This window comes from Corynebacterium sp. KPL2861 (assembly GCF_040225475.1).
GTDB lineage: Bacteria > Actinomycetota > Actinomycetes > Mycobacteriales > Mycobacteriaceae > Corynebacterium.
On sequence record NZ_JBEHFW010000010.1, the window covers coordinates 1 to 112,920 of the forward strand.

The following is a 112,920-nucleotide window of genomic DNA, read 5'->3' on the forward strand; positions in this document are numbered from 1 at the left end:
ACAAGCGCCCTGACACAAACCGGTAGTATCACACCAAAGTAACCATCATTGTTGCAACGACCCCTAGAATCCAAGCTCCCCGTCAAAACAGGAACAGCCCCGCCTCCTGGCATGTTCTCAATGCTATTGGAGGCGGGGCTGGAGGTGCTTTAAGAGCGAATACTAGTTAACTCGGCCGGTTTCCTTGCGGTACTGGCGGTAGTAGCGGCGTCCATAGTGAATGGTGCCGGCGGCGGCGATGGCCACCACAACCAGGGAAATGACGCCGATGGCGATGGTCAGGCCGTAGTTGCCTTCACCTGCGGTGCCCAGCGGGGTGTCCCACACGCCGAGGCCCCAGATGAGGATGCCGGCTGCCGGCAGGCAAGACAGGATCAAGCCCATGCCGACCCACGTGGAGGTGCGGAGAAGGGAAGAGTGAGGAGCTGCGAAGGATACTGGGTCGTAGCCTTCGATGTAGTTGTCCTGAATCTTGCCGGAGAACTCCGGATACGTTTCGCTCTGGTAGTCAGCAACTACGTGGGTGTTATCGCTCATGGCGGAGTCTTTCTGTCTTTCTCTCGTTCCTAGTATTCCTACGGAATAACTCTAGCTTAGTCGTCCTTGCCACGGAAAGCAGCACGTGCACGTTCGCGGGTAACGGCAGACACTGCGGTCAGTGGGACGCCAGCCGGGCAGACATCGGCGCACTCACCGTAGAGGGAGCAGTGGCCGAAGTTGGATTCCAAATCAGCAACCATGTTGCGGGCACGGCTGCCGCGCTCTTCCTTACCCAGCGGCATCATGGACAGGTGAACCAGCTTGGCACCGGTGAACAGGTGTGCCGCACCATTCGGGCAAGCAGCAACGCAGGCACCGCAACCAATGCAGGCTGCGTGGTCCAGCGAGTACTCGGCGGTCTCGTGGTTGATGTGCATGGTATCGGCATCCGGCGCGGTGCCAGCATCCATGGATACGTAACCACCCTGCTCCATCACGTGGTCCAATGCGGAGCGGTCAACCACCATGTCCTTGATGACGGGGTAAGCAGCGGAGCGGAATGGCTCCAGCTGGATGGTGTCGCCATCGTTGAAGTTGAACAGACGCTGCTGGCAGGCAGGGGTTTTTTGCCCTGGGCCGTGTGGGCGACCGTTGACGGTCAAACCACAGGTACCGCAGATGCCCTCGCGGCAGTCTGAGGCGAAGGCGAAGGGCTCTTCGCCGCGCTCAACATAGCCTTCGTTGACGTGGTCCAATAGCTCCAGAATGGACATCTGCTCGGAGGCATCATCCACCTGGACGGTTTCGAATTTACCTTCCTGGGTGGGTCCGGCTTGACGCCAGATCTCAAGTGTCAATTTCATTACTTGTAGTTCCTTGTCATCAGCGGGATCGAGTCAAAGTACAGGGGTTCTGCGTGGCGGATGAACTCGTTCTTGTTCTCGCCCGGCTCCCAGGCGGAAACGAAGCACCAGTTCTTATCGTCACGCTCGGCTTCGCCTTCTTCAGAAAGGTGATCTTCGCGGAAGTGAGCGCCACAGGACTCATCACGGTCGAGGGCATCGATGCACATGAGCTCGCCCAGGTCCAGGTAATCGGCAACGCGCAGGCCGTATTCCAGGACTTGGTTCATGTCATTCGCCTCACCAGGGATGCGAACGTTCTTCCAGAAGTCATCGCGCACCGCGCGGATCTTCTCGATGGTGTCCTTCAGGTCCTCGACGTTACGGGACACACCGCAGCCGAAGTACAGCAGGTCACCCAGCTGGCGGTGGTAGTGGGACGGACCGTGCGGGTCGTCGCCTTGGACCTGCATCAGCTTGTCGATACGCTCCTGGGACTTCTGCACGGCTTCCTGTGCCTCAGCGGAATCCTCGGCCAGCTTGTCCTCGTTGAGGTGGTCAGCCAAGTAGTTCGGGATGGTAAACGGCAGGGTGAACCAGCCATCAACAGAGGCCGAAAGCAGCGAGTTAGCGCCCAGGCGGTTAGCGCCGTGGTAGGTCCAAGAGCACTCACCGGCGGCAAACAGGCCGTCAATAGAGGTCATCTCGTTGAAGTCGGTCCACAGGCCACCCATGGTGAAGTGGCAGGTAGGAGCGATGCGCATGGGGGTCTCGTAGGCGGACTCACCAATGGCCTCTTCATACATCTGAATGAGGTTGGAGTAACGCTCGCGGATCTTGTCCTTGCCCAGACGCTCGATGGCATCGCGGAAGTCAAGGTAGACCGAGTTCTTCAGAGGTCCAACACCCAGGCCCTTGTTGATCTGCTGGGAAATTGCACGGGAGGCAACGTCGCGGGGAACCAGGTTACCGAAGGCCGGGTAGCGGCGCTCCAAGAAGTAGTCGCGCTCTTCCTCCGGAATGCTGTTCGGGTCGCGGTCATCGCCCTCTTTCTTGGGGGACCAGATGCGGCCATCGTTACGCAGGGACTCCGACATCAAAATGGTCTTGGACTGCCAGTCGGAGTTGACCGGCAGGCCCGTTGGGTGGAACTGCACGAACGCCGGGGAAGCCAGGTAAGCGCCCTTGTCATAAGCGCGCATCATGGCGCTGGCGTTGGAGTTCTTTGCCAGGGTGGACATGTGGTAAACGTTGCCGTAACCACCGGTACCCAGGATGACGGTGTGGCCGGTGAAGGCCTTGAGCTCACCGGTAATCAGGTTGCGGGTAACAATGCCGCCCGCGCGCTTCTTGCCGTTGTCATCGTAGGTGATGATGTCCTGCATATCGTTGTGGGCAAAAAGCTCCACATTGCCCAGGCCGATCTGACGGTACAGTGCCGAGGTCGTGGACAGCTGCAGCTGCTGACCTGTTTGGCCACGGGTGTAGTAGGTACGGGAGACCTGCACACCACCGAAGGAACGGGTGGCCAGGGTGCCGCCGTACTCACGGGCAAACGGGGCGCCGATGGCGTTCATGTGGTCGATAACGCGAACGGACTCGTTGGCCAGACGCCAGCAGTCGGACTCGCGGCAGCGGTAGTCGCCGCCCTTCACGGTGTCCTTGGTGTGGCGGTACGCGGAGTCGTTATCTACCTTCTTGGCGCGGGATGCGTTGACACCACCCTGCGCGGCAATGGAGTGCGCGCGGCGCGGGGAGTCGTGGTAGGTAAAGACCTTGACGCCGTAGCCTAATTCACCGAGAGCTGCCGCAGCAGCACCCGCGGACAAGCCGGTACCTACGACGAGGACCTCGAACTTGCGGCGGTTCAGTGGGGAGACCAGGTTCATGTGGTCAACGTGGTGAGACCACATATCCTTCATCGGCACGCCGTGCGGTTCCTGGGATTCCAGGATATTACCAGCGGAGACGCCCTCAACGATGGACTTTGGGTGCGAGAAGTTGGGGTGCTCACGCTTGAGTTCAGTAGTAGTCATGGGTTCCTATCTCCTTTAGCTGACCAAGCCCAGGGCAACGGACAAAGGCATAACGATGTTGCCGATGCATACAACGGCCGGGATGATGTACGCCAAGACCAAGAAGGTCTGACGCCATTTTGCACCGGTGATACCCAGGTCAGATGCGGCAAGGCGGATGCCGTGGGTTAGGTGCAGGAAGAGGCAGCACATTGCCAGCACGTAGAAGATGGTGACCGGCCAACGGCTAAAGGTTTCGATCATATTGGCCTTGACAGAACCTTCAACGAAGGCCTCTGGAGCCACTGGCTGTACGCCCAAGGTGAGGTCCAGCAGGTGGAAGATGATGAAGAGCAGCAGCACTACACCGGTAACCAGCATGGACTTGGTGGCGAAGGAATCCAGGCCACCCATCAGGTTGGTGCGCTTGAACTTGCCGCGGGATGCCTTGGAGCGGGAAGCCAAGGTAAACGCACCGTAGATGTGGGCAAGGATTGCCACGATCAGCACGATGCGGATGACCCACAGGGCAGAGCCGTGCGGCAGCAGCGGTTCACCCATAGAGCGCAGGAACTCGCCGTACTCATCCAGGGCGGGCTCACCGTTGTGTGCCGGCATGTACAGCTTCAGGTTGCCGGCCATGTGACCGACCACAAAAAGCGCAAAGAGCAAGCCGGTGACGGCCATGATGAGCTTCAGTACCCACGATGGCGTTCCAGGATTCTGACGAATTGGTTCATTAGTGATGTGGCCGTGAGCGATTGCCTCACGGTCCGGATTTCTTAAAGTCATGACACCTCCATAGTCATACTCACCTTAACCGGGCTTAACCGCTGGTTACTAGTTATTTTCGAGCGGTTATTTACTCCCGGTTCGCAAGCATGACTAGGCAGTGAGATCTTTTAGGTAAGGGTATCCTGATAAGAAGAATATGAAAACGCTGTCACCTTGGATGCCTTCATTTCCGCAATACAGATGTTTCGTATTTATGATCCAAACTGTGAGCTTCGCCACTCCGTGTTACGCGAGTGATTACCCCACCCCTTTATGTGTCAAACTTTCGCATGAAACCCCACAAACCCGGTGTCCAGGTAGCGAAGAGTCTTCACAAAATTTTCGCCATAAAGATGCACAGCCGCGCTCGCTACTAGTAACCTTTGGCGCATGAGTAAGACGTATGTGGGCTCTCGCCTTCGCCAGCTTCGCCGTGAACGCGATCTCAGCCAAGCCTCCCTAGCTGGCACCCTCGGCCTTTCCGCCAGTTACGTCAACCAGATTGAGCACGATGTCCGCCCGCTGACCGTGCCGGTGCTGCTGCGCATTACCGAGGTCTTTGGCGTCGACGCCACGTTTTTCTCCCGCGATGATGACTCCCGTCTCCTCGCGGAGATCCAGGACGTCATCCAAGACAAGGAGCTCTGCCCTTCCCCGGTGGAGCTTCAGGAGCTATCGGAGCTGGTATATAACCACCCCACCGTCGCCCGCACGCTCGTAGATGTACACCGCCGGTACCGCAATGTGCGCGATAAGCTGTCGCTGGCTACGGATACGAGGCGGACATCGGAAAGCGCCGCCGCCCTGTCCATGCCGCACGATGAGGTGCGCGACTTCTTTTATGCCCGGCAAAATTACCTGGACGGGTTGGACCATCACGCCGAGGATCTTGCAGGTGACCTCGGAGTCACACAGTTCGGCATTCGCGATACCGAGCAGGCGTTGGCGAACCGCCTGCGCGAGGAACACGGCGTAGAAATTCAGCTGACGGCGCAGATGGATGGCACATTGCACCGCTTTGATCGCGAGAGCGGGCAGTTCACGCTTGCCTCGCGCCTAAGTGAGGGCCAACGCGCCTTCCGCATGGCCGCCGAGCTCGGCCTCCTCGAGGCCCAAGAGCAAATCTCCGCGCTCGTGGCCGATGAGCCCTTTACCTCTGATTCCTCCCGCAGCCTGGCACAACGCGGGTTGGCCAGCTACTTCGCAGCCGCCACTCTCATGCCCTATGCCATGATGCACAGCGAGGCCGAGCGCGCCGGCTACGACGTGGAATACCTGTGCCAAGTCTTTGGCGTGGGATACGAGACGGTCGCCTCCCGGCTTTCCACCCTGCAGCGCGATAACCTCCGCGGCATTCCGTTTACCTTCGTGCGCGTGGATCGCGCAGGCAATATGTCCAAACGGCAATCCGCCACCGGCGTGCACTTTTCCAATAACGGCGGCACCTGCCCGCTGTGGAATGTCTACGAGACCTTCACCCGTCCAGGTGTCATCTCGCGCCAGCTCGCGCAGATGCCCGATGGCCGCAACTACCTGTGGATTTCCCGCGCCGTGCAGCACCATCAAGGCCGCTACGGCGATACCAATAAGCTCTTCGCCATTGGGCTGGGCTGCGAGGCCCGACACGCCGATCGCACGGTCTATGCGGAGGGCCTCGACCTCACCAATCTCCACGCCGCTACCCCCATCGGACCAGGGTGTCGCACCTGCGCCCGCGAAAACTGCTCGCAGCGTGCCTTCCCGCCCATCAACGAGGCGATCAATATCGATGTCCACCGCTCGGCGGTCGCGCCTTACTAGCTGGTCTTTTTAGCCGCGTATAGAGAAACGGCACCGCGGTCCTCCTTCTTGGAGAACGCTGCGGTGCCCTTATGCGGTGTAGGGACGCTTGTTTAGAGGTTGATCATGTGGCCGCTGATACCCTCGGCGGCTTCCTTCATGGCCTCAGACAAGGTCGGGTGGGTGTGCACGTTACGACCGATTTCTTCAGTGGTCAGGTCGAAACGCTGCGCCAAGGTCAGCTCTGGCAAGAGCTCCGACACGTTGGAGCCCACCATGTGCCCGCCGATGAGCTCGCCGAACTCGCCGTCAGCAATAAGCTTGACAAAGCCGGCGGTCTCATTCAGGCCGGCGGCCTTACCGTTTGCAGAGAACGGGAAGGTAGCAACCTTGATGTCCTTATCCGGGAACTTCTCCTTGGCTGCCTCTTCGGTGTAACCGAAGGATGCAACCTGCGGGTTGCAGAAGGTAGCGCGCGGCATGTTGTTGTAGTCACCCAAGAGTTGGGTTTCTGCATCAGCAATGGTTTCTGCCGCTACAACGCCCTGCGCCTCTGCCACGTGGGCCAGCTGCAGCTTCGCGGTGACGTCACCGATGGCGTAAATGTGGTCAACGTTGGTGCGCATCCGGTCATCGATGTCGATGGCACCGCGCTCAGTCAGCTCAACGCCGGTGTTCTCAAGGCCAAAGCCCTCAACGCGCGGGGCGAAGCCGATGGAGATCATGGCGCGGTCCACGGTCAAGGTGTCCTGCTTGGAGCCATCCTTGGATTCCACCTCAACGGTGACATCGTCGCCGTTGTCCTTCACAGAGGTGGTCTTGTAACCGGTCAGGAGCTTAACGCCAAGCTTCTTGTACTGCTTGGCAATCTCCTTGGATACGTCCTTGTCCTCGTTTGGCAGGACGCGGTCCATAAACTCCACGATGGTGACGTCCACACCGTAGTTGGCCAGCACGTAAGCAAACTCCATGCCGATGGCGCCGGCGCCCACGATGACCATGGACTTCGGTGCTTCCTCGTTCAGGATCTGCTCTTCATAGGAAACGATATTGCCGCCCAGCTCAACGCCAGGCAGGGACTTGACCACGGAACCGGTGGCGATGATGCAGTCATCGAAGGTAACGGTCTTACCTTCGTCATCGCCCTCAGTAATCTCAATGGTCTTATCGTCCTTGAAGGAACCCAGACCGTTGATCTCGGTGATCTTGTTCTTCTTCATCAAGTAGTGAACGCCCTTGACGATGCCCGAAGAAACCTTGCGGGAACGCTTGTGGGCTACACCGAAATCAAAGGAAACATCGCCGGAGATGCCAAAAGCCTTCGCCTCGTGGTTGAAGGTGTGGGCAACCTCTGCATTCTTCAGCAGCGACTTGGAGGGAATACAGCCTACGTTGAGGCAGACTCCGCCCCAGTACTGCTTTTCAATAACAGCGACTTTCTTTCCAAGCTGAGCTGCGCGGATGGCGGCAACATAGCCGCCAGGGCCCGCACCGAGTACTACTACGTCATAATGTTCGTTAGTCACGCCCTACAGGATACGTAACTTTGTCCTCAATGTCGCGTAATTGGTCACACTTGGGGGCACCTCACCCCAAGCCGCGGTGAGGATAGGGAAAGGGCCCTGCAAGGGGGGGGCATCGGCAAGCAGCAGATGCACCCCGCAGGGCCCTTAAGCAACCGTGGACTTAAATCACGCCCAAGGATGCTAGCAGCTTGGAATATGCATCCATTGCAGAGTGGATGAATGGCCCAATGAATTCATTGAAGGACACGAGGGCGGAATCAAAAAGGTTCATTGAAGTTCTTTCTCTTGATGGGGCGCGAGTACACAAACTCGCTGCTTAGCTTTTCACACTAAAAGCACTAACGCAGCCGTTACTGATGTTATTACAGGTGTGTTATTACAGGTACCAACCGCGTCACGCCGTGCTTCACTGGGAAATTATGACATAGAAACCTCAGTTGTCCCAGCGTTACTTATCATTGATAGCAGAAAAGGCAATGAAGGTATGCCTACCCCCGCTACTCCCCCACATCAGTGAAAGTCTTTACCGGCAGGCGTTTATTGGGCACTATTAATGGTTAGGTCTACATGTAGGAATACTAAATATACTTCCCTCAACATGCCGATTTTTCGCGGCCGAAGTATAGTTATCGAGTCCACTCCCCACTGGAAAGAAGCACCATGAAGCGTCTTAATTCTATCCTCGCGGCAGCTGCGGTTTGCACGGGCTTAGCTTATGCTCCCGTGGCGGGCGCAGCCGAGCTCACCCCGCAGCAGGTAGCGGGCGATGCCGCACAGTCCACGATTTCCCCGCTGGAACCTACCCCGGAGATCGAGGGTAAGTCCTGGTACAAGAAGTACAAAGACGATAAGCGCGTTGAAAAGCTCGAGGCAACCTCGCCGGCAATGAATGACCGGAAGATTCCACTAGCCGTCATCCGCGCCAAGAGCGAAAACCGCCCAACCATTTACCTGCTCAATGGCGCAGGCGGGGCAGAACAAGACATGGATTGGCTGAAGCTATCTGATGCCGTTGACTTCTACCACGAAAAGGACATCAACGTCGTCGTCCCACAGGCCGGTGCGTTCTCCTACTACACCGACTGGATCTCTGAGCCGAATTCAGAATTCCTGCAGGGACCGCAAAAATGGGAAACCTTCCTTACCAAGGAGCTGCCGGGCGCCATTGAAAAGCACATCAACGCGGATAATCACCGCGCCATCGCCGGCATGTCCATGTCCGCCACCTCTTCCTTGCTGCTAGCTCAGCACAACCAGGGCTTCTACGATGCAGTGGGCTCATACGCCGGTTGTGCCGCTACCGCTTACCCGCTGGAGCGCCAGGCCGTAGAGCTGACCGTCAACCGCGGCGGCGGCAGCGTGGACCAGATGTGGGGTCCGTACGGCTCTGAGACCAACCGTTACAACGACGCCATGATGAACGCCGATAAGCTGCACGGTACCGAGCTATACATTTCTTCCGGTTCTGGCCTAGCAAGCGAAGAGGACACTTATAGCTACCTGCGCTCTATGGGTCTGAACCAAGAGGAAGCAGTACGCGGATCCTCCACCCTGCAGGTTGAGGGCGGCGGCATCGAAGCTGGAGTGAACTACTGCACCCACAACTTTAAGGCCAAGCTTGACCAGGCCGGAGTGCCAGCTACCTACAACTTCCGCAATACCGGAACCCACTCGTGGCCGCATTGGAAAGAGGATCTGAAGGATTCTTGGCCAGTATTCGAGCGGGCATTCAATAGCTAAATTTCGGCTGCGCGTGACGGGCGGTAGGATCGCAATATTATGACATTGCTTCCTACCGCCTTTTCGCGTGCGCATACTGATCCCTATACCGGCGTGGACTTCAACCTTGGTTTTGAAGTCACTCACTACACGCTGGACTTAAACTACCGTGTGGAGCCTAACCTGCTGCAGGGTGAGGCCATTTTAAGCGTGCGCGCGGTGGAAGAGCTGACCTCCTTAACTTTGGACCTCGGCGGGGCGATGGTGGCCCGGCGCGTGACCGCCAAGCATGCCCCGCGGGTGGCTAAGTTCCGCCAATCTTCTGGGAAGCTGCGTCTGCGTTTTGCAGCCGAGATCCCTGCCGGGACTGAGTTTGAGCTGCACATTCGCTACGGCGGCAGCCCGCGCCCCATCCGTACCACATGGGGCGAAATTGGCTGGGAGGAAACCGAATCCGGCTCGTTGGTGGCCAGCCAGCCTAATGGCGCACCCAGCTGGTTCCCGTGCGATGACACGCCTTCAGAAAAGGCACCGTATGACATCATCATCACCGCCGATAGCCCCTTTACCGTCATTTCCAATGGCGAGTTGGTCTCCCGCAAGGCCGGCGGTTCCACCACCCGGTGGCACTACCGCACTCGCCACCCCATGGCCACATACCTGGCAACGGTACAGGTAGGCGAGTTCTCTTCTTATTCGCTGGGGGCTGATACCCAGGCGTGGGCGCCGGCGTTCTTGCGCGAGCGCGTACGCGAAGAGTTTTCCCGGCAGCAGGAGATGGTGGATTTCTTCTCCTCTATCTACGGGCCTTATCCCTTCCCCACCTATCAGGTCGTCATTACCGAGGATGAGCTGGAGATTCCCCTCGAGGCCCAAGGCCTGTCCATTTTTGGTTCCAACCACGTGAAGGGCGATCACGCCTTCGAGCGGCTCATCGCACACGAGCTTTCCCACCAATGGTTTGGCAATTCCGTCGGTCTTTCTGAATGGAAAGATATCTGGCTCAATGAGGGTTTTGCCTGCTACAGCGAGTGGTTGTGGGGTGAGCACAAGGGTGGCGCGTCCGCGCGCGAGGCGGCGCGCTCGCATTACCAGGTCCTGACGCGCAAGCGCCAAGACATCAAGGTTTCTGATCCAGGCGCGCGCGATATGTTCGATGACCGCGTGTATAAGCGCGGCGCCCTCGCGGTGCACGCCATTCACCGGCTGCTTGCCGATGCCTTCTTCCCCACCCTTTCCTCCTATCTCACCCAACATCAGCACTCCGTGGTCGAGCCCTCCGATCTCCTCTCCGCCTTCCGGGAGGCTGCGCCGGACGCCGCTCTTTTCGATGCCACCATTGCCGCATGGCTCGATGAAACCGCGTTGCCCAAGTTTCCGGACTAGTGGGTTTGGGCGCTGATTGCCGTGGTTTTGTTTGTGGGCGGGTCCGTTCGATTGGGGAATGTATAGTCTATTGACCAATTCTTTTCTTGCGGTTGCGCTGGTGTTTTATTGGATTACAATAGAAAATGAAAGCGAAACAGGAAGGAGGGAACCATGGAAACTGTCAAGCATGCGGAAATCAATACAGCCATTTCAGATGTGGCTGCGGGGCTTACGCGTCTTCGCAACCTTATGCAGAATCCGGACGATCTCTCCTTCGAATTACTCCACCCCAACTTCGAGCATTTAGAACGGGCGCTGGGCAATAAATCCACCATCGATGCTGCCTTTGCCTTTATTGCAGAGCGCGATGATGCCGGCAGGCGGGTCGGCTCCTCTAAGGCTAAAGACTACTTAGTCGCCCGTCTTGGCCTCACGGAGTCCGAGGCCGTCGCACGCCTGCGCAATGGCAAGAACCTCTTTGCGCCCATCGAGGATCCGGAACCTACTCCCCCGCCAACAGACGACGAGCCGGATGCAGCCGCGCAAAAGAAAGCCGAAGAGGAGGCGCGCCGCCGTGCCGAACGTGAGCGCCGCGCGGAAGAAGAGCGCCGCAAGAAGCTCTTCGAGGAAGACCCCATCCCAGAGCGCGTCCTCAACCTCATTGAACGGGAGCTGCGCAACCTCAATAAGTTCGCGGTTCCTGGGCCACGGGAGCTACGCAATAAGGCCTTAGAAGAGGCTAAACGCCGCTCCTATGAGTCCCTGCGCGATTGGCTACGGCAGGCTATCCGCAAGGCAAATAAGCATGCCGTCGATCCCTCTGGGAAGCGCGACCCACACGCGGCCACCCGCAAGCGCCGCTTCAGCATTTCTAACCAAGATGCAGACGGTGGCGTGCACATCTCCGGTTACCTCGATGCCTCCGCCGCCGCTGTCTTGGCCAGCGCTTTCGCCCCTGCCAAGAATAAGGGCAGCGAAAGCCTGAGCCCCGAAGACGATACGCGCACCTATGCCCAGCGCATGGCAGATCAGTTGACAGCGGCGCTGGGGAGCTACTTGTCCGCAGGCCAAAAGAAATCGGACGGTCTCGGTTCCTTCTTCGTCGCCACCACTCTTGAAGAGCTACAAGCGATGAGCAGCGATACTCGCTTCACCACGAGCGTGGGAATCGACCTATCCCCGCTCGATCTTCTCCGCCTAGGCGCTGCGCAGCACGACTTTTTCTGCGCCGTTGATGACAAAGGCTTCCCGCTCGAGCTCGGGCGCACCAAGCGCACCGCGTCGCTGTGGCAAAAGCTGGCGCTTGCCGCCAGTGAAATCGTGTGCACCCACCCGGACTGCAACCGGCCGTGGCAAGACTGCGATGTCCACCACCTGCAGGCATGGTCCCACGGGGGAGCTACAGACCTCCGGAACCTCACCCTGCTCTGCCGTCGGCACCACGTGGACAATAACGATAACCGCGATGGCCACAATGGCATGGGGCATGCGGAAAGAGACCCGGAAACGGGACGCGTGGGCTACCGCTCAGCGCATACCGGCGGGCTTTCGCCCTCGGTGGAGCTCAATAACTCCCCCGCTGCAGAGCAAGCCCCGGCGCGCAAGCTCGCCGACCCACCTGCTCAGCCTCATGAACCGGTGGATTCACCACCCGGTTCCCCGGCCGAATCGCCACAAGCTTCAGGGACGGACTCACCATCTTCTCCGCCGCCTCCCGGTGCAGCGTGAGCTGCCCTACTATCCACCCGCGACCGTGCCTTCAGGCCGTACGATCATGCCGTACGGCCTAGAAGTGCGTGTACAAGCGTTTTGGGGCTGTCCACGCGCAGCGCTTATGCGGACTGCCCTACACTGGAGACTCATGCACACCATGCTCGTTACTGGCGGCGCCGGCTTCATCGGCGCCAATTTCGTGCGCCTCATGGCCAAGGTGCGCCCAGATACCCGCATCACAGTCTTGGATAAGCTGACCTACGCCGGCAACCGGGATAACCTTGCGGGGCTCGATGTGGAATTAGTGGAGGGCGATATCGCGGACGCTACGGTGGTGAATCCGCTCGTCGCCAAGGCGGATATCGTCGTGCACTTCGCCGCCGAATCCCATAATGATAATTCCCTGCGGGATCCGTCCCCGTTTATCCACACCAATGTGGTGGGCACCTATACCCTTCTAGAGGCGTGCCGGACAAACGATGTCCGCTTTCACCACGTTTCTACCGATGAGGTATTCGGGGACTTAGAAGTTGCGGCGGATACCAAGTTCACGGAGGATACCGCATACGCGCCCTCCAGCCCTTATTCGGCTACCAAGGCGAGCTCCGATCACCTCGTGCGGGCATGGGTCCGATCCTTTGGCCTGCGCGCCACCATTTCCAATTGCTCAAATAATTACGGGCCATACCAACACATCGAAAAGTTCATCCCGCGCCAAATCACCAATATCCTCTCCGGGCATACCCCCAAGCTCTACGGCACGGGCGAGCAGGTTCGAGACTGGATCCACGTCGACGATCACAACGCGGCGGTGCTAAAAATCATCGAGGAAGGGCGGATAGGCGAAACGTATAATATCGGCGCTGACCAGCCGGACATCGATAATAAGCGCATCATCGAGATAATCTGCGAACTCATGGGCCACACCCAGGAAGGTCGAGCCCTGTACGAGCACGTGGCGGACCGGCCCGGCCATGACCAACGCTATGCCATGGATGCCTCCAAGCTGCGCCGCGAATTGGATTGGCATCCCCGCTATACCGATATCCGGGCGGGACTGGAAGATGCCATCGCCTGGTATCGCGATAACGAAACGTGGTGGCGCTCCCAAAAGGAATCTGTAGAAGCCCGCTATAAAGAGCAAGGACAGTAATTATGCAGGTACACAACACCGCCATTAAAGGCCTACTCATCATTGAGCTAGACGTGCACGGGGATAACCGCGGCTGGTTCAAGGAAAACTGGCAGCGCGAAAAACTTAGCGAGGCCGCGCCAGATCTGGCTTCGTTCCAGCCGGTGCAAAATAATATTTCTTATAACCGCACTGGTGCCACGCGAGGGCTACACGCCGAGCCCTGGGACAAGCTCGTCTCCGTCGCGCACGGCAAGATCTTTGGCGCGTGGTGCGATCTGCGGGAAGGATCCGAAACTTTCGGGGAAATCGTCACCCATGAAGTGGGGCCGGAGACCGCCGTATTTGTACCGCGCGGGGTTGCCAATGGCTTTCAAGCGCTCGAGGAAACTTCCTACTCCTACCTGGTTAACGAGCACTGGTCCCCCGATGCTCGCTATACCGGAATCAACCTCGACGCCGTGGAGTGGCCCCTCGAACCACGCGAGGTATCAGAAAAGGATAAGCGCCTGCCGGCGCTTGCAGATGTAGAGCCCATGCCTCCCCGCACAATCCTCGTTACCGGTGCGAATGGTCAGCTCGGCAGGGCGCTGAAGCGGGTTCTCAAGAATGCCGAGTTCTGCACCCATACGGAGTTCGACATCACCAATCCCCCGCAGCGCCAGTGGAAGCAATACGAGGCCATCATCAACTGCGCCGCCTACAACGACGTCAATGGCGCCGAGGACGATCGCGCCGCCGCCTGGGCCGTCAACGCCGAAGCCCCGGCGAAGCTCGCCCGCATCGCTGCCGAAAACCAGCTGGCCTTCGTGCACGTATCCAGCGACTACATCTTCGATGGATCCAAGGAGCTGCACACCGAAGACGAGATCCCCTCGCCCCTTTCCGCCTACGGAGCGTCGAAGGCCGCTGGCGAAACCGCCGCGCAAACCGCACCGCAGCATTATGTTGTGCGCACCTCGTGGGTATTTGGCGATGGCCCGAACTTCATCGCCACCATGCGCCGCCTCGCCGAAGCGGATAAGGAGCCGAAGGTCATCCATGACCAGCGCGGGCGCCCCACCTTTGCCGAGGATTTGGCGAAGGGCATCGCGCATCTCTTGTGCACCCGCCCCGAGTACGGGATTTATAATATCTCCAACTCCGGCGATACCGTCGGGCGCGATGAAATGGCGATGTCCGTATTCATCGGCTTAGGCCACGACCCATCAGAGGTCACGCCGGTAAGCACCGAACAGTATCGGGAAATCGCCGGACCCGAGGCACCACGGCCCAAAGAATCGACGCTTGCCCTAGATAAAATCGAAGCCACGGGCTTTTCCCCGCAGAATTGGCGGGCCGCCCTCGCCTTGTACCTCGCGCTGTACCCTAGCGTACCTGGCGAGCCCAGCAAGGCCAGCGAGGAGTAGCGATGAAAGGCATAATCCTTGCCGGCGGATCCGGTACGCGGCTTTATCCCATCACTAAGGGCATCTCTAAGCAGCTCATGCCCATCTATGACAAACCGATGATCTACTACCCGTTGACCACGCTCATCCAAGCGGGCATTCGGGAGATCCTCATCATTACCACCCCAGAGGACGCTGGGGCGTTTCAACGGCTCTTCGGGGATGGTTCCCAACTCGGGTTGATGATCGATTACGCCATCCAGCCCCGCCCAGAAGGATTGGCGCAGGCCTTTTTGATTGGGGAGGATTTCATTGGTGATGATAGCGTTGCGCTGGTCCTCGGCGATAATATCTTCCACGGCTTTGGCGGGGAGCTAAGCCAGTGCCGCAATCCAGAAGGCGGCATCATCTTTGCCTATGAGGTATCGGATCCACAGCGCTACGGAGTCGTGGAATTCGACCAGGCCGGTCAAGCACTGAGCATCGAAGAAAAGCCGGAGGAACCGCGGTCTAATCACGCCGTCGTCGGGCTGTATTTCTACGATAATTCTGTCATCGATATCGCTAAGTCCATTACGCCTAGCGATCGCGGGGAGCTCGAGATTACCTCCATTAACGAGGCCTACCTGCGCCGCGGCGCGCTGAGCGTGCAGCGCCTCCACCGCGGTAGTGTTTGGCTGGATACCGGCACCGTCGATTCCATGAGCGAGGCCGCCGCCTATGTAGAGGTGATGCAAAAAAGGACGGGCATCGTCATCGGTTCCCCCGAAGTGGCAGCCTATGAAGCCGGATTCATCTCCCAGGCGGAGCTGGAAGCGCTAGCCCAGCCCCTCCTCAAATCCGGCTACGGGGAGTACTTGCGCGATTATTAGTAGCCGCGCTCGATGTACTCGTCGATGCGCGCCGCTTCCGCACCCACCGTCGTGGCATCGCCGTGGCCCGGCAAGACCTTCGTGTCATCCGGCAGGTTGAAGACGACGTTGCGCAGGGATTCGATGATGACATCGAAGTCCGAGTACTTGCGCCCCGTCGCGCCAGGGCCGCCGTTGAACAGGGTATCGCCAGACAGCAGCGTGCCATCGACGTAGAGGACGACGCAGCCCGGCGAGTGGCCCGGGGTGTGGTAGACGGTGATCTTCTCGCCGTTGATGTCGAACTGACCGTTATCGGCTAGGTCGATGTAGTGGGCATCGCCATTCGCCTCTCGCCAGAGCATGTCATCGTCCGGGTGCATGTAGACATCCGTGTCGAAGCGCTTCGCCGCCTCCGGCGCGAGTTCGCAGTGATCGTTGTGGCCATGGGTCAAGATGATGCCCTCGACCTTGCGATCGCCCACCAGCTCTGCCACGGCATCGAGATCGTGGGAGGGGTCGACGATGTAGACGCTGGAGGCATCGCCAAGTACGTAGACGTTATTGTCCACGTCCCATTCGCCGCCATCCAGGCGGAACTTGCCAGAAGTTACCGTGCTGTCAATCTGCATTAAAATTCCACCACCGAACGCAGTACCTTGCCGTCCTTCATAGTTTGGAAGGCAGACTCGACATCGTCAAGCGCGATGCGCTCAGAAACGAACTTATCCAGCGGGAAGTTGCCGGCCTTGTGCAGGGCAACGTATGCGGGGAAATCGCGCTCCGGCAAGCAATCGCCGTACCAAGCCGGCTTGATGGAACCGCCGCGGCCGTAAAGATCGATGGCCGGGATGTCCACATGATCGGTCAGGTTAGGCACGCCCACCATCACCATGCGGCCGGCGTGATCGCGGGAGTAGAAGGCCTGGCGCCACGTCGGCTGGATGCCCACCGCGTCAATGGAAACGTCCGTGCCGAAGCCGCCGGTGAGATCGCGCACCGCATCGATGACCTCCTGCTCCGACATGCCCTTCGAGCAAATGGTGTCGGTGGCGCCGAACTCGCGCGCGGTCTCCAGCTTGGACTCGTCAATGTCTACGGCGATGATCTTCGCCGCGCCCGCCAGCTTCGCACCGGCAATCGCCGCCACGCCGACGCCGCCGCAGCCGAAGATGGCTACGGACTCGCCCAGCTGGATATCGCCGGTATTAACGGATGCGCCGAGGCCGGCCATGATGCCGCAGCCCAGTAGGCCGGCAGCTGCGGGGTCCATGTCATCGACCTTAGTGCACTGGCCCTCGTGGACCAGGGTTTTCTCTGCGAAGGAACCGATGCCCAGCGCAGGGGTGAGCTTGGTTCCGTCCTCCAAGGTCATGGCCTTCGAAGCGTTGTGGGTATTAAAGCAGTACTTGGGCTCGCCCTTCTTGCAAGCGCGGCACTCGCCGCACACTGCGCGCCAGTTCAGGACGACGAAATCGCCCTCCTCCACGTGGGTGACCGCAGAACCTACGGTCTCCACCACGCCTGCCGCCTCGTGGCCCAGCAGGAAGGGGAAGGCATCCTCGATGTCACCATCGCGGTAGGCCAAGTCGGTGTGGCATACACCGCAGGCCTGTACCCGCACGATGACGTCATTGGGGCCGGGATCGGGAACAACGATATTTACGGTCTCAACTTCCGCGCCCTTAGAGCGGGCAATAACAGCTTTTACAGTCATGTCCACAACCATACCTACATTTTCAATATAGCCGCGGTAATGAAAATGGTTGCTAGGAAGCGGCAATGACGTTGGCCGCGTGCTCGTGGCCGCGCTGGTTCATGTGAATAGGCAGGTTGCCGGGACCCGCCGTAAAGTCCACGAGACCTGCCCACATACGGTCATTCGCATTAGCGCACATGCCGTTATTGCGGGTCGAGGGCTTCATATCCAAGAATTGCACGCCGGTGCGCGCCGCCAAATCAACCTGCATCCACTGCGCCTTATTCTCGTAGTCCTGGGCCATGGGCAGGAAGGTCGAATCCAGCGGCGTCGGACCAACGTGAATGAGGCAATAGTGCGACCCCGAACCGATGGTGGGGTAGCCCACGATCTGGATGCGGGCATTCGGCGCGGCGCGCTTAATCCGCTCAACCTGCGGGGCGGTGCGATCCGTAAATTCCTGACGGATCTGCGTCATGTTCAAATCAGGGTGGTTATAGGTGTCATTAAAACCGGTGGTAATCAGCACGCGCGCCGTATCCGGGGTCAGCGCGCCAGATCCGATGGCGGCATCCACCTGCTGCCAGATCTGCGGGCCGTTGGACATCGACACCGCACCAGCGCAGGAGAAATCGCGCACCGGCAGGCCAATCTTGGCACCGGTGCGCTTCGCATAGTTGAAGGAAGTGGGGCAGTTCTCCCCGATCACCCGGGAGGGATTGAAGCGGTCCGCCAAGTATTCCCCGCCATTCGGATCCGCCATGACCGAGTCACCGAAGGAGACGAGATTGCGTTCTGCCGCGCTAGCCTGCGGCGCGGCCACCGCACCTACCACCGCGATCGCGGAAGCTACGACCGAAAATGCTTTGAGTTTTATGGATTTCATCGAGAGACCTTTTCTTCACACGTCGTCACTTAAGTGTATATTAGTCACTCTAGTAACATTTTTCGAGTTAAAAGCAACACGATCTTTTCTTCTGACGATATCGTTTGTAGTTATATTTTCGTTATCTTCTCTTTTCGGAGCTTTCTCTTCCATGAAATTGACTGATGTTCCCTTCCACGCCTCCGCGCTCAGCCAGTTCTTCCCTGCCCTCTTCAAGTCGGGGCTTATCACCCGGCAAGGCGGGCTTGGCGGGCAGCTCAAGCTCCTGCCCAACCTCGCGCGTTACCGCTTCACCACGGCGCGCGAAATTGAGCAGGCCTATTTAACCTGCCCAGATCGCCTCGCGCTTATCGATGACGACGGCACCCTCACCTACCGCCAGCTGCGATCCCACGCGCAGAATTTCGCCCGCTACCTGCAGTCCTTGCAGCTGCCGGAAATCCGGCTGGGCGTCATGGCCCGCAACGGCCGCGGCATCATCATTCCCTTGGGCGCCAAGGGTTACGCCGGTGCCGGAATCTACCTGCTCAATGTCGGTTCTTCCCCAGAGCAGCTGGCCGGCTGCATCGAAGAAAATGGCATCAACGTCCTCGTCATCGATGATGAATTCATCGACCGCGTCGATCCCAACCTCGATATTCCGGTCATCATCGCCCACGATACGGGAGCAAGCGATCTACCCACGCTCGAAAAGATCGTGAAGAATCCCCTGGATATCGAGCTGCCCACCTTTCCCAAGCACGGCTCCATCGTGCTGATGTCCTCCGGCACCACCGGCATTCCCAAGGGCATCGTCCGCCCTGAGCCGACGTTGCCTGTCGTGCTCGCCTCCATCGTGGGCAATATCCCGTGGCGCGCCGATCAGCGCGTGCAGATGACGGCATCTATCTTCCACACTTGGGGCTGGGCCTGCATCAATATCGCCTTGGGGCTGCGCAATACCATCGTCACCCGCCGCGTTTTTGAACCGGAGCAGGTGCTTGATGATGTCCAACGCTACCGCCTCGACGGCATGCTCTCCTCCCCCATCTTTTTCAAGCGCTTGGTGGATCACGATCCCGAGGGTTCCTTCGATACCTCCAGCCTGAACTTCATCGCCTCTGCCGGCAATGCGCTTACCCCGCAGGTGGTCAAGGACACCAATGCGCGCTTCGGCCCCATCCTGTGCAACGTTTATGGTTCCACGGAGCTTGCCCTAGCCTCAACGGCCACGATGGACCAGGTCGCAGAAAACCCCGATGCGGTGGGCAAGGTGGCCAATGGCACCAAGCTACGCATCCTCGATGAGGAGGGCTACCCCGTTCCCCGCGGCGAGGTGGGCGAAATCTACCTCACCAATTCCACCGCCATGACCGGCTATACCAACCCTAAGCTCAAGCTCAATCGGATCGATGGGCTGTTGTCGATCGGCGATCTGGGGTACATCGACAAGCAGGGCTTCCTCCACGTCGTGGGCCGGGCCGATGACATGATCATCGTGGGCGGCGAGAATGTCCACCCCCAGTCCGTGACCGAGGTGCTCGAGGCCATGCCCGGCATCGATGAGGTGCACGCGGGTGGCGTGGAGGATAGCGAGACCTTCAGCCGCATCGCCGTATGGGCGGTGCCTACTGCCGATGCCGCTGGCCGCGATCTGACTGCCGATGCCATCCGTGCCTGGGTGCACGAAAAGCTCGCCGAGCACTCCGTGCCCCGCGATGTGCATTTCCTATCCAAGCTGCCGCGCAATGCCACCGGCAAGGTGGTTCCGCGCCTGCTTAAGCACGGCGACTAAATTTTTCAATGCCCCACCACATCGGTGGGGTAAAGAGCACGGCAATAAGCCAATAAATCAACCAGAAGCTGCCGTCTAGCCCTACCACCGCGATGCTAACTATAAGGATCGCAGCCGTCACCGCACTGGCATATACGGATTTTCTTACATTATTATCGGACTGATTCCCAGACTCGGTTTTCGACTTCCCGCTGAGTTTCCGATCCACCGCGCGGATAATATCGCCGCCAAAGACCAGCGAAAATGCGATATAAAAAGCTGCGAAACCGTGCATGAATCCCGCTTCGCCGTCAGTATGCAGAGTGAAAAATGAGAAGATTAACAAGACTATGTCAATAATTGGCGTAGCGATAAAGAATGCCAGTCCAATTCTTGGGGCCTTAACGATGTATCGGAGAACACCGCCCAGAATAAGGCACGCCCAAAAGAGGATTTCTGCTGCGACGGTAGCAATAAGCAGTGTATCGTTCCTTCTCTCACCGAGGCCATATGGCCTGCTTCTATTGAAGAAGAGTTTATATTAAGGAAGAAACCCGCACATATAAAAATGGAGCCGCCTGCGAGAATCGAACTCGCGACCTTTTCATTACGAGTGAAATGCTCTACCGACTGAGCTAAGGCGGCGCGCTGCTTAAGCAGCACTGGCGATTCTATCGCAGGGGTGGCGCGGAAAAGAAATCGGAGCTCAGGGCCGGTTTTTGGCGGGCCGGCGCTAAAGACCGGCCTTAGAGGCAGGTCCGCCGCAACCTGCCCACCAAGCCGTCGAAGGCAATCTGCGTGCCCACGTTCTGGGTCAGCTGCTCGCGGCAATAAGAAATGGCGGACTGGCATTCCAAGAGGCCTTCCTCGCTCACCCGCTGCGCCAGCTCGCCGGATAGCCCCGCGAAATCCGGGTGGGTCATCTCCACCTGCGCGCCCACCTTTGTCATCAGCGCGTCGCGGTAGATTCCGGAGAGATCGACGAGCACCAAATCGAGGTTATCGATGACCCGTCTCTTCGCCCGCTTCTTGTGCTGTTCCTGCAAGTCTTTGATGGCGGAGCGGGCATCGCGCTGCGCCTTCGCCGCGCCCTTGCCCTTCGCGCCCACGCCAAAGGTATTTTCCAGCTTGGCCAGCTCCGCTTCTTCTTCCTCCTTGTGCGATTCCTTCGCCTCCGCATCCACCAGCTTGAGAAGCGAGGTCACCGCCTGAAAGCCCTGGGACTCGTGGAAGATGTCCTCGGCCAGGTTGATGGCCACCGCGCGGCGCTTTTGCACCGTCGGATCCGCCACTAAGTGGCGCGCCCTGCCCACGTGGCGCAGGGAGGTGACGGCGGCGAGGCGGGCATCGTGATCCGAGGCGCCTTCGCTCACCAACTGCGCGACGATATTGTCCACCGACGGCGAGGGGATGTACAGGTGCCGGCAGCGCGAGCGCAGGGTCTGGGAGAAGTCCTCGGGGGCATCGGAAGGCGCGCACATGATGATCACGGTGCGCTCCGGCGGCTCCTCCACCGTTTTAAGCAGCGCATTGGCGCCGTTATTGTTGAGGCGATCCGCGTTATTGAAGATCACGACGCGCCACGGGGCGACCGTGGGCAGGCTCGCGGCGCGCCCAATGACCTCGCGCACCGTATCCACCGGGATGATGACCTCCTGCGGGTCCACCAAGACCAAATCCGTGTGCTGCTTAGTCTCCAGCACGGCGCGGCAGGCCTCGCATTTTCCGCAGCCCGGCTCCTCCGGATCCGTGCACATGAGCGTGGCCGCGAAATCGATTGCGGCCACGGAACGCCCGGAACCGGGCGGACCGGTAAAGAGCCAGGAATGGCTCATCGCCCGCGGATCTGCCCCCGGCATCCCCCGCGCCGCCCGCGCGGCACCCAAGATAGTGCGGGCCACACCTGGGGTATCTGCCAATCGTTGCGCAACGCTTCCCGTATTCACTCGCTCTAGCCTACTGGTCTTACTACAGTAAGTAGTTATGAACAGACTATTGCGTGGCGCTCGTTGGCTTATGGGAACCCAATGGCCGGTATACGCTGCCTTGGTCTTGGGCGCCAATATCATCGGCGCCATCGCGATCATGACCTTTATCCTCTATTTCCTGCCCATGCCGGAAATCGAGGACTTTGCTGCCGAGCTGCCCAACCTAAAGGGCGTGGCGGCGGTCTATCTCGTCTTTGCGGTCATCATCGGCATCGCCGCTACTCTGCTGCTCTTCCGCCCCGTGCTGGACTGGCAGCGCAATCCCGATGCACACGATCCGAATATGGTGCGCACCCTCGTACTGCGCATCCCCGTGTACCAATCCCTGGTCGCGGCCGCAGTCTGGCTCATCGGCATCATCTTGACCGTGGCTATCTCCAGCGGGCAATCCGGGCGCCTCGGGCTCGTCGTGGGTGTCTCCACCACCCTGGCGGGCCTGGTGGTCATTATCTTGACCTACCTACAGGCCGAGCGCCTCGTGCGGCCCGTCGCAGCCCAGGCCGTCGCCCGCCGCTTCGAAGATTCCACCGTCGAACCGCCCATCAAATACCGCCTGTTTTCCACCTGGCTGATGACCTCCGGCGTACCGCTGCTCGGCATCGTGCTGGTGCTGTTGGGGCAGCACACCGGGCTTTTCTCTGGCGATGCCAGCGAGATCATCCCGGCTATCGTGGCGCTGGCGCTCACCGCGCTGGCCACCGGGTTTATCGGCACCAGCTTTGCCATCATGAGCGTGGTCGATCCCATCGTGGAGCTGCAGGATGCGATTAACCGCGTGCGCCGAGGCGAGGCCGATGCCGAGGTCGATATTTACGATGGATCCGAGCTCGGCGTCCTGCAGGCCGGTTTCAATGAGATGATGCGCGGGCTGCGCGAGCGCCAGCGCGTCCGCGATATCTTCGGCCGCTACGTAGGCACCGAGGTGGCCCAGCGCGCCCTTGATGAGCGCCCAGAATTGGGCGGCGAGGACCGCAAGGTCGCGGTGCTGTTTATCGATGTCATCGGTTCCACCACCTTCGCTGTCAACCACTCCCCCGAGGAAGTGGTCACGGAGCTCAATAAATTCTTCGAGCACGTCGTAACGGTGGTGCACCGCAATAAGGGCATCATTAATAAGTTTCAGGGCGATGCCGCCCTCGCCGTTTTTGGCGCACCGCTCAATGTGTACGACTCGACCTCGATGGCCCTGCAGGCCGCCCGCGAGCTGCGCGGGGAATTGCGCGGGCTCGAGCTGCAGGCCGGTATCGGTGTCGCCTCCGGCCACGTGGTGGCAGGCCACATCGGCGGCGCGGATCGCTTCGAGTACACCGTCATTGGCGATGCCGTCAACGAGGCCGCCCGCCTGACCGAAATGGCTAAGGACACCCCCGGCCAGGTCCTGACCAACGCCGCCACCCTAAAGACGGCCAACGAGGCCGAGCAGGCCCGCTGGACCGTCATGAAATCCATTGAGCTACGCGGGCGCCGCCGCATGACGCAGTTGGCCCGCCCCATCCGCGCCAGCCTGGCGGAAAGGTGCGAAATCTAGTGGCCAGCACCCGCCTCATCGTGCCCGACGCGGCGCGCGGAATGGCGCTTTTAGGCATCGCGATAGCGAATATGACCACCGCGTGGATCATCACTGAGAACCGGCCGGGCGCGTATTTCGGCGGCATCCTCGATGACAGCGTGCTCGATAAAATCGCCGTCGTCTTCGGCGCTTTCTTCGTGCACAATCGCGGCCTGCCCATGTTTTCTACCCTGCTGGGCTTCGGCGTGGGGCTTATTGCGATGAGCCTGTGGCGGCGGGGATTTCCGCTGGGGGAGGCAAGGAGGGTCATCGCCAAGCGCTATGGCTTCCTCGCGCTGCTAGGCGCGGTGCACATGGTGCTGCTGTTTTGGGGCGATATCATGTTTGTCTATGGCATAGCGGGCATAGTCATTGCGCTGCTGCTCACGCTGCATAATTCTACGCTGCGCAAGATTTCTCATATCGCGCTCGGGGTGCTGACGGTGCTCGGCATCGCCGCGTTTATTTTCTCCGCGGTTGACGGCGGGCTCGATATCCCCGTCGATGCCATTGGCACGGTAAATTCCTACGGTGACCTGCTGCTGAGCCAGCTTCTCACCCTAGGCGCGCAGATAATCTCCGCCCCGCTCATCGTGCTGATGTATCTGCCGGTCATGCTGGTGGGCTTTGTGTGGGCGCGCGAGGGCGTGCTTGCCGATGTCCCCTCTCACCGCCCCCAACTCCTGCGCTGGGTGGCCATCGCCGCCGCCGTAACGCTGGTCATTGGCACGCTGTGGTCCTTGGGTACCCTCGGGGTTATCGATCAGCGCTGGGCAAGCGCGGCCAGTAGCGCCAATTCCTTCCTCGGCGTGCTGACCGGGCCGGGAATCCTCGCCGGGCTCGCCCTTATCTTGCAACCCGTGCAAGAGCGCCTAGCCGCCGGCGCTTCCGTGCCTGCGCTCTTGTGGCCCTTCGTCGCGCTGGGTAAGCGATCCATGAGCGGTTACGTGGGCCAGTCGATACTATTTTTCCTGCTCGTGCACCCCTTCACGCTGGACTTCGGCCACGAGCTTGGTGCCTTTGGACAAGCCGGGCTCGCCTGCGGCGTGTGGCTGGTGACCGTAATCGGCGCCTGCGTGCTCGAAGCGCTGGGCCTGCGCGGGCCCTTCGAAGTGGTGCACCGCCGGCTATCTTATGGCCCGAGCATGCAGCCGGAGCGGAGCGTACCCAGTCAGGACCTTACCTAGTCAGGGCATCGACTAGCAGGAAGTGCCCCAAGGCAAAAGCGCCGGCCTCCGCCGCGCCCACCGCCCGGGCCGCCTTCGTGGGCTTGGCTTGTTTCTTGTTCTTCTGGGACCCGGCTGCTGCTATTCGCGCCCGCAGCGCCGTCAGGCCTTCTGCCGCAACCAAGAGGTTCGCGCCGTGGCTCAATCCCTTCGTCGCATCGGTGCGCAGGCGCGGATCGCCCGCCAGCGCCGAGGTGGTCAGCACCGCCGCGCCGCCCACCGCTACCGCGGTCCGGGTGGGCTGTTTGCGCGTGGCAAAGAGCGCCGCCGCCCAAGCGATGGCGCGCAGGCCCCAACCGCGGGCATCGTTGCGCGCGCCGCGCCGGTAGAGCACCCACGAATACGCCGCGTGGCTAGCGGTTACGCCGGCCACACCAAGGAGGGAGGGGCGGTGCAAGCGGCGCGTCTTTTCCACCTGGCCCACCGCGCCGGCCAACAAGGCGGGGCTCAGGGTGGGGTCCTGCGCCTCCGCTGCCAATAGCGGCAAAAGCGGCGTGCTCGTTACGGCGTGTGCCTTCTTCCAGCCAAAGAGACGGGACCATACCGTAGACTCGCCTAGCGCTAGGTACGCGAAGCGCCGCCAGCCCCGCGGCGTGCGCCGGGCTGGGTCGGTGACATCAGCAAAAGTTTCAGACACCGCGCGGGTCAAGGCCGCGGTGCCTTCCTCGGTGCGGGCAAGAAAATCATTCATGCCCGCCACCTTACTTATTTCTGCGCTTATTTCTTCCGCGAGCCGGCCTTAACCACGTTCTTCGTGCCGGGCGAAGGCTTCGAGCTAGATTTCTTAGCCGCCTTCTTCGTGCCCTTCTTAGTGGCCTTCTTGCTGGACTTCTTGGTTGCCTTCTTCGTCGATTTCTTGGTCGACTTCTTTGTGCTCTTCTTAGAAGACTTCTTCGTGGACTTCTTCTTCGTCTCCCCAGAGGCCTCTTTGGCGCGGCGCTCGGAGAGGAGCTCGTTGGCGCGGGCATCGGTAAGCTGCTCCGGATCGTCGCCGCGGCGCAGGGACGCATTGGTGGTGCCGTCCGTGACGTACGGGCCGAAGCGGCCATCCTTAACGGTCATAGGCTTGCCCGAAACGTCATTATCGCCGAGCTGCTTCAGCGGCGGCTGTGCGGCTGCGCGGCCTCGACGCTTCGGCTCTGCATAGATGCGGCGCGCCTCATCCAGGGTGATGCTAAAGATCTGCTCTTCCTTAGCCAGCGAGCGCGAATCCGTGCCCTTCTTCAGGTATGGGCCGTAACGGCCGTTTTGGGCGGTGATCATCTCCCCGTCGTCCACGCCCACCTCGCGCGGCAGGGATAGCAGCTCAAGGGCCTGTTCCAGCGTGACGGTCAGCGGCTCCATCGAGCTAAAGAGCGAGGCTGTGCCAGGCTTCAGCTTCTCATCAATGTAGTCATTGATGCGCTTTTCCTTCTGCTTCGCGGCCGTCTTAGTCTCCCAATTCTTGGCGCGCTTGCCTTCCTCGGCGCGCTGCTTATCCTCTTCTGCGCGCTCTTGGGCGACGATCTCCAAGGCCTCCGCCTCAGCCTTCTCCCGCTCATCATCGCGCACGACCTCGGTGACATAGGGACCAAAGCGGCCTTCCTTAGCCACCACCATGCGGCCGTTTTCGGGATTCTCGCCCAACTGACGCCCGCCCTGCGAGGTAGCAAAAAGCTTTTCCGCCAGCTGTTCATTCAGCCCATCTGGGGTCACGGTTTCTGAGAGGTTGGCGCGCTGGTATTCCACGCTACCGTCCTCATTAGTGCCGATCGCGCGCTCGATATAGGGCCCGTAGCGGCCGACGCGCACGAAGACCTCGCGGCCCTCAGAATCGGTATAGAGCTTGAGCGAGTTGACCTTGCGGGCATCGATGGCCTCGAGGTTGACATCGATAAGCGATTTCAGCCCACCATGCCGCGCGATGGAGGCCGCCTTGTGCTCGTTGGCCTCAGCATTGCCAAAGTAAAAGCCGTTGAGCCAGTCCGTGCCATCCTCCGTGCCGGTGGCAATCGAGTCCAGCTCATCTTCCATGGACGAGGTGAAGTCATAATCCACCAGCTCGGTGAAGTTTTCCTCCAAGAGGCCCACCACGGCGAAGGCCACCCACGAAGGAACCAGGGCGTTGCCGCGCGAGACGACGTAGCCGCGGTCCTGGATAGTCTTGATGATGGAGGCATACGTCGAGGGGCGCCCGATGCCCAAATCTTCCATCTTTTTCACCAGGCTGGCCTCTGTATAGCGCGCCGGCGGGTTGGTGGAGTGACCTTCTGCCGAAACCTCTTCGGCCTGAAGATCGCGGCCCTCCTCCAGGTGTGGCAGGCGGTTGTCGCTCTTCTTGCTCGTATCCTCGTCGGCGCCGTAAGCCTTCAAGAAACCCGGGAAGGTAATGGTGCGGCCGGTTGCAGAGAACTCGACGTCGTAGGTGCCGTTATCCGTGTTCGCGGTGCCAGCGACCGCCACCTTCATGGAAGTGCCCTTGGCATCGGCCATCTGCGAGGCCACGGTGCGCTTCCAAATTAGGTCATAGAGCTTAAATTCCTCCGCATCCAGCTGGCTAGAAAGCTGGCCCGGGGTGGCAAAGGACTCACCGGCGGGGCGGATAGCCTCGTGCGCCTCCTGCGAGTTCTTCACGCGGCGGTCATAGACGCGCGGGGAATCCGAGACGTATTCTTCGCCATAAATGCTGGTCGCGGAGCTGCGCGCGGCGTTCAAGCCCTGCTGGGACAGCGAAGAGGAGTCCGTACGCATATACGTAATGTGGCCGTTTTCATAGAGGCGCTGCGCAATACGCATCGTGCGCTCCGAGGTAAAGTGCAGGCGCCGGCCCGCCTCCTGCTGCAGCGTCGAGGTCATAAACGGCGCATAAGGCTTGCGGGTATAGGGCTTGTGCTCCACCCCGGCTACTGTCATGCCCGCGCCCTGCAGGGACTTTTCCAAGGCCTCCGCCTGCGGCTGGGTAATGACGATGACGTCCTTGGTTTTCACATTTCCGCTATCATCGAAATCGCGGCCCAAAGCCACGCGCTTGCCATTAACCGCGGTCAGGCGCGCGTCAAAGGCCGACGGGCCCTCGCCACTGCCAGCTCCCGCGTCCAAGGTGGCGAGCAAATCCCAGTAATCGGCGGAGATAAACGCCATGCGCTCGCGCTCGCGCTCGACGATGACCCGCGTGGCCACCGACTGCACGCGCCCGGCCGAAAGCCGCGGCATAACCTTCTTCCACAACACCGGGGAGACTTCGTAGCCGTAGAGGCGGTCGAGGATGCGACGGGTTTCTTGGGCATCGATAAGGTCATAGTCCAAGTCGCGGGTGTTTTCCGCCGCCTCCAGGATGGCGGACTTGGTGATCTCATTAAAGACCATGCGGCGCACCGGCACCTTGGGCTTTAAAACCTCCAATAGGTGCCAAGCAATGGCCTCGCCCTCGCGGTCCGGGTCTGTTGCCAGCAAGAGGTTATCGCACTGCTTCAGCTTGGATTTGAGGTCAGCGACCTTTTTCTTTTTATCCGGGCTGACGACGTAAAGCGGGGCGAAGTCATCTTCCGGGTTAACACCCAAGCGGGCCCAAGATTCTTTCTTGAACTTCGCCGGCACGTCGGCAGCGCCCCGCGGGAGATCGCGGATATGCCCCACGGAGGCCTCCACGATGTAGTTATCTCCCAGGTACGGCTGGATCTTCTTCGCCTTAGTCGCCGACTCCACAATCACTAAAGTTTTGCCCGGCTCGGCCGCTTCTGCCACTTCGACTTCATCCCTTTCGATGATGCGAACATTAAAATTTGTGCGCTTTCAGCAATCGCCCCTAGCGTACACAGGTGGTTTATACCGTTCTTCGCACCATATACTTGGTACTACCAAAAGGCTTTGTAGGGGGCGCTTCGCACCCCCACCGAACCGGTCTATACTGACCTTTTTAGAAAGTCCAGCAGCTGTGAAAGCATTGTTGGGGACGATAGCACACCCACAACACACCCCGTGGAGGATTAGATGGTTGACACAGTAACGATGTGGATTGAAGCCATCATGGGCACGGAGTGGGTGTATCCAATCGTGGGCCTGCTCATTTTCGGGGACTGTTTCTTTCCAGTGCTCCCTTCCGAAATCCCGCTGAATATGGCCGGCGCCTGGGCCGGCTCGCAGGGATTTCCGCACCTGCCCACCATGTTCTTTGCGGCGCTCGTAGCCGCCATGTTGGGCGATAACCTGTGCTTTTTGCTGGGCACGCGGTTTATGCCACTGCTTAACCGCATTCAGAAAGGAACGAAGGCCTACGAGGCCCTCACCTGGGTAAAACGCAATATGCGCCGCGGCGGTGGCGCGGCCATTATCATTGCGCGCTTTATCCCCTCAGCAAGGCTCTTTATGACCATTTTACTGGGGTCAATGCGCTTTCCCTGGCCGGTCTTCCTTTTCTTCGACACCATTGGCGTGATGCTCTGGGCATTCCAAGCCTTGGCCATTGGTTATGTGGGCGGCTTGGCGTTCTCCGATACCCCACTGTTTGCGATGGTTATCAGCATTATCGCCGCCGTATTCATCGGCTTGGGACTGCAAAAGGCCCAAAACAGCATCATGGAGTGGTGGGATACCCGCCGCGGCTACGCCGAAACGCCCTAGGGCGCTTAAAACCCTAAAAGGCTTTAGAGGATGGAAACGGCCTGCGCCTGGTCGCCCTTCGGGCCGGATCCAACCTCGAAGCTGACCTTCTGGTTTTCTTCCAAGGTGCGGAAGCCGCTGCCCTGAATTTCGGAGTAGTGCACGAAGATGTCTCCGCCGCCGTCCTCGCGCTCGATGAAGCCGTATCCCTTTTCGGAGTTAAACCACTTAACGGTTCCTTGTGTCATGGTGAACTGAGTTCCTTTTCTTAAAGAGGTAGCGCGGAAAACCGCGCCGGTAGTTATTCGGTAAATGGGTCCTCGAGCAGTACCGTGAAGTATAAAACCGCACCAAGACAACATTGGCCTGTCAACAGTGTGACACGTTCCATGCCAAAGCGATAGATTTAACTCACAAGGGGGTAAAAAATTGTCTCACCCGGCTGGCGATAACCCCATTGGTGAAGAGCTCCTAGAACTCATCCAGCGGCGCCTTTCTGAGTCCACCCTGACGTTTCACACCACGCTCCCGGCGCAACGGGCCCGCTACGCCGATTGGCCGGAGTGGGTGCTGCCGGGGTTGAAGGAGAAGGTGGTAGATGGGGGCATCGGCAAGCTCTATGCGCACCAGGCCGAGCTCGCCGAATGCGCGTGGCAGGGCCGCGACGCGGTAATTTCCACCGGCACCTCGTCCGGAAAATCCCTGGGCTACCAGCTGCCCATCCTCACCCGGTTGGCAGAGGATCAGACCGCGTGCGCGCTCTACCTCACCCCCACCAAGGCCCTGGGATCGGACCAGCTGCAGTCCGCGCTCGAGCTGTGCCGCGGGATTCCGGAGCTCAAGAACGTGGTGCCCGCGCCCTATGACGGCGATACGCCCCAGGAGTCGCGGGCGGGCGTGCGCGAGCATTCGCGCTTGGTGTTTTCCAATCCCGATATGGTGCACATGTCCATGCTGGCCGCGCACGCGCGGTGGGCGCGGGTGCTGCGCCACCTGGAGTTCATTGTCATCGATGAATGCCATTCCTACCGGGGCGTATTCGGTGCCAATGTGGCCCTGGTGGTGCGCCGCCTGCTCCGTCTGTGCCGGCATTATGGATCGCAGCCCACCATCATTTATGCCTCCGCAACCATGAATGATCCGGCGCGGCATGCCGAGCGCCTCACCGGCCGCCCGGCGCATGCGATTACTGAGGATTCCGCCCCCACCGGCGCGCGCACGGTCGCGCTCTGGGAGCCTGGATTCCTGGAGGGCGCGGAGGGCGAGCACGGCGCCCCCGTCCGGCGCGCGGCCACCACCGAGGCAGCCGAGATGATGGCGACCTTCATCGCGGAAGGCGCCCGGACCATGACCTTTGTGCGCTCCCGCCGCTCCGCCGAGGTCGTGGCGATGGTAGCCGCCGAGACCCTCTCCGGTAGCTTGGGCCGGCCGGATTTCGCGCAGCGCATCGCCGCCTACCGCGCAGGTTACTTAGCCGAGGACCGCCGCCGGTTGGAGCAGGCGCTTGACGATGCCTCTCTCTTAGGCGTCGCCACCACCTCCGCCCTCGAGCTGGGCATCGACGTCGGCGGGCTCGATGCCGTGGTCACCGCTGGTTTTCCGGGCACGGTGGCCAGTTTTTGGCAGCAGGCCGGGCGCGCGGGCCGCCGCGGGCAAGGTTCGCTCGTGGTGCTCGTCGCCCGCGATGAACCCATGGATACCTACCTGGTGCACCACCCCGATGCGCTATTGGGCAAGCCGGTGGAAGCGAGCGTCTTTAACCCCACGAACCCCTACATCCTCTTTGGTCATCTCTACTGCGCGGCGGTGGAGAAACCGCTGGATGATGCCACCATTGCTGAGTGGGGTGCCAGCGAGGTCATCCACCAGCTTGCGGAGCAAGGCCTCGTGCGCCGCCGCGAGCGCGGATGGTTTGCCGTGCCCATTCCCGCTTCCAGCGCGGAGGAGCTCTCTCCGGAAACCGCCCACTCAGCGGTATCGCTGCGCGGCGGATCAGGCGAGGAGGTCATGATCGTGGATGCCTCCGATGGGCGTCTTTTGGGCACCATCGATGCAGCCCGCGCGACCAGCCAGGTCCACCCCGGCGCGGTCTACCTGCACCAGGGCGAAAGCTTTGTCATCGAGGAACTCCTCCTGGCCGATTATGTGGCGCTTGCCCGCCCGGAAACCCCCGAGTATTCGACCACCCCGCGCTCCACGACAGATATTCGCATCGTGCGCGAGGCCGATAACCTGGTCAATTACTCCCCAGGCCTGTGGGTGGCGGACGTGGAGGTCGAGGTCACCGACCGCGTCACCGGCTATCAGGTGCGGCTTGCCGATGGCACCATCGGCGACGATATCCCCCTCGATCTCCCCGAACAGCGGCTGACCACCCGCGCCGTGGCCTATACCATCGACCCGCTGGCGCTTTCTGCGATGGGCATTACCGCCGCCGATATCCCCGGCACCCTGCATGCGGCCGAACATGCCGCCATTGGCCTGCTGCCGCTTATCGCCACCTGCGACCGCTGGGATATCGGCGGCGTATCCACCGCCCTGCACGCGGATACACAGCTTCCCACCATCTTTGTTTACGACGGCCACCCCGGTGGCGCCGGGTTTGCCGAAGAGGGATTCCGCCGCTTCCCCGAGTGGATCGCGGCCACCTTTGAGGCGGTGCGCTCCTGCCCGTGCGAGGCCGGGTGCCCATCGTGCGTGCAATCGCCCAAGTGCGGCAACGGCAATAATCCTCTGAGCAAGGACGGCGCCATCAAGCTGCTCGGCGCGCTCGTCACCATGACGCAGGATGCCGCGGTTTAGACTGGGCCCGCCTTGGCCTTGGCGCTCTGGCCGCGCACCGCGGCAACGGCGATGATATCGGGTACATTTTCTGTGCATTCCTCGAGGCTCGCGCCGTTATCCCGCGCGGTGCTTTCTGCGGCCGCACATGCATCCTTGCCGGTGGCTAAGGCCCACGCGCCGGCTACAGCGGCAAGGTCCGCGGCCACCTGCGCTTCATGGCGCGCGGTCACACGAGATCCCACCGCCGCGATGACCAGCAATAAGCTGACAATGGCGACGATGATTCCGGTGGCTGCGATGGTGGCGTATCCATCCTCGCCGCGGAGCCTGCTAGTCATTGCCGGCCACCTCCACGGGAAAGACCGCCTCCGCGCTCATGGTGCCGATGGGAGCATCGACGCTTACCGATGCCCTGATAAGGCCCGCGCTTTCCTGCACGCTTACCCGGGCATCCTCGCGGGCCGGTTGGTACTCGACGCCGATGGCGTGCGACCTAGCCGCCGCGCCCGCCATATCCACCGCCGCGATATAGGACGCCATCGTCGCGATCGCACCGATGATGCCCGCCGCCACGAGGACGAGGGAGCTTAATGCCAGGGCGGCTTCGATGGTCACCGAACCATCGTCATCGACTACCGTGCGCATGATTCCTCCTTTCTTGTGTTCTAGTGCGCCCGGTTAGCTCGGGGTATTCGATAGCGCATCGGTGATAATTCCCTCGATGGCATCGACCACGCCGCCGCCGTTGATAACCATGTACAGCACGCCGGCAAGTGCCGCAGCCGCAAGCGATCCCATGGCGTATTCAATGGTGCTCATCCCCTCATCGTTGCGGACGAGGGCGCGGGTGAGCTGGGAGTACTTAATAAATAGTGCAGACATAATGGAGAGTCCTTTCTTAAAAGGTGTGGTGGTTGAGTAGAAGTGAAAAATGGTGCATCTAGAAAAGCTGCGCGCCCAAGCTAATCACTACGGGCGCGAGGCCTAGAACGATGAATGCTGGCAGGAAGCACACCGCCAGCGGGAGGGCAATAAATACTCCTGCGCGCTCTGCTTTAGCCGTAGCGTGAGCAGATGCTTCGGCGCGCAAAGAAGTACAGATTCGCGTGCATCCGGCGGCTATGGTGGCGCCGGACTGGCCCGATAAGATGACAAGCCCCGCCACGTCCTCCAATCCCGCATGGCCCTTCATGTGGTCCCATGCAGATTCCGTGGGCACGCCAACTCCTAGGAGCGCGGATACCGTCTCCCACAGGTGCTGGGTATCGGCCTCTGCCGTGCGCGCGACTGCCGTAGCAGCGGCGTGCACCGTCAGGCCCGCACTCAGGCAAGCTGCGAAAAGCTCGATATCCCCGGCCACGAGGAGTGGATCCACGGTGGTAGAAGGCTGGAGTTTGCTCATCAATCCCCCGCGCACTGTTGCGCCATTGAGCTTTCTTGGGCCGGCGCGCGGGGTCTTCGCCGTGTGCTGTGCTGAGTTCTGTGCGGTAGCCGGTCCCAGCCGCCCCTTGGTGGCCGGCAACCCAACCAGCACGGCCAGCGCTAAGCAGATAAAGGCCATCACGGTGCCGCCTTCCTGATGATGACGCGGGACCAGGCAAAGCCGCCGCAGGCAAGCCCCACCCCGATGACCAGCAGGATTCCGCCTAATCCCCCGCCGAGCAAGAAGCCCAGCGAATTGGCCCCCATCGCCCCGCCCATGGCGATGCCCGCAATGGGAAGGCAGGCCAAGACCGTCGCCGTAGCTTGGGGTCCCTGCAGCCCGGCCGCTGTGGATTGGTGGTGGCGACGCAGCGCATCCATTCGGCTTTGGGCCTGCTCAAAGAGGCTTGCTACCGCGATGCCGTGCTGTGTGGATAATTCGAGCAGGTGGCCCAGCCGGGTAAGTTCCGCATCCGCATGGGCGCCAGAGAGCGCCACGTGTGGGGCGCACCGCGCGCAGCGGCGGTAGCGGTGGATTCTAAGGCCGCGCTCATATCCCGCGGCGTCGTCGAGGGAAGGGACTCCGCCCCGCGCGATAGCGCGCTCGCCAGGGTCGCCCCGGCGCGCAGGTCAGCGGTGACGACCCCGAAGTATCCGGCTAGGGCTTCGCGGCCGCGCCGGCGCGTGCGGGTGGCCATGATGTCCTTGATATACCACGACACGCACCATGCGATTATCGCCGCCGCGACCGCAATGCTCATCCGCCCGACCGAGAAGAAGACCAAGCTGCCGCAGAATACGGCACCCAAAATGAGCAAAGAGCTGGCCTTTATCCGGCTACCCTTGCCAGCAATGCGGGATGCGCTCGAGGGCGCAGACAGCAAGAGGGCTGCGGCGAGCAATAAGAAGCTAAGCATCCGCCTGACCCCCTGTTTCTTCAAACGGTTCCTCCAGCAGCGAGGCCGAGAATTCCGCAAATCCAGGCGCGGGACCCTCGGTTGCGTTCCAGACAATGCGCGGGGTGACCGGATTGCCCTCTAAGACGCCGATATGGGCCAGGCGCCGGCCGTGTGGCGTGCGCTCCATCGTGAGCACCACGTTGACGGCGGCCGCCAATTGCGAGTGCAGGGCGCTGCGGTCCAGGCCGCCGAGCGCGCCGAGAGCCTCCATGCGGGCGGGCACTTCAAAGAGGGAATTGGCGTGCAAGGTGCCCGCGCCACCATCGTGTCCCGTATTCAGCGCGGCGAGAAGATCGACTACCTCTGGGCCGCGAATCTCGCCGACGACGATGCGGTCTGGGCGCATGCGCAGCGCTTGCCGCAGCAATTGCGCCATGGTGATTTCCCCGCTGCCTTCGGCGTTTGCCCGGCGCGAGACGATGCTCACGCAATGCGGGTGATGAGGTGAAAGCTCCGCCGTATCTTCGATGACCACGATGCGCTCGCGCTCGGATACGGTCCCCAATAGCGCCGAAAGCAGCGTCGTCTTGCCGGAACCGGTGCCGCCAATGACGAGGAAGGACACTCGCTTTTTCACCATCGCAGCAAGCAGCTGGCCGATGTCCTCCGACACGGTGCCATTGGCCACCAACTGCGGCAGGGTGGTCTGCGCCTGCCGCAATACGCGCAGGCTAATGCACGTCCCGCCCACTGCGGGTGGGCTTAAAAGGGCATGCACGCGGAGCACGACGCCATCGGGGCGCGTGACGCGGCCATCGGCAAAAGGCTGGGCATCATCAAGCCGCGTGCCTGAGGCCGCGGCCAGGCGGGAGGCAAGCTGGCGCACCTCCCCATCGTTGCGAAAGGTAATATCGCTGCGCTCTAGCCCCTCACCGCGGTCCATAAAGACGTGTTCAGGCCCGTTGACCACTACATCGGTCACGCCCTGCCGGGTCAATAAGGCATCCAGTGGCCCCATGCCGGTGGCATCTTGGCGCAGGCGCCGGAGCAGATCCACCACGGCGACGTCACTGATAACCCCTGCTTCCTCGCGGATCCGCCGGGCCAAGCTAGAGGCGTCGTGCACCAAGTCCGGCTCGGCGGCAATGAGCCGCTGCATCTTCTCCATGGTCTTTTCCATGGTTTCGGCCGAGCTATCCATCGCCGCGCTCATACCCCTACCTCCTCGCGCACCGCACGGGCGGTCTTGGCAAGGGCTGCGGGAAGCCGGGCTGGGAGTCCACCGATCTCGATGCTGCGGGTCAGCCCGCGCACGGTGGGCAATTGGGCACTGACCCGGTGATGAATAATGTCTTCTACCTCGGGTGCGCTGAGAGCCGCCCACTGCCGTTGGCGCAGCACCACCACGATGTCGCGCCGCGCCGCATCCAGTCGCAGTATGAGTTGTGCGGCCACCGCTGCCGAGCGCACCTCCGCGGCCACCACCAACACCACGTGCGTGCAGGCAGCCGGGATATTTTCCGCCGTACAATCCACAACGCACAGGCCCTCGCCCGCGTGCGCGGCAGACGTCACTGCCGCCAAGAGCGTGGCATCTAGCCTGAAGGTATCTTTCACCGTGCTGCGCGCCGCGGATAGCACCGCTATGTCATCAGCGGTAGAAGGCAAGGCGCGGTAAAGATCTGCGGCATCGATGCTGCCATCGCCAATATTGAGCTCCGGCCAGCGGGCACCTGGCGCGGTTTCCACGCCGAGGAGGAGATCGAGCCCGCCGGAGTGCGCGGTGGCATCGATAAGCAGCGCCCTCGTCTGCTCGCCCGCCGTGCAGTGAGATCGCGCCAAGGCTGCTGCAAAGGTAGAGGCTCCTACCCCACCACTGGCGCCCACCACCGCGATGGTGGCGGTACCGGGGCGATCTTCTGGCGGGTGCGCGGCCTGGGCGATTGCCGCCAGCAGGTCCTTAATCTCCGCGGGGATAATGAAAGCGCGGTCCGCATGGCAGGCAAGCGCTGCCTCATAATCGATGGGCCCCGGATCCGCGGCGAGGAAAAGCACCGGGGCGGGCGCGGTCTGTGCGGCTTGTGCGGAGGCGAGGACGCGCGCCATGAGCGCATCGACCAAGACCGTATAAGCCCCGGCGAGGCTGCGCGGAATATCGCGAGGATCGGCGACCGCAATGACCTCGTGGCTGGTCGCCGCAGCGGCATGAACCGCCTCGGCGCGCAAGGCTTCCTCGCCTATGGCAACGACGATGGTGGAGCGAGACTGTGCTGTATTCATGCCCCCTAGCCTGAAGCACCCGCTCCACCTACACTAGGGATGGAACTTCCCGTCTGTGGATAAATGCGCGAAAGGCACCACCTAGCGCTCAGTTAGTTGCATTTTCAACTAAGCCTTGTGGATAACCGTAGATATAGGTGACGGCCCGCGCATCGGGGGGTGCGCGCGGGCCGTCAGTAACCCGGCCTCGGGGGGCGAGCCGGGGCAGGCCACACTGTATATCGGGGCCTTGCACCGCTTATTATGACACGTTCATTACCCGATCACAACAGCTAAGAAAAATTATCTACCTGCACGGCGCTGACCAGCACCGAATGGATGTTCACCGCCTACCGGATACGGGCGTACGGTTAGGCCGCGCGGGCGATGGCATCGGCTTCTTTGCCGCCTACCTCCCAAGCGGAAAGGTGGAAAAGTACCACCTCACCGGGGCTGTCGCGGTAGTTCGCGCGGCACTCGCGGTAGTCCTTGGAATGGCGGTGGAAATACACCTCTGGAACGGCGAACCCGCGGGGATCAAAGCCGGTATGAATAGCGGCAAGGCGGGCCGCAACGCGCGCTACGACACCGCTGCGCGGGCCAAAGAATTCACCGGCCGCGATTTCGGCATGCACGACGCTTGGCAAGAGATCGCGGAATGCGGGGCCGCTGCCCTGCGCAATCAGGCGCGCCAAGCCCTGCAAGCGCGTACTATCGCCGCTGGGAATCCCGTTTCCTCCGGCGGCGACGTCGATGCGCGCGAGCACCTGCAGCGGCGCGCGGGCAAAGGAGCGGACGGTGGAATCCACCACCTCAGGCGCCGCCACGGAATACGCGCTGACCGCGCCGGCGAGCGGCCCGCTTTCCACATCGCCCGGGCCAGGGTGTGGGGGGATGGCGTGCCCATCCAAGGCCACGCTGGCGCGCGCCCCGCGCATCAAGGACTCCGCGGAGATGACCTCATACCTGCGCAGCCCGGCCGGCCTGCGGTGGGCGCGCGCGATGGCTGCTGCGGCTTTTTCCGCACCTTCTTTCACCCCCGGGAGGCGAAATAGCGGGGATAACGCGTCATTTTCTGGCATATACATTAGGATAGCCCTAGACGCCCCGAGCCCCGAACGCCCCCTGTGACTGGCGCGGCACCATAAAACCGCGCTGTATCTATTATCATTGGGGCCGTTACAAGGTTTAGATGAAAACGAGGAGAATTAATCGTGAGCAACGATGGATTATTTACTGACGGCACCGATCAATTCGCACCAAAGGTTAATTCGATTCCTTTGAGCGATGTTGATGCATCGTCCTCCGAAACCTCCATCGGCAAGTTGGTCTCCAATGCCACCGAGCAGATGTCCCAGCTCGTGCGCTCTGAGGTAGAGCTCGCCAAGACGGAGCTGGCGGAGTCCGCCAAGAAGGGCGGCATTGGCGCCGGCTTCTTCGGCGCAGCGGGCACCATCGCGCTGTACAGCTCCTTCTTCTTTTTCTTCTTCCTCGCTGAGCTCCTCGCCCTCTGGCTGGACCGCTGGGCTGCCTTCTTGATCGTCTTCCTCGTGATGATCGTGGCGGCCGGTGCCCTCGCCCTACTCGGCGTCAAGAACGTCAAGAAGGTCAAGGCACCGCAAAAGACCATAGATTCCACCAAGGAACTCAAGAACCTGATTCCGGGCAAGGCGCAGAAGTCGCTGGACCGCAAGGACACTCACGGCCTGTACACCTAAACCGCACGCACCATTAGATCCGCCTCAGCCTTTCCTGGGGCGGATTTTCTGTACACATAGAAAGGCGCCTTGCCCTCCATGGCCTTAGCACCACTTCCCCCCTCCACGGTTGAGCTGGAAGGACCCTTTGCGCACGAGTTTGTCCACACCCGGGGCATCCGCCTGCACGTGGCCATAGCGGGCGATAGCGCCGATCCCCTCGTCGTTTTTATTCACGGCGCTTTTGGCGGCTGGTTCGATTTTCAGGAGGTCATCGGGCCCCTCGCCCAGTGCGGGTACCACGTTGCCGCGGTGGATATGCGCGGCTTTGGCATGTCCGATAAGCCGCCCATCGATCCCGGCCAGGATATCCGCACCTTGGTCGGGGATCTGGATGGCCTCATCCAGGCATTGGGCCACGATGATGCCTATATCGTCGGCGCCGATACCGGTGGCGCGGTGGCGTGGTGCCTGGCCGCCGAGCGCCCCAACCGCGTCCGCGGCCTAGTCTCCGTCTCGGCCGCGCACCCCGTGGATATCCGCCGCGCCATCGCCGCCCGCCCCTGGGACTTTGGGTGGATAATCCTGCGTTCCCTCCTCTGCCACCTGCCAAAGGTCACCCGCGCGAATACCTTGCTGCTCAGTCCCCGGGCCTACCGCAAGGAGCTCAGCCTGGATACGGGGCCCGCGCTTGCCGATGCCACCTTAGAGTCCATCCTTGCCCTGCGCCTGCGCGCCTCCCAGATTGGCAAGGTGCGCCGCGGCATCCTGTGGAATCATCGGATGCGCACCGCCGTGGTGCCCTTGAACTGGTCCGAATTAAGCGTAAAACGCCCCGTCCTTTTCATCCACGCCCAGCAGCGCTTGTGGAACCCCGTCATCCAGCGAGCCGCCCTCCGCGCCCGCGCCGGATTTAGTGCCACCTCGATTCCAGGTGCCAAGAACCTGCCCTTCCTCGAGGCCCCCGAACGGTTCGTCGACGAGCTGCGCCGGTGGCTGGGTGCGTAGGGCGGCGCATGGGGCGCGTAGGGCGGATAGCCCTACGCGGATCTAGTACGAAAGCTAGTGCGCCACGCACTCGCCCGTTTCTACCGGGCGCTTCAATTGGGTGACATCCCCAATGTGGCCGATGACCTCGTCTGCGGTCAGCGCGTATCCGGTCTCAAAATCATCCACTGAGGCACCGAAGATAACGCCCAAGACCTCACCCGCGGTATTGACCAAGGGGCCGCCAGAGTTGCCCTGTTGGATATTGCCGCGCACCGTATAGGAATCGCGCTCTACCCTGCCTTGGGAGTAGATATCTGGCCCGGCGATGGTGATGCGATCGCGCACGCGTGCCATTTCCGCATTAAAGGGGCCGGAGTGTGGGAAGCCCATGACCATGGCATCGTCGCCGGTCTGGGCCGGCTGCTGCGCCCACGGCAGGGGTTGGATGCCCAAATCCGGCGCGTGCAAGACGGCGATGTCGACCTCTGGGTTGTAGTAGACCACCGTGGCGTCTTTCAGCCCCAGCTTCGTATCCAACCTCACCGTTTGGGTGCCGGCCACCACGTGGGCATTGGTGACCACATAGTCATTGTCCACCACAAAACCGGAACCCATGAGGCGGCGGGAGCACTCTTCGGCATCGCCAAGCACATGAATGATGGACGGGCGGATGCTGCGCACCAGCTCCGGATCCTGCACGTCTGGGGCGGGGTCCTCAACGTCCTTGCCGCTGATGGAATTTTCCCACGGCGAGACCAAGGGCGGAAGCCCCGATTCATTGAGCAACGCCGCCACGCCATTGGGAAGGGAAGCCAGGCGCGTCGGGGCGGCCGCGTTGAGGTTGCTCAGGATGCGGGAATCGCGCAGCCCCTGCCCCGCGGATCCGCCCAAATTGGTGGCCACGGGAATGGAAATCATCCAGATGACGATGAGCGCGATGAAGGACTGAAAGACCGCGCCGAATAGCGAATCTATCCGCTGGGTGGTGCGCGCCTTCATGCGATCGCGCATGCTGGTGCCCAAGGAGGAACCAATGATCTGCCCAATACCCACCAGCAAAACTAGGATGCCCACGAGCAGGAGCAGGCGCAGCGAAGGCTCCTCCACTGTGCGCAATACGCTGGGTGCTACGGCGATGCCCACCACGAGGCCCGCGCCCACGCCAATGGCGGAGAGCACCGCGGCGAGCGCACCATTGCGCCAACCACTTAGCAATGCTGCTAATACGGCAAGCACAATCAGACCGTCAACAACGAGCGCAGCAGTCATGGCTTTGGTTCTTTCTCGATCGAAATCTCGTGCGTCCTCCGGCACCTTAAGCGCGCGGGCAATTAGGACATCTTCTCATTATTGCGGGACTTTTTGAGGGTGTCACGCAGGTCTATGACCGAATTGTTATCCCACGGTACGCTCCACCCAGAATGCTCCAATAATGCTGACAGAACTCCGGCAGTAAAGCCCCAAATCACGTAGTCATTGGCATAAAACGCCGGGCCTTGCCACTGCTTAAATCCCACCAGCAGGCGGTTGCGGGGGTCAATGAGCTCCCCGAGCGGGACGAAGAACACATCATCGGTCTCCGCCGGGCTAGCGGGATAGACTTCGCCCGGCTGGTTCCAATGGGCCAGGATGGGGCTTACCGGATTCCCCGTGGCGCGAATGTGCAGCTGTTCCCACTGCTCTAAGGGCGTGACCGTGTGGCGCTGCAGATCGGTTTCCTCCCACGCCTCCCGCAGGGCGGTATCTACCAGCGAAATATCGCCCGGGTCCCGCCGGCCGCCAGGAAAGGCAATCTGACCGGAATGCGAGCGCAGGGACGGCGAGCGGTGCGTAAGCAAAATTTCGCCATCCTCCACACTGTTCCCGCTAAGCAGCATCAGCACCGCGGCTTCCCGCTTGGTTGGCACCTCTTCCTCTGAGCCATTGAGCTGCGATGCTTGCCGCTGCCCAATAAGTTCCTGCACCTGACTCGGATCGACGCCCAGCGCGGGTTTTATCCACTCGGGTGCGTACTCGGGCCATAATTCACTCATCCGGCGAGCGCCTCCTCAACCGTTTTTTCGATTTCGGCCGCCGAGGTAAACGGCTGGGCTGCCTGCTTAACCACTTCCCCATCGCGGAGAATCACGGTCACGGGAACCACGCCTGGCAGGCCCAACGTGCCCGCGAAGCTATTATCTGGGTCTTGAAAGCTCGGCAGGTCTACTCCCACATCGTTGAGGAAGGCAGCCCCGTTGCCGGCGTTTTTATCCGCGTGCACCCCAATGACCTTCCAATCCGGGTGGGATTCTGCCACCTCGTCCAAGTGGGGCAATTCCGCGCGGCACGGCTCGCACCACCACGCCCACACGTTGGCGATGGTAATGCCTTCATCCGCCTTGTCCCCTTCGCCTGCATCATCGCCGCCCAGGCACTCCAGTTCCACCCCGGCAATGGGCCCCGCGGGACAATCTGGGCGCTCTGCTACGCCCTGGCCGCCCGCCGAGCCCGACTCCGATCCCCCGCCAGGGGCCTGCGCCGATTCGCCTGCGCCGGTGTCATCCCCACGCAGCTGCATGACCCCCACAACCACGAGGACTGCGATGACAATGGCCGCAATGACGGTGCCGAAGGCGTATTTTTTCATACCTCTAGCTTAATGCAGCCGGGCACAGATCCCGCACCGCGCAATTCCCACACTCCGGGTTCCGGGCATGGCAGACGCGCCGGCCGTGAAAAATCACGCGGTGGGAAAACATCGTCCACTCTTCCTCTGCAATGAGCTTGACGATGTCCCTTTCTATCTTCACCGGTGTCTTCTCCCCCGTCAGCTCGAGGCGCTGCATCAGGCGGCTAAAGTGCGTATCCACCGTAAGGCCCGGAATCCCGAAGGCATCGCCCAGCACCACCAGCGCTGTCTTGCGGCCTACCCCAGGCAGGGAGGTAAGTTCCTTTACGGTCTGTGGCACCTCGCCGTCGAATTCAGAAACTAGGCGCTCGCCGATGCCCATGAGGTGCCCCGCCTTTGCCCGCTGAAACCCCAGCGGCCGCAGAATCGCCTCCAGGTCCTCCCGCCTGGCCGCCGCATAATGGGCCGCCGTGGGATAGGTGCGAAAAAGCTCAGGGGTCACCGAGTTCACGCGCGCATCCGTGCACTGCGCGGAGAGCACCGTAGCCACCAAGAGCTGGAGGGGAGAGTCAAAATCGAGCTCGCACTGCGCATCGGGGTGTTCGCGTGCCAATCGCTCATTAATGACGGGCGCTCTCTTACCCGGGGCTGCGGTGGCTGGCAGTGATGAACTCATGCCGCCAAGCTTAGTAGGATAGGAATACATGATTTCACTTGTTATTTTTGTTCCGCTTGGCATCGCCCTTTTCGCGCTCCTCATGGAAAAATTGGAAGCGGTTGTCTTCGCGGATTAGCCGGAAATCCGCTGGCTGTGACGCTAGGGGCGTAAGTGGTCCCATTTCTGTCATGTGACCATTATGGGGACAGTGTCCAAAAGTGACTAACTGCACTGTAAAATGGGGTACGCTAAAAATTGACCCCGCTTGTTCCGCATTAGCGTGCCTCCCTGGAGCCCGCAAAAGGATGTGGCCCAAGCACTTTAGTGACTTTTCGCAGTCGACATCCAAGGAGTAAAACGTGGAAGGCGTACAGGACACCCTCTCCCGCGCCGGAATCTTCCAAGGCGTTGATCCCGTAGCAGTGCAGAATCTTCTCGAGCAGATGGAGACAGTGCGCTTCCCGCGCGGTACCACCATCTTCGATGAAGGCGAGCCTGGTGACCGGTTGTATATCATCACCTCCGGCAAGATTAAGCTCGCCCGCCACGCCCCGGATGGCCGCGAAAACCTCCTGACTGTGATGGGCCCGTCCGATATGTTCGGTGAGCTTTCCATCTTCGATCCGGGCCCACGCACCTCGTCTGCCGTCTGCGTGACCGAGGTCCAGGCCGCCACCATGAACTCCGAGTTGCTGGATAAATGGGTAAGCGATCACCCCGCCATCGCTCAGCAGCTGCTGCGCGTGCTGGCCCGCCGCCTGCGCCGCACTAACGCTAACCTGGCGGACCTCATCTTCACCGACGTGCCCGGCCGCGTTGCCAAGACCCTGCTGCAGCTGGCTAACCGCTTCGGCGTCCAGGAAGGCAGCGCGCTGCGCGTCAACCACGATCTCACCCAGGAAGAGATTGCCCAGCTGGTAGGCGCTTCCCGCGAGACCGTTAATAAGGCCCTGGCTACCTTCGCCCACCGCGGTTGGATTCGCCTCGAGGGCAAGTCCGTGCTCATCGTCGATACCGAGCACCTCGCCCGCCGCGCGCGATAAAAACCACAAATTCCCTCCGCCTCCGTGCATAAGCACTAGGGAGCGGAGGGAATAAGCGTTTTAGCCGGCGTCCTACCGCGCCGCGCGTTAGTTGTCGGTACCGGTACCGTCGAGGTACTTCAACGCGGTGCGCGTAGACTGCTCTGCGGCATGGCGCAGCACCGGATCCACATCGTCATACATTTCATTGACCAAGGTGGTCAGATCCACGTCATCACCCAGCCGGGAGCGGATTTCCCGGATCTGGTCGAGGCGGTAATGGCGGCGGTCAATGTACTTGCGCGCCACCTGCGAGGTGTCCTCCAAATCCGGCCCGTGGCCCGGGAAGAGCGGAACATCTTTCCCGCGAGATTCCAGCACGTCCAAGGTACGCAGGTAATCCGCCAAATCACCGTCTGTTTCTGAGAGCAAAACGGTGTGGCGCCCCGCGATGGTATCGCCGGTGATAATGCCTTCTAGCCGGGAATTATCCGCCTCCCCGCTCCACACGAAAAAGGACGTAGAGTCCGCTGTGTGGCCCGGCGTGTGCAGGACCTCCAGTTGTGGGGTGATGCCTTCCAAAGTGAGGATTTCACCATTCTGCAATGCCTCTGCGCCATTGCAATAGCTGGGATCGAAGGCGCGAACGGGCGCGCCGGTCATCTGCCGGAGACGTTGCGCGCCCGAAGCGTGGTCATCGTGGCGGTGGGTAAGCAGAATTAAAGCCACCTCACCGGCATGGCGATGCACTACGTTGAGGTGGCCTTCATCCTCCGGCCCTGGATCTACGACGATCGACCGAGAGTCTTCTGCGGCACTAATGATCCAGGTATTCGTGCCCTCGAGGGCGGTATAACTGGGATTATCACAAAGAACTACGCCAACGGATTGGCTTACGGGACGCAATTGACTATATGCGGGGTGCTCCATGCCTACCAGCCTAACCGATCACTCAGCGATCTCTACGATCAATTCGATCTCCACCGGGGCATTCTTTGGCAAGGCGGCAACACCGACTGCAGAACGAGCGTGCGTGCCAGCCTCGCCGAATACCTCCCCGATGAAATCCGATGCCCCGTTAACCACCGCGGGCTGGTCCTCGTAGCCAGGGTCCGAGGCCACAAAGCCAACGATCTTGATCACGCGGGAGATATTATCCAGTCCGATCTCCGCATCAACGGCCGCCAAGGCGTTGAGCACGGCGGTGCGGGCCTGATCCTGGGCCTGCTCCGTGGTGACTTCAGCACCAACCTTGCCGGTCACCGGCAGGGAGCCATCCACCAAGGGAAGCTGGCCAGAGGTCCATACCTGGTCGCCCACGCGCAGCGCGGGCACATAGGAAGCCAGCGGCTTAGCGACGCCCGGCAGCTCCACCCCCAGCTCTTTCAAGCGAGCGGAAAAGCTCATTTACTCTGCCACCTCGCGCTTAAAGTAGGCCACCACGTTCTCCGGGTTCGGGCCAGGGGTGATGGAGACCAATTCCCATCCGTCTTCGCCCCAAGAATCAAGGATCTGCTTGGTGGCGTGGGTCAGTACTGGTGCGGTTGCGTATTCCCATTTAGTCATGGGATTCATTCTAGCGATTTAGTACGACTTATGCCGCCCCTATTCGGCAGCGCTGCCACCGCTACGCGGGCAGTCACACCCCTGACCGCCTTAAATACCGACGAGTTCGCCACCCTTAGCCAGGTAATTGGCCCAGTCCGTGATGTGGGGGTTCTTGCGCAGCAGCGCGCGGCGCTGACGCTCGGTCAACCCGCCCCACACGCCAAATTCCACGCGGTTATCAAGGGCATCTGCGCGGCATTCCGTTAAAACGGGGCAGTGGCGGCAAATGACGGCGGCTTTGCGCTGTTCAGCGCCGCGCACGAATAATGCGTCCGGGTCCTCATTGCGGCACTTGGCTTGAGTGACCCACTCACCACGCTCGGGATTTCGGGCTGTATTGGACATTCCCGCAGTCTTCACTCGAACGGTCATGGGTGAGTGTTCTCCTTCCCAGACGGAATACTATGTACCGAAGCCTGAGTCTATTCACTAGAACGCGAGATTGTCTACGAGGTCACACTTTAGGGGGTGCAAGTCACCTTCCCCATTGCCAGGCAGACCACGTAGGGTATTGGGCGTGACTGTCTTCAAATCTTTGTCCAAGATAGCCCTGTCCACGGTCTTGGTAGCCGCGCTCATCGCGCTCGCGCTCGCCCCCTTTGCGGGCATTTCCGGCGTAGCGATCGCCCGCACCAACCAGACCATGCAATCGGACCTGCAAGACCTAACAGCGGGCAATATCCCCGGCGTTACCACGGTGCAGGATTCCTCGGGCAAAGATATGGCCTATGTCTATAGCCAACGCCGCCACCCCGTAGATGGTGACGAGATTTCGGATGCGATGAAAAACGCCATCGTCTCCATTGAAGACGAGCGCTTTTACGAGCACGGCGGCGTTGATCTCCAAGGCAATTTCCGCGCTCTGTGGACCAACCTGACCTCCGGCGGGGTATCCCAGGGTGCTTCCACCATTGACCAGCAATACGTCAAGAACTACCTCCTGCTCGTCTCCGCACAAAACGATGAAGAACGGGCTGCTGCGACCGAGCAGTCCGCCACCCGCAAGCTGCGCGAAATGCGCATGGCAACGCAGATGAATGAGGAGTTGGATAAGCAGGAAATCCTCACCAATTACCTCAATCTGGTCTCCTTTGGTAACCATGCCTACGGTGTGGAAGCCGCCGCGCGGACCTACTTTAATAGCCACGCCGCGGACCTCACGGTGCCGCAGGCGGCGATGCTGGCGGGTATGGTGCAGTCTTCAGAGCGCCTCAACCCTTATACCAATGAGGAAGAGGTGCTTGACCGCCGCAACGTCGTACTCCAATCCATGGTGGATAACGGCTATCTGGAGCAGGCGGATGCGGATGAGTATAAGGGGGAAGAATTGGGCGTCGGCAAGCAGCCCAATACCCTGGCCAATGGCTGCATCGGCGCAGATGATCGCGGTTTTTTCTGCGATTATGTGCTGCAGTACCTCGAGGAAAAGGGCATAGACCAAGACCAGCTCGCCCACGGTGGATACACCGTAAAGACCACGCTGGACCCGCAGGTGCAGGATTCGGCGCTGTCCGCGGTGCAGTCGCGCACCAACCCAAATGCCCAGGGCGTCGCTGAGGTGATGGACGTTATCGAACCGGGTACGTCGGACCGCAAGGTCCTGGCCATGGTCTCGTCCCGTGCGTACGGGCTGGACCAGGACAATAATGAAACCCTGCTGCCGCAGACCAACTCCTTGGTGGGCAATGGCGCGGGCTCGGTTTTTAAGGCCTTTACCGCCGCGGCCGCCCTCGAATCTGGCTACGGCATTAAGAATACGGTGGATGTGCCCACCCGCTACGAGGCCGAAGGCCTTGGCCACGGCGGCGCCGATAACTGCCCCGCCAACCGCTACTGTGTGGAAAACGCGGGCAACTATAAGGCCACGATGACACTGCAAGAGGCCTTGGCCCACTCGCCCAATACGCCATTTATCAAGCTCACCGAGCAGGTTGGCGTGGCACCCATCGTAGATATGGCGGTGCGCCTTGGCCTGCGCTCCTATGACGAAAAGGGCACCTTTGATAAGGACACCTCCATCGCGCAGCGCACGAAGGACGCCAATTCCGGTTCCTTTACCTTGGGCCCCAACCCGGTAAATCCGCTGGAGCTATCCAATGTCGGCGCAACGATTGCCTCCAATGGCCGGTGGTGCGAGCCCAACCCCATTGACAAGGTCCTGGATAAGGACGGCAATGAGGTCTACCTCAAGGAGACCCCGTGTGAGCAGGCGGTAGACCAGGATGTGGCCCACGCCCTGGCCAATGCGCTGTCTGAAGATGCCAAGCAGGGAACCGCCAAGGATGCCGCCCACGCTGCTGGCTTTAGCTCCCCCGTCGCCGCCAAGACCGGTACCACCGAGTCCAACCAGTCCTCGGCGTTTTTGGGATTCAACGATGGGCTCGCCGCCGCTCCTTATATTTATAACGACGGCACCGATACCCAGCCGTTGTGTACCTCACCTGTGCGCCAGTGCACCGGCGCCGGCAACCTCTTTGGTGGCTTGGAGCCCGCGCAGACATTTTTCACCATGGCATCGCAGCTGCCGCGGGCTACCCAGGGTGGACTGCCCAATTACAATAAGAAATACGATGACGGCACCACCGGGGATAAGCTGCTCGATAGCTTGCGCGGTAAAAACGAGTCACAGGCCCGCAGCACCCTTGAGGCCAAGGGCTATGTGGTAAAGACCTCCCGCGTCGTCGGCGGGGATGTTCCCTACGGCCGCGTGGTGCGCGCGATTACCGGCAAGGATGGCAAGAAGGACGGCGCCGAGATTACCCTGCAGCTTTCCGATGGCACCTCTGCCACCCAATCCCCCTCCAGCGGCGTGGGCAGTGCAAATACGACCGGCGCACAAAATAACACCGGCAGCGCGAACACTACCGGTGTGAGCAACTGGGGAGGAAATAACGGCGGCGGATTAAACCTCAGCCCAGAAGACTTTGGAATCCGCCAAGAAGATATCGATAACTTCCGCAACGATATCCGCAATCTCCTCGGCCGCTAAAGATTAGTTAAGCTGGCCTTTTACCTCAGCGGAAAGGCGCTTGCCGTCGGCCTGGCCGGCGGCTTTTGCATTGGCGACCTTCATGACCGCACCCATCTGCTTCATGGTGGGTGCTTCGCCGTTTTCTTTTTCTACCTCAGCAATTGCTTCTTCTACCAATGCCTTCAGCTCCGCATCATCGAGCTGGCGCGGCTGGTAGGCCTCGAAGAAGGGGACATCGACAAGCTCAGCCTCTGCCAATTCCGGGCGGCCATTTTCCTCATAGACCTCCGCGGACTCGCGGCGCTTTTTAATCTCGCGCGCGATGACCTTGAGGATGTCTTCATCCTCCAGTTCGTGGCGGGAGCCAGTGGTTTCCTCGGCCTGGATCGCCGCGAGCAGCGCGCGAATGGCGCTGGTGCGCTGCTTTTCCTTGGCCTTCATCGACGTTTTCAGATCTGCTCGGATAGTATCTTTTAGCTCGCTCATGCCTTTCAATATACGTCTATTTAAGGCAGGTAGTGTAGAAGCTGTGAAACTTCAACGGATTCTTGGCGGCGTCGCCGCCGGCCTAGGTGTTGCTGCTTGGGGCTTTAGTGAGCTCACGAAATTCGAGCTCAAGGAATTTACCCTTCCGCTCCTTCCCAAGGGCACCCTGCGCGGCGAAGAAGAGTTCCGCCTGCTGCACATTTCTGACCTGCACATGATCCCGGGGCAACAGACCAAGATCGATTGGGTCTCCGCCCTCGATGCACTGGAGCCAGACCTCGTGGTCAATACCGGCGACAACCTCTCCGATAAGCAGGCCGTACCCGATACCCTGCGCGCACTCGGCCCGCTGCTCGCCCGGCCCGGCGTGTTCGTGTTTGGCACCAATGATTATTGGGCGCCGCGCCCGGTCAACCCCTTCAAATACCTGCTGGGCAAAAAGCGCGAGCCTTCCTACGTTGACCTTCCCTGGCGCGGCATGCGCGCGGCCTTCGTGGAGCACGGTTGGTACGACGGCAACCAAGCCCGCCACGAGTTCAAGGTAGGCAATGTCCGCCTCGCCGTGGCTGGGGTGGACGATCCGCACCACGACTTGGATGATTATTCCGAAATCGCCGGCCCGCCCCACGAGGATGCCGATCTATCGCTCGCCCTGCTTCACGCCCCTGAGCCGCGAGTGCTCGAAAAATTCGCCGCCGATGGTTACCAGCTTTCCCTTTCCGGTCATACCCACGGTGGGCAAATTTGCCTGCCTGGGTCGCGCGCCATCGTGACCAATTGCGGCATTGATCGCCCGCGCGCACAGGGCCTGCATGATTTTGGCCCTATGAAGATGCACGTCTCCAATGGCTTGGGCACGTCCAAATTCGCCCCGGTGCGTTTATTCTGCCGCCCCTCGGCCACCCTGCTGAGGATCACTGAGGCGGACTAGACCTGCCGTTTTGTCGATCTCATTCACCATGCGTTAAAGTATCTCAGTACTGCTTTTAAGCAGTAGACCGGGATATGGCGCAGGTTGGTAGCGCGCTTCGTTCGGGACGAAGAGGTCGCAGGTTCAAATCCTGTTATCCCGACAGTAGCCCGCAGGAAACTGCGGGCTTTTTCCATGCCTCCAGGGCCCGGCGGATTCTAGGGCCTGCTATTTAGGCCAGCATTCCGGTAAAGAATGCGATGGCGACGAGGAAGATGGAAAATACCCATGCGATGGGGAAGGCTATCTTCAGGTACTTGCCCATCTGACCGTCCGCCAGCCCCAGCGCCAGCCACAGCGCCGGCGAAAATGGGGAGACGAAGGTGCCCACCACGTTGCCGATAATGAGGGCGCTCGCAGCGCCCATACCGCTGACGCCGAAGGACTCCACCGTGCCCTGCACGATGGGCAGTACCGAGAAGTAATACGCATCCGTGGAGGTCAACAGATCCAGCGGAACCCCAAAGAATCCCACGATGACGTGCAGATACGGCGCCACGCTTTCCGGCAGGACATTCACCAGGCTCAGCGCGATTTCTTCTAGCATCTTGGTCTCATTGAGCACGCCCAAAAACATCGCGGCCGCAATGATCACTCCGGCCATGGACAAGGCGTTGGGGGCGTGACGCCGCAAGGCATCGCCCTGCTCCATCGCGCCGTCGAAGTTCACCACCAAGGCAATGGTGGTAGCAATGAGGAACGCGGGCGCCGGTGGCAACAAGCCAGAAAGCAGGGCTGCGAGCACAGCCAAAGCAACGACGATATTCGCGATGGTAACCCACCGGGATTTCCGGTACCTGAACCCGAGTTTCTGCTGTTCCTCGACCTGCTTGGCGGAAAAATCATCCGCCAACGAATTCACGTCCACAGAGATGGTGCCCTTAATCTCGCCGCTTTCCTGTAGCTTGGCCAAGCGGCGCTTTTCGCGCCAACCCAACAGGGTGGCAGTAGCAAAGATGAGGACCACTGCCACACCCTGAATGGGCAATAAGTGCAGCCAAATATCGTTCGGGTCTTGCTCAACCACCGCACCGGCACGCCCCAGTGGCCCGCCCCACGGGACCATATTCATCACCGAAGCGGCTAGGGCCACGATGGTAATTAGGACATAGCGCGACATGTGCAGCGCCCGGTACAGCGGCAGCAATGCGGGAATCGTAATAAGGAAGGTCGTGGAACCCGATCCATCGAGGTGTGCCACGATGCCGATGGCGGCCGTGCCTATGGTCACGGCCATGACATTGCCGCGGGTCGCCTTGATGAGGCTGCGGATCACCGGGGTAAAAAGCCCCACATCCTGCAAAATGCCGAAGAAAATGATGGCGAAGATGAACATCACCACGACGTTGATGACAGAACTTAATCCTTCACCAAAGAAATCCGCGATATCTTCTACGCCGAAACCGGCTGTCACAGCGCCAATGACGGGCACCAAGGTCATAGGAATGATGGGATTAACGCGGCCGCGGATGAGGATGCCCACCGTCACAAAGATGATGGCCAATCCCATCAGGGTCAGCCCCAGGGAGGTCTGCATTGCGCTCCTTCAAAAGTCACTGGCGCCCGCCTGGCGCACGCCATTAGCCAATGGACGTATAGCTAATGTTAAACATTACTGTGTGGTAGCGCACATTTCTGCCGTGGGCCGCATGCATCAACCCTGGCCCGGCCGTGGATAAATAGCTTTGGGCAAAACGGGAAACGACGCGGCGCCCCTACAGCACCGCGTCGTCCCTATTCCCTATCACTCACAACGGCGTAAGCCGTTCGCCTACCCCCTAAGTAGACGGTGTGAGCACTAGCAAGAATAACACTCCTCGCATTCCAACCATAGCGATGGCAAATATTGCCAGCTTCATACAAGCTTTAGCCTATTTAAGTACACAATTTCATACTTTAGCGCCTGTTTTTGGGTTCTTCCTGGCAGGCACGATCCATTTCACTGCACTCAGACCTACGAGAGTGATAGCGCCCAAGACAGCCAGGCCGGTCCACAGCACCACTGCCTCACCATCGTTGCCCGCCACGGTGACAGCCGCCGTTGTCCAGTTGAGCGGCAAAAGGTTAGCTACTACCTGCCACACCTTGTCCGCCCCGGCGATGGCCGCGGATTTCCACAGCCACCCCACCAATGCGGTCTGCCCAATGCCAAAGATCGCGGCGAGGATGGATCCCACAGTCATGCCACACAGTTCGAGCAAGCCCCGCACGATAAGCGCAGAGGACAGGGCGCCCAAGAACAGCGCCCCTCCGGCGGCTACCGCAGCGATGGGGGTCAGGCCGATGGACAAGACGAAGAGCAGGATCTCCCCGATGGCCACCGCGGCCAGCGATCCGCCTAGAACCATCAGCCACGGGCGGAAGCCCAGTTTCCATGCCACCCCAGCGGCGGAACCAGCCAGCAGGACGAGCGCGGAAATGAGCATGGCGATGACCGGGCTTAGCTGGCGTGCGTCCTCTTCTGCGGCTACGTGCGCAGGAGGCAGGGCGCGCTGCACCGCGCCCAGGTTCGATTGGTTTCGTTCCGCCATGCCGGTGAGCTTGCCGGCGCCATCGTCAAGCTGGCCCACCCCATCGAGAGCCTCATCCACGCGGCTATTGAGCTCCGCTATGGACTGGTTGAGCTGTTGCGCGCCTGCCACGGCCTGGTTGATGCCATCGTGGTAGGCATAACCGCTTACCGCCAGCTGATTAGAGAGATCGCGCGAGCCATCCTTCAGCTTCTTCAGCTCCCCGGTCAGGGATTCATCGAGGCGGAAGTTTTCCACCTGCTTGCGCAAATCCCCCAGCTGGGAACGAACTTGTTTCGCTTCCTTGGAATCATTTCCTTTCAGGTCGCGCACCGTACCGTCGATGGCTTCTAGGATTTGGCCTTGGACGGCTCCCAGGCCCACGACCTGGTCAACGGCCCCTCCGACGGTATTGGCCAGTTCCGTCGCCCCACCGCCGAGGGTATTGGTCCCTGACTGCAACTGGTTAAGCCCCGACACCAGCTCTTGCGAGCCGCCGGCGAGCTTTTCGACGCCCTCGCCTAATTCCCCAGCACCCTTATCCAGCTCACTGGTGCCCTTGTTTAACCGATCCGCGCCAGATTTCAGGATGCTAGCCTGCGCTTGGGCGTGGCTGGCGGCCTCGGCGGCTTCCTTAAGCTCTGGTGAGGTCGCATTCGCCTGCGGCGCGCCATAAGGCTGCGCGGCGCTCGACCACGCATGCGCCGGTTCCCACTGCGACCAGGCCGCCACTGCGGTACCAACGATAAGCGGTACGGCGAGCAATACGAGCAGTAAGAGTGTGCGCCACCGCGAGGAACTCGCGGACGCGGTGGACGCGGTCGAGGCAAAGCGTTTGGTCATGCTAGTAACCTATCGCTGCAGGTCATTCCCTTTCTGCAGGCGCGCCGATCCCCACGCATTACAAAGAGAATCTACTATTAAGACATGCCTAATTCTCTAAAACTCTCTCACTCCCGCGCCTTGACGTGCGTAGCCGCATTTCCGCTGTGCATGGCATTGGTCTCCTGCGCCGATGATGCCGATAACTCTGTCGATTCCAGTGAGCCCCAGTTTTCTGACGCCGTGGCACAATCCAGCTCTAGCTCTAGCTCCAGCCCTGCAAGCTCCACGGAACAAACGGCGACTGCGACGGACTCACCCACAACCTCCCCGGTAGAAACGGTAGAAACTACTGCACAGCCACCTGCACCACAGGAGACAACAGTCACTACCACTACCACGCAGGCCAAAGGTGATTGTTCCCCAAGTACCTTCTCGTCTCTAGAGCCCGATATGGGCAATATTTTGGTGTCGGATTGCGACGGGGAATGGGCTCATTTTGGCAAAGACAGTACAGATTGGACCGCTTGGGCACGTTTTAGCGATGGCGCATGGACAACTATTGAACCCATCGGTGAAACAAATAGTGGTTTGACCGCACCGTGCTATGACGTAGACAAATGGATCAATCAGGGCGCGCCGAGCTTTGTTGCAGACAATATGCGCCGCTGCGATTAATCCCGCCTAACGCACAAGCCGCCTTCGACCAATTACTCCACCCAACTCACAGCAGCTCGCTGTGGGGTGAGGACGCAGGGATGGTCGAAGGCGGCTTTGCTTTATGCCTCTAAAAAGCAGTACAACCGCAGTGGCGTGCTACTTCTTTTCGGCGAAGACCTCGCGCACGCGCTGGCCTAGGTCCGGGTGGACGTTGGTCCAGTACTGGTACACGCGCTCTTCGGTTTCTTCGGACACGCCGGCCATCGCGTTGGTGATATTGGTGACCAAGCGCTCCTTGGCGGCGTCGTCGTAGACGTTTTCGTACAGGTCGCGAGCTTGGACGAAGTCATCGTCTTCCGCGTGGCGCACGTACGGCGCGCGGACCAAGTCCTGGCCGTGGGGGTCCGGATTCACGTAGAGGTCAGCCGCGGTGGTGGTCTCTAGGTCCTCGCGGTTGTTTACGGAGGCATCGTCAAGCACGCCCGTACCCTTCGCATGGCGGTTGGGCGAGTACACCGGATCCTCTGGAGCATTGTAGAAATACTGCATTGGACCCTCGTGCTCGTAGGTATTGACCTTCTCCGCATTGCGCGGCTGGTTGACCGGCAACTGCTTGTAATTCGGCCCGATGCGGTAGCGCTGCTGATCCGCATAGGCAAAGACGCGGGCCTGCAGCATCTTATCCGGGGACAGGCCAACACCCGGCACAATATTGGAGGGATCGAGTGCAACCTGTTCGATCTGGGCAAAGAAGTTGCGCGGGTTGCGGTTGAGCTCGAAGTAGCCCACATCGTGCAGCGGGTAGTCCTTCTTGGACCAGACCTTGGTCAGATCGAAGGGGTTGAAGCGGTAGTCCTCTGCCTCCGCAAGCGGCATGATCTGCACCTTGACATCCCAGATGGGGTAGTTGCCCTCTTCGATGGCGTTGTAGAGATCCGCGCGGTGGCTATCCGGGTTCTTACCGGCTTCCACAGTGGCCTCTTCATCGGTGAAGTTCTCTACACCCTGGCGGGAGATGAAGTGGTATTTCACCCAGAATGCCTCGCCGTCTTCGTTGACCCACTGGAAGGTGTGGGAACCGTAGCCATTTTGGTGGCGGGTGGTCTTCGGGGTGCCGCGGTCACCCATCAGGTAGGTCACCTGGTGGGCAGATTCCGGGTTGCGGGTCCAGAAATCCCACTGCATATCGGCATCGCGCAGGCCATTGGAACCCAGGCGCTTTTGGGAGTGGATGAAGTCCGGGAACTTCATGCCATCGCGCAGGAAGAATACCGGGGTGTTATTGCCCACGATGTCGAAGTTGCCGTCTTCGGTGTAGAAGCGGAGGGCAAAGCCGTGCACATCGCGCCAGGTATCCGGGGAACCCTGCTCGCCGGCGACGGTGGAAAAGCGGCCCATCATCGGGGTGACGGTGCCCTTCTGGAAGACCTTGGCCTTGGTGTAGGCGGACACATCCTCGGTGATGTGCAGCTCACCGTAGGCGCCGTGGCCCTTGGCGTGCGGGGTACGCTCGGGTACGCGCTCGCGGTTGAAGTGGGCGAGCTTTTCAATGAGGTGAATATCGTTGAGCGCGAGCGGACCCTGGGGTCCGGCGGTCACGGACGTGTTCTCGGAAGGCACGGGCTGGCCGGACGGGCGAGTAGTATTGCCCTTACCTGCGGGACGCTGTCCCTTGTTCAGGATGTCATCAGCGGTGGAATCAGTCATGGTATGTCTTTGCCTCCTGGCAATCAGTCGATAATTTGGGGTCAATTATCAATCACGGACAACCCATAGCTTACTACGTATAACGGTGCTGCGCTACCTTATGCACGCATGTGCTGCTTGCCGATGCCCCATCCAGCGCAACCTTGGATAAGAAATATAGGAGCTACTGGTAGATTCATTCAGGTGACACACCACTCCGCAGCAGACGACGCCCGCGTCACCGAGCTCGCCCTCCGGGCTGGGCGCGGCGACCGAGCAGCGCTTACGGAGTTCATCAAGGCCACCCAAGATGATGTCTGGCGCCTGCTCGCCCACCTGGGCGGCCCCGAAATCGCCGACGACCTCACCCAAGAGACCTACCTGCGCGTCATCGGCGCCTTGCCGCGCTTTGCCGCCCGCTCTTCCGCCCGCACCTGGTTACTCTCGCTGGCCCGGCGCGTGTGGGTGGATAATATCCGCCACGATATGGCCCGGCCCCGCAAGTCCGCCACGCAATACGAGGATGCCATGAGCTCCGCCGCGGAAAATTCCGGCTCCTGGAGCGATTGGATCGATGCCCGGGCGCTTATCGATGCCCTACCGGCCGACCGCCGCGAAGCCCTCATCCTCACCCAGGTACTGGGCTATACCTATGAGGAAGCGGCCAAAATCGCCGGGGTGCGCGTTGGTACCATCCGCTCCCGCGTGGCGCGCGCCCGCAAGGACCTCATTGAGGGCGCAAATTAATACCCCCGAATGTTCGAGAGCCTGGACGCATACTTTCGCCGCAATACTTATCAAAGTGCAGGTACTTAGGGCAGCGCAGCGGGCGCATGCGGGCCCTGAGCGGGGTAGAAAAATACTAAAGTGACGCGATTTCAGCTGTGAAGTCACGGGTGAAATGTGATTCTATTAGATACACACACGTGATAAATCGACCGTCGATCCGGGCCCGCGCGTTCCCAAAGCCGGGCCCGGCGAGTGTGAGTAAGAGAGTTTCTCCCCTCATGATTAAACGCGCAATCGGAATCTCCATGGCGTTTATTGGCATCGTTGTGGGCGCAGGCTTTGCTTCGGGCCAAGAAGCCATGCAGTACTTCGTAGCTTTCGGCGAGTGGGGCCTGTGGGGCATCGCCCTCGCCGCCGCCCTCATGATGGTCACCGGCGTGTCCATCCTGCAGCTGGGCTCCTATTTCCAAGCGGTGGAACACACCGCTGTTTATAACAAGATCGCTTCACCAGTCACCGCCAAGATCTTGGACTGGTCCACGCTTATTACGCTGTTTTCCATCGGTTTCGTCATGTTCGCCGGTGGTGGCTCCAATATCAACCAGCAATTCCCCAGCATCCCTGTGTGGGTCGGCGGCACCGTCATGCTGATCCTCGTGCTGCTGGTGGGCCTTATGGACGTGGACCGCGTCACCCGCGTCATCGGTACCATCACCCCGTTCATCATCTTCTTCGTGGTGCTGGCCACCGGCTATACCATCCTTACGGCCGATGTGGACTTCGCATCCCTAAACACGTGGGCCATCGATAATGTCAATACCTCGCTGCCAAACTGGTGGCTCTCCGCCCTGAACTACACCGGCCTGAACGTCATGACGGCCGTGTCCATGTCCATCGTCATCGGCGGTAACTTCCTAGATAACCGCGCCGTGGGCATCGGCGGCGTCATCGGTGGTTTCCTCTACCTCATCTTGCTAGCCCTGCTCGTCTTCGCCCTCTTCTTCGAGGCCAAGGACGTCAACGGCGAGGACATGCCGGTGCTGAAGCTGATTACCGGCATCCACCCGGTTCTCGGCGTCTTGATGACCTTCGTCATCTACGGCATGGTCTTTAACACGGCCATCGGTATGTTCTACGCGCTGGGCAAGCGCCTGACCCGCAATAACCCACAGCGCTTCTACCCCGTATATGCCGCATCCTGCATCATCGGCTTCATCCTGTCCTTCATCGGCTTCCAGTCCCTAGTCAGCAACGTCTACCCCATCCTGGGTTACCTCGGCCTGCTGATGATTGTCGTGATGGTTTATAACCGCATTAAAAACCGCGGCATGCTTGCCGATGAATCCGATCGCCGCATGCGCGCCCATGATCTCGTCGCCCGCAAGTTGGACCCGCGCCAGCGCTTTACCAAGAAGAATGAGCGCGAGCTGCGCATGCTAGCCGCAGCATCCAATATGCACACGCAAGAATTCATCGATCACCTCGCCGAGGATATCCACGAGGAGCTCGAAGAGGACGATGAACTCGACTACGACCGTTCGGAGCCTGCGCCTTCCGTTACCTACGTCCAGCACACGAAGCCGGAAGTACCTTCCGTCGATAGCGACTTGGACTTTGGTAAGAAAGACGAAGACTAAGGTTTAAGGTCTTAACTAAGCCACACGCAATTCGGCTCCTCGCTTCCCACTACAGGAAGGAGGAGCCGAATTTTTTATGCGCCGGACTGTGGTGCCTTGCGGCTATACCAAGAGTTCTGCGATCTGAATGGTATTGAGTGCAGCGCCCTTGCGCAGGTTATCGCCGGAGACGACGAGCACGAGGCCCTTATTGTCATCTACGGTCTGATCCTGGCGGATGCGCCCGACCAAGGAATCGTCCTTGCCGGCGGCGGCGAGGGGGGTGGGGACATCGGCAAGCGTCACGCCTGGGGCATCGCCCAGAAGCTCGGTGGCCTGCTCCGGGGTGATGGGCTTGTCGAACTCCGCGTGGATGGTCAGGGTGTGGCCGGTAAAGACGGGGATGCGCACGCAGGTGCCGGCGACCTTGAGGTCCGGCAGGCCGAGAATCTTGCGGGATTCATTGCGCAACTTCTGCTCTTCGTTGGTCTCGTTGCTGCCGTCATCGACGAGGCTGCCGGCAAAGGGCAGGGCGTTATAAGCGATGGGCGCAACGAAAGGCCCCAGGTCCTCATCATCGAGGCCGGAACCATCGTGGACCAGGTTCACGTTGTGATCGCCCACGCTATAGACCTGTGCAGCCAGCGTCTGCACGCCCGCCAAGCCGGATCCGGATACCGCCTGGTAGGACGATACGTGCAGCTTGTTGAGGCCGGCGGCATCGTGCAGCACCTTCAGCACCGGCATGGCGGCCATGGTGGTGCAGTTTGGGTTGGCGATAATGCCCTTCGGCAGGTTCTTCACCTCCTCGGGGTTTACCTCCGATACCACGAGCGGAACCTCCGGGTCCTTGCGGTAGGCCGAAGAGTTATCCACCACGGTAGCGCCCGCAGCGGCAAAGACCGGGGCCCACTTCTCGGAGGTGGAACCACCCGCGGAAAATACCGCGATATCGACATCGGCCACGGACTCTTCGGTCACCTCGGCCAAGTCCTCCACTTCGATCTGCTCGCCGCGGAATTCCAGCTCGGTTCCTGCGGAGCGGGCGGAGGCGAAAAAGCGCACCTTATCCGCCGGGAAATTGCGTTCTTCCAAAATGGAGCGCATCACGCGGCCGACCTGGCCGGTGGCGCCGACGACTGCAACGGTAGTCATTGTCTTCCCCTTGATTTGTTCTGGTTTAGCGTCCGGTTCCAGCATAGACGGTGGCTTCTTCCTCGCCGCCGAGCTGGAATTTATCGTGCAGGGCGCGCGCCGCCTTTTCTAGGTCCGCCTCGCGCGTCAGCATGGAGATGCGGATTTCGGAGGTGGAGATAAGCTCCATGTTCACTCCCACATCGCGCAGGGCCTCGGTAAAGTCCGCCGTCACGCCTGGGTGAGACTTCATGCCGGCGCCGACGAGGGAGACCTTGCCCACTTGGTCATCGTAAAGCACATTGGACCAGCCGCCCTCAGACTTCAGCTTGCTCAATAGCTCCATCGCGCGGGGGCCATCGGCACGCGGGCAGGTGAAGGTGATGTCGGTGGTGCCATCCTCCAGGGAGGAGACGTTTTGCAGCACCATATCGATATTGATCTCCGCATCGGCGATGACGCGGAATAGCTTCGCGGCCTCGCCCGGGCGATCTGGGATGCCCAGCACGGTTACCTTCGCCTCGGATTTATCAGTTGCTACACCAGTAAGTACTGCTTCTTCCACGGGGATATCCTCCATCGAGCCGGTCACCAACGTGCCGGGGTCATTTGAATAAGACGAGCGAACTCGCAACGGAACATTGAAAGCGCGGGCGTATTCCACGCTGCGCAGGACCAGAATCTTGGATCCTACGGCGGCCATTTCCAGCATCTCTTCAAAAGAGAGCTTTTCTAGCTTTTGCGCATCCGGAACGATGCGCGGATCGGCGGTATAGACGCCATCGACATCGGAGTAGATTTCGCACACATCCGCCTTCAGCGCCGCAGCCAGGGCGACCGCGGTGGTATCGGACCCGCCGCGGCCCAGGGTGGTCACATCGCGCGAGTCCTTATTCACGCCCTGGAAACCGGCGACGATGCAGATCTGTCCATCCTCTAAGGCCTCGGTCAGTCGCCCAGGGGTGACGTCAACGATGCGCGCATTGCCGTGGCGCTCGGTCGTCAACACGCCTGCCTGGGAGCCGGTAAAGGACTGGGCCTTCGCGCCCAAGGACTCCACCGCCATGGCTACTAGCGCATTGGAGATGCGCTCGCCCGCGGTAAGGAGCATATCCATTTCGCGCTGCGGGGGAACGGGATTGACTTGCGCTGCAAGGTCAAGAAGCTCATCGGTGGTATCCCCCATAGCGGAGCACACCACGACGACATCATTGCCCTGCTTTTTAGTGGCCACAATCCGCTCCGCTACCGCGCGGATGCGATCTGCGGATTCGAGGGAGGAGCCGCCGTATTTTTGAACGATCAGGGCCACGGTGTGGTTGCCACCTTTCGTTTTAAAAGGCACCCCTGCGCGCAGACGCGCCACAGAAATACCTGTCGGACACTAGTCAAATTCCTATGCTACCCCGCAAGGCGCTACACCTCATCATAATTCCGAGACAATACTTTTATTTTATTCACACCCACCCCCGTGCGCGCGCTGGGTGGCGGGGCGGGGGCGGCATCGATAAGCAAAATGCATCTCCGTCACTTTTTTACTAGCGTTGAGCGGGTGTTAAGCAACCTCCTCGCCGTATTCTTCGCGATCGCCTCCGCGCTTACGGTTGCTTGGGGCACGGTCGTTCGCCACCGCATCGCCCTTGAAGCAGACGATTCAGTCATGCGCTCCGCTATGACCAATCCACTGTGGTGGGTCGGCACCGGCGCGGCCATCCTTGCCTATGGCCTCCAGGTCGTTGCCCTGGGCTTTGGTACTTTGCTGGTGGTCCAGCCCATTTTGGTGCTCTCGCTCATGTTTACCCTGCCGCTTTCGGCCTGGTATGCCAAGCGCCCCATGCCCGTGCACGAGACCTTCTGGTCCATTGCGCTCACGATTGCGGTCGGCGTGATGGTGGTCTACGGCCGCCCCGTTGCCGGTAACCCCCGGCCCGAGTGGAGCCAGTGGTGGCCCGCCCTGCTATTGGGCCTGGCCACCTTGGTCGCGTTGGGCGTTGCCGGCCATAAATTCCGCGAGCAGCGCCCGCTCGCCCTGGGCACCGCCTGCGGCGTCATCTACGGCTTCGTCGCCCTGCTATCCAAGGCCGTGGTCGATATCTTCACCCACGAGGGCCTGAGCGTCCTGGTGGGCAGCTGGCAGTTCTACGGCCTCATCGGCCTCGCCCTGACCGGCACCGTGGTGCAGCAGTACTCCTTCAACGCCGGCCCGCTGGCGCAGTCACTGCCGGCCATGACCATCTTCGAGCCCATCGTCGCCTTCGGCTTGGGCTACATGGTCTTGGGCGAGAAATTCCTCATCGATTCCACCGCTGGCTGGCTGGTCATGATAGCCGCGCTCGGCGTCATGATTGCCGCGACCATCATTTTGTCCCGCAATCCTGTCAGCCAGCGCAGCTAGATGGCCCACTCGAATACGGCCAGCATATAGGCCGAAAACCAGGCCCCGAAGAGCACCCAGGCGCCCACGCTTGCCGATGCCCCCTTCTTGCCCACCCACGGCAGCAAGACCACCGCTGCGGGCAGTAAGAGGCGGGGGCGGGAGTGCATAATGCCATCGGAAAGCAGCACATTTGCCATCAGCACCGCGGCAAACAGCCAGGCAGGAAGCGGCAGGCGCCCCCAGGCCAGCAGCAGGCAGATCGGGGCGGCGATGATCACCGCAGCACTGAGCAGATACCCGCCGTTCGTGGCGCTAGACAGCGTCTCCGCCACCCAGGTCACCGTCGCCCGGCCGCCGTCGAAACCGGAATTCCAGTGCTTTTCCTGCAGGCCAAAGTACCCGCCGGCGCCGGATAAATGGCGATTCGCCCACCAGATATAGCCAGCTAAGGGCAGCGCCGATACCGCCACGCTCAGCCAAGCCCACCAAGTGCGCCGCGCCTTGAAGAGCACCATGAGCGCGAAGACCACGATGAGATCCACCGCGGTCAGGCGGACGAAGGACGCAAGAAAAATCAGCGCCCCGGCCGCAATCCAGCGCTGGTCATGCAGCATCACCACGGCCCAGATCGCGAGCGCGCCGAAGAGCGCCTCCGTATAGGGCATGGCAAAAACGATGCTCATGGGCGCGCTGGTAACCACCGTCGCGCCGAGCACCTGGCCGCGCGTGTCCAGCCCCATCTGCCGGGCCAGCGCCATAGCGCCCGCTGCCAAGGCGATGGTGAAAAAGAGGTTGAGGACCATCGCCGTGCCCGCAATATCCGTGCCCAGCAGGTTACTGACCGCCCGCACCGCCAGTGGGAAGCCGGGAAAGAACGCGAGGGCGGTTTCCCCGCCATAGCCCGCGCGGGCGATGTCGACATAGTAGTGGGCGTCCCATTTATTCAGCAGCCCCCAGAGGGAATCGCCCTGCGCCGCGGCCAGCGCCGCGAGCACGCTGAGGCGAATCGCCGTTCCCGCAACCGCCACCAGTGCAGCATAAAACCAGCAGCGCAGCGCGGGCGCGGCTGCGGGGCGGCGGGTGGTAGGAACAGTAGGCACATCAGCATGGTACGCCACGCGCCCGGGTGTCCCGCTGAATGAAATATGTTGCCACACCGTGAGATCCTCTGTAGTGTGACCGGTATGACATTGCGGAACGACCTACTCCTTATCTGCCGCGGCGGGATTTCGGCCTAAACCTACGGCCAGCGCCCCGTCGCGGAGTCTGGCAATCCTTAGCCCAGCTGGCCGTCGCACTTCCCGACACCAAACACATTAAGGACACCGCACACCATGTCTCCCAACGATTCCTTCATCAGCGCACCCCGCGAAATCACCACCCCTGCAGGCCCTCCCCGCGAGGGACAGCCCGCCTGGAATAAGCAGCGCGGCTCCTCCATGCCGTTCGAGCGCTACCAACCGTTCTCCGTCGAGGTCGAGGACATCGACCTGCCGGACCGCACCTGGCCAGGCAAGAAAATCACCCACGCCCCGCAGTGGTGCGCCGTGGACCTGCGCGATGGCAACCAGGCGCTGATCGATCCCATGAGCCCCGAGCGCAAGCACCGCATGTTCGACCTGCTGGTGCAGATGGGCTACAAGGAAATCGAGGTCGGCTTCCCGTCCGCCTCCCAGACGGACTTCAACTTCGTCCGCGAAATCATCGAGGGCGATAAGATTCCAGAGGACGTCACCATCCAGGTCCTCGTCCAGGCCCGCGAGCACCTGATCCGCCGCACCTTCGAGGCCTGCGCCGGCGCCAAGAACGTCATCGTGCACTTTTATAACTCCACCTCGAAGCTGCAGCGCCGCGTGGTCTTCCGCAAGGACAAGCCGGCCATCAAGAAGCTGGCTACCGATGCCGCCGAGCTCATCAAATCCATCGCCGCCGACTACCCCGATACCAACTGGCGCTGGGAATACTCCCCCGAATCCTTCACCGGCACCGAGCTGGATTTCGCCCGCGAGGTCTGCGATGACGTGGTCGCCATCATGGATCCCAGCCCCGAGAACCCAATGATCATCAACCTGCCGTCCACGGTGGAGATGATTTCGCCGAATGTCTACGCCGATTCCATCGAGTGGATGGACCGCAACCTGGCCCGGCGCGATTCCATCTTGATTTCGCTGCACCCCCACAATGACCGCGGCGAGGGCATTGCCGCCGCTGAGCTGGGCTATATGGCCGGCGCCGACCGCATTGAGGGCTGCCTGTTTGGCAACGGCGAGCGCACCGGCAACGTGGACCTGGTGACCTTGGGCCTGAACATGCTCACCCAAGGCGTTGACCCCCAGATCGACTTCACCGATCTGCCCAAGATCCGCGAGACCGTGGAGTACTGCAACCAGCTGCGCGTCCCGGAGCGCCACCCCTACGGCGGCGAACTGGTCTTTACCGCGTTCTCCGGCTCGCACCAGGATGCCATCAATAAGGGCCTGGACGCACTGGCCGCAACCGTGCGCCCAGAGGCCAATTCCACCGACGTCAGCTGGGAAGAGCTGCGCGATGCCATCTGGGAGGTGCCCTACCTGCCCATCGACCCGAAAGACGTGGGTCGCGATTACCAGGCCGTTATCCGCGTCAATTCCCAGTCCGGCAAGGGCGGCGTTGCCTACATCATGAAGACCGACCACGGCATCAATATGCCCCGCGCCATGCAGGCAGAATTCTCCACCGTCGTGCAGGAAATCACCGATACCGAAGGCGGCGAGGTCAATTCCAAGAATATGTGGGACATCTTCGCCACCGAATTCTTGGATCGCACCACCCCGTTGCACTTGGAATCGTTTGAGATCGACAATATTTCCGCCGATGATACCGATGCCACCGTCACCGCCACCGTGACCTACAACGGCAAGGAATCCGAGGTCACCGGCACCGGTAACGGCCCCATCGCCGCCTACGCTAATGCGCTGGAGTCCTTGGACATCGACTTCGAAGTCATCGATTACTCCCAGCAATCGCGCTCGGCCGGCGATGATGCCGAGGCCGCCTGCTACATTGCCGCTGACGTCAACCAGAACAAGGTTTGGGGCGCGGGCATCGCTGGTTCCACGACCCGCGCCTCCATCAACGCGATCACCTCCGCAGTAAACCGCGCGTTGGCCTAACGCGGACGCAGCCGGGCATGGTAGAAGATCGACTATGCCTTCTTCTACCTACCTCATCCCCCACCGCGGCCTCGGCGCGGTGCAGGCCTTGCCCATTCACGGCGCATCGGTGAAGGGCACGGAGGAATTTACCGTCACCCTGGCTCCCAGCCAGGAGGGCGGTTTAAGCGTGGAAGCACAGGGCCAGATCGGCACCATCAGCGCCGCGGACCGCGCGGAATACCCTGAGATCGACCTGCTTTTCCGCGCCGGTCTCACCCCGGCTGCCACGGCCCAGCCGCATGCCGATGGCCACGTCACCCTCCTGCTTCCCCGCCCCGGGCTCTGCCTGCCGGCGAATAATCCGCCCGGCGGGCCCTATACGATGCTGGGCTACGCCCCGCCCATCGATATCACCGATCTCCCCGCGGATCTCGATATCCCCGCCCAAGCCCGGATGCACGTGCTGGTCAACCTGGTGCCTTCTACCGACGCCGTCGATGTCTTCTTCGGCCCCACATTCCTCACCACCTTGTCCCCGGGTCCCTCGCTGCCCCCGCTTGCCGATGCCCCCATCCTCGCCCACGCCTACCACGCCCCACGCGGCAACGATCGTGTGCTGAGCATCTACGCCGGCGACCCGCTACCCTCCTCCAACGAGGACTCCGTGGCAGTTGCCACCCCCACCACGCAGGCGGCGACCGAGACCTTCGAAACCAGCAGCTTTCGCGCCGTAACGGCTACCCCGGAACCCACGCGCCACACTGGGTGGTGGGTCACGGCCATAGCCGTGGTCGCCGTCGTGGCGCTGGTGACCGTACTCATCGTCGCGGTTTAGTTTCCACTAAACCGGATTAGGCACCGAAAAGGCACGGCGCGCCCTGTCCCGCCACAGGAATTCCGGGATACTAGACTAAGGTTGATGAATAACACACCTGGCCCCTCCCCACGGTCGCCGCAAGCTCCCTCGCCGGCGACTATGGCGTCCCAGCATGCGGCTAGGACCCACGCCCAGGCGTCCCCACACTCCGCAGCCGAATCTGCCGCGCAACCGGAGCCTCAGGCTGCAGCACAACAGCGCAAGCCGGGCCCCAATTCCCAAAGCGAATCCAGCGCCAGTACCCCCAGCAACCCAGGCACGGCCAAACCAGGCCCGCGCCGGTCTCGGCCGCGCCGCGCCGTCCGCCCCTCCGGCGGGCCGGCGAAGCCAAAAACTCCAACCGGCCCCGCCGTTTCGACTGCTCCAAGCACCACAGCATCCGAGGCATCCGCATCCACCGCGGACAGCGCGCCGCAAAAGCAGCCGGAAAAAGCCGAGACCGTCACCAAGCACCCTTACGTGGCCCTCACCCTGCAGACCACGGGCATCCACCCCTCGACCGGCCGCATCGTCACTATCGATGCGGTGGCCTTTGATAATGCCGGCGATATTGGCCAGCGCTTCCACGCCGTGCTCAAGCCGGATATCGATGCCGGACCACACCACCTCCACGGACTAACCGTCGCGGATATCGAGCAGGCACCGGCCTTTAGCAGAGTCCTCAAGTCGCTGGATAAGCTTATCGATGGCCGCACCCTCGTCGTCCACGATATCCCCTATACCTGGGGCTTTATCGTCGCCGAGGCCCGCCGCGCCATGATGACCGCCGCCCGCCAAAACCGCGCGCGCAACCGCGGGCGCAATAAGGGCAAGCGTCGCCGCCAAAAGGTGGGCCACATGCCCGCGCCCGTGCGCATCATCGATACCTTGGCCACCTCATATGCGCAGGGGGTGCGGTCGAATGATGTGCGGCTGAGGGGCGTCGCTAAGCAGAATGGCCTGGATGCCGATCCAAAGGCAACAGTGGAACGCGCCCGCCGCCCGGAGCAGGAGACCTCGCGCGAGGAGACGGAGCTGCTCATCCAGCTCTACCAGCACCAACAGCGCGGCCCGGTGCGCAGCTATGCCCCAGACGATGTCCGCGCCGACCGCTTTGGTCTGCAGCGCTCGCATGTGCGCGTCGATGCCGCCGAGGCCCCCGTGCAGCACCACAACCCCGGCAAATACGAGCCCGGCAAGGAGCTGCGCCGCGGCATGGAAATCGTCGTGGCCCCCGAAATCCTAGAGGACCCAGATAAGATTATCTCCGCCCTCATGCGCGAGGAGTTGAACTATTCGGAAAAGCTCACCCGCGAGGCATCGCTTGTCGTGTGCAATGTCACCACGGATCTCGTGGGCAAAGCCATGCACGCCCAACGCAAGGGCATCCCGCTGATGTCTGATGCCGCGTTTCTCGATGCCCTCACCCGCATCGAAGACCCCACCACCACTGCGCGGCGCCAGCCCCCGCAAAAGAGCGGCGGAAATAACCAGAGCAAGAGCCAGAAACGGCGGCGCAGGCGCGGCGGGCGCGGCCGGGGGCGGCGAAATTCTGGCGGCTCGGCACCCAAGAACAACGCCTAACCCACTTCCCCGGCTACCCTAGAGGGCATGAGTTTTTCAGTCCCGGGTGCCTTGAAGAAGTTGCGCACCACCGCCGCGACATCCGCCGCGAAGCTGGCCACTACCGCTTCCCGCGCCACCGGCCGGGGCGCCGGCGGAATGATCGGCGGCCTTATCGCCAATGCCATTGACCCCTCCATCATGAGCGACTTGGGCGGCGGGCGCCCGGCCGTGCTGGTCACCGGCACCAACGGCAAGTCCACCACCACCCGCATGCTCGCCGCCGCGGTCCGCGCCGAGCACCACGTCGCCACCAACGACGGCGGCGACAACATGGACGCCGGCATCATCTCCGCGCTCATGGCGGGCAAGGACGCCTCGCGCCTCGTCCTCGAGGTTGACGAGCTGCACGTGCCGCACGTCGCCGATAACCTCAACCCGCAGGCGCTTGTGCTACTCAACCTCACCCGCGATCAGCTCGACCGCGTCGGCGAGATCAACAAAATCGAGCGCGCCCTCCGCGGCGCCGTGGAGGCCCACCCGGACATGCTGGTCATCGCCAATTGCGATGACGTGCTCATGACATCGGTGGCCTATGATGCCAAGAACGTCATTTGGGTTTCTGCCGGCGCGGGCTGGCTCGGCGATTCCGTCACCTGCCCGCGCACCGGCGGCCACGTCGTGCGCACCGAGGATGACTGGTATGCGGTAAAGCCGCTTGCCGATGGCCGCGAGTTCCGCCGCCCGCAGCCAACGTGGGGCATCGACAAGCATGGCGTCATCACCCCCACCGCAAAGCGCCCGCTGAACCTGGCGTTGCCGGGCCGCGCCAATCGCGGTAACGCCGCGCAAGCCATCGCTGCGGCCGTCGAGGGCTTTGGCGTGGACTTGGATCGCGCTATTGCCGCGGCCGAAAGCATCGATGACGTCGCCGGCCGGTATTCCACCATCCACTGGAAGGGCCGCGAGATTCGCCTGCTGCTGGCCAAGAACCCCGCCGGCTGGCAAGAGGCCCTGTCCATGGTGGACCGCAGCGCCGATGGGCTGGTCATCGCCACGAACGGGCAGGTTGCCGATGGCATCGACATGTCCTGGCTCTGGGACGTGAAATTCGAGGGCTTTAACGGCCTCAGCGTCAAGGCCGCCGGCGAGCGCGGCACCGACCTGGCCGTCCGCCTCGTGTACGCGGATATCACCCACGGGCTAATCCCGGACCCCATGGATGCGCTCGCCGCCTGCCCCGAGGGCCGCATCGAGGTCCTTGCCAATTACACCGCCTTCCGCGATCTGAAAAAGGCCCTGTCCAAGGAGGCTAATAATGCTTAATATCGGCCTAGTGCTTCCCGATGTCCTCGGTACCTACGGCGATGACGGCAACGCCCTCGTGCTGCGCCAACGCGCCCGCATGCGCGGCCTCGACGCCGAGATTCACCCCATCCGGCTAGGCGAACCAGTGCCCGAGACGCTGGATATTTATACCATCGGCGGCGGAGAAGACACCGCGCAGATTCTTGCCGCGGAGCACCTCATTGCCGATGGCGGGCTAACCCGCGCCGCCACGGTCGGCCGCCCCATCTTGGCCATTTGCGCTGGCCTGCAGGTCCTCGGCGAGTCCTTCCGCGCCTCCGGCCGGATTATCGACGGCGTCGGGCTTATCGATGCCACCACCGCCGGCATGCAAGACCGCGCCATCGGCGAGGTGTCTTCCACCCCTACCGGCGCCGGCGTGACCGCAGATCTCACCGAGCCGCTCACCGGCTTCGAAAATCACTTGGGCGCGACCATCCTCGGCCCGTCCGCCCGCCCGCTGGGAACCCTCACCCGCGGCAATGGCAACGCCGACCAAGCCGCCACCGCAGACCTTGCCGATGGCTCCACCCAGCGCACCTACGAAGGCGCCGTGCAGGGCAGCGTCATCGCCACCTATATGCATGGCCCCGCCTTGGCCCGAAACCCGCAGCTCGCGGATCTGCTCCTCGCCCAAGCCATGGGCGTCTCGCTCGCGGATCTCGATCCGCTGGATATCCCCGCGGTCGACCGCCTGCGCACCGAGCGCTTCAACGCCGCCGAGCCACCGCGCTCCCAGCGCTAAACCTGTGGATAACTTCCCCAATTCGCGCCCCTCACAACCAAAAAGAGCCGAGTTATCCACAGGCCGGGCGCGGCCGCCTTGTAGCTCCTAGGCTCCGACCCTAGGCTGCGGGGCATGACATTATTGGAGCAGCTGGGGGACATCGCCAAGCGCGGCGTAGACCTGATTGAAGAGGCCTACGCTGCCGCTGACCTGCCCCTGCCTGCGGACCAAGCGCGCGAGCTGCGCCGCACTGCCGAGGCCTTCCTCGCGCCCACCAGCCACTCGCGCTATCAACGCCGCGCCCTAGCCGCCGCACGGCGCAACGAGCACAGCCTGGACACGCTCGCGCTCATCGCGCGCCGCTCCCGGCGGGTGAAGAATCCCACCGAGCGCTGGCGCTTCCGCGAAACCCTGTGCGCTACCGCCGGGACCACCGCCGAAGTGTCCCGCGCCGCCACGCGCCTGCTGCGCGACATCGCCCCGCCGCCCGAGCGCGAAGACGGCGGGCGCCGCATCCTGCACGGCGAGAAAACCACCCTGAGCTTTACCGGTCCCGCCGCTGAAATGGCCGATATTTGGGCCACCGCGAAGGATAGTCCCCTCGCCTGGCTCACCGGTTCCCGCGCGGTCGCGCCGGCCAGCGTGACCACCAATGTCATCATCGAGCTGCCGGATTACCTGAAAATCCTGCGCGGCGAGGGCTCGGAAGTTCTCCTCGCCATGACCAACGGCGCCACCATCACCGGTGCCGATCTCCTCCGCCGTACGCTCGCCGGAGCCGGGCTTTTCACCCTCATCCACCCCGAGGAAGGCCCCGTCAACCTCTACCGTGCCCGCCACGCCTCCGCCAAGCAGCGCCGCATGCTTGAGGCCGAAGGCGCGCGCTGCGCTTGGCCCGCTTGCAGGCGCCCCGCCGCCGAATGCCAAGCCCACCACATCTTCGAATACGCCCGCGGTGGCCACACCCACCCGGCGAATATGTGTCTGCTGTGCCCGTACCACAATTCCATCAACGGCCTTCCGGGGCGCGGGCGGATGGCGCGCATCAACGGGCGCATCGCCTGGCTGCCGCCGCATCCGCGCCACGCGAACCGACCAGCCGCCCCGCCGAATTCAGCGTCACCGCCGCACTCTGCCTCGCCGCCTGAGCCGAATGCGCCTCCCCCAGTCTTTACTGGCCGCGCGCCACGCGGGCCAACCGCCGCAGTACCCTAAACCCCAAGAAACTGAGCAGCTCGGCCTAATCCCGAACGGCACCGCGGACTTCTAAATGGTCAAGCGTCCCGAAAGCGCACGGGACAAGGTCAGCTCGTCCACGAACTCCAAATCGCCTCCGAGCGGCATGCCGGAGGCCAATCTGGTGATCTTTAAATCGGGAAAGTCCCGCAATAACCGCACCAGGTATGCCGCGGTGGCTTCACCCTCCGTATTCGGGTCGGTGGCGAGGATGACTTCGCGGATGGTGGGGGTGTCGTCGTAAAGCGGGGCCTCTGGCGTGGAATCCGCCAACTCCCTATCCGGCAGCACCCCGCCCAGGCGCTGGAGGAGCGTGGAAATATTCAAATCCTTCGGCCCAACATTGGCCAGCGGGTCCAGCGCACCGCCGAGGACGTGGTAGCGGCCCTCGTATTCACCCGTGCGCTCGATTACCTGGATGTCCTTCGGCTCCTCTACGACGCAAATGGTGGAGGCGTCGCGCTGCGAATTGATGCAAATCCGGCAGACGTCCTCGCGCGAAATATTGCAACAAATGCGGCAGAAAGTTACGCCGTCGCGCACCCCGCCTAAGGCATTTTGCAGGCGCTCGATATCCTCCGGTTCCATGTGCAACACATGAAACGCGATACGCTGCGCCGACTTCGGGCCGATGCCCGGCAGGCGCGAAAACTCATCAATGAGGTCCTGCAGAGGTCCTTCAAACACCACAACTCCCAAAATTACGTCAAGGCCGCGGCCCCACCACCGGGGCAACGGCCTTTTAGAATATCGCGCAGCTAGAAGCCGCCGAACATGTCATCCATCGACGGTCCACCCTGGCCGCCCATGCCCTGCGAGAGGGGACCAATCTTTTCCTGTGCCAACTTACCCGCAGCGGCGTGGGCATCCTTAAACGCGCCCATCACCAGGTCCTGCAGCGTATCGATGTCCTCAGGATCAACCACGGACTTATCAATCTGCAGGTCTACTAGCTCGGCGCCGCCGGTCATGGTTACCTTAACCAGGCCATTGCCCGCGCTCCCCTCAACGTTGGTGGCCAGGATTTCTTCCTGCGCCTTTTGCAGCTCGGCCTGCACCTGCGCTGCCTGCGCGATGAGGTCGTTCATGTCGTTTGGTTGTGGGGTGGAATCTTGTTCAGCCATAGTTTTCGTCCTTTCTCAATAAATCCACTGTAGCTTTGCTACCGCCCGAGTCTACCGTGCCACAGTCCTATACACGGCGTGCGCCTAGTTCCTTTTCCACGAGCTCTATCGCTATCTCGGTGGCGCTGCGATGGTCCATTTCGCCTGCGGACTGCGCGGCTTCGACCATGTCGCGTTCTTCGTCATCGCGCGTATAGGCCGGCGGTTCTTCCGGCGGCGGCTCGTCCGCGGGGCCCTCCGGCTCGGGCGGCAGCGGCACCCCGTTGCTAAATTGCGGCGTGCGCGCGAATTCTTCATCGCGTTGCTTCGCCACCTCGCTTGCCTTGGCAATGCGCGAGCGCCACCCGGGCTTACTCTCCGCCTCCTTGTCGTCGCTTGGCTCCCGCTCGGGCGCGTTGGGGTTCCATTCGGGTTTGGCCTGCGGGGCCCGCGGCGCATCGAACCCTGCGCTCTTAGGGTCCGTGCCCACCACGCAGTTGACCTGAATATCGCGCTGGAATTCCTCCCGCAGCACGTCCACGATGACGGAATTATTCGCCGGCGCATTGATGCGTTCTGCCAGCGCACCGGTGGTATGCCCCAGCGTCAGCGTATTATCGCGGAATCCGAGCACGCGGGCTTCGGCAAGCATGATTTCGGCAACCTTATTACGCTTGCCGACGCTCCCCCTCAGCTCCACCCATTTCCTCTTCACCGCATCCACGAAGTCATCGCCGCTTGCCGATGCCCCCTGCGCAGGCGCCGCCGGCACCGGCTTCTCCAGCGGTTCCGCCTGGCCGTTGCCGCGGGCTGGCATATTTTGCGGAACCTGACGCTCCTGGCCCCATGGATCCGCGCCATCGTCAGTTTCTACCTCGCCGACTGCCGCGGTAGCCGAAGCGTCCTTTTCAGGCACATCGCTAGACTGCGAATCCGTGGACTGCTGCTCAGGCTGCCCAGACCAATCAGCTCTTTCTGGCTTCCCTACCTGGTCAGGCCGCCCAGCCTGTTGCTGCTGCCCCGGCTGCGCATATTCCGCGCTCGGTTGCGCAGGCTGCGACGCGGATCGTTCCTTGTTCTCAGCTCCTGCCGGCTCCGTTTGTGCCGGCTGTTCATGTTGCGCTGGCTGGGCTGCCTGTGCCGACTGCGCTGAACCCTCATGCTCGCCACGCGATTGCTGCGCAGTTGTCTCCGGTTGCTCAGGCCGAGACAATGGTGATGCCGATTGCGTCCCCTGTGCCTCGGTGCCCGCGGCCGCTTGATTCCGTTGTTGTCTAGGCGCCTCTGAGCCAGTAGGGCCCGTGGCGGCCTGGTTTTGCTGGGCCTGGGACTTTGCGCGGCGCCGCGCGATGATGGCCGCCGCTGCCGACTGCGGGTCTTGGGCACCCGAAAAGGCTGGGCCTTTTCCCGCAGAGGGTGCCGCCTGGCCCGCTTGTCCTGGCTGCTCTGCCTGCGCCGACTGCGCCCCTTGGCCAGCCTGGTTGTGCTGGCCAGACTGTGCGGATTGCGGTGCGCCGCTGGGTTGGGCGGCCTGAGGCAACTGCCCCGGCTGGCTCGCGGCGCCCAGAGCTGCACCCGGCGCCGCACCGGACGAGGAACCGATGAGCAGGTGCGCGCACATGATTTCGAGCAGCAGGCGCGGCGAGGTGGCCCCGGTCAGATCGCTGATGCGGTCATTGACTGTGGAGGCAAGATAGGTCAGCTGCGGTCCGGAAAAACGCTGCGCTTGGGCGGTGAGCACTTCGGCGCGGTCGGTGGGCGCGGAAACCAGGCCGGCGTCGATGGCACCCGGCACGGCCTGCAGGATCATCAGGTCGCGCAAGCGGTCGAGCAGATCCACCGCAAAGCGGCGCGGGTCGTGGCCGGCCTCGATGACGTTGTCGATCTGTGCGAAGAGGCCGGCCTTGTCGTTTTCGGCGAGGGTGGCGATGGTGTCATCGAGAAGCGTGACGTCCGTAACGCCCAGCAGCGGGCGCGCGAGGCCATAGGTCAGGCCATCGGGACCCGCACCGGCCAAAAGCTGGTCCAGCAGCGACAAGGTATCGCGCGGGGAACCGCCGCCTGCCTCGATAACCATGGGATAGACGGCGTCTTCGACCTGCACGCCCTCGGAAGCCACGGTCCTTTGCAGCAGCCCCTTCATCGCGGGCGGAGTAAGCAGGCGGAAGGGATAGTGGTGCGTCCGGGAGCGAATGGTGCCGATGATCTTTTCCGGCTCCGTCGTCGCAAAGATGAAAATCACGTGCTCCGGCGGCTCCTCAACCACCTTGAGCAACGCATTGGCGCCGGACGGGGAAATCATGTGCGCCTCGTCGATGATGAAAATGCGATAGCGCGATTCCGCCGGCGCATAGTAGGCGCGGTCGCGCAGCTCGCGCATGTCCTCCACACCATTGTGCGAGGCGGCGTCAAGCTCCGTCACATCCAGGTTGCCCGGGCCGCCGGGCGCGAGCGACACGCACGAATCGCACTTGCCGCACGGCGTCGAGGTGGGCCCGTGCTCGCAGTTGAGCGACCGGGCCATAATCCGCGCCGAAGACGTCTTACCGCAGCCGCGCGGGCCGGAAAAGAGGTAGGCGTGGTTGATGCGCCCCGCGTCGAGGGCGGCAGATAGCGGCGTGGTGACCTGCTCTTGCCCCACGACCTCGGCAAACGTTGCTGGACGGTATTTCCGGTATAAAGCCACGGTTAGCCAGTTTACCGGCTAACCCTCGCGCGACCAGTCCAGCAGGTCAATGCCCTGCTCGGCCACAGCCTCTTGCAGCTTGCCGACGCCCTCTTCCACCCCAAACGCATATTCCGCATCCGTCAGCATGACCAGCTGCAGCACGAGCGTCAGGCGGTCATCCTCACGGTACTGCGGCGTCTGCCCGCCCCAAAGGTACGGGGCGATGAGCAGCCCGTGGTGCACGGTCTGCTCGCCGGGCAGATCAAGAAGCGACGGCAGCAAGACGCCGGGCTGCGCGGGCAAGAGGCCGCCCGCCTTCTCCAGCTTCGCGGCCGCGGCTCCCACGGCGGCGGCGACTTCGGGCTGGCCCACGCGCGCCACCGTGACCAATTCGCAGCGCACATCCAAGCCTTCGGCATCGCTGCGCAGGCCGGTATCGACGGCGTTGAAGGTGGTGGTGAGGGCGAGGGATTGGGCATCGGCAAGCGTGGCTAAACCCAGCCTGCGCCCGTCGACGTACCGGAACTCCAGCGGGGCCGGGATGACCTCGCTGAGCCACACGGCGGATTCATCGGCGTTGATTTTAGCCCTCCGCCTTTTCGATGGCCGCCAGGAGCACGCAGGTGGCAACGCCGTCGATGGCTTCCTCGATTTCCTCCTGCGGCGGTAGCGACACCGCAAGGCGGATATTGCGGTCATTCTCATCGCGGCCGTGCGGGTAGGCCGCGCCCGCCTTGGTGAGCACGATGCCGGCGTCCTTGGCCAGCTCCCACACGCGGGTGGCGGTGCCGTCGACGACGTCCATGGAGATGAAGTAGCCGCCCTCTGGGTCGGTCCATTCCGCCACGCCGTACTCGCCCAGGCGCTCGTCCAAGATGCGACGCGCGGCGGCAAACTTCGGCGCTAGCAGCTCGGCGTGGCGGCGCATCAGCTCGCGCACGCCGTCTGCGGAGCCGAGGAACTCAGCGTGGGCGAACTGGTTGATCTTGTTGGGCCCGATGCCGCGGATGCCCGCGTGCTCCAGGTACCAGTCGAGGTTCTCTGCCGAGGAGCCGAAAAAGCTCACGCCGGAACCCGCGAAGGTGACCTTGGAACTCGAGGACATGGCCCAGAAGCGGTTGGGGTGCCCGCCCTGCTTGGCGATGTCCAGCACCGGCAAGACTTCCGGAAACTCGTCTGTCAGCGTGTGTACTGCATAGGCGTTATCCCACACGATGCGGAAATCGGGCGCCGCGGTGTCCATTTCCGCCAGGCGGCGGGTCTTTTCCTCCGAGATGAGTACGCCGGTGGGGTTGGAAAACATGGGGATGATCCACATGCCCTTGACCTGCGGGTCCTGGGCGAGCTTAGCGATGGCCTCGACATCCGGGCCGTCGTCTTCCATCGGCACCGTCACCATCTCGAAGCCGAAGAGCTCCGTGATGGCGAAGTGACGGTCATAGCCGGGCACGGGGCAGATCCACTTGACGGTTTCTTCCTCGCTCCACGGGCGCGGCGAATCATTGGTGCCAAAGGTATAGGACCAAGAAATCAGGTCGAACATGATGTTGAGCGAGGAGCTATCGCCTGCCAGCAGGAGCTCTGGGTCAATATTGATTAACTCGCCCCACAGCTCGCGCAGCTTCTTGACGCCCCTCAGGTTGCCGTAGTTGCGCAGGTCAGCACCTTCAGCATCGGTATAGTTTCCCTCACCCGGCAGCGACAACAGCGCATTGGAGAGATCGAGCTGCGCCTTCGAAGGCTTGCCACGGGTCAAATCCAGCTTGAGGCCCTTTGCCTTCAGTCCCGCATATTCTTCGCGGACTTTCACGGCAAGTTCTGCCAAAGCGGACGATTCCAGAGTGAGAAGCGACATTAGTATGTCTTACCTTCCATAGTGTGGTGCGACGTTTAGCCACCAATACTAACGCACCCTGCACAAAAAAGGGACCCCGCGCACCCGTCAGAGCCTCCTGACCCTTGCTGCATTCCTGCCCTGGGGGAGTTCAGAGGATGGACGCCACGCGGAATCCTGCCCTTAATTTTAACGCCCGCGGGCCACATTAGCCAAATACGCGTCTCTCGGGGCGAGACGGAAGGCTACGGGGGCATCGGCAAGCGGCGGCGGTAGAGCAACCGCCGGTCCCTGCCCCACCAAACCCCAATAATTGCCCAGAAATTGCCGCTGACCAGGCGATTGGCATTCTAATTGCCACGGCTGCTAATGTTTCTTCTCGGAGGATTCGACTAGCGGCCTATGTCACACGCCTGGAACGCGTGCGGGGTTCACGCCCCTCGTGGGTTCAAATCCCACATCCTCCGCCACTGGAAATCCCGGCTCGAAAGGGTCGGGATTTCCGCATATCTACAGCCTGCTTGTTTAATCCGTGAAAACCCGTCAAAATAGAGATAGCCCCCTTTCCCCATAAACTATCTCACTAGGACCCTCCCCCATGGACTATGTCTTGGCTCTCGGCGAAAACCCCGATTTTCCTTTGTGGCTTCGCGCGACACACCTCATCAACTTTGTACTCATCGGCATGCTCTTGCGCTCCGGGCTGGAAATGCTTTCTTCCATGCCGCGCCTGTGGTGGCGCAATGACTGCGCCCCAGGCACCGAATGGCTGCGTTTTACCAAGCGCAAGCTGCCGAAGGAAGAGGGCGTATATACCTCTTTGATGGACGAGCTTTCGTGGTCACCGGTCGTGACGCTGCCGGGCCGCGAAAACGTGGGCCTGGGCCGCCACTGGCACGGCCTTTCGGTCATGCTGTGGGTCCTCAATGGCCTGGTATATGTCGTGCTGCTCTTTGCCACTGGCCTGTGGCAGCGCCTCATCCCCACGTCCTGGGACATCATCCCGGAGGCCTGGGATACCTTCAAGGTCTATATCAGCCTCAGCGCCCCCGGCATCGAGCACTTCACGCCCTACGATGCCCTCCAGCAGCTTGCCTACGCCTTCGTCATCTTCATCGTCGCGCCCTTCATGATGGTGACCGGTCTGGGCATGTCGCCGGCCATCCGCGTGCGCTTCCCGTGGTTCGTGAAGATGTTGGGCGGGCACCAGGGCGCGCGGTCGCTGCACTTTATCGGCATGGTCTTAATGTCCGCGTTCATCCTGGTCCACGTGGTGCTGGTCTTCTTCGTGCACCGCGAGCACAACATGGTCCACATCGTCTTCGGCGACGTTTCCACCGAGCGCTACATGCAGGCCTTTACCACCGTGGTCATCACCATCGTGGCGGTCATCATCTTCTGGATTGCCCTGTCCTACTGGACCTTGGCGGACCGCGCCCGGGCGCATAATTTCTTGGTCTCGTTCACCGAAATCGGCCGCAAGCTTTCGCTGAACCACTTCCACCCGCGCAAGCCCAAGGAGACCAAAGACTCGCCGATGCCCATTTCCTCCTTCCACTGGACCAACGGCCTGCCGCCGACGGAAAAGGAGTCCCCGGAGTGGACCGAGTACAAGCGCAATGGCTGGGAGAACTACGCCATTACCGTGGCCGATGATGTCAACGGCACCGAAAAGACCGTCACCCTTGAGCAGTTGCGGGAGCTGCCGCAGACGTCCTACATCGCCACGCATACCTGCATGCAGGGGTGGTCGGCGACCTCCAAGTGGGGAGGGCCCAAGCTTGCCGATGTCCTCGAGCTACTCTGCCCCCGCCCCGAAGGCGCCAACTACGTGCTCATCGAGTCCTATGGCTTGGCGCAAAAGATGTACGATAACCGCCCGCGCGAGCCTTTCTACGCGGCCTTCGATATCGAGACCGCCATGGAGGATCAGTCGATCTTGGCAATCTCTCGCAATGACCAGGACATCGATCTGCACTTGGGCGCCCCAGTGCGCGCCCGCGTGGAGTCGAACCACGGGTATAAGGCCGTGAAGTGGGTATCGCGGATTGCCTGGATTGGTGATTACGCCGACTACGGCGATGGCCGCGGCGGCACCCGCGAGGATTCCGCGCTCCAGGCCTTCAACGGCCGCATCTAGCACCGAAGGATTAGAATCTGTTTCTATGACTGATAAATCTTCCGTCACCGAAACCCGCATCGCCATCGAAGGCGTCCGCAACGACAACGACGTGCGCAAGTGCCTGCAAAAGCTCTACGGCATCTTTGCCGATACGGGAATGGGCCAAGCCACCTTCGAGATGACCGGGGAGGCCACTGCGGATGTCGTCATCAAGCACTCCGAGTCCGTCACGGTGGATCCGGAGGTCATCGATGCGGCGGTGCGCAAGGCGGGGCCGTACCGCCTCGCCTAGTCGATGCGCGGTGGCTCGTAGCCGTCCTCTTTGAGCCACGCGATATGCGGTGGGGTATTCATGCCCCACTCGCTGCGCGCCCAGGCAAAGGTCTGGCGCACCTCGGCCTCGGAATAACCGCCATCGCGCAGGTACTGCCGGAAGCCATTCGGCCCGGAATCCTTGATCCAGAGCCAGACGTAGTCGTCGAGGGAGTCATCGGCAAGCAAGCTTTCTAGGCCCGCCGGAACGAACTCGCGCTCGGCGCGCACGCGGTCCGCCAAGTCCGCGTCGAGGAAATCGTAGAGGTAGTCCATCGCGTCCTCGAGCTCGGCATAGTGTTGTGGATCCATGGGCTAAATCTCCCGGTGCTTAGTGCCGATGACCATGCGGTCGATCTCTTCCAGTATCTCATCCACGATGGCCGGATTGAAGGCCCGATCCTTGCGCAGGGCTAGGAGCTCGCTCTGGGCGGCGTTGAGCGCGGTGCGGCGGGCCTCCAGCGCGACGCGGCGGGCCTCCTCGGCGCGCTGCTTGCGCTCGTCGTTGTTCTCGGCGGGATTCTCGCCATCGCCCAAGCGGTCCTCGAACCACTGGATGACGTTAGCGGAGATTTCCGGATCGACCGTTTCGGCCTCGCCGGTGGCATCGTCCTCGGGCCGGAATTGCGATAGCGCATCGATGCTGGCGGCGCGCGCCCGCGAGACCACCGCGGCGCGCATCTTATCGTTGGCGGCCTGCGAGGCCTCGGTGAGATCGAGCTGCCTCATCAGCCACGGCAGCAGCAGGCCGGGCAGCACCATGGTGACCAGCAGGACGGTCAGGGCGATAACGGCCAGCTCGTGGTGGAAGGCGAAGACGCCGGTAGGAATGGATAGAACCAGCGCCAAGGTCACCAGGCCGCGCATGCCGGACCAGGTCATCAGCAATACCTCCTGCATCCGCAGCGGAGCAACGTGCGGGCGCCCGCGCGAGACGTTGAGGCGGTAGTAGAAGAACATCCACACAAAACGCACCACGAAGGCCACCAGCGAGAGGATCACACCAACCATGACGGAGTGCCACAAATCCGAGCCGACCTCCGCGATGGCCGTATTAACCGTCAGCCCGATAAGCCCGAACGCGACGCCGGTAAACAGCAACTCCATGGTCTCCCAGAATGACTGGCCGGAAAGCCGGTCCTCGGCTTGGATATCGGCGCGCGAGTTGAGCTCGACGGCGGCGATGACCACGGCGATAACACCGGAGGCCTCCAGCTCTTCGGCCACGAGGAAGGTGGCGAAAGGCACCACCCAGGTCAGGGCGTTGCGCGCGACCACATCGTGGACGCGGGTAATAAACAGCGCCGTCAGCCGCCCGATGAGCCAACCAATGGCAAGCGCGACAACGGAAGAATAAAGGAAGCTCAGCACGCCGCTACCAAAGGAGATATCGCCGCCCTGGGTCACGGCGGCGAGCGCGAGGTGGAAGGCGACGATGGAGGCGGCATCATTAAACAGCCCCTCCGTTTGTAAGGTGGTGATGATACGGCGCGGGATGCCGGCGGGCTCGGCCACCGCATCCACGGCCACGGGGTCCGGCGGGGCGATGGCCGCGCCGATGAGGATGGCGGCGGCGATGCTAATTCCCGGCAGGAAGGCGTAGGCGGTCGCGCCCACGGCGAGGGTCGTGGCGACAACGAGGAGCACGGACAGGCTCAGGATGGTCACCCACTGCCCGCGAATCACGCCCCAGGACGTGCGCCGCGCCAGCGCCCACAGCAGCGGCGGCAAGAAGATGGGAAGGATGAGCTCGGTGGGGATGTCGAATTGCGGCAGCCCCGGCACGAAAACGGCGCAGGCGGTAATAATCGTCAGCAGCGCGGGCCAGGGCAGCCCGACCCTATCGCCGATCGCAACAACGAAGACGGTCAGCAGCATGAGCCCGATGAGAACCAATAAAACTTCCATGGGCTCGATAATATTACGGCCGCCAAATATACGGCTCGCGGCTCAATTCCTCCGGCCGGAATTGCGCAAGGAGCTCGGCGGCGGTCTCCGCCTCATAGCCCAAAGACTGCGCCAGCTGCTTGACGATGCCCCTCTGCTCCCCCATCTCCCGCATCGTCACCGCGCCATCGCGCTTGGCTAGGCGCTTGCCCGCGGTATTCAGGACCAGCGGCACGTGCACGTAGCTCGGCGGTGCAATCCCCAATAAGGAGGCCAGGTAGGCCTGGCGCGGGGCGGAGGATAAGAGATCGTCGCCGCGGACCACCTGGTCGATGCCCTGGTAGGCATCATCAACGACCACCGCCAGGTTATAGGCCCAGCCACCGTCCTGCCCGCCGCGGCGCAGGATGAAATCATCGACATCACCGGTGTAATCGCCGTGCAGTGCGTCGTGGATAGTGAAGCTGGAGACATCGGCGCGCAGGCGCAGCGCCGGCTGGCGGTTATCGGCGGCGAGCTGGGCGCGTTTGGTGGCACGTTGGGCATCGGATAGCGCACGGCAGGTGCCCGGGTACTGGCCGGGGATGGCGTGCGGGGCGCGGGAGGCTTCGCGGATATCCTTGCGCGAGCAGTAGCACTCGTAGACCGGCAGCTTCTGGAGCGCCGCGGCATAGGCGGCATCGCGATCCTGCTGGTAGATGACCTCGCCATCCCACTCCAGCCCCAGGGCCGCAAGGTCCGCGAGCTGGCGCTCGGCGGCCGCGCGGGAAGAGCGCTGCTTATCGATGTCCTCCACCCGCACCACAAACCTGCGCCCCGTCGAGCGCGCGTAGAGCCACGCGAGAAGCGCCGTGCGCAGGTTGCCAAAGTGCAGGTCGCCGGAAGGGCTCGGGGCGTAGCGGCCCGCCCCGGTGGTCGCGGAATTCATATTCCCAGCATACGGTTTGGCACAATAGTGGGCATGGAAAAATCCCCCTCCTCTCAAGTGCGCTTTATCCCCGTTCATTCCACTCTCTATCCCTGGCTCGTCACGATCTTCGTCGTGACGTTTTTGATTTCTAATATCAACGCCACCAAGGGCGTCCAGCTCGGGCCGCTCGTGACCGACGGCGCCTTCTTCCTCTTCCCGCTGGCCTATATCGTCGGCGACGTTTTGTCCGAGTGCTACGGCTTCAAGTCCACCCGGCGCGCCATCTACATCGGCTTTGCGATGGCCCTGCTCGCCGTCGTGTGTTTCTACATCGCCATCTGGCTGCCCGCGGCGGATTTCTATGAGGGCCAGGAGGCCTTCGCCGCCACGCTGGGCCTGGTGCCGCGCATCGTTTTGGCCTCCCTGGCCGGTTACCTGGTGGGCCAGCTGCTCAACGCGTGGACGCTGACCGCGATGAAGAAGCGTAGCGGTGAAAAGGGCCTTTTCTCCCGGCTGATCGCCTCCACCGTGGTGGGTGAGTTTGGTGATACCTTGCTGTTTTGCGCCATCGCCGCGCCCGTCATCGGCATCGACACCACGAGCGGATTCATCAACTACGTGGTGGTGGGCTTTGTATGGAAGACGCTGATTGAGGTCGTCCTCTTGCCCATTACCTCCGCGGTTATCAAGCTGGTGAAAAAGCGCGAAGATTACCGCGCCTTCGACGCCGCGTAGTAGCGGCCCAGGAACTCATCGCGGTAGTCCTCGTAGTAGCCGCCGTTGATCGCTGCGCGGATATTGTCCACTAACCGCACCATGAATTCCACGTTGTGGATGGTGCACAGCGTGCCGGCCAAAAATTCCTTCGCCTTGAGCAGGTGGTGCAGGTAGGCTCGCGAGTAGTTCTCCGTGACGTAGCCGCCGAATTCCTCGTCGATGCCCTTGAAATCCCGCTTGAACCGCGCATTGGTGAGGTTGAGGCGGCCATCGAGCGTGTAGACGCCACCGCGGCGAGCCAGGCGGGTCGGCGCGACGCAATCGAAGGTATCGGCGCCGGCCTCGACCGCGGTGAAGATGTCATCGGGTTCGGAGATGCCGAGCAGGTGGCGCGGTTTATCGTCCGGTAGTTCATCGCAGACCCAGCCCACGATGGTGCCGAGGTTCTGCTTTTCCAGCGCGCCGCCGATGCCGAAGCCGCCGAAACCGCGCTGGCCCTTCTCCCGCGCGGCGCGGTCCAGGTCCAAGAGGCCGCGGGTGGCCTGGCGGCGCAGGTCCTCGTATTGCGCGCCCTGCACCACGCCCCACAGCGATTGCTTCGGGCGGTGGTAGCGCTCGCGGGTAAGCCGGTCGTGTTCTTCCAGGCAGCGCTGCGCCCACCGGTGGGTGCGGGCGACGGATTCTTCCTGGTAGGTGCGCGAATCAATGAGCGTGGTCAGCTCGTCGAAGGCAAACATGATGTCTGCGCCCAGCCCGTGCTGAATCTGCATGGACTTTTCGGGCGTAAAGCGGTGCTTGGAGCCATCGATAATCGAGCGGAAGTCCACGCCTTCCTCATCCACCTTGGCCATGCGCTCCCTTTTCGCGGCCCGAATATCCTTTTCGGTGAGATCCGCCAAGTCCATGGCGATGACCTTTTTAAAGCCCACGCCCAAAGACATCACCTGGAATCCGCCGGAATCGGTGTAGGTCGGCCCGTGCCAGTTCTCAAATTTCGCCACGCCGCCGGCCTCGTCCACGATGTCGTGGCCCGGCTGCAGGTAGAGATGATAGGCATTGGACAAAATGGCCTGCGTTCCGGTGGCGCGAATCTGCTCCGGCGTCAGGGTCTTTACCGTGGCCTTGGTCGCCACCGGGATAAACGCCGGGGTGGCGATATCGCCGTGCGGGGTGTGGATAACACCACTGCGACCATGCTTGCCGGGGCCTTCGGGCAGGCGCTTATCGATGTCGAAACTTAAGTCCTTCATTCCTTTTCTTCCTCTTCTTCCCTGGTCTTCTGGCCGTCATCCGCGTGTTGTGCTTCCCATTCTTCCTCAAGCGCGGTGCCTTCGATGTCTACGGTGGGCAGGATCTTATCCAGCCACTTGGGCATCCACCACGTAGCGCGGCCCATGAGGAACATGGAGGCGGGGACGAGGGTCATGCGGACAAAGAAGGCATCGAAAAGCACGCCCGCCGCCAAGGCAAAGCCGAAGATCTGGATGAACGGCAGCGGCTGATTGATAAAGGCCACGAAGACCGAAATCATGATGATGGCCGCGGCCGTCACCACGCGCGCGCCCTGGGTAAAGCCGGTGATGGTGGCCTCATCGACAGCGCTATAGGGCCCCGACGTGCCCTTCGGGTGCCGCGCGATGTGCTCGCGCATGCGGGTGACCAGGAAGACCTGGTAGTCCATGGCCAAGCCGAAGGTCACGCCGATGAGGAAGATCGGCATGAACGATAGCAGCGGGCCGGGGCCTGGGACGAGGCCCCACAGGCCGTCTTGCCATACCAGCACCGTCAGGCCGAAGGCGCCGCCAACCGAAAGCAGGAAGCCCAGGCCCGCAACCAGCGGCACCAGGAGGGATCGGAAGACGACGAGCAGCAGCACGATTGCCAGCCCCACAACGATGCTCAAGTACGGCGCCATCGCACCGCGCAGGCGCTCGGTAATGTCCAGCTGCACGGCGGTCAAGCCCGTCAGGCCGATCTCGGTGCCGGTGGTGCCTTCGATCTCCTTGGTGGCAGAGCGCAGCGCGTGCGCGACGTTAATGGTTGCGGCTTCCGTTGGCGAGGTTTCCGGAGTCACCATGATTTGTGCCGAGCGCTGGTCCTCGCTGAGCGAAACGATCTGCGCGTGTTTTACCCCGCCGAGCGTCTTCAATTGATCCGCGGTGTAGAGGAAGGACGCCAGCGCTGCCTTGTCTTCGGCGCTGGTCGGCGCGGCGGCGTCTTCCTTGTCCTCGACCTCTGCGACGGGGGCGATATCCGGCTCCGCCGGTTGCTCGCCGGGTTGGTCAGCGGGGTGATCGCCGGGCTGGTCAGCTGGCTGGTCCGATGGCTGATCGGGCGCCCCGTTGGGCGCGGGCTCAGGCGCGTTATCGGGCGCATGATCCTCCGGGTTATCGGCGGGCGGCTCGCCGGCGCCTTCTTCGGGTTCGCCATCTCCGCCTTGGGCAGCCACCAATGGGGCGAGTGCGGCGGAATCGGCGTTGATGGTGTGGGCATCGACAACCGCGAGGAACGGCCCATTGACGCCGGGGCCGAAGCCCTCGGCCATCAGGTCGGCGGCCTTGCGCTGGGTGGTATTGGGATTCGAGGTGGTATCGGCAGGCAGCGCCAACTCCATGTGGAGCACCGGGGCGGTCATGGCGCCGAGGGCGAGGACGACGAGGGCCATCGCCAAGCCGGGCACCTTTTGCACCAGCCGTACCCAGCGATGGCCCATGGTAGGCCCGCGGCGCACCTTTCCCTTGCGGGAAGGGTTGCCAGCCACGCCGGGGATGCGGCCGCTAAACGCCTTGTCACCCAAAAGCCCGAGCATCGCGGGGATGAGCGTGAGGGAGACGAGGACGGCGATGGCTACGGTTGCTGCGGCGGAAAGCCCCATGGCGGTGAGGAATTCGATGCGCGCAATGAGCAGGGCAAAGAGCGCGGTAAAGACGGTGGTTCCGGCGAAAACCACGGACGAGCCCGCCGTTCCTGCTGCCATACCTGCGGCCTCTGGGGCGGACATGCGGGCCCGCTCGGCGCGGTAGCGGGACAGGATAAATAGCGCATAGTCGATGCCCACCGCCAGGCCAATCATGATGGCCAGCACCGGCGTCATGTTGTTGAGCTCTATCCAGTGCGTGGTAATCAGCATGCCGCATGCGCCCAGACCGACTCCGATGACGGCCGAAATTAACGGCATTCCAGAAGCGACCAGGGAGCCGAAGGTAAAAATGAGGACGAGGAAGGCCACGCCCAGGCCAATAATCTCGGAAGTGGAGTTAACCCGAATCTCATCGCCAAACCCGGCGCCGCCGGCCTCGACGGTAAGCCCCTGCTGCCTGCCGATGTCCATCGCTTCCGTCACGATGTCTTTATCGGCTTGGTCCACGCTATAGGGCGATTCGGCATCGAAGTTGAAGGTGGTATAGGCAATGGTCTTGTCTTCGTTGACCATGGCGAGGTTATCGGCATCGGCATGCGCGGACGATTCCGGCAGCCCCATCTCCGTGAACTGGTGGATGACCTCATCCTGCAGCCGCGGCGAGACCTCAAGGGGGTTGCCAAAACGCATGGTATCGCCCATCTCCAGGTTATCCTCGAGGTGGGTGATGACCGCCTTGATGGCCTTTTCATTGGCGGGATCTGAGAGCTTTTGGCCCTCCGGGGCCTGGAAGACCAAGTTCACCGATGGGGAGTTGGCGGGATTGCCGCCTTCCGGGAAGAGATCCATCGTTTTGTAGGTGGCATCGATGGACGGGGTGCCTTTGATAGCGAACTCGCTCGTCATCGGTTTCATCAACAAGGCGGTAGCGCCGCCGGCGGCGGCAAGTAGGACCACCCAGGTGACGATGACCTTCCATTTATTAAGGAAAGACCAGCGCCCGAGCCGGTAGAGGAGTTTAGCCACGGGAAATGTACCTTCGCATTCGCGTAGTCGGACGGATTTAACTTCGCCCTAGTGTAGTTGCCGTGCCCCTTATTCCCTATTACTTAGCCGCCGGGCAGCCCGTATTCACAGACGATGCCAAGGCGGCGGGCCAAAAAGAACCGTGTCCATTCGATGCAGTCAAGGACTAGATCGGGTGGCCACGGCGGAGCGGCGTAGACAATGCAGCCGCGAGAGAGCGCTCGCTGTTTAAACGTACTTTGACAAGCTCAGGCCAGGAAGAACGAGGTCAGAGAAGAAGGCGCTAATTTTCTTTACCCGCTCGATAACAGCAGCGACGGTCTCGCCTAGTGTGCCGAAGGAAGAACCGTGGAAAGAAGAGCCATCGGCTGCAGCGTTGTCGCCCGAAGGCTTCTTTTCTGGGGTTACCTGGTCAGATGGTTTAGCGTTTTCGGAGGCACCGTCGAATGCCACGGTGAGATCCGAGTTGGCATCGTCAAGCGGCTGCCCCACTGGGTACTTGCCCAAGAAAATGTCGGAGCCCGTCTGGGTCAACGAGGTGGGGGCATCAGTTGTGGCGTAGGACTTGCCGGTTTCCGGCACCAAGGGCTCAGTAAGCGTGAAGGTAGAGATTGCGGCGTCATCGCCAGACAATTCAACCGGTTTGTTCTTAAGCGGGCCGGAGGCGCCCGTAAGTTTATAATCCGCAGTAATGGTGGCGTTTTGGCCTTCTACTTCTACCTTGATATCCGAAAACGTGAGATCGACGCCGTAGGAACCATTAGGGCCGAAGCCTGGATAGCCTTGAATCTGCACGGATCCCTGAGTGCCAATAGTGCCGTTTCCCTCAGCATCCAGCGTGGTGTGGGCCGCATCGACCGGGAAGGTGAAGTCCTTTCCTACCTTCTCCGCGCCTTCGGTGGTATTGATTATGCCTTTGGCAAGCGGGTTGGTGTCCACGTGGTGAATGAAGGATTCCTTGATGGGCCAGTTCAATTGGCCGGATTCCACGGCGGGGACATCGGCTGGAGCCTCATCGGCAGAGGCTACCGGTGCGGTGACGGCGCCGAGTGCAACCGCTCCAACGGCGATGACGGAAGTTGTTTTCATGAATTTCTCCTCTTGAGAGCAGTGGTGAAACTTTGCCTGAAATATTAGGCGAGCCTTACCTTAATTGGAAAATTAGAAAAAGTAAATCAGTGGCGCTTATCGAGCTCGGCGAAGATCCCTGAGTTGAAAGCGAATGCGCGCTGCGCCTCTGAGAGCAATGCCTCACGCTGTTCCGCAGTCAGCATGAGACCGTCCAGGCGTTCGCGGTAGCCCTTGCGGTACGGCGGAATCTTGCCGATGGCACTGAAGTCATAAAAGTTCAGTGCATCCGGTTCGATGTCATAAAGCGTGCCGAGGCGCGCGGCAATCACCTGGCCGCCAGAGACATCACCGAGATACCGGACATAGTGATGAGCCACCACTTCTACCGCACTGCCGGATACCCCTTCTAAGCGGGAAACGTAGGATGCGGTGGCCGGCAGGATCCGAATCTTTTCACGCCAGTCACTACCGACGAGCGCCGCCAAATCCGCTTCCAGAGCGAAGCGCCGCTCAAGGCGTGGATCGGCCACCGCACCGGCGATTGGAGTATGCGCCACGCTGCGGACTGCACGCTCCAGAGACTCATAGACAAACCACAGCTGGCCGCTTAAATCGGCGGCGGCCTCAGCGCTCAGCCGACCTGACATAAGTCGCTGCATAAACGCCGAACCCTCCGCGTTCTCGTGAGCATGGGCGGTCTCCTCGCGCAATGCGGCGGATAATGGTTTCTTAAGCGTCACAGTCACTGACTTCCTCCAAAGTAATGCTTACCTAATGTCTAAAATTAAATTTAAGGTTAGGCAATCCTTATTTACAAGGCCTGTGGGGAGAAATCAACCAAAAGAACTAACTCCCTACCCCTCCGCCTGCGGTGCGCGCGTCATTAGGATGCGGCTGCCGTCACGACGCGCTTAGCTGACCACCTGTTACCGATGGAGAAGAGCACGCACGCTCTCAAGGGCGCCCGACTTTATAAAGGCCTGCCCAAGAATGGCAAACATGCTGCCAATGGTTGCCACGCCCAAGATGTAGTTCCACACCTTGGCAAAGCTAGAACCGGAGGGAGTGTCCTTCTCTGGATTATCAGTTCCCGGATTCTTAGACTCCGAAGTCTCAGGGGTCTTTGGAGTCTCCGGATCCTTCGGCGGTGCCGGGGTCTGCGAGGTCGCTGGTGGCTGACCCTGTGGCTTCTCTTCCTTTTCCGGCGAAGCTACCGGCGGCTTGGGAGCAGGCTCGTTCTGCGGCTTTTCCTGATCCTGCGGCGTTTCTTCCTTCTTCTGGCCACAACCAGGGGAAACCTTGAGGGTTAGGTGGGCATCATCAAGCTCAGGCTTGTTCTCCGAGCTATACATGCCCATGAAAAGTTGGTCTACGCCCTCGATTTTTCCATCTTTTGTTCCCTGCTGCTCCTTGTACCGCACATCGCTGGCGGAAAGGGTGAGCGTATCGCCCTCCTTGGTCCATTGCGCCGTGCCGTGGCCAAAGATCCCATCCCCGGTGCGCTTATTGGCGTCGATGTGATCGTCCTCGGTGTATTGAAGCATATTCTTACCCTCTACGTGATAGACCTCGTAGCCGGAACCGAGCTGGGCTTCATTACCGGAGGTCTTGATGAAAGGTGCCACAACCGTGGAATGTAGAGCGCCGTGGTGACCGGTAAACGTGATCGAGGAGTCTTTACTCTCGATATTGGACGACACCACATTGCCCTCCTCGTCTACCGTTACCGTAGAGGTTTCAGGATCGACCTCGAAGCCGAAAGAGAAATCCTTCCCCTTAGGATCACCGGTTTGCGTCACTGGGCCACTAGTGGACCAATCACCAGCAGCAAAGCCGCTTTTGAGGTAGGAACGCCACGAGTGCTTAATTCCCCAGTTCAAGGAACCAGATTCGATGGTGCAAGTTTCTTCCGCAGAAGCGTGCGGCACGGTGAGTGCGGTCGCCGCGAGAGCGGTGACCACTACTTTCTTAAACATGGAAATCCTCCAATTTGTGTGAGAAGAGTGGGTTGATGGTGGGCGTAGCACGCTGCGGATGTACCCGCAGCCCCTCGACGGATATCGGCCAGCCATACACTTGAGACAATGTGGGACTGGTAAAGACCTCATCTACGCGCCCTTGGGCTGCTAATCCCCCGCACGACAGGCATACGAGATGATCGCAATATGCTGCTGCCGCATTGAGGTCATGCAGCACCACGAGGACGGCGACGCCTGCCTCGCGGGCAAGGGCTTTTACTGAGCCCAACAGTTGTTCTTGGTGCCGGATATCCAGCGCGGCCGTTGGCTCATCCAGCAAGATCACCGGGGTATTTTGGGCAAGCACCCGTGCGAAGGCCGCGCGGGCGCGCTCACCACCAGACAGCGTGCTGATGTCTCGGCCCGCTAGGTGCGCGACGCCGGCGGTATCGAGGGCTGAGTCAATAAAGTCATCATCAAGGTCTGCGTAGGCAGTTCCTTCCCACGGGCGGCGCCCCATCGCAACGACATCACGGACGAGGAATTCGAAGGACACCGAGACGTCTTGGAGCATCACCGCACGCGTGCGTGCGAGCTCCCGCGGTGGAGCCTTGGGCGATAACCCACCCACGGTAATCTCGCCGGAATAATCGATGTCTCCGGCGACAGCGGCAAGTACCGTAGATTTGCCGGCGCCGTTAGGACCGATGAGCCCGGTAACTTCGCCCGCGTGGGCGGTAAAGGACACTTGGTCCACGAGGGTGTGCTCCCCCACGCGAACAGTTAAGTCTTTGACGTTTATCATCAGTGCACTCCTTTGCGCATCATGCGGCGCAGCAAGATGAAGAACGTTGGCCCACCCACCAGCGCGGTGAAAATGCCGATGGGAAGATCCGCAAAGGGAATCATCGTGCGCGCTGCCACGTCGGCGAAACCAATGAGCACAGCACCGCCAAGGGCGGAAGCCGGCAACAGGATGCGGTTTTCTGGTCCGACGATGCTGCGCAGCAGGTGGGGAACGATAAGTCCCACAAAGCCAATGAGGCCGGCGAAGGAAACGGCCGCGGCGGTCAGCACTGCCGATGCCACAATCGCCACGATGCGCAGCCGCGGCACGTTCACGCCGGTATGTGCGGCGGCGCACTCGCCGAGCGCGAGGACGTCCAACTGCTTGCCCAGGCGCAAGGCCACTGCGAGGCCAACCACCACGATGGGCAGTACCGCCCAGACGTGTTTCCACTGTGAGCCGTTGAGGGAGCCCATCTGCCAGAAGATGATCGCTTCGCGGTTGGCGGTCGGCGCTAGGTACACCATGAAAGAGATCATGGCGTTGCATACCGCATTGATGGCGATGCCGGTGAGAATCAGGTGCACCACGGCAACCCTTCCGTTGTGGCGCGCAAGCTGATAGATAATGAAGGTAACCAGCAGCGCGGTAAGGAAGGCTGCAGCGGGAACGGTAAAGGTGCCGAAGAACTCGATATTAAAGACGATGACTACGGCCGCACCAACGCCCGCACCGGAGGTAACGCCGATAATGGAGGGCTCTGCCAAGGGGTTGGCAAATACCGCCTGCATCAGCGTGCCGGCAACGCCCAAGGCCGCGCCCACCACAAGCCCCAAGACCAAACGCGGTAGGCGGATGTCCCATACCACGCTTGCGGTCAAGGAATCCTCCCCGTGGCCAGCTGCCAAAATGGGAAAGAGATCAGACAGCGGTACATAGTATTGCCCCAGCACGACGGAGATGAGCGCCGCGACAACGGTGAGGATCCCCAGCAGTACGAATACCCAAGTGCGCTGCGTGCGTCGGCGCGCGAAGGTGTCCGTGCCCTTACTCATTGTCTGGGTCATACACAGCCTTTGCTAGCTTCACCAGCGTTTGCCCAGTCATGGGGCCAAATGCCAACGACTGGCCGTCCGGGATGGTCACGATGCGCTTCTTTTGGCCGGCGGTGGTTTGAGCAACGCCGGGCCGCTCCAGCAAGCCGTCAATTCCACCGGTGGATTCCAGGCCATTGGTCATCATGATGATCACCTCTGGATTAATGCGCGCCAGCGCCTCAGCATTAGCGGGTTCTGCATGGGAAAGGTTGTTTTCTGCAGCCAGATCCACACCGCCGATGCCTTCAATCAGATCTTGCGCACCGGTACCATCACCCATGATGAAGAAGACGCCACCGTTTCCGCGTGCGTAAAGGAACGCCATGCGCATCGGATCATCGGGAACCAACTCCTTGATGGCTTCCTTTGCCTCGTCGATTTCCTTGGTGGAACGATCCGCCAGCTCGCGTGCTTCGTCGGGCAGGCCGAGGGCATCGCCAAGTGTGGTGATGTCCTCGCCCACCGAATCGATCGTGCGCTCAGGTTCCATCACCACGGTGGTGACACCCGCCGCGCGGATTTGCTCGATGGCATCGCGCGGGCCAATGGAATGGTCTGCAATGACGAGCGTCGGCTGCAGCTCCAGCACCGCCTCCACGTTGATATTGTGGCCGCCTTCGGTCACCACCGGGAGATCCGCCAGGTTAGGCTCGGTAGAAGAAACTGTGCGGCCGACGATATTATCCGCAAGCCCCAAGCCGCTAAGGGTCTTGGTATAGGTGCCATAGATATCCAAAGCCAGGATGCGGGAGGCATCGGTGACGGTGACGTCATTACCATCGGCATCGGTAAGCTCCACCGGAAGCGCCGGCTCTGCCTTATCAGTAACCGGCTCGATATCGTCAAAGTCCTTGACGTCACTGACGCCTTCAAAGGACCTGGGGTCCGAGAGATCGGCGGGATCCGGCAGCTGATCGGTATAGCTTCCCTGCACACCGCACGCGGTAAGGCCTAAGATGCACAGGAATGGTACGAGGAAACGAAGAACGAGTTTCACGGCAATCTTTCTAAGAGTTGTTCATGACAAGCCGGCTGGTGGAACCACCGGCGATGATCAATCCGACGATGAAGAGCAGTAGATAGGTGGTCGGGTTTTCTAGGCTCCCGCCGGGAGACGTCGCGGATTTGACCTTAAATTTGTTCGATCCGTCCTCGTATCCCTGCCCCGAGTCACCGGCTAGCACTGGGTCCCCGGCTGCGGCATGCGCGCCGCCTTTGGAACCAGGAGTTCCCTTTCCATTTCCGCCTGCGCCAGATCCGCCGGATCCGCCGGATCCAGAACCGGAGCTAGAACTGCCGCCACCGGATACGGCGCCGCAATCAGCGCTTCCGCCCAAGGTGGCGTGGAAGCTCAACGGATCCAACTGGGTGCCTGGTTCATAGAACTCAGCGAGTGCCTGGGAACCGGCTTCAGAAAGCGATACCGCAGCTTCACCGGACACGGCGTCCGTGCCGACGTCGAGGGAATTGAAGTTCAAGGTGCCAATAACAGTGCGTCCAAAGTCTTTCTTCTTGCCTTCCATATTGGAAGAGCGCACGTCAGCGATAAGCTCGCCAGAATTGCCGTTAAAGGTGATTTCCAGGTTGGCGATGTTGAGGTCCAGCTTGCCGTGGTGCCCGGTGAACTGCATGCTTCCGCCATATTGCACGGAGCCCGCGCCATCTTTTACGGCACCGGAGTTACCCGTGAATTGGAAACGCCCATTGTCATAGCCAACACCAGAGAGATCCCATCGGCCCTGAGCAATGGATCCGGTGATATAGGACTGGAAGGATTTCTTTAACCCCCACTGAGCGGTGGCTTGAGTTACACCAGTGGCCTCACAGACGGCATCGTCCCCGCCAGATCCTTCCTCGCCCGAACTACCTGAGCTCGGGGCACCGGAGTTCGCAGATCCAGAGTGCGCAGGACCAGATCCCGCTGCTTTGCCAGTTCCTGAGGCACCGCCGCCTCCGCCCGAACCAAAGTTGCTCGGTGATGGATTTCCCGCTGCAGAGTTAGTAGAAGCTGAGTTTCCTCCAGTGGAGTTCGACGTACCCGAAGTGGAACCACCCGAATTCGAGTTCGATCCACCCCGATTGTTGAAAGACTCCAACTCATCCAGGAACGCCTGGGTATTGCCCATGAACGTAGTAATCCCGTTCATCGTGTCATTGGTTTCAGACAGGATGTCCATGGCTTCCTTGTTAAAGCCCGTGAAGGAACCCGTAATAGACGTCAATGGGCGGTTCTCACCGGAACCGGAACCGGAGCCAGATCCGGAACCAGATCCGGCGCACGAGCCATCAAGCGCAATGCTGCCAGAGGACGGATCTAAGGCTTCGCCCGGCTGGTAGAAGCCGGTAAATAGCTTGGCCCCGCCGGAGGTCAGAGCGGTAGATCCAGACAAATCAACCTTCCCGGCACCATCTTCGACGGGGTTGGCCAGATCAATGGTGGCGATTACCTCATCATTGCCTTGGATCTTTTTACCGCGGCTGAGGTCTTGGCGGTTCATCTCATAGGAGACGTAGTCCACGGAAATCTGCGCCTGTTTACCAGAGGCCTTGACCTTGAAGTCCGACATCGTCATGTCCAGGACCCCATCGTGGCCGGTAAAGTTCAGCGTTCCGTTGAACGGTATCGTGACGTTTCCACCAGACGCATCGGGCTTTCCTGGGGTAAAGACGAACGCACCATCGCCCTGTTCGTCGCCTGTGAAGCCAATGCCATTGGCACCCCATCCACCGTGGGCGATATTGCCTTTGACGTAGCTGCGGAATGACTGCTTGATGCCCCATTTCCATGTGCAGGATTCATCTCCGTGGGCAACTGGGGCAGATGACAGAAGTGGGGCGAATGCCGCGACGAGAAAAGCAGCGACGATGATGCCGAACGCCGACTTACACAGTTTTCCAATCATATTAAGAACCTTGTTTTCGTGCCTAAAAATCATATAGGCTAAGCTTGCCTTAGTGAAGTAAGTGTATCCTGACCTAACTTCTTCCGATTGTCAATAAACCACCCCTATAAGAAGCAAAGAATGCAAAACGACCCCCGCAAAGACATCTTCACCAGCATCTATCCAGATGTGGATCCCACGCAGAACTTCCCACTCACGATTGGTGAACGCTTATCCTTAGCTCTTTCCGTCGGCGTATTTATGTTCGGCGGCGTAAGCGGCAACCTGCTCATCGCCGGTATCGGCTTGGCCTCTGTGGTTGCCTGTTCCTTGGCACTTGCCCGTAAAACGCCACGCCGCATCCGCGCAGAGGCCCGTAGCCGATTCCCCCGGGAACCGTGGGCCGAACAACCCAGCCTCCTCGTGCCCGCCGTATGGATCGTCATCGCAATAATCGCGGCCCTGGCGTGGTGGTTTACCCCCGTGAAATACCTCGCGTGGAGCGCGGGCATTATTGCTGTCATCGCGGCCATCGCAACGTGGTTCCTCCCCACCCTGCAGCGCCGCCGCGCGCGGGCTGCACGCCCAAAGCAGGACGCTTTAGCTACCCCGACACGCCAGAAAACAACACATTTTGTCGTTTAACCCTATCTCCCTGGCGGAGAAAAACTAAAATAGGCCCCGACCTGCATTAACAGGTCGGGGCCTTGCGCGGTGGCGGCGGGATTTGAACCCGCGGTTGGGGGTTACCCAACAATCGCTTTCGAGGCGATCACCTTCGGCCGCTCGGACACGCCACCGCGTTCCAGATTACGGGAGGACCCCCGATGCAACAAAATCGCTGCGCAAGCATTAAGCCGACGCAGCGATTTCGCTATGAAGGAGACTATAAAATTAGTCCTTCTTCAGGCCACCGATGATGTCGTTAGCCTTGTCCTTGATGTTGTCTGCAGCATCGGACAGCTTGTCCTTAGCATCGGAAACGACCTGGTCGGCCTTGCCCTCGTTGGCTACGTCTTCGTTACCGGTTGCCTCGCCGACAGCTTCCTTTGCCTTGCCTGCGAGGTCGTCCTTCTTATTTTCCAAATCGCCCATTTTCTCTCTCCTTAAATGAGTCGCTTACAGTGTGTCAGCCACTATACTCACTTTTCGCGGAGTGTGGCGAAGAATTTTTCTAGCAACGCCACGCAGTCTTTTTCGAGGACACCACCGCGGACCTGTGGGCTAAAGGACGCGGTGGGGGCACGCAGGACATCGATAAGCGAGCCGCACGCACCCGTCTTCGGCTCAAAGGCGCCAAAAACCAGCGAGCTCACCCGGGCGGATTGCAGGGCGCCGGCACACATGGCGCAGGGCTCCAAGGTGACCACGAGCTCGCAGCCGGTCAAGCGCCAGCCATCGCCATGGATGCGCACCGCCTGGCGGATCGCCTCGACCTCGGCGTGGGCGGTGGGATCGCGCAATTGCTCGCGGCGGTTGACGCCGGTGGCGAGCTCGCGGCCGGCGGCATCATAAAGCACCGCCCCAACCGGCACATCCCCGGCGGGGGTCTGGCGCGCCACCGCGAGGGCGCGCCGCATCCGTTCCTGCGCGCGCTGCAGGGGCTTAGGCGTTATCAATGACGTCTTCTAGCTCATCCCCAAAGCCCAGGTCGCCGGCGATGCGCAGGAGCATGTCGGAGGGCCAATCGTCCTCATCGTCGATGATGTAGCCCACCTGGTCCTCGGATAGGCCCAGGTCAGCGAAGATATCGAAATCGCCCTCACCGTAGGGGTCAGCCTCTTCCGGGTCCACGTCTGGAATCTCGTAGTCATTGAGCTCCATGAAGTCCGCGGCAAAGTCATCGTCAACGCCGTAGGTGGCGTCTGAAATTAGCATTTTCACCCCACCGGGCACGGGCCGCACGGCAATGAAGTAGGCGTCTTCGACGCAGAGAAGGGCGAAAGCTGCGCCTTCGGAGCGCAGGGAGCGCACTGCGGTGATGGAGGTTTGCGGATCCTCAAAGTCATCATCGAAGCTGCGCACGACCCATTGTCCCTCGTTGCGGGCGACGGTAACCGCGAAAGAGTAATTTTCGTTGCTCATACCTCGTGAGATTAGTCGTGTTGTGCCACAATTGTCACCGTGAGTTCTCAAGATGTTCAACGCCCCATCTGCATTATCGGCCTCGGCCTCATCGGCGGTTCCCTGCTGCGCGATCTCGCCGGCTATAACCACGACGTATTCGGATACAACCACTCGACGTCCGCCGCCCGCACCGCAGTCAAGCAGGGCTTTGACGTCAATGATGACTTGCCGGCGGTGCTTAACCGCGCCGAAATTGAAGAGGCGCTCATTGTGATCGCCGTTCCCATGACCGCGGTGGGCAGCGTCTTAGATGCCATTCAAGAACACGCCCCTAGCTGCGGCATTACGGACGTGGTCTCCGTAAAGACTCCCGTGCGCCAGCAGGTCTGTGACCGTGGCATGGAGGATCGCTACGTGGGCGGGCACCCCATGGCGGGTACCTCGAAGTCAGGGTGGGATCACTCCCAGACGGGTCTTTTCCGCCGCGCAGCGTGGGGCATTACCTACGATTACGCCGCCGAGTATGAGGCGCGCGGGGAAAAGATTCCTAAGAAATGGATTGAGACTTTTACGGACGTCGTGCGCATGACCCAGATGGTGCATGCAGAGGCCGTGCCCATCCGCGTGGCCAACCACGATGCGGCGGTCGCCCGCATTTCCCACCTGCCGCATATCTTTGCTGAAACCCTCGCCACGGTGGGCGATAATGGCGGCATTTTGGCGCAGTCCCTGGCCGCCGGTTCCTTCAAGGATGCGACCCGGGTGGCAAGCACCCGCCCGGATCTCGTGCGGCAGATGTGCGAGACCAATGCCCCAGCCCTGGTGGAGGCCTTGGATGAGGCGCTGGAGCTGCTTCACGATGCCCGGGAGAAGCTCGCCGCCCCCGAGCCTTCCATCGCCGAGCTTGCCGATGCCGGCTACCGCGCCCGCACCCGCATCGAGGCTAGGTCGGGCGCGCGCAAGGAATCGGTCTCCCCGGTCAAGATTTCCTCCCGCCCGGTGCTGCGCCTGCACCCCGGCGGCCCGAAGTGGGTAGCGCAGCTGCGCCAGACCGAGTCCTTGGGCGGGCGCATCGAGATTTTTTAGCGGCGCGACTTGCGGGCGGCACCGTTGCCTGCACCGGTGGCGAAGGTGCGCGCGGCCGCCGCGGCACCGATAAGTCCAATGGCCGCTACCGTGAAGTAGATCCACGGGCGGTCGCCGCTGGTCTGCGGCGTTGCCTGCGGGGTAGGCGTGGTCTCCGCGGTCAAGACGGCGTCCTTATCCTTGCCGCTAACCACGCCGTCTACCCAGTCCTTGGTGCCGGCGAGCGTGGTGATAGCCGCGCTTGGGGAGGGAAGATCCGGATCTGCATTGGAGGTACCCGCGGTAGCTAGGCCCGCAAGCTTTCCGCCCACGAAGAACGGTCCGCCGGAATCGCCACCCTGCATGCCCGCATTACCGGTGGAATGGACATCGAGGATCGGGCTGCTGATCATCGGGGCCATGCCGCCTTGGCCAGGCTGCATTACTTCCCCACCGTTGCCGTCAGGCTTGACTATCTGCGGCTGCTCGGCACCCGGCTTGGTGGCACCGGGCGAGACCACCTTGGGCTTATCCGATCCCGAACCAGATCCCGGCATCATGGCACCAGGCATGGCCTCTTCGGCCGGCACGGATTCGTAGCCCTCGGGGACCTTCATGCCGGCATCCGGCTTGGAGCCGCCCGGCATCTTGAGCCCGGGCATGGCTTCCTCAGCGGGCACGGACTCGTAGCCTTCCGGGGCCTCCTTATCGGCGCCTGGCTTCTGTGCGGCGTCATCGCTTGGCCCGCCACCCAGGATTTCGGAGACCTTCATCTCTGCCATCGGCAGCTGGCCCTTGCGCGCCATGGAGGAGCTGCTGCTCCAGCCGTACAGGGTGCCAAGGTCGCCGGTCTCTGGAATATCAGTAGAGATCTTGGCCGGCTCGATATCAGTGACGGGCTCGGTGAGGTGGAGCAATCCGGCATCGGAAAGCGGAGACAACGCCCACGAATCCGCGTCATAGACCTTGCCTCCCAGGCGGGCCTGGGTGCCTTCGTTATTGACGGACTCCAGGCAGTGGCGTGCGGTAAGCACCCACTGCTTATCCACCAACGTGCCGGTGCAGTCGCCGAAGTTGCCTATGCGGCCCATCTTGAGCGCGGCGACGGTCTGGGACTCGGCGTTATGAGGGGCGGGTTCGCCGTGCTCAAGGGCGCTGGCGGGGGCCGCCAACATCCCGATGATGCCAGCGGTGGTCAAAGCGGTAGCAATTTTACGCGACATGTTAGTCCTTCTTTCCAGCAGGAACGGCGATTTTAACGGCGGTGGAGACGGCCTTTTCAAGGGGGCCTTGGCCCAAGAAATTCCGCCAGATGGTGGCGAGCACGAGGAATAGGCCAATAAATGCCCACGCCCACGCGGTGTTGTGCAGTGAGATGTGGCTTTGCCAGTAATATGCAGAAAGCACGTGCAAGACATACACGGTCAGGGACATCGTGCCCATTGCGGCCAAGGGGTAGACGAGCTTGGGTACCGCGCTGCCGATGAGCAGGCACAGGTGCAGCACTACGGCAGCCACAGCAACGGAAAGCAGGATTTCGCCCGCGACACCGGTGTGGCCGGTAAACCGCAGCCAGCTGGGCATATCCGGCTCGAAGCGGAAGTAGGTGCCAACCGCGGCAATCACCGCGCTGACCGCGGTAACAATCCACTGCAGCGCCGTGCGGAAGCTACCTGGGCGGATGTAGACCTCAAAGAGGAGCATGCCGGCGATGAAATACGCGATCCATGCCAGTAGCGGATAGACCTGCGGCAGGGTAAACGGCGCGTAGTGCACGGTTGAGGCGATGGCGGCGACGAAGAACAGGGCCAGCTTCCACCACACGTTGAGCGGCGGTACCCAGGAGACCACCATCATGGTGATACCCATAGCAACCAGCACGACCTGAATCTGCCCGCCAACCGGGAGCAGTGCCAATCCGATAAGCGTAATGATGGCGCCACGGGCAATCAGGCGCAGCAGCGTCTGTACGGAATAGTTCTTGCCAATGAGCATCATCGTCACTCCGGCGACAATGGCAAATAGGGCGGCCGGAAGGCCCGACAGAATGACCTTGGTACTCCATACCAACGAGGCCATGTGCAAAATAATCATGCCAATAATGGCAAGTGAACGAGCCAAGTCCAGCCCGACGATGCGCGATGATGTACTCACCTAGCACTCTCCTTCACGATGTGATGGGACGCAGCGGTCTCTACTACGTCCCATGTTTATAACGACTCTCTTTTTCTACAACGCAAGTCTGGGAGGTTGCTGTATCAACACTTTACATGTCCTGTACCTTATAAATGCCATTATTGGCCTGGTCAATCCCACGGACCCACTTTCCCGCTAACCGCACACAATTTCACCCGATTCCCCGGCCACAACACACTCCGGAGGGCCCGCCGCAGCGCGCATCACTGGCGACTACGCGCAATTAATTCACCCCAGAAACCCGCACCTAACTGCTATTTTGCTATAAACAATCGATTGCCCCCTCCATACCTATACCCTGACATTTTCTTTCCTGCCAGAAAGCTTCCTGGCGCCTATGAAAAGGGCTCAAACTGTCTGGCAAATAATCACGAAGTTGAGCCACTCTTCGTTTCTCCCTCCTAAATCAACCGAGGTTCCATCCATTAGTGTGGAGTATCTGTAACCCGTGGTAGGGCCTGACCCTCAGAAAGTGGAGACACCACGCTACCGGACGCAACCTACTGGGAGAGGAGCTTGAGGTTTGGAAGATAAAGACCGCGAAAACCGGGCCCCAATAAACAACCGAGCCGAAAAGCCACTAACCGGATTGCTCTCCCTTACGGAGGTTATTGGCCCTGCGCCAGACTGCGTAAGTTCCCGCAAGGAAAATAACCGCAAAAACTCCGGCAACCCTAAAATAAAATAAGCCGTTTTCTAACCTGCGGAAGATATCTGACGATGAGGTGGAATCCGTCTCAGCCAAGGTCTTAGCAACATATATCGCATTCAACCCGCCGATAGCATAACCGAGACAGAGCAACAGTGATACACAAATCGTAATCTTTAGCAGAACCTCTAAGGATGAATTACGTGACACTGTTCTCCTTTATATTCTCCCATTACAAATAGACGTGCGCATTCGGCATTTCCCTTAACGTCAAAATTTTGAAATCCGTCATCGTGCGCATGACCGAAGGGGCAATCATTGTGAGTTTTACCTTGCGCGTCACATGGATCCCGTTTTCGTCCCTGTTTTGGCAGTTCCCACCAAAGACAGTTTTGGACCCTTCTTGTACCCCTATACTGTTTCCGCTTGAGCCATTCCGGACAAGGCAGGAAGTAGCAGCAGAGAAGACAGAAGAGAAGCGGCAGTATATAAAGTTTTGTCCACAACTACCCTTTCTGTACGCGATGACTTACTTAAAGTAACATAAATTGACTTTCGTGGTAATGATTGTCATTATCTGGATTCTGGCGCACATTACGTTGTTGGCAGTTCAGGTCTAGACTCGGATAATGGACACATCGAAGCTCGGGCCTTTTGCCGCTTAGGCTACACGCCTCGCCCACCCCGAAAATAAACCTGGAAATAAAAAATCTCGAGGCACCGCCTTGGGAACGATGTCTCGAGATTCGAAATTTTGTGCGCCCGGAGGGATTCGAACCCCCAACCTTCTGATCCGTAGTCAGATGCTCTATCCGTTGAGCTACGGGCGCAGTCCGTTGTGAAGCAGTGCGTATGCTCTGCTGTGCAACGAGGATTTACTATACCCACGGACCTGGAAACTAACAAATCGCCTGTACAGAGCCGTGTTCGGCGGGATGGCCAGGGGTGTACTATTCACCCGCCGTTCACGCTTTAGCTCGGTGTGGAGGGCGAAGGGAGGCTATACGAGGGCGGAGGCTTCGGCATCGGAAAGCAGGGCGTCTTGAAAGGCCTGCAGGGTGGATTCGTGATCGAAGTCGACACCGATGAGCACGAGCTCCGTACCGGGGGTTACGCCATTGGCGGCCCACAAAGAGGCGGGCATAATCTGCAGGTTTGGCCCGGCCTGCTGCCAGGCGTGGGCCACGCGTAGGTCGGTATCGATCCAGCAATATCCCTTGGACCGCACGAGGCCCGTGCTTGCCCGGAGAACGGCGATGAGGCGCTCGCGATTAAACGGGCGATCGGCACGAAAGACGACTGAGGAGATGCCGTATTCCTCGGTTTCTGGAGTGTGTGGGTTCGCAAGTTCTTCGGCGTAGCCGTGATAGGCGGCAGCGGTCGCGGTATTGAACAAATACGCATCGAGAACCAGCCCCGGCTCGATTACCCCGTGGGTTACCGGCACGACGCGCGCCCGCGGATTCATGGCGCGGACTGCGGCGATGACACGCTCGGTTTCGGCAGCATCGACAAGATCGGTTTTGGTAATGAGGATAAGGTCGGCGAATTCGACTTGGTCCACTAAGAGATCGGAAATGGTGCGGTCATCTTGTGGCGTAGCCTCGATGCTTTCGGAGACGAGGCTGCGGCCGCGGCGCAATTGGTTTAAGAAGGTAGAGGCATCGACGAGGGAGACCATGGTGTCGATGGGGGCGGCATCGGCAAGCGTGGTGCCATCGGCAAATTCCCACTCAAAGGTGGCAGCCACGGGCATGGGCTCGGAAATGCCGGTGGATTCAATGACAATCTGATCAAAGCGGCCGGAACGGGCCAGCTTGCCCACGGACTCGATGAGGTCTTCGCGCAAGGTGCAGCAGATGCAGCCATTCGACAGTTCCACGAAGCGATCCTCGCCGCGCTCGAGGTGGCCTTCGCCGGCAACGAGGGCGGCATCGATATTGACTTCAGAAAAGTCATTGACGATGACCGCCAGCTTGCGCCCCTCCCGGTTCGCGAGCAGGTGGTTGAGTAGCGTGGTTTTTCCGCTGCCTAAAAATCCGGACAGCACGGTAACAGGTGTAGCCATCCTTTAATGGTAACGTTTTTCATTAAAGGATGGCTATTTGGGTCTTAGCGCCTAGACCGTCAGCCCGAAGATCGGTACCGCCAGCAGGAAGACGGTGAGGGTGATGAGGAAGATGCCGATGACGTTGAGGCCAACGCCGCCCTTGATCATCTCGCCAATCTTGACGTAACCGGAACCATAAGCAATGGCGTTCGGCGGGGTTGCCACCGGCAGCATGAAGGCACAGGTTGCGGCCAAGGCGACCGGGATGGTGAGCAGCAGGACGTTCATATCGCCTTCGGCGGTCAGGCCCACTCCCACGGCGACGCCGCCCATGATGGGGATGAAGGTCGCCGCGGTGGCGGTATTGGAGGTGATCTCCGTCAGGAAGAGGACCAAGGCGGCCACGGCTGCGACGATGAGCACGATTGGCAGGGAGCTGAGCCCCTTGGCCATCTCACCAATCCACAGGGACAAACCGGAAGAGTTGAATACCGAGGACAAGGAGAGACCACCGCCGAAGAGGAGGAGGACGTCCCACGGCATTTCGTTGGCCGTCTTCCAATCCAGCAGGCGAATGCGACGCTCCGAATCGGCCGGCAGGATGAACAAGAGGATACCTGCGGCGATGCCGACGATGGCATCGTCATAGTTATCAAAATCGCTAAGGACGATGGGCAGGGATACCCAGGCCAGGGCTGCTAGGACGAAGATGGTGCCGGTCATGATCTGCGGGCGGGTCCATGGGCCCAGGGCCTTGATTTCGTCATTGATGAGCTCGCGGCCACCAGGGATTTCGGTCATTTCCGGCTTGAAGATGGTAATCAACAGCACCCATGCGATGAGCAGGAAGACAAGCGCCAGCGGCACGCCGACGGCCATCCAGCGACCAAAGCCGAGGGTAACTCCCCAGGTATCGGCCATATACGCATTCAAGAAGGCATTCGGCGGGGTACCGATGAGCGTACCCAACGAGCCGATGGAGGCGGAGTAGGCGATACCCAGCATGAGGGCGGTGGCGAATTTCTTCTGCTTATCCCAACCGCCAACGGTCTCTGCGGTAAGCGCCAGCACGGACGTACCAATCGGCAGCATGACGACGGCCGTTGCGGTATTCGATACCCACATGGACAAAAAGCCGGTGGCCAGCATGAAGCCCAAAATGAGGCGGCGCGGCGAGGTGCCGATCAGCTTTACCACATAAAGCGCAAGGCGACGGTGCAGGTTCCAGCGCTGCAGCGAGAGCGCGATAAGGAAGCCACCCATGAACAAGAAAATGGTGGCAGAGGCATACGGTGCGCCAACTTCCTTAATGGTTCCCACACTAGCGAGCGGGAAGATGACCAGCGGAATCAGCGCGGTGGCAGCCAGCGGGATGGCCTCAGTCATCCACCACACACCCATGAGGATGGTCACGGCCGCAACGGTACGGATGGCGCTTAACGTGTAATCGGCTTCCTCATCCACGCCGGTGGACTGCTGGACGGTATCGATGGCATTCGAGGGAAAGATGAAAAATACGAGGATGGCCAGGGCGAGGCTGACAAAAAGGCCAATGAATTGGCGGCGCCATTCATTGCGCGGGGCACCGGGATCCTCAGCGCCCTCTGATTGGGCGGTAGATTCGTGAGTATGCGGGGTGGTCATGCCGCGAACTCCTTCGCTAGAGAGACTTTTAGCAGGGCGGGGTGTGAAAGCTCTGTCAATTACCAGCAATCGAGCCGGATCCTTGGTGCATCCCGAACATCATTCAGTCCGTGCAGAGCATGCTAAGACCCTACAAAACATTTGCACCAGAAACCACAAACTTTAAGGAATTCACCCCCACCGCTTTTAAAATTCACACACCGCAGCTACTCACAATGTGAAATTTTCCCCACCGGTTCGCTACCCCCGCTCGGCGCACCAGGCCCCGTGTGCCAGGGGCCTTTATAGACCCAGCACCGACTTGGCGATGAGGAAATAAATGATAAGGCCCGTGGCATCACAGAACGTGGAGATGAAGGGATTGGAAAACACGGCAGGGTCCGCACCAATGGTCTTTGCAACGATGGGCATCAGCCCGCCCACCGTGGCGGATATGGAACAGATTAAAAACAACGTCGAGCCAATGACTAAGCCAATATCCACGCCGTAGACCACCGTTGCTAGGCCAAGTCCGGCTAAGCCCAATACGGCACCAAGCAGCATGCCCACGCGGAGCTCGCGCCAGAGGACGGCGAGGAGGTCGCGCCCGCGGACATCGCCAAGCGCCAGCGCACGGGTCACCGTCGTTGCCGCCTGGTTTCCCGTATTACCGCCGGTACCGGTCAGCAGCGGGATAAACAGGGATAGCACCACGGCCTGCGCCAAGGTGTCCTCAAAGGCGTCTAGGACCCGCACGGTCAACAGCGCGGACACCGCCAGAACCAGCAGCCACACGATGCGGGACTTCACCAATTTCAGTAGCGGCGTGGACAGGTACGGCTGCTGCAGGGCCTCGGTACCACCGGCGCGCGCGGAGTCCTCGCTATCCTCCGCCTCGACGATGTCAATGGCATCATCCCAGGTCAAAAGGCCTACCAGGCGGTCCGAATCATCCACGATGGGCAATGCCAAAATATCGAGCGGCAGGAACCACCTGGCGGTTTCTTCCGCATCATCATTGGCATTGGCATAGATGGGGCTTTGCATGATGTCCCCAATCGTGGTGCCCTCCTCCGCGGTAAAAATCTCCCGCAGCGTCACCACGCCCACTAGGCGGCGATCCGCGCGGGTGATGGGCACCGCATAGATGGTTTCCAGCTCATCGGCCTTCGCGCGCAGGGTCCGCAGCGCTTCCTCCACGCTCATTTCTGGATGGATTCCGGGGACTTCGGGCGACATGCGGCGGCCCACCGAGCCCTTGGTATAGCCCAGGACAACCCCGGTGACATCCCGCTTCGATTTGGTAAGCGAGCGCAAAAGCCGGTCCGCGATCTCCGCTGGCAGCTCATCCAACAGGGCCACGCGGTCTTCCGGCTCGAGTTCATCGAAGAACTCATAGACATCAGCATTGCCCAGCTCATCGATGATATCGGCTTGGTGCTTGGCGTCCAAGGCATCAAATACCACGATGGATTTACGCCGCGGCAACAAGCGCAGGGCCAGCGCGGCGCGAATGGCATTTTGCCGCTCGACGATGGCGATAAGCTCCTGCAGCGGAACCTCATCCAGCAGCGCCTGCAAGCGGGGCGCTTTTTGTGGGTCAATGGCAGAATCCTGCTTCAACCATGCCTCGACCGTATCGCTGGCCTGCTCAGTAATATCCGCCATTGCCGTCACCTTGCCCTTCTCGCCTCTCATACCGCGGCGCCGGTGGCCACCGTAATTGATATAGCCTCACATAGATTACGCGTATCCCCCACCAGTACACAGCGCTGCGGTAGAAAACTTTGCCTTTAGGCAAAAACACCCCACAGGGCAAAGGCCGCAAGCAGGGAGACCAGCACCGCGCTACTGGCCAAGACGGTGGCGCCGGGGAGGTGGCGGTGGGTGCGTAGGGAGGCATCTACAAGCGATGCCCGCTTCCGCACCGCCACTATCAGCACCAGCACACCAGCCGCGAGCGCCAGCAACGGGAGAAACACGCTGACGCTGACCACCCGCATGACCCCCAGGAGTATCACCGCCAGCGCGAGGATGGTGCGCTGCCACGATAGGCGGGTGCGCTCGGGCTGCAAGCCGGGGTCAAAGAGTTCCCCATGCGGCTGCGGGCTAGGCAAGTAACTCGCCTACCAGCAGCACAGCCGCGATAACGACGATGGTGCCCACAAGCACCGGGATGGCGATACTAAAGGGCAACGGGCGCTGTTGCCGCAAGGCGCGCTCGGCCCGCTTCCATTGCACCCACGCGACCACCGGCAGCATAATCGCCACCACCAGCATGAATGCGGAGACCACCGCGCGCAGCGTCGCCGGCAGCGGCACATCGAAAGCTTCCAAGGCCACTCCCCCGGCAATCAGCGCGAGCGAGGTGCGAATCCAAGCGAGGAAGGTGCGCTCATTCGCCAGCGTAAAACGCGGATCAGGATCGCTTCCTACCCCAAATACCGAGCGGGGAAACCTCGAATCGCTCATGTCTTCCTACCTTATATTCAATGCTCGTCCTTGGCGCGATGAGCCCGCGCCCCTACCCGCCGGCCCCCGGCCGCCCCGTTATGATCGGGGCCATGATTGAAGTCGCAGCCATCGTTTTCCGCAATTCCTTTGGCCACGTGCTTGGCGTACGCAAGGCCGCATCCACAAAGTTCCAGCTGCCGGGCGGCAAACTAGAAGAAGGCGAAAGCCCTGTCCAGGCCGCTGCGCGCGAGGCGGAAGAAGAAATCGGCGTGCAGGTACGCCTACCTGAACTTACCGAGCTCGGCACCTTCATCGCCCCCGCCGCCAATGAGCCGGGCCACACCGTCCGCGGGCATATCTTTACCTACCCGCGCCCCGTCATCGCCCACGCCGCAGCCGAAATCGCCGAAACCGCCTGGATCGATCCCGCCGACCCGCAGTGCGAGCTGGCCGATCTCCTGCGCAACGAGGTTTTTCCGGCGCTTTAAAGTGGTCAAGCCCGCGCATCGACAAAGGGCGCCACGCCTACACCCCGCCACCTGAGCCAGGGCAGAATCGTGAACCAGCGATGACGTAACAGTCACCCCCTGGGGCCAACGGGGTGCGGTGTACTACTTATTTCGACTGATGCCCTGCATACTCCGCCCCCATACGCACTCCCACAGAAGCAGCAGTCAGAACAACAATGAAGATGGTCACTAAGCCGATGCCTATTACATCGGTCAGCCACAAAACAAGTACCACTAAATAGGCAACTGCTAAAGCGAGCAAAACTCCGTTTTTATCTTCTGCGCTTTATCCATAGCTCCATTATTCACGATAAAAATTCACCTCATTTGGAGTTTCTCCTTTTTTGAAGAAACCTCCTTGAGTTCCAAAAGTGCCCGCGGAGAATACTCGTATCCCGCGTGCAGAATAAGGGCCTGGATTTTGCTTGGTGGCCACCACATTTTGTCGTCTAACCCGCCGTTTAGGCCTGTCGTTTAAGCCAAGAATACGACGAAATCCCGAGCGCATTCGCCCGGGATTTGTGTGGCGGAGATGAGAGGATTCGAACCTCCGGACCCCAGAAGGGTCAACTCCTTAGCAGGGAGCCCCATTCGGCCGCTCTGGCACATCTCCAGGTTCAGAAAGAACCGTAAAAGACAATACCTGCCGCATGCGCCACGGCCAAACTAACCCCTGGTTTTGTCCCCGGTTTTCTTCCACGCGCGCAGGAGAGACGACCTAGAGTGGTAGCCATGATTCGCTCCGACTTACGCGCCATCCCCGGCTACGTGCCCGGCGCGCGCCACGATGATGCCCTCAAGCTATCTTCTAATGAGGCCACGCAGCCACCGCTGCCTGAGGCTGCCGAGGCTATGGCCCGCGCCGCTGCCGAGGCCAATCGCTACCCGGATATCGCGGCCACCGAGTTGCGTGAGGATCTGGCCGAGCACTTAGGCGTGAGCTTTGACCAGGTTGCGGTGGGCACGGGTTCTTCCGCGCTGTGCCAGCAATTGGTGCAGATCACCACCACGCCCGGTGAGGAAGTGATTTTCCCGTGGCGTTCCTTCGAGGCTTATCCTATCTTTGCCCAGGTGGTGGGTGCACGCCCCATTCCGGTTCCGCTCGATGGGGACCAACGCGTGAATTTGGCCGCGATGGCGGAGAAGATTACCGCGGATACGCGCCTAATTTTCGTCTGCAATCCGAATAATCCTTCCGGCACCACCGTAACCAAAGCGGAGTTCGCCGAATTTATGGACGCGGTGCCAAGCGATGTCCTCGTTGCCCTCGATGAGGCCTATATCGAATACAACCGGAACGCCGATACCCCGCTGGGCACCGAGCTTTTTGGCACTTATCCCAACGTGGTTTTCCTGCGGACCTTCTCCAAGGCCTATGGTTTGGCCGGCGTGCGCGTGGGCTATGCCTATGGCCCAGAAGACGTCATCGCGGCGCTGACTAAAGTAGCGATTCCCTTTTCCATCAATGCCGTAGCCCAGGCCGGCGCCCGTGCCGCGCTAGCAGCGCAGGATTCGCTGCGCGAGCGCACCGAAGAGACCTGTGGCCAGCGCCAGCGCGTGGAAAAGGAGCTGGCAGAGTGGGGCGTTCCCCACTCGGAGGCCAACCACGTATGGCTGCCGGCGGCGAATATTGAGAAGCTAGGAACACCACAGGAAGTGGCCGCGCGCCTGTCCACACACGGCGTGCTCGTCCGCGCCTTTAGCGAAGGCATACGCATTACCATTACCACCGAGGAAGAAACTAACACCCTGCTGAAGGCATGGAACGATACCGTAGGAGGTTAAATGCGCTCGTTGACCAATTTTGCCCTCAACGTGGTCGCCATCGCGATTGCGCTCTGGGTCGTAGTGGGCATTATTCCCGGGATTTATATCACTCCGGATAAGCTGGGAAATTTCATTGCCGTCGCCATTGTTTTCATCATCATTAACGCGGTTGTCATGCCCGTCCTGCGCTTTATCGGCGCCCCGCTGACCTGCCTCACCCTGGGTCTATTCGCGCTCGTCATCAACGGCGCCGCCCTGCTGATCGTGGAGTGGACGCTCAATACCTTTGACCTAGGAATTGGCCGCCTCGTGGTCAATTCCTGGGGCTCTGCAATCTTCGGCGCCATCGTCTTGTCCCTGGTCAGCAGCCTGGTCAACTTCTTCACCAGCCCCCTGCGCCAGCCGGTCTAAAGGAACGAGTTATCCCCCAGCGAAGGGCGGCAGCACGTCAACGCGGGTCACGCCCATAAGAGGCGAATCCGCTTGGGTGTTCCCGGCGCCATCGATAAGAAAGTTGCAGCGTCCCAGCACCTCTTTCATGCTCATGCCGGCTTCGGTGGTGCCGGTGTGGTCCTTGCCCAGCTGCTCTATGAGCTGGCCTAAGGTGGTGGGCGCTTTTACCTGCTCCGAAGCTACGCCAGCCGCGGCACGAGCGGCGGCGAAATAGTGAACGGTCAACATGCTTCCTACTATGCCCGCAGGCTTCGAACGTGTCGAACTCGCGGGTAAACTTGGCTCTATGCGCACTCCCGAAACCCACGCGCACGAGGTCGCGGCAGCCCTCGGCCCGCGCGAAGCCATCTCCCAGCCCCTAGGGCAGGCACAGGAGATGGTCCTTGCCGCCGATGTCTATACTGCCTTCCCCTCGCCGCGCTTTAGCAATTCCCAGATGGATGGCTACGCGCTACCCGCTACCGCAGCCGGCTCGTACGAGGTAGGCCCCACCATCGCCGCAGGCGCGGATCCCGCTGAGCTGCTGGATGGCCCCTTGCGCGCTGCCTGCCCCATCATGACCGGGGCCAAGGTCCCAGAGGGTACGGCAGCTATCGTGCCGATTGAAAAGTGCCAGCCGCAGGAATTCCTCCAGCCGGGCGAGACCATTACCGTCCCCGCCACTGAAAAGGGCCAATTCATCCGCGAGACGGGCACGGACCTTGAGCAGGGCGCTCTCCTGGCCGCCAAGGGCGAGAAGCTCACCCCGGTGCGCCTGGCCGCGCTGGCCTCCCAGGGCATTGAGGAGGTCAGCGTTTATCGTCCAGCCCGCATCCTCGTGTGCACCGGCGGCGCGGAAATTGGTATGGGTATAGCTGCTATTCCCGATGCCAATGCGCCGCTCATCTCCGCTATGGCCCAACGTGCCGGCATCGAAGTCGCCGGTTATGTCACCACCGATGATGATCCAGAGGTACTCACCCGCGCGCTGGAGGAGGCCACGCAGGACTACCGCCCCGATGCGATCGTCACCTCCGGCGGGATTTCCGCGGGCAAATACGAGGTCATCCGGCAGGTGCTCACCGGCTGGTTCGGACACGTGGATCAGCAGCCCGGCGGGCCGCAGGGCATCGCCAGTTTCCACGGCACCCCGGTCATCTGCTTGCCCGGCAATCCGATTTCCACCATGGTGAGCTTCCGCCTCTTTGTTGCCCCTACCCTGGGCTGGGCGCCCGCGGCATATCGCGTGCCAATCGCGCACGCCATCGAGGGGCTGCCCCACAAGGATCAATTCCGCCGCGGGTACGCCGATGCGCAGGCCCACGTTACCGGCGGCGCTAGCTCCCACCTGTTAGCCCAGGCCGTCGATGCCACCCACCTCATCCGCATTCCTGCCGGTAAGAGCCTCAGCGCAGGAGAAGAAGTAAAGGTCTATCCCCTATGAGTTCTGCTCTCACCGCCATTGTTTTAGTCGCCTCCACCCGCGCCGCCGCCGGGGTCTACGAGGATCGTTCGGGCCCCATCGCGGTAGATTTCTTGCGCCGCAAGGGCTTCGACTGTCCCGCTGCCCGCGTGGTTGCTGATGCCGATATCGCCGCAGCGGTGGACCAGGCCTTCGCCGAAAAGCCCGCGGTCATCCTCACCTCTGGCGGGACTGGCCTGACCCCGGATGATCTCACCGTCGATGCCGTACAGCCCCATCTCACGCGGGAGCTTCCCGGCATCGCCATGGCCTTTTGGAATAAAGGCTTGGAGACTATCCCCACCGCAGTGGCCTCGCGCGCGGTCGCAGGCGTCAATGACACCACCTTTGCCATGACCCTGCCCGGTTCTACCGGCGGAGTCAAAGATGGTTGCGCCGTGCTAGAGGATTTAATCGTCCACATCGTCGATATGTTAGAAGGAAAACATGAGCACTGATCCTTCTTATGTCGCCGCGCAGACTGGGCTCACTGTCGGCGCCATACTGACCGAGCAGCCCCTCGAGCCCCTCCTTGCCGCCGCCAAAGCAGAGGTCACCACCTCAGCCATGGGCGCGGTGGTCACGTTCGAGGGCATCGTGCGCGATCACGATGGCGGCCGGCCCGATGTCACTCAGCTGTCTTACTCCGCACACCCTAGCGCCCCAGAAAAGCTGCGCGAGATTGTCGATGAAGTAGCAGGCCAGCACCCCGTGCGCTTGTGGTCGGCCCACCGCACCGGCGATCTACAGGTGGGCGATTTGGCCTTTACCGTCGTCGCCGCCTCTGCCCACCGCGGCGATGCCTTCCGCGCCGCGGAGTCCTGTGCCGATCGAGTCAAGGCCGAGGTGCCCATTTGGAAGGAACAAAGCCACGGCGATGGCTCCATCAACTGGGTGGGCCTCGAATGAGCACACGCTATGCCCGCCAGGAGGCCCTGTGGGGTGATAAGGGCCAGCAGAAATTGGCTGACTCCCACGTCGCGGTCATCGGCGCGGGCGGGCTTGGCTCACCGGCGCTGCTCTACCTGGCAGGAGCCGGGGTGGGCCGCATCTCGCTTTTCGATGACGACCTCGTCTCCCCCTCCAACCTCCACCGGCAGGTCATTCACACCACCGCCTCCATTGGCACCGTAAAGACCGAATCGGCCGCAACGGCGGTGCGGGCCCTCAACCCTGAGGTGGAGCTCATCTGCCACGGCCGCCTAGAATCCGCCACCGCCCTCGAGCAGCTGCGCGGCTGCGACGTGATCCTCGATGGGACGGATAATTTCGACGCCCGCTACCTGTGCTCATGGGCCGCCCACAGCCTGGGCATTCCCCACATTTGGGCTTCTATCCTGGGCTTTGATGCGCAGATGAGCGTCTTTTGGTCCGGCAAGGGCCCTGTGTACGAGGATGTCTTCCCCACCGCCCCTGCCCCAGGCGAGGTTCCCTCGTGCTCCCAAGCCGGCGTTCTGGGCCCCATCGTCGGCACGGTGGGTTCTGCGATGGCCTTGGAGGCTTTGAAGATCATTACCGGCGTCGGCACCCCGCTCATTGGCATGCTCGGTTACTTTGAGGCGCTATCTGGGACCTGGGAGTATATCCCCATCCGCCCCACCGGCGCTCAGCCTACTCAGCCAGCCGATGCCCCCGAGGTCCGCGAGATCCCCGCGCACGCCCCGCTTATCGATGTCCGCACCGACGCCGAGCGCGCCCGCGCCACCATCCCCGATTCAACGCATCTGCCCCTCGACCGCATCCTCGCCGGCGAAAACCCGGACATCGGCCAGGGCGATGCCGCTGTTATCTACTGCGCTAGCGGCATCCGCTCCGCGCAAGCCGTCCACGCATTGCGCGGCCGCGGCTACGAGCACGTTGTTTCACTGCGCGGCGGCATTAACGCGTGGTTGGAACAGCACGATTTGTCCTAGCCTCGCCAAACAGTGTGGGGTGCCTATGGCCTTCCGTATTTGTCTTCCTTGCCGCGAACAAAGACGAACCAGATCAGCGGCCCCAAGAAAGGAAGGGCGAAGGTAGCGGCGATAAAGAGTATCTTGGCCGCAATCGTGTACCCAGAAGCGATAATAGAAATAACCGCCGCAATCCAGAACGCGACGAGCAAAATAATGGGAAGGAACCCAAGGAACCACCACGTGTCATTAGAGTTAGTAGATTCCGCTGCTGCTACATAAAGTTCCGAGGTATTCATGACGTCCTTTCGTCGAGCATTTTTATCTCTGGGACAAAGCCAGCACCGCATCGATACCTGACTTGCCCTGTACATTTCCAAGATTAAGTCTGCGCCGCACTAGGCGCGTCATCCCCCGGTATGAAATGCCACAGCAGAATCCCACTGATCTAAGAGGTCTTCCGGTGCCCTGTCATCTCTAGGTTCGCTTTGTCGCCATCTAAGGTGAGGTTTCCCGTCAGTTCCTGCGTGGCCACAGCACCCGATTCGCCTTCCCCATAGGCACGCCACGTTACTGTCACGGTATCGTCGGTCCACTCCAGCTGATTAATATGCCTGCGTGCTGGCTCCATGCCATTACGGGTCCAGTCTTCTACCTGGGTAATGTAATTCAGGTCATTGTCATAAATGAGCAAGTTATCCGGCCAGGCCACGCCGCCTTGATCGCAGACATAGGTAATAACGGCTTCATCTTTGCCATCACCGTTGATATCGGCGTAAGCACCCTTAGGGGTTCCATCCTTGTTGAGCTTTAGCCCGGCGGCAGCATTGGGATATCCAGTCTTTAAGTGCTCGGGCAAAGTCCCATCCACCAACGTGCCGGCGTCATGCTCACACAACGCTGGTACCCACAAGGAGTACAAGTCTTCTACTGGGATGATTTTATTTTCCCCTGAAGCCGCAGATTTCTGGGCCTTTTCCGTCATTGTCGCAGTGCTCGGCTCTTTCGCGAAATCTGAGGCTCCAGCACCTTCATCATCCGTGTTTGAACTGGAGGATTCTTCGCTGACCTCGGAGGTCGCGCTAGATCCGGTGAAATTCGGCTCGCTATCGGCCTTATTAGGTTCATCGGAATTAGAGCAACCGGAAACAAAAGCGACAGCAGTCACGGCCAGGATCGCGCAAGGAGAGGTGAGAGAATTAGGCATAAGCGCAGCATACAGTGCTAGGGCGGCTGGATTCGCGCCAATGGAGGTAAAAATGAGAATTCGGCAACCTGGCGGGAACCAGAAGCTAGCCAACTATCATCTTGTTGTGGGTCACTTTTGGAAAGGAAGTAGGGGGGCTCCGTTCTGATTCCAGACAAATTTCTAATGCATATCAGGTTTACCATCATCGCTAGAAATCGGCCTAAACGACAGGATGTGTTGGTGAAGTTATATGTTTAGCCCGTCTGGCCTGCTGGTATTAGGATTATTTCACTT

At 60.9% G+C, this 112,920-nt stretch carries 107 protein-coding genes, 6 tRNA genes and 1 other RNA gene; 41 read left to right on the top strand and 73 right to left on the bottom strand.

The genetic code is table 11. From position 1 onward, the window contains the following. Positions 1 to 162: 162 nt before the first annotated feature. Genes ABRP84_RS08825 through ABRP84_RS08840 form a run of 4 tightly spaced genes read right to left on the bottom strand, consistent with a single transcriptional unit; the run spans position 163 to position 4,129 of the window. Complete coding sequence (locus ABRP84_RS08825; RefSeq protein WP_005276566.1) at positions 163 to 537, bottom strand: hypothetical protein; 375 nt, start codon at positions 535 to 537, stop codon at positions 163 to 165. A gap of 56 nt (positions 538 to 593) precedes the next feature. After that, positions 594 to 1,343, bottom strand: a complete 750-nt coding sequence (locus ABRP84_RS08830) for a succinate dehydrogenase/fumarate reductase iron-sulfur subunit (RefSeq protein ID WP_349853406.1) — start codon at positions 1,341 to 1,343, stop codon at positions 594 to 596. Further along, positions 1,343 to 3,358 (bottom strand): fumarate reductase/succinate dehydrogenase flavoprotein subunit, encoded by a 2,016-nt coding sequence (locus tag ABRP84_RS08835; RefSeq protein ID WP_349853407.1) that lies wholly within the window; start codon positions 3,356 to 3,358, stop codon positions 1,343 to 1,345. The genes ABRP84_RS08830 and ABRP84_RS08835 overlap by 1 nt, the downstream gene beginning before the upstream one ends. A 15-nt stretch (positions 3,359 to 3,373) precedes the next feature. Further along, on the bottom strand, positions 3,374 to 4,129 hold the full coding sequence (locus tag ABRP84_RS08840) for a succinate dehydrogenase cytochrome b subunit (RefSeq protein ID WP_023025066.1): 756 nt from the start codon (positions 4,127 to 4,129) through the stop codon (positions 3,374 to 3,376). A gap of 372 nt (positions 4,130 to 4,501) precedes the next feature. Here ABRP84_RS08840 and ramB point away from each other — a divergent pair, with 372 nt between their 5' ends. Then, positions 4,502 to 5,911, top strand: coding sequence for an acetate metabolism transcriptional regulator RamB (ramB, locus tag ABRP84_RS08845; RefSeq protein WP_349853409.1), 1,410 nt, complete (start codon positions 4,502 to 4,504; stop codon positions 5,909 to 5,911). Between the two features lie 92 nt (positions 5,912 to 6,003). Here the strand turns inward: ramB and lpdA are convergent, their stop codons facing one another. Next, the gene (gene lpdA, locus ABRP84_RS08850; RefSeq protein ID WP_005276561.1) at positions 6,004 to 7,416 is read right to left on the bottom strand and encodes a dihydrolipoyl dehydrogenase; all 1,413 of its coding nucleotides are present in this window, start codon (positions 7,414 to 7,416) and stop codon (positions 6,004 to 6,006) included. A gap of 660 nt (positions 7,417 to 8,076) precedes the next feature. On the opposite strand from lpdA, the gene ABRP84_RS08855 reads away from it, so the two are divergent. The 6 genes from ABRP84_RS08855 (at position 8,077) to rfbA (ending at position 15,608) form a co-directional block, all read left to right on the top strand. Beyond that, a complete protein-coding gene (locus ABRP84_RS08855) occupies positions 8,077 to 9,156 on the top strand; it encodes an alpha/beta hydrolase (protein ID WP_349853411.1) in 1,080 nt (359 codons plus the stop codon). A 39-nt stretch (positions 9,157 to 9,195) separates the two neighbouring features. After that, the gene (locus tag ABRP84_RS08860) at positions 9,196 to 10,521 is read left to right on the top strand and encodes a M1 family metallopeptidase (protein WP_349853413.1); all 1,326 of its coding nucleotides are present in this window, start codon (positions 9,196 to 9,198) and stop codon (positions 10,519 to 10,521) included. Positions 10,522 to 10,674: 153 nt separating this feature from the next. After that, positions 10,675 to 12,231: an HNH endonuclease signature motif containing protein gene (locus ABRP84_RS08865; RefSeq protein WP_349853415.1), complete on the top strand. Its 1,557-nt coding sequence runs from the start codon at positions 10,675 to 10,677 to the stop codon at positions 12,229 to 12,231. 133 nt (positions 12,232 to 12,364) lie between these two features. Further along, entirely contained in the window at positions 12,365 to 13,369 is a 1,005-nt protein-coding gene (gene rfbB, locus ABRP84_RS08870; protein WP_349853417.1) for a dTDP-glucose 4,6-dehydratase, read from the top strand. Between the two features lie 2 nt (positions 13,370 to 13,371). Further along, positions 13,372 to 14,757 (top strand): dTDP-4-dehydrorhamnose reductase, encoded by a 1,386-nt coding sequence (gene rfbD / locus ABRP84_RS08875; RefSeq protein ID WP_349853418.1) that lies wholly within the window; start codon positions 13,372 to 13,374, stop codon positions 14,755 to 14,757. A gap of 2 nt (positions 14,758 to 14,759) precedes the next feature. Continuing rightward, positions 14,760 to 15,608 carry a glucose-1-phosphate thymidylyltransferase RfbA gene (rfbA, locus tag ABRP84_RS08880; RefSeq protein WP_349853419.1) on the top strand — a complete coding sequence of 283 codons (849 nt, stop codon included), beginning with the start codon at positions 14,760 to 14,762 and terminating at the stop codon, positions 15,606 to 15,608. Here rfbA and ABRP84_RS08885 read toward each other — a convergent pair. From ABRP84_RS08885 to ABRP84_RS08895, 3 genes are read right to left on the bottom strand one after another with little or no spacing between them, the layout of a single operon-like run. Then, positions 15,605 to 16,219 (bottom strand): MBL fold metallo-hydrolase, encoded by a 615-nt coding sequence (locus ABRP84_RS08885; RefSeq protein WP_298695095.1) that lies wholly within the window; start codon positions 16,217 to 16,219, stop codon positions 15,605 to 15,607. The genes rfbA and ABRP84_RS08885 overlap by 4 nt on opposite strands. Then, positions 16,219 to 17,304, bottom strand: coding sequence for an S-(hydroxymethyl)mycothiol dehydrogenase (locus ABRP84_RS08890; protein WP_349853421.1), 1,086 nt, complete (start codon positions 17,302 to 17,304; stop codon positions 16,219 to 16,221). The genes ABRP84_RS08885 and ABRP84_RS08890 overlap by 1 nt, the downstream gene beginning before the upstream one ends. 52 nt (positions 17,305 to 17,356) lie before the next feature. After that, on the bottom strand, positions 17,357 to 18,172 hold the full coding sequence (locus ABRP84_RS08895) for a GDSL-type esterase/lipase family protein (protein ID WP_349853423.1): 816 nt from the start codon (positions 18,170 to 18,172) through the stop codon (positions 17,357 to 17,359). A gap of 151 nt (positions 18,173 to 18,323) precedes the next feature. On the opposite strand from ABRP84_RS08895, the gene ABRP84_RS08900 reads away from it, so the two are divergent. Next, positions 18,324 to 19,946 carry an AMP-binding protein gene (locus ABRP84_RS08900; protein ID WP_349853425.1) on the top strand — a complete coding sequence of 541 codons (1,623 nt, stop codon included), beginning with the start codon at positions 18,324 to 18,326 and terminating at the stop codon, positions 19,944 to 19,946. Here ABRP84_RS08900 and ABRP84_RS08905 read toward each other — a convergent pair. The 3 genes from ABRP84_RS08905 to ABRP84_RS08915 form a co-directional block, all read right to left on the bottom strand. Further along, entirely contained in the window at positions 19,930 to 20,271 is a 342-nt protein-coding gene (locus ABRP84_RS08905; RefSeq protein WP_349853427.1) for a hypothetical protein, read from the bottom strand. The two genes, ABRP84_RS08900 and ABRP84_RS08905, sit on opposite strands and share 17 nt — an antisense overlap. Before the next feature lie 223 nt (positions 20,272 to 20,494). Continuing rightward, positions 20,495 to 20,570, bottom strand: a tRNA-Thr gene (locus tag ABRP84_RS08910). Between the two features lie 101 nt (positions 20,571 to 20,671). Further along, positions 20,672 to 21,871, bottom strand: coding sequence for a DNA polymerase III subunit delta' (locus ABRP84_RS08915; protein ID WP_349853428.1), 1,200 nt, complete (start codon positions 21,869 to 21,871; stop codon positions 20,672 to 20,674). 37 nt (positions 21,872 to 21,908) lie between these two features. On the opposite strand from ABRP84_RS08915, the gene ABRP84_RS08920 reads away from it, so the two are divergent. Both ABRP84_RS08920 and ABRP84_RS08925 read left to right on the top strand, forming a co-directional pair. Then, entirely contained in the window at positions 21,909 to 23,441 is a 1,533-nt protein-coding gene (locus ABRP84_RS08920; RefSeq protein WP_349853429.1) for an adenylate/guanylate cyclase domain-containing protein, read from the top strand. Next, positions 23,441 to 24,649 carry a DUF418 domain-containing protein gene (locus ABRP84_RS08925; protein ID WP_023025049.1) on the top strand — a complete coding sequence of 403 codons (1,209 nt, stop codon included), beginning with the start codon at positions 23,441 to 23,443 and terminating at the stop codon, positions 24,647 to 24,649. Before ABRP84_RS08920 ends, ABRP84_RS08925 begins: the two co-directional genes overlap by 1 nt. On the opposite strand, the gene ABRP84_RS08930 is transcribed toward ABRP84_RS08925, so the two are convergent. After that, positions 24,642 to 25,379 (bottom strand): hypothetical protein, encoded by a 738-nt coding sequence (locus ABRP84_RS08930; protein WP_023025048.1) that lies wholly within the window; start codon positions 25,377 to 25,379, stop codon positions 24,642 to 24,644. The two genes, ABRP84_RS08925 and ABRP84_RS08930, sit on opposite strands and share 8 nt — an antisense overlap. A gap of 26 nt (positions 25,380 to 25,405) precedes the next feature. After that, on the bottom strand, positions 25,406 to 28,411 hold the full coding sequence (gene topA, locus ABRP84_RS08935) for a type I DNA topoisomerase (RefSeq protein ID WP_349853430.1): 3,006 nt from the start codon (positions 28,409 to 28,411) through the stop codon (positions 25,406 to 25,408). A gap of 246 nt (positions 28,412 to 28,657) precedes the next feature. On the opposite strand from topA, the gene ABRP84_RS08940 reads away from it, so the two are divergent. Next, on the top strand, positions 28,658 to 29,287 hold the full coding sequence (locus ABRP84_RS08940) for a DedA family protein (RefSeq protein WP_023025046.1): 630 nt from the start codon (positions 28,658 to 28,660) through the stop codon (positions 29,285 to 29,287). 23 nt (positions 29,288 to 29,310) lie between these two features. On the opposite strand, the gene ABRP84_RS08945 is transcribed toward ABRP84_RS08940, so the two are convergent. Beyond that, on the bottom strand, positions 29,311 to 29,514 hold the full coding sequence (locus ABRP84_RS08945; protein ID WP_005276524.1) for a cold-shock protein: 204 nt from the start codon (positions 29,512 to 29,514) through the stop codon (positions 29,311 to 29,313). Between the two features lie 181 nt (positions 29,515 to 29,695). Here ABRP84_RS08945 and ABRP84_RS08950 point away from each other — a divergent pair, with 181 nt between their 5' ends. Continuing rightward, on the top strand, positions 29,696 to 32,068 hold the full coding sequence (locus tag ABRP84_RS08950; protein WP_023025044.1) for a DEAD/DEAH box helicase: 2,373 nt from the start codon (positions 29,696 to 29,698) through the stop codon (positions 32,066 to 32,068). Here ABRP84_RS08950 and ABRP84_RS08955 read toward each other — a convergent pair. From ABRP84_RS08955 to ABRP84_RS08995, 9 genes are all read right to left on the bottom strand, one after another. Further along, entirely contained in the window at positions 32,065 to 32,388 is a 324-nt protein-coding gene (locus ABRP84_RS08955) for an Rv3654c family TadE-like protein (protein ID WP_023025043.1), read from the bottom strand. The two genes, ABRP84_RS08950 and ABRP84_RS08955, sit on opposite strands and share 4 nt — an antisense overlap. Continuing rightward, positions 32,381 to 32,695, bottom strand: a complete 315-nt coding sequence (locus ABRP84_RS08960; protein WP_023025042.1) for a hypothetical protein — start codon at positions 32,693 to 32,695, stop codon at positions 32,381 to 32,383. Before ABRP84_RS08960 ends, ABRP84_RS08955 begins: the two co-directional genes overlap by 8 nt. Positions 32,696 to 32,728: 33 nt before the next feature. After that, complete coding sequence (locus ABRP84_RS08965) at positions 32,729 to 32,932, bottom strand: DUF4244 domain-containing protein (protein ID WP_005276515.1); 204 nt, start codon at positions 32,930 to 32,932, stop codon at positions 32,729 to 32,731. Positions 32,933 to 32,990: 58 nt separating this feature from the next. Further along, positions 32,991 to 33,614 (bottom strand): type II secretion system F family protein, encoded by a 624-nt coding sequence (locus tag ABRP84_RS08970; protein WP_023027953.1) that lies wholly within the window; start codon positions 33,612 to 33,614, stop codon positions 32,991 to 32,993. Further along, on the bottom strand, positions 33,611 to 33,970 hold the full coding sequence (locus ABRP84_RS08975; protein WP_349853432.1) for a hypothetical protein: 360 nt from the start codon (positions 33,968 to 33,970) through the stop codon (positions 33,611 to 33,613). The genes ABRP84_RS08970 and ABRP84_RS08975 overlap by 4 nt, the downstream gene beginning before the upstream one ends. Next, positions 33,883 to 34,389 (bottom strand): hypothetical protein, encoded by a 507-nt coding sequence (locus ABRP84_RS08980; protein WP_349853434.1) that lies wholly within the window; start codon positions 34,387 to 34,389, stop codon positions 33,883 to 33,885. Before ABRP84_RS08980 ends, ABRP84_RS08975 begins: the two co-directional genes overlap by 88 nt. After that, on the bottom strand, positions 34,382 to 35,584 hold the full coding sequence (locus ABRP84_RS08985) for a TadA family conjugal transfer-associated ATPase (protein WP_023025039.1): 1,203 nt from the start codon (positions 35,582 to 35,584) through the stop codon (positions 34,382 to 34,384). Before ABRP84_RS08985 ends, ABRP84_RS08980 begins: the two co-directional genes overlap by 8 nt. Continuing rightward, entirely contained in the window at positions 35,581 to 36,651 is a 1,071-nt protein-coding gene (gene ssd / locus ABRP84_RS08990) for a septum site-determining protein Ssd (protein WP_034659464.1), read from the bottom strand. Before ssd ends, ABRP84_RS08985 begins: the two co-directional genes overlap by 4 nt. Positions 36,652 to 37,001: 350 nt before the next feature. After that, positions 37,002 to 37,718 carry an oxidoreductase gene (locus ABRP84_RS08995; RefSeq protein ID WP_349853436.1) on the bottom strand — a complete coding sequence of 239 codons (717 nt, stop codon included), beginning with the start codon at positions 37,716 to 37,718 and terminating at the stop codon, positions 37,002 to 37,004. Positions 37,719 to 37,844: 126 nt separating this feature from the next. Here ABRP84_RS08995 and ABRP84_RS09000 point away from each other — a divergent pair, with 126 nt between their 5' ends. Together ABRP84_RS09000 and ABRP84_RS09005 are read left to right on the top strand one after the other, a co-directional pair. Then, the gene (locus ABRP84_RS09000) at positions 37,845 to 38,348 is read left to right on the top strand and encodes a phage holin family protein (protein WP_023025036.1); all 504 of its coding nucleotides are present in this window, start codon (positions 37,845 to 37,847) and stop codon (positions 38,346 to 38,348) included. A 78-nt stretch (positions 38,349 to 38,426) separates the two neighbouring features. Continuing rightward, positions 38,427 to 39,335 carry an alpha/beta fold hydrolase gene (locus ABRP84_RS09005; protein WP_023025035.1) on the top strand — a complete coding sequence of 303 codons (909 nt, stop codon included), beginning with the start codon at positions 38,427 to 38,429 and terminating at the stop codon, positions 39,333 to 39,335. 54 nt (positions 39,336 to 39,389) lie between these two features. Here ABRP84_RS09005 and ABRP84_RS09010 read toward each other — a convergent pair whose 3' ends face one another. From ABRP84_RS09010 to nth, 4 genes are all read right to left on the bottom strand, one after another. After that, positions 39,390 to 40,586, bottom strand: coding sequence for a MarP family serine protease (locus ABRP84_RS09010; RefSeq protein ID WP_349853438.1), 1,197 nt, complete (start codon positions 40,584 to 40,586; stop codon positions 39,390 to 39,392). 62 nt (positions 40,587 to 40,648) lie between these two features. After that, positions 40,649 to 41,350: an NUDIX hydrolase gene (locus ABRP84_RS09015; protein ID WP_298693608.1), complete on the bottom strand. Its 702-nt coding sequence runs from the start codon at positions 41,348 to 41,350 to the stop codon at positions 40,649 to 40,651. Continuing rightward, positions 41,347 to 41,943, bottom strand: coding sequence for a TlpA family protein disulfide reductase (locus tag ABRP84_RS09020; RefSeq protein ID WP_349853440.1), 597 nt, complete (start codon positions 41,941 to 41,943; stop codon positions 41,347 to 41,349). Before ABRP84_RS09020 ends, ABRP84_RS09015 begins: the two co-directional genes overlap by 4 nt. A gap of 4 nt (positions 41,944 to 41,947) precedes the next feature. Further along, the gene (gene nth / locus ABRP84_RS09025; RefSeq protein WP_298695297.1) at positions 41,948 to 42,601 is read right to left on the bottom strand and encodes an endonuclease III; all 654 of its coding nucleotides are present in this window, start codon (positions 42,599 to 42,601) and stop codon (positions 41,948 to 41,950) included. A gap of 341 nt (positions 42,602 to 42,942) precedes the next feature. On the opposite strand from nth, the gene glxR reads away from it, so the two are divergent. Further along, positions 42,943 to 43,626, top strand: coding sequence for a CRP-like cAMP-activated global transcriptional regulator GlxR (glxR, locus tag ABRP84_RS09030; RefSeq protein WP_005276495.1), 684 nt, complete (start codon positions 42,943 to 42,945; stop codon positions 43,624 to 43,626). 87 nt (positions 43,627 to 43,713) lie between these two features. Here glxR and ABRP84_RS09035 read toward each other — a convergent pair whose 3' ends face one another. The 4 genes from ABRP84_RS09035 to ABRP84_RS09050 all read right to left on the bottom strand — a co-directional run bounded on the left by ABRP84_RS09035 (position 43,714) and on the right by ABRP84_RS09050 (position 45,585). After that, positions 43,714 to 44,535: an MBL fold metallo-hydrolase gene (locus ABRP84_RS09035; RefSeq protein ID WP_298695299.1), complete on the bottom strand. Its 822-nt coding sequence runs from the start codon at positions 44,533 to 44,535 to the stop codon at positions 43,714 to 43,716. Between the two features lie 18 nt (positions 44,536 to 44,553). Further along, the gene (locus ABRP84_RS09040; protein WP_298693508.1) at positions 44,554 to 45,012 is read right to left on the bottom strand and encodes a RidA family protein; all 459 of its coding nucleotides are present in this window, start codon (positions 45,010 to 45,012) and stop codon (positions 44,554 to 44,556) included. Then, on the bottom strand, positions 45,013 to 45,171 hold the full coding sequence (sp36, locus tag ABRP84_RS09045) for a Sp36 family protein (protein ID WP_126318073.1): 159 nt from the start codon (positions 45,169 to 45,171) through the stop codon (positions 45,013 to 45,015). 90 nt (positions 45,172 to 45,261) lie between these two features. Continuing rightward, entirely contained in the window at positions 45,262 to 45,585 is a 324-nt protein-coding gene (locus ABRP84_RS09050; protein ID WP_005276491.1) for a WhiB family transcriptional regulator, read from the bottom strand. A 145-nt stretch (positions 45,586 to 45,730) separates the two neighbouring features. Between ABRP84_RS09050 and ABRP84_RS09055 the strand changes: the two genes are divergently transcribed. Beyond that, positions 45,731 to 48,202, top strand: coding sequence for a transglycosylase domain-containing protein (locus tag ABRP84_RS09055; RefSeq protein WP_349853441.1), 2,472 nt, complete (start codon positions 45,731 to 45,733; stop codon positions 48,200 to 48,202). Between the two features lie 3 nt (positions 48,203 to 48,205). Here the strand turns inward: ABRP84_RS09055 and ABRP84_RS09060 are convergent, their stop codons facing one another. Next, on the bottom strand, positions 48,206 to 48,670 hold the full coding sequence (locus ABRP84_RS09060; protein WP_005276488.1) for a GatB/YqeY domain-containing protein: 465 nt from the start codon (positions 48,668 to 48,670) through the stop codon (positions 48,206 to 48,208). Between the two features lie 43 nt (positions 48,671 to 48,713). Between ABRP84_RS09060 and ABRP84_RS09065 the strand changes: the two genes are divergently transcribed. Both ABRP84_RS09065 and ABRP84_RS09070 read left to right on the top strand, forming a co-directional pair. Next, the gene (locus tag ABRP84_RS09065) at positions 48,714 to 49,601 is read left to right on the top strand and encodes a metallophosphoesterase (RefSeq protein WP_298695373.1); all 888 of its coding nucleotides are present in this window, start codon (positions 48,714 to 48,716) and stop codon (positions 49,599 to 49,601) included. A gap of 68 nt (positions 49,602 to 49,669) precedes the next feature. Continuing rightward, positions 49,670 to 49,743: transfer RNA gene (locus ABRP84_RS09070), tRNA-Pro, on the top strand. 69 nt (positions 49,744 to 49,812) lie between these two features. On the opposite strand, the gene ABRP84_RS09075 is transcribed toward ABRP84_RS09070, so the two are convergent. The 3 genes from ABRP84_RS09075 to ABRP84_RS09085 form a co-directional block, all read right to left on the bottom strand. Further along, positions 49,813 to 51,177: a CitMHS family transporter gene (locus tag ABRP84_RS09075; protein WP_298695371.1), complete on the bottom strand. Its 1,365-nt coding sequence runs from the start codon at positions 51,175 to 51,177 to the stop codon at positions 49,813 to 49,815. 352 nt (positions 51,178 to 51,529) lie between these two features. Further along, positions 51,530 to 52,993, bottom strand: coding sequence for a hypothetical protein (locus ABRP84_RS09080; RefSeq protein WP_349853443.1), 1,464 nt, complete (start codon positions 52,991 to 52,993; stop codon positions 51,530 to 51,532). 107 nt (positions 52,994 to 53,100) lie between these two features. Beyond that, positions 53,101 to 53,361 carry a hypothetical protein gene (locus ABRP84_RS09085; RefSeq protein ID WP_298695381.1) on the bottom strand — a complete coding sequence of 87 codons (261 nt, stop codon included), beginning with the start codon at positions 53,359 to 53,361 and terminating at the stop codon, positions 53,101 to 53,103. A 64-nt stretch (positions 53,362 to 53,425) separates the two neighbouring features. Here ABRP84_RS09085 and ABRP84_RS09090 point away from each other — a divergent pair, with 64 nt between their 5' ends. Continuing rightward, positions 53,426 to 53,650 carry a hypothetical protein gene (locus tag ABRP84_RS09090; protein WP_298695383.1) on the top strand — a complete coding sequence of 75 codons (225 nt, stop codon included), beginning with the start codon at positions 53,426 to 53,428 and terminating at the stop codon, positions 53,648 to 53,650. A gap of 138 nt (positions 53,651 to 53,788) precedes the next feature. On the opposite strand, the gene ABRP84_RS09095 is transcribed toward ABRP84_RS09090, so the two are convergent. After that, positions 53,789 to 55,339, bottom strand: a complete 1,551-nt coding sequence (locus ABRP84_RS09095) for a catalase (protein ID WP_349853446.1) — start codon at positions 55,337 to 55,339, stop codon at positions 53,789 to 53,791. Between the two features lie 183 nt (positions 55,340 to 55,522). Here ABRP84_RS09095 and ABRP84_RS09100 point away from each other — a divergent pair, with 183 nt between their 5' ends. Both ABRP84_RS09100 and ABRP84_RS09105 read left to right on the top strand, forming a co-directional pair. Continuing rightward, the gene (locus ABRP84_RS09100; RefSeq protein WP_005276476.1) at positions 55,523 to 56,065 is read left to right on the top strand and encodes an RNA polymerase sigma factor; all 543 of its coding nucleotides are present in this window, start codon (positions 55,523 to 55,525) and stop codon (positions 56,063 to 56,065) included. Between the two features lie 260 nt (positions 56,066 to 56,325). Continuing rightward, positions 56,326 to 57,684 (top strand): YkvI family membrane protein, encoded by a 1,359-nt coding sequence (locus ABRP84_RS09105; RefSeq protein ID WP_349853447.1) that lies wholly within the window; start codon positions 56,326 to 56,328, stop codon positions 57,682 to 57,684. Between the two features lie 102 nt (positions 57,685 to 57,786). Here the strand turns inward: ABRP84_RS09105 and ABRP84_RS09110 are convergent, their stop codons facing one another. Both ABRP84_RS09110 and ABRP84_RS09115 read right to left on the bottom strand, forming a co-directional pair. After that, complete coding sequence (locus ABRP84_RS09110; RefSeq protein WP_349853449.1) at positions 57,787 to 58,818, bottom strand: aspartate-semialdehyde dehydrogenase; 1,032 nt, start codon at positions 58,816 to 58,818, stop codon at positions 57,787 to 57,789. Between the two features lie 25 nt (positions 58,819 to 58,843). Then, entirely contained in the window at positions 58,844 to 60,109 is a 1,266-nt protein-coding gene (locus ABRP84_RS09115; protein WP_023025016.1) for an aspartate kinase, read from the bottom strand. Between the two features lie 240 nt (positions 60,110 to 60,349). Between ABRP84_RS09115 and ABRP84_RS09120 the strand changes: the two genes are divergently transcribed. Next, positions 60,350 to 61,192, top strand: coding sequence for a DMT family transporter (locus ABRP84_RS09120; protein ID WP_034659461.1), 843 nt, complete (start codon positions 60,350 to 60,352; stop codon positions 61,190 to 61,192). Here the strand turns inward: ABRP84_RS09120 and ABRP84_RS09125 are convergent. Beyond that, entirely contained in the window at positions 61,189 to 62,274 is a 1,086-nt protein-coding gene (locus ABRP84_RS09125; protein ID WP_051138401.1) for a mannosyltransferase family protein, read from the bottom strand. The genes ABRP84_RS09120 and ABRP84_RS09125 overlap by 4 nt on opposite strands. A 234-nt stretch (positions 62,275 to 62,508) precedes the next feature. Between ABRP84_RS09125 and leuA the strand changes: the two genes are divergently transcribed. The 6 genes from leuA to ABRP84_RS09155 all read left to right on the top strand — a co-directional run bounded on the left by leuA (position 62,509) and on the right by ABRP84_RS09155 (position 70,016). Then, the gene (gene leuA, locus ABRP84_RS09130) at positions 62,509 to 64,326 is read left to right on the top strand and encodes a 2-isopropylmalate synthase (protein ID WP_349853451.1); all 1,818 of its coding nucleotides are present in this window, start codon (positions 62,509 to 62,511) and stop codon (positions 64,324 to 64,326) included. A 34-nt stretch (positions 64,327 to 64,360) separates the two neighbouring features. After that, complete coding sequence (locus tag ABRP84_RS09135; RefSeq protein ID WP_349853452.1) at positions 64,361 to 65,143, top strand: hypothetical protein; 783 nt, start codon at positions 64,361 to 64,363, stop codon at positions 65,141 to 65,143. Positions 65,144 to 65,644: 501 nt separating this feature from the next. After that, the gene (locus ABRP84_RS09140; protein ID WP_502879799.1) at positions 65,645 to 66,748 is read left to right on the top strand and encodes an exonuclease domain-containing protein; all 1,104 of its coding nucleotides are present in this window, start codon (positions 65,645 to 65,647) and stop codon (positions 66,746 to 66,748) included. A gap of 27 nt (positions 66,749 to 66,775) precedes the next feature. Continuing rightward, complete coding sequence (locus ABRP84_RS09145) at positions 66,776 to 68,053, top strand: Mur ligase family protein (protein ID WP_349853456.1); 1,278 nt, start codon at positions 66,776 to 66,778, stop codon at positions 68,051 to 68,053. Beyond that, positions 68,046 to 68,819 carry a type 1 glutamine amidotransferase gene (locus ABRP84_RS09150; protein ID WP_349853458.1) on the top strand — a complete coding sequence of 258 codons (774 nt, stop codon included), beginning with the start codon at positions 68,046 to 68,048 and terminating at the stop codon, positions 68,817 to 68,819. Before ABRP84_RS09145 ends, ABRP84_RS09150 begins: the two co-directional genes overlap by 8 nt. 114 nt (positions 68,820 to 68,933) lie before the next feature. Further along, positions 68,934 to 70,016 (top strand): HNH endonuclease signature motif containing protein, encoded by a 1,083-nt coding sequence (locus ABRP84_RS09155; RefSeq protein ID WP_349853459.1) that lies wholly within the window; start codon positions 68,934 to 68,936, stop codon positions 70,014 to 70,016. 51 nt (positions 70,017 to 70,067) lie between these two features. On the opposite strand, the gene ABRP84_RS09160 is transcribed toward ABRP84_RS09155, so the two are convergent. The 6 genes from ABRP84_RS09160 to ffs all read right to left on the bottom strand — a co-directional run bounded on the left by ABRP84_RS09160 (position 70,068) and on the right by ffs (position 75,824). Then, complete coding sequence (locus tag ABRP84_RS09160; RefSeq protein WP_023029977.1) at positions 70,068 to 70,724, bottom strand: recombination mediator RecR; 657 nt, start codon at positions 70,722 to 70,724, stop codon at positions 70,068 to 70,070. A gap of 71 nt (positions 70,725 to 70,795) precedes the next feature. Further along, positions 70,796 to 71,161 (bottom strand): YbaB/EbfC family nucleoid-associated protein, encoded by a 366-nt coding sequence (locus ABRP84_RS09165; protein ID WP_023024999.1) that lies wholly within the window; start codon positions 71,159 to 71,161, stop codon positions 70,796 to 70,798. A 67-nt stretch (positions 71,162 to 71,228) separates the two neighbouring features. Further along, positions 71,229 to 73,826, bottom strand: a complete 2,598-nt coding sequence (locus tag ABRP84_RS09170) for a DNA polymerase III subunit gamma and tau (protein WP_349853461.1) — start codon at positions 73,824 to 73,826, stop codon at positions 71,229 to 71,231. Between the two features lie 18 nt (positions 73,827 to 73,844). After that, positions 73,845 to 74,369 carry a hypothetical protein gene (locus ABRP84_RS09175; protein WP_349853463.1) on the bottom strand — a complete coding sequence of 175 codons (525 nt, stop codon included), beginning with the start codon at positions 74,367 to 74,369 and terminating at the stop codon, positions 73,845 to 73,847. Between the two features lie 22 nt (positions 74,370 to 74,391). Continuing rightward, entirely contained in the window at positions 74,392 to 75,663 is a 1,272-nt protein-coding gene (locus ABRP84_RS09180) for an aspartate aminotransferase type Ic (protein ID WP_349853465.1), read from the bottom strand. Between the two features lie 64 nt (positions 75,664 to 75,727). Further along, an RNA gene (ffs, locus tag ABRP84_RS09185) (signal recognition particle sRNA small type) lies at positions 75,728 to 75,824 on the bottom strand. Positions 75,825 to 76,023: 199 nt separating this feature from the next. Between ffs and ABRP84_RS09190 the strand changes: the two genes are divergently transcribed. The 3 genes from ABRP84_RS09190 to ABRP84_RS09200 all read left to right on the top strand — a co-directional run bounded on the left by ABRP84_RS09190 (position 76,024) and on the right by ABRP84_RS09200 (position 78,056). After that, positions 76,024 to 76,112: transfer RNA gene (locus ABRP84_RS09190), tRNA-Ser, on the top strand. A gap of 128 nt (positions 76,113 to 76,240) precedes the next feature. Then, positions 76,241 to 77,782 (top strand): molybdopterin-dependent oxidoreductase, encoded by a 1,542-nt coding sequence (locus ABRP84_RS09195; RefSeq protein WP_349853467.1) that lies wholly within the window; start codon positions 76,241 to 76,243, stop codon positions 77,780 to 77,782. A 25-nt stretch (positions 77,783 to 77,807) separates the two neighbouring features. Continuing rightward, positions 77,808 to 78,056 (top strand): hypothetical protein, encoded by a 249-nt coding sequence (locus ABRP84_RS09200; protein WP_005276443.1) that lies wholly within the window; start codon positions 77,808 to 77,810, stop codon positions 78,054 to 78,056. Here ABRP84_RS09200 and ABRP84_RS09205 read toward each other — a convergent pair. From ABRP84_RS09205 to gluQRS, 3 genes are read right to left on the bottom strand one after another with little or no spacing between them, the layout of a single operon-like run. Further along, on the bottom strand, positions 78,053 to 78,388 hold the full coding sequence (locus ABRP84_RS09205) for a hypothetical protein (protein WP_005280789.1): 336 nt from the start codon (positions 78,386 to 78,388) through the stop codon (positions 78,053 to 78,055). The genes ABRP84_RS09200 and ABRP84_RS09205 overlap by 4 nt on opposite strands. A 3-nt stretch (positions 78,389 to 78,391) precedes the next feature. After that, on the bottom strand, positions 78,392 to 79,984 hold the full coding sequence (locus tag ABRP84_RS09210) for a cation:proton antiporter (RefSeq protein ID WP_349853469.1): 1,593 nt from the start codon (positions 79,982 to 79,984) through the stop codon (positions 78,392 to 78,394). Between the two features lie 13 nt (positions 79,985 to 79,997). Further along, a complete protein-coding gene (gene gluQRS / locus ABRP84_RS09215) occupies positions 79,998 to 80,891 on the bottom strand; it encodes a tRNA glutamyl-Q(34) synthetase GluQRS (RefSeq protein ID WP_349853470.1) in 894 nt (297 codons plus the stop codon). 33 nt (positions 80,892 to 80,924) lie between these two features. Between gluQRS and ABRP84_RS09220 the strand changes: the two genes are divergently transcribed. Beyond that, complete coding sequence (locus ABRP84_RS09220; RefSeq protein ID WP_284629951.1) at positions 80,925 to 81,608, top strand: queuosine precursor transporter; 684 nt, start codon at positions 80,925 to 80,927, stop codon at positions 81,606 to 81,608. Here the strand turns inward: ABRP84_RS09220 and tgt are convergent. The 9 genes from tgt to ABRP84_RS09265 all read right to left on the bottom strand — a co-directional run bounded on the left by tgt (position 81,584) and on the right by ABRP84_RS09265 (position 93,292). Next, entirely contained in the window at positions 81,584 to 82,840 is a 1,257-nt protein-coding gene (gene tgt / locus ABRP84_RS09225; protein ID WP_349853471.1) for a tRNA guanosine(34) transglycosylase Tgt, read from the bottom strand. The two genes, ABRP84_RS09220 and tgt, sit on opposite strands and share 25 nt — an antisense overlap. Beyond that, a complete protein-coding gene (locus ABRP84_RS09230) occupies positions 82,837 to 85,476 on the bottom strand; it encodes an MMPL family transporter (protein WP_349853472.1) in 2,640 nt (879 codons plus the stop codon). Before ABRP84_RS09230 ends, tgt begins: the two co-directional genes overlap by 4 nt. 228 nt (positions 85,477 to 85,704) lie before the next feature. After that, positions 85,705 to 86,565: an HtaA domain-containing protein gene (locus tag ABRP84_RS09235; protein ID WP_349853474.1), complete on the bottom strand. Its 861-nt coding sequence runs from the start codon at positions 86,563 to 86,565 to the stop codon at positions 85,705 to 85,707. An 86-nt stretch (positions 86,566 to 86,651) separates the two neighbouring features. Next, positions 86,652 to 87,293, bottom strand: coding sequence for a biliverdin-producing heme oxygenase (locus ABRP84_RS09240; RefSeq protein WP_349853476.1), 642 nt, complete (start codon positions 87,291 to 87,293; stop codon positions 86,652 to 86,654). A gap of 180 nt (positions 87,294 to 87,473) precedes the next feature. Beyond that, positions 87,474 to 88,523, bottom strand: a complete 1,050-nt coding sequence (locus ABRP84_RS09245; RefSeq protein ID WP_349853478.1) for an HtaA domain-containing protein — start codon at positions 88,521 to 88,523, stop codon at positions 87,474 to 87,476. Continuing rightward, positions 88,516 to 89,310 carry a heme ABC transporter ATP-binding protein gene (locus ABRP84_RS09250; protein ID WP_349853480.1) on the bottom strand — a complete coding sequence of 265 codons (795 nt, stop codon included), beginning with the start codon at positions 89,308 to 89,310 and terminating at the stop codon, positions 88,516 to 88,518. Before ABRP84_RS09250 ends, ABRP84_RS09245 begins: the two co-directional genes overlap by 8 nt. Beyond that, positions 89,310 to 90,359 (bottom strand): FecCD family ABC transporter permease, encoded by a 1,050-nt coding sequence (locus tag ABRP84_RS09255; RefSeq protein ID WP_349853482.1) that lies wholly within the window; start codon positions 90,357 to 90,359, stop codon positions 89,310 to 89,312. Before ABRP84_RS09255 ends, ABRP84_RS09250 begins: the two co-directional genes overlap by 1 nt. Further along, positions 90,340 to 91,386: a heme/hemin ABC transporter substrate-binding protein gene (locus ABRP84_RS09260; protein WP_023024969.1), complete on the bottom strand. Its 1,047-nt coding sequence runs from the start codon at positions 91,384 to 91,386 to the stop codon at positions 90,340 to 90,342. Before ABRP84_RS09260 ends, ABRP84_RS09255 begins: the two co-directional genes overlap by 20 nt. 10 nt (positions 91,387 to 91,396) lie before the next feature. Continuing rightward, positions 91,397 to 93,292 carry an HtaA domain-containing protein gene (locus ABRP84_RS09265; protein WP_034659496.1) on the bottom strand — a complete coding sequence of 632 codons (1,896 nt, stop codon included), beginning with the start codon at positions 93,290 to 93,292 and terminating at the stop codon, positions 91,397 to 91,399. 120 nt (positions 93,293 to 93,412) lie between these two features. Here ABRP84_RS09265 and ABRP84_RS09270 point away from each other — a divergent pair, with 120 nt between their 5' ends. After that, a complete protein-coding gene (locus tag ABRP84_RS09270; RefSeq protein ID WP_349853484.1) occupies positions 93,413 to 93,916 on the top strand; it encodes a hypothetical protein in 504 nt (167 codons plus the stop codon). 67 nt (positions 93,917 to 93,983) lie between these two features. On the opposite strand, the gene ABRP84_RS09275 is transcribed toward ABRP84_RS09270, so the two are convergent. The 4 genes from ABRP84_RS09275 to ABRP84_RS09290 form a co-directional block, all read right to left on the bottom strand. Continuing rightward, positions 93,984 to 94,071, bottom strand: a tRNA-Ser gene (locus ABRP84_RS09275). 94 nt (positions 94,072 to 94,165) lie between these two features. Then, complete coding sequence (locus ABRP84_RS09280) at positions 94,166 to 94,366, bottom strand: CsbD family protein (RefSeq protein WP_349853486.1); 201 nt, start codon at positions 94,364 to 94,366, stop codon at positions 94,166 to 94,168. Positions 94,367 to 94,413: 47 nt separating this feature from the next. After that, positions 94,414 to 94,890, bottom strand: a complete 477-nt coding sequence (locus ABRP84_RS09285; RefSeq protein WP_349853487.1) for a nucleoside deaminase — start codon at positions 94,888 to 94,890, stop codon at positions 94,414 to 94,416. Next, on the bottom strand, positions 94,877 to 95,356 hold the full coding sequence (locus ABRP84_RS09290) for a tRNA adenosine deaminase-associated protein (protein WP_023024959.1): 480 nt from the start codon (positions 95,354 to 95,356) through the stop codon (positions 94,877 to 94,879). The genes ABRP84_RS09285 and ABRP84_RS09290 overlap by 14 nt, the downstream gene beginning before the upstream one ends. A gap of 39 nt (positions 95,357 to 95,395) precedes the next feature. Between ABRP84_RS09290 and ABRP84_RS09295 the strand changes: the two genes are divergently transcribed. Next, a complete protein-coding gene (locus tag ABRP84_RS09295; protein ID WP_349853489.1) occupies positions 95,396 to 96,424 on the top strand; it encodes a prephenate dehydrogenase in 1,029 nt (342 codons plus the stop codon). Here ABRP84_RS09295 and ABRP84_RS09300 read toward each other — a convergent pair. The 8 genes from ABRP84_RS09300 to ABRP84_RS09335 form a co-directional block, all read right to left on the bottom strand. Next, positions 96,421 to 97,626 (bottom strand): trypsin-like serine protease, encoded by a 1,206-nt coding sequence (locus ABRP84_RS09300; RefSeq protein WP_349853491.1) that lies wholly within the window; start codon positions 97,624 to 97,626, stop codon positions 96,421 to 96,423. The two genes, ABRP84_RS09295 and ABRP84_RS09300, sit on opposite strands and share 4 nt — an antisense overlap. A gap of 1 nt (position 97,627) precedes the next feature. Further along, the gene (locus ABRP84_RS09305; RefSeq protein WP_349853492.1) at positions 97,628 to 98,557 is read right to left on the bottom strand and encodes a DUF418 domain-containing protein; all 930 of its coding nucleotides are present in this window, start codon (positions 98,555 to 98,557) and stop codon (positions 97,628 to 97,630) included. Between the two features lie 1,448 nt (positions 98,558 to 100,005). Continuing rightward, positions 100,006 to 100,078 (bottom strand) — tRNA-Arg (locus ABRP84_RS09310). Between the two features lie 170 nt (positions 100,079 to 100,248). Further along, positions 100,249 to 101,316 (bottom strand): GTP-binding protein, encoded by a 1,068-nt coding sequence (locus ABRP84_RS09315; protein WP_349853493.1) that lies wholly within the window; start codon positions 101,314 to 101,316, stop codon positions 100,249 to 100,251. 51 nt (positions 101,317 to 101,367) lie between these two features. Then, entirely contained in the window at positions 101,368 to 102,942 is a 1,575-nt protein-coding gene (locus ABRP84_RS09320) for an SLC13 family permease (RefSeq protein ID WP_349853494.1), read from the bottom strand. A gap of 282 nt (positions 102,943 to 103,224) precedes the next feature. Beyond that, positions 103,225 to 104,589, bottom strand: a complete 1,365-nt coding sequence (gene mgtE, locus ABRP84_RS09325; RefSeq protein ID WP_237799898.1) for a magnesium transporter — start codon at positions 104,587 to 104,589, stop codon at positions 103,225 to 103,227. Between the two features lie 125 nt (positions 104,590 to 104,714). Continuing rightward, a complete protein-coding gene (locus ABRP84_RS09330; RefSeq protein WP_237801348.1) occupies positions 104,715 to 105,038 on the bottom strand; it encodes a DUF202 domain-containing protein in 324 nt (107 codons plus the stop codon). Then, on the bottom strand, positions 105,031 to 105,393 hold the full coding sequence (locus tag ABRP84_RS09335) for a YidH family protein (protein WP_349853496.1): 363 nt from the start codon (positions 105,391 to 105,393) through the stop codon (positions 105,031 to 105,033). The genes ABRP84_RS09330 and ABRP84_RS09335 overlap by 8 nt, the downstream gene beginning before the upstream one ends. Positions 105,394 to 105,485: 92 nt before the next feature. Here ABRP84_RS09335 and ABRP84_RS09340 point away from each other — a divergent pair, with 92 nt between their 5' ends. Continuing rightward, positions 105,486 to 105,863, top strand: coding sequence for an NUDIX hydrolase (locus tag ABRP84_RS09340; RefSeq protein WP_349853497.1), 378 nt, complete (start codon positions 105,486 to 105,488; stop codon positions 105,861 to 105,863). 545 nt (positions 105,864 to 106,408) lie between these two features. Here the strand turns inward: ABRP84_RS09340 and ABRP84_RS09345 are convergent. Continuing rightward, a tRNA-Ser gene (locus ABRP84_RS09345) sits at positions 106,409 to 106,497 on the bottom strand. Between the two features lie 119 nt (positions 106,498 to 106,616). Between ABRP84_RS09345 and hisC the strand changes: the two genes are divergently transcribed. Beyond that, positions 106,617 to 107,669 (top strand): histidinol-phosphate transaminase, encoded by a 1,053-nt coding sequence (gene hisC / locus ABRP84_RS09350; protein WP_349853498.1) that lies wholly within the window; start codon positions 106,617 to 106,619, stop codon positions 107,667 to 107,669. Continuing rightward, positions 107,670 to 108,062, top strand: coding sequence for a phage holin family protein (locus tag ABRP84_RS09355; RefSeq protein ID WP_349853499.1), 393 nt, complete (start codon positions 107,670 to 107,672; stop codon positions 108,060 to 108,062). It begins immediately after the preceding gene. A 9-nt stretch (positions 108,063 to 108,071) separates the two neighbouring features. On the opposite strand, the gene ABRP84_RS09360 is transcribed toward ABRP84_RS09355, so the two are convergent. Beyond that, entirely contained in the window at positions 108,072 to 108,332 is a 261-nt protein-coding gene (locus ABRP84_RS09360; protein ID WP_023016533.1) for a MoaD/ThiS family protein, read from the bottom strand. Positions 108,333 to 108,390: 58 nt separating this feature from the next. Here ABRP84_RS09360 and ABRP84_RS09365 point away from each other — a divergent pair, with 58 nt between their 5' ends. From ABRP84_RS09365 to ABRP84_RS09380, 4 genes are read left to right on the top strand one after another with little or no spacing between them, the layout of a single operon-like run. Continuing rightward, positions 108,391 to 109,527, top strand: a complete 1,137-nt coding sequence (locus ABRP84_RS09365; RefSeq protein ID WP_349853501.1) for a molybdopterin molybdotransferase MoeA — start codon at positions 108,391 to 108,393, stop codon at positions 109,525 to 109,527. Further along, complete coding sequence (locus ABRP84_RS09370; RefSeq protein WP_349853503.1) at positions 109,524 to 110,003, top strand: MogA/MoaB family molybdenum cofactor biosynthesis protein; 480 nt, start codon at positions 109,524 to 109,526, stop codon at positions 110,001 to 110,003. Before ABRP84_RS09365 ends, ABRP84_RS09370 begins: the two co-directional genes overlap by 4 nt. After that, positions 109,993 to 110,454, top strand: a complete 462-nt coding sequence (locus tag ABRP84_RS09375) for a molybdenum cofactor biosynthesis protein MoaE (RefSeq protein WP_023024915.1) — start codon at positions 109,993 to 109,995, stop codon at positions 110,452 to 110,454. Before ABRP84_RS09370 ends, ABRP84_RS09375 begins: the two co-directional genes overlap by 11 nt. Continuing rightward, positions 110,451 to 111,458: a ThiF family adenylyltransferase gene (locus ABRP84_RS09380; protein ID WP_023024912.1), complete on the top strand. Its 1,008-nt coding sequence runs from the start codon at positions 110,451 to 110,453 to the stop codon at positions 111,456 to 111,458. Before ABRP84_RS09375 ends, ABRP84_RS09380 begins: the two co-directional genes overlap by 4 nt. Before the next feature lie 23 nt (positions 111,459 to 111,481). Here ABRP84_RS09380 and ABRP84_RS09385 read toward each other — a convergent pair whose 3' ends face one another. Further along, positions 111,482 to 111,736, bottom strand: coding sequence for a hypothetical protein (locus tag ABRP84_RS09385; RefSeq protein ID WP_023024910.1), 255 nt, complete (start codon positions 111,734 to 111,736; stop codon positions 111,482 to 111,484). A gap of 149 nt (positions 111,737 to 111,885) precedes the next feature. After that, on the bottom strand, positions 111,886 to 112,644 hold the full coding sequence (locus ABRP84_RS09390; protein WP_349853505.1) for a hypothetical protein: 759 nt from the start codon (positions 112,642 to 112,644) through the stop codon (positions 111,886 to 111,888). Between the last annotated feature and the right edge of the window lie 276 nt (positions 112,645 to 112,920).

Coding starts and splice junctions, on each gene's coding strand:
- ABRP84_RS08825 (WP_005276566.1), bottom strand. CDS start 537: ATGAGCGATAACACCCACGTAGTTGCTGACTACCAGAGCGAAACGTAT.
- ABRP84_RS08830 (WP_349853406.1), bottom strand. CDS start 1,343: ATGAAATTGACACTTGAGATCTGGCGTCAAGCCGGACCCACCCAGGAA.
- ABRP84_RS08835 (WP_349853407.1), bottom strand. CDS start 3,358: ATGACTACTACTGAACTCAAGCGTGAGCACCCCAACTTCTCGCACCCA.
- ABRP84_RS08840 (WP_023025066.1), bottom strand. CDS start 4,129: ATGACTTTAAGAAATCCGGACCGTGAGGCAATCGCTCACGGCCACATC.
- ramB (WP_349853409.1), top strand. CDS start 4,502: ATGAGTAAGACGTATGTGGGCTCTCGCCTTCGCCAGCTTCGCCGTGAA.
- ABRP84_RS08855 (WP_349853411.1), top strand. CDS start 8,077: ATGAAGCGTCTTAATTCTATCCTCGCGGCAGCTGCGGTTTGCACGGGC.
- ABRP84_RS08860 (WP_349853413.1), top strand. CDS start 9,196: ATGACATTGCTTCCTACCGCCTTTTCGCGTGCGCATACTGATCCCTAT.
- ABRP84_RS08865 (WP_349853415.1), top strand. CDS start 10,675: ATGGAAACTGTCAAGCATGCGGAAATCAATACAGCCATTTCAGATGTG.
- rfbB (WP_349853417.1), top strand. CDS start 12,365: ATGCACACCATGCTCGTTACTGGCGGCGCCGGCTTCATCGGCGCCAAT.
- rfbD (WP_349853418.1), top strand. CDS start 13,372: ATGCAGGTACACAACACCGCCATTAAAGGCCTACTCATCATTGAGCTA.
- rfbA (WP_349853419.1), top strand. CDS start 14,760: ATGAAAGGCATAATCCTTGCCGGCGGATCCGGTACGCGGCTTTATCCC.
- ABRP84_RS08885 (WP_298695095.1), bottom strand. CDS start 16,219: ATGCAGATTGACAGCACGGTAACTTCTGGCAAGTTCCGCCTGGATGGC.
- ABRP84_RS08890 (WP_349853421.1), bottom strand. CDS start 17,304: ATGACTGTAAAAGCTGTTATTGCCCGCTCTAAGGGCGCGGAAGTTGAG.
- ABRP84_RS08895 (WP_349853423.1), bottom strand. CDS start 18,172: ATGAAATCCATAAAACTCAAAGCATTTTCGGTCGTAGCTTCCGCGATC.
- ABRP84_RS08900 (WP_349853425.1), top strand. CDS start 18,324: ATGAAATTGACTGATGTTCCCTTCCACGCCTCCGCGCTCAGCCAGTTC.
- ABRP84_RS08920 (WP_349853429.1), top strand. CDS start 21,909: ATGAACAGACTATTGCGTGGCGCTCGTTGGCTTATGGGAACCCAATGG.
- ABRP84_RS08930 (WP_023025048.1), bottom strand. CDS start 25,379: ATGAATGATTTTCTTGCCCGCACCGAGGAAGGCACCGCGGCCTTGACC.
- ABRP84_RS08940 (WP_023025046.1), top strand. CDS start 28,658: ATGGTTGACACAGTAACGATGTGGATTGAAGCCATCATGGGCACGGAG.
- ABRP84_RS08945 (WP_005276524.1), bottom strand. CDS start 29,514: ATGACACAAGGAACCGTTAAGTGGTTTAACTCCGAAAAGGGATACGGC.
- ABRP84_RS08955 (WP_023025043.1), bottom strand. CDS start 32,388: ATGACTAGCAGGCTCCGCGGCGAGGATGGATACGCCACCATCGCAGCC.
- ABRP84_RS08960 (WP_023025042.1), bottom strand. CDS start 32,695: ATGCGCACGGTAGTCGATGACGATGGTTCGGTGACCATCGAAGCCGCC.
- ABRP84_RS08965 (WP_005276515.1), bottom strand. CDS start 32,932: ATGTCTGCACTATTTATTAAGTACTCCCAGCTCACCCGCGCCCTCGTC.
- ABRP84_RS08980 (WP_349853434.1), bottom strand. CDS start 34,389: ATGCTTAGCTTCTTATTGCTCGCCGCAGCCCTCTTGCTGTCTGCGCCC.
- ABRP84_RS08985 (WP_023025039.1), bottom strand. CDS start 35,584: ATGAGCGCGGCGATGGATAGCTCGGCCGAAACCATGGAAAAGACCATG.
- ssd (WP_034659464.1), bottom strand. CDS start 36,651: ATGAATACAGCACAGTCTCGCTCCACCATCGTCGTTGCCATAGGCGAG.
- ABRP84_RS08995 (WP_349853436.1), bottom strand. CDS start 37,718: ATGTATATGCCAGAAAATGACGCGTTATCCCCGCTATTTCGCCTCCCG.
- ABRP84_RS09005 (WP_023025035.1), top strand. CDS start 38,427: ATGGCCTTAGCACCACTTCCCCCCTCCACGGTTGAGCTGGAAGGACCC.
- ABRP84_RS09010 (WP_349853438.1), bottom strand. CDS start 40,586: ATGACTGCTGCGCTCGTTGTTGACGGTCTGATTGTGCTTGCCGTATTA.
- ABRP84_RS09015 (WP_298693608.1), bottom strand. CDS start 41,350: ATGAGTGAATTATGGCCCGAGTACGCACCCGAGTGGATAAAACCCGCG.
- ABRP84_RS09020 (WP_349853440.1), bottom strand. CDS start 41,943: ATGAAAAAATACGCCTTCGGCACCGTCATTGCGGCCATTGTCATCGCA.
- nth (WP_298695297.1), bottom strand. CDS start 42,601: ATGAGTTCATCACTGCCAGCCACCGCAGCCCCGGGTAAGAGAGCGCCC.
- ABRP84_RS09035 (WP_298695299.1), bottom strand. CDS start 44,535: ATGGAGCACCCCGCATATAGTCAATTGCGTCCCGTAAGCCAATCCGTT.
- ABRP84_RS09040 (WP_298693508.1), bottom strand. CDS start 45,012: ATGAGCTTTTCCGCTCGCTTGAAAGAGCTGGGGGTGGAGCTGCCGGGC.
- sp36 (WP_126318073.1), bottom strand. CDS start 45,171: ATGACTAAATGGGAATACGCAACCGCACCAGTACTGACCCACGCCACC.
- ABRP84_RS09050 (WP_005276491.1), bottom strand. CDS start 45,585: ATGACCGTTCGAGTGAAGACTGCGGGAATGTCCAATACAGCCCGAAAT.
- ABRP84_RS09060 (WP_005276488.1), bottom strand. CDS start 48,670: ATGAGCGAGCTAAAAGATACTATCCGAGCAGATCTGAAAACGTCGATG.
- ABRP84_RS09075 (WP_298695371.1), bottom strand. CDS start 51,177: ATGCAGACCTCCCTGGGGCTGACCCTGATGGGATTGGCCATCATCTTT.
- ABRP84_RS09080 (WP_349853443.1), bottom strand. CDS start 52,993: ATGACCAAACGCTTTGCCTCGACCGCGTCCACCGCGTCCGCGAGTTCC.
- ABRP84_RS09090 (WP_298695383.1), top strand. CDS start 53,426: ATGGGCAATATTTTGGTGTCGGATTGCGACGGGGAATGGGCTCATTTT.
- ABRP84_RS09095 (WP_349853446.1), bottom strand. CDS start 55,339: ATGACTGATTCCACCGCTGATGACATCCTGAACAAGGGACAGCGTCCC.
- ABRP84_RS09105 (WP_349853447.1), top strand. CDS start 56,326: ATGATTAAACGCGCAATCGGAATCTCCATGGCGTTTATTGGCATCGTT.
- ABRP84_RS09110 (WP_349853449.1), bottom strand. CDS start 58,818: ATGACTACCGTTGCAGTCGTCGGCGCCACCGGCCAGGTCGGCCGCGTG.
- leuA (WP_349853451.1), top strand. CDS start 62,509: ATGTCTCCCAACGATTCCTTCATCAGCGCACCCCGCGAAATCACCACC.
- ABRP84_RS09135 (WP_349853452.1), top strand. CDS start 64,361: ATGCCTTCTTCTACCTACCTCATCCCCCACCGCGGCCTCGGCGCGGTG.
- ABRP84_RS09145 (WP_349853456.1), top strand. CDS start 66,776: ATGAGTTTTTCAGTCCCGGGTGCCTTGAAGAAGTTGCGCACCACCGCC.
- ABRP84_RS09150 (WP_349853458.1), top strand. CDS start 68,046: ATGCTTAATATCGGCCTAGTGCTTCCCGATGTCCTCGGTACCTACGGC.
- ABRP84_RS09155 (WP_349853459.1), top strand. CDS start 68,934: ATGACATTATTGGAGCAGCTGGGGGACATCGCCAAGCGCGGCGTAGAC.
- ABRP84_RS09165 (WP_023024999.1), bottom strand. CDS start 71,161: ATGGCTGAACAAGATTCCACCCCACAACCAAACGACATGAACGACCTC.
- ABRP84_RS09180 (WP_349853465.1), bottom strand. CDS start 75,663: ATGTCGCTTCTCACTCTGGAATCGTCCGCTTTGGCAGAACTTGCCGTG.
- ABRP84_RS09195 (WP_349853467.1), top strand. CDS start 76,241: ATGGACTATGTCTTGGCTCTCGGCGAAAACCCCGATTTTCCTTTGTGG.
- ABRP84_RS09200 (WP_005276443.1), top strand. CDS start 77,808: ATGACTGATAAATCTTCCGTCACCGAAACCCGCATCGCCATCGAAGGC.
- ABRP84_RS09205 (WP_005280789.1), bottom strand. CDS start 78,388: ATGGATCCACAACACTATGCCGAGCTCGAGGACGCGATGGACTACCTC.
- ABRP84_RS09210 (WP_349853469.1), bottom strand. CDS start 79,984: ATGGAAGTTTTATTGGTTCTCATCGGGCTCATGCTGCTGACCGTCTTC.
- gluQRS (WP_349853470.1), bottom strand. CDS start 80,891: ATGAATTCCGCGACCACCGGGGCGGGCCGCTACGCCCCGAGCCCTTCC.
- ABRP84_RS09220 (WP_284629951.1), top strand. CDS start 80,925: ATGGAAAAATCCCCCTCCTCTCAAGTGCGCTTTATCCCCGTTCATTCC.
- tgt (WP_349853471.1), bottom strand. CDS start 82,840: ATGAAGGACTTAAGTTTCGACATCGATAAGCGCCTGCCCGAAGGCCCC.
- ABRP84_RS09235 (WP_349853474.1), bottom strand. CDS start 86,565: ATGAAAACAACTTCCGTCATCGCCGTTGGAGCGGTTGCACTCGGCGCC.
- ABRP84_RS09245 (WP_349853478.1), bottom strand. CDS start 88,523: ATGTTTAAGAAAGTAGTGGTCACCGCTCTCGCGGCGACCGCACTCACC.
- ABRP84_RS09250 (WP_349853480.1), bottom strand. CDS start 89,310: ATGATAAACGTCAAAGACTTAACTGTTCGCGTGGGGGAGCACACCCTC.
- ABRP84_RS09255 (WP_349853482.1), bottom strand. CDS start 90,359: ATGACCCAGACAATGAGTAAGGGCACGGACACCTTCGCGCGCCGACGC.
- ABRP84_RS09265 (WP_034659496.1), bottom strand. CDS start 93,292: ATGATTGGAAAACTGTGTAAGTCGGCGTTCGGCATCATCGTCGCTGCT.
- ABRP84_RS09270 (WP_349853484.1), top strand. CDS start 93,413: ATGCAAAACGACCCCCGCAAAGACATCTTCACCAGCATCTATCCAGAT.
- ABRP84_RS09280 (WP_349853486.1), bottom strand. CDS start 94,366: ATGGGCGATTTGGAAAATAAGAAGGACGACCTCGCAGGCAAGGCAAAG.
- ABRP84_RS09290 (WP_023024959.1), bottom strand. CDS start 95,356: ATGAGCAACGAAAATTACTCTTTCGCGGTTACCGTCGCCCGCAACGAG.
- ABRP84_RS09300 (WP_349853491.1), bottom strand. CDS start 97,626: ATGTCGCGTAAAATTGCTACCGCTTTGACCACCGCTGGCATCATCGGG.
- ABRP84_RS09315 (WP_349853493.1), bottom strand. CDS start 101,316: ATGGCTACACCTGTTACCGTGCTGTCCGGATTTTTAGGCAGCGGAAAA.
- ABRP84_RS09320 (WP_349853494.1), bottom strand. CDS start 102,942: ATGACCACCCCGCATACTCACGAATCTACCGCCCAATCAGAGGGCGCT.
- mgtE (WP_237799898.1), bottom strand. CDS start 104,589: ATGGCGGATATTACTGAGCAGGCCAGCGATACGGTCGAGGCATGGTTG.
- ABRP84_RS09335 (WP_349853496.1), bottom strand. CDS start 105,393: ATGAGCGATTCGAGGTTTCCCCGCTCGGTATTTGGGGTAGGAAGCGAT.
- ABRP84_RS09340 (WP_349853497.1), top strand. CDS start 105,486: ATGATTGAAGTCGCAGCCATCGTTTTCCGCAATTCCTTTGGCCACGTG.
- hisC (WP_349853498.1), top strand. CDS start 106,617: ATGATTCGCTCCGACTTACGCGCCATCCCCGGCTACGTGCCCGGCGCG.
- ABRP84_RS09355 (WP_349853499.1), top strand. CDS start 107,670: ATGCGCTCGTTGACCAATTTTGCCCTCAACGTGGTCGCCATCGCGATT.
- ABRP84_RS09360 (WP_023016533.1), bottom strand. CDS start 108,332: ATGTTGACCGTTCACTATTTCGCCGCCGCTCGTGCCGCGGCTGGCGTA.
- ABRP84_RS09365 (WP_349853501.1), top strand. CDS start 108,391: ATGCGCACTCCCGAAACCCACGCGCACGAGGTCGCGGCAGCCCTCGGC.
- ABRP84_RS09370 (WP_349853503.1), top strand. CDS start 109,524: ATGAGTTCTGCTCTCACCGCCATTGTTTTAGTCGCCTCCACCCGCGCC.
- ABRP84_RS09375 (WP_023024915.1), top strand. CDS start 109,993: ATGAGCACTGATCCTTCTTATGTCGCCGCGCAGACTGGGCTCACTGTC.
- ABRP84_RS09380 (WP_023024912.1), top strand. CDS start 110,451: ATGAGCACACGCTATGCCCGCCAGGAGGCCCTGTGGGGTGATAAGGGC.
- ABRP84_RS09385 (WP_023024910.1), bottom strand. CDS start 111,736: ATGAATACCTCGGAACTTTATGTAGCAGCAGCGGAATCTACTAACTCT.
- ABRP84_RS09390 (WP_349853505.1), bottom strand. CDS start 112,644: ATGCCTAATTCTCTCACCTCTCCTTGCGCGATCCTGGCCGTGACTGCT.